At 64.3% G+C, this 113,652-nt stretch carries 105 protein-coding genes (2 of these 105 running past the window's edge); 61 read left to right on the forward strand and 44 right to left on the reverse strand.

Features of this window, described 5'->3' with window-relative positions:
- The 3 genes from ACTJK4_RS01435 to ACTJK4_RS01445 all read right to left on the reverse strand — a co-directional run.
- A protein-coding gene (locus ACTJK4_RS01435) for an ArsR/SmtB family transcription factor (RefSeq protein ID WP_260803625.1) crosses the window boundary here: on the reverse strand, positions 1–299 show its 5' portion. 25 nt of this gene lie to the left of the window's left edge; 299 of the gene's 324 nt are visible here — the first part of the coding sequence; it begins with the start codon at positions 297–299; its stop codon lies off the left edge, out of view.
- Positions 300–786: 487 nt separating this feature from the next.
- Positions 787–1,137 carry a lysozyme inhibitor LprI family protein gene (locus ACTJK4_RS01440; protein WP_260803624.1) on the reverse strand — a complete coding sequence of 117 codons (351 nt, stop codon included), beginning with the start codon at positions 1,135–1,137 and terminating at the stop codon, positions 787–789.
- A 293-nt stretch (positions 1,138–1,430) separates the two neighbouring features.
- Positions 1,431–1,730 (reverse strand): hypothetical protein, encoded by a 300-nt coding sequence (locus ACTJK4_RS01445; RefSeq protein WP_260803623.1) that lies wholly within the window; start codon positions 1,728–1,730, stop codon positions 1,431–1,433.
- Positions 1,731–2,042: 312 nt separating this feature from the next.
- Here ACTJK4_RS01445 and ACTJK4_RS01450 point away from each other — a divergent pair, with 312 nt between their 5' ends.
- From ACTJK4_RS01450 to ACTJK4_RS01465, 4 genes are all read left to right on the forward strand, one after another.
- Positions 2,043–3,035 carry a lysozyme inhibitor LprI family protein gene (locus ACTJK4_RS01450; protein WP_440815523.1) on the forward strand — a complete coding sequence of 331 codons (993 nt, stop codon included), beginning with the start codon at positions 2,043–2,045 and terminating at the stop codon, positions 3,033–3,035.
- A gap of 22 nt (positions 3,036–3,057) precedes the next feature.
- Entirely contained in the window at positions 3,058–3,879 is an 822-nt protein-coding gene (locus ACTJK4_RS01455; protein ID WP_440815526.1) for a hypothetical protein, read from the forward strand.
- A gap of 175 nt (positions 3,880–4,054) precedes the next feature.
- Positions 4,055–4,360, forward strand: a complete 306-nt coding sequence (locus ACTJK4_RS01460; RefSeq protein ID WP_260803620.1) for a panthothenate synthetase — start codon at positions 4,055–4,057, stop codon at positions 4,358–4,360.
- 134 nt (positions 4,361–4,494) lie between these two features.
- Positions 4,495–4,734 (forward strand): hypothetical protein, encoded by a 240-nt coding sequence (locus ACTJK4_RS01465; protein WP_392397775.1) that lies wholly within the window; start codon positions 4,495–4,497, stop codon positions 4,732–4,734.
- Between the two features lie 75 nt (positions 4,735–4,809).
- Here ACTJK4_RS01465 and ACTJK4_RS01470 read toward each other — a convergent pair whose 3' ends face one another.
- The 5 genes from ACTJK4_RS01470 to ACTJK4_RS01490 all read right to left on the reverse strand — a co-directional run bounded on the left by ACTJK4_RS01470 (position 4,810) and on the right by ACTJK4_RS01490 (position 9,579).
- Positions 4,810–4,959, reverse strand: coding sequence for a hypothetical protein (locus ACTJK4_RS01470; RefSeq protein WP_186829252.1), 150 nt, complete (start codon positions 4,957–4,959; stop codon positions 4,810–4,812).
- A 41-nt stretch (positions 4,960–5,000) separates the two neighbouring features.
- Positions 5,001–6,176: a DUF4382 domain-containing protein gene (locus ACTJK4_RS01475; RefSeq protein WP_440815530.1), complete on the reverse strand. Its 1,176-nt coding sequence runs from the start codon at positions 6,174–6,176 to the stop codon at positions 5,001–5,003.
- Positions 6,177–6,354: 178 nt separating this feature from the next.
- The gene (locus ACTJK4_RS01480; protein WP_440815532.1) at positions 6,355–7,527 is read right to left on the reverse strand and encodes a chromate transporter; all 1,173 of its coding nucleotides are present in this window, start codon (positions 7,525–7,527) and stop codon (positions 6,355–6,357) included.
- Positions 7,528–7,551: 24 nt separating this feature from the next.
- A complete protein-coding gene (locus ACTJK4_RS01485; RefSeq protein WP_440816817.1) occupies positions 7,552–8,514 on the reverse strand; it encodes a chromate resistance protein ChrB domain-containing protein in 963 nt (320 codons plus the stop codon).
- 54 nt (positions 8,515–8,568) lie between these two features.
- The gene (locus tag ACTJK4_RS01490) at positions 8,569–9,579 is read right to left on the reverse strand and encodes a dienelactone hydrolase family protein (protein ID WP_440816819.1); all 1,011 of its coding nucleotides are present in this window, start codon (positions 9,577–9,579) and stop codon (positions 8,569–8,571) included.
- Between the two features lie 534 nt (positions 9,580–10,113).
- Here ACTJK4_RS01490 and ACTJK4_RS01495 point away from each other — a divergent pair.
- A complete protein-coding gene (locus ACTJK4_RS01495; protein ID WP_440815535.1) occupies positions 10,114–13,398 on the forward strand; it encodes an autotransporter family protein in 3,285 nt (1,094 codons plus the stop codon).
- Between the two features lie 50 nt (positions 13,399–13,448).
- Here ACTJK4_RS01495 and ACTJK4_RS01500 read toward each other — a convergent pair whose 3' ends face one another.
- The 4 genes from ACTJK4_RS01500 to ACTJK4_RS01515 all read right to left on the reverse strand — a co-directional run bounded on the left by ACTJK4_RS01500 (position 13,449) and on the right by ACTJK4_RS01515 (position 19,650).
- Positions 13,449–14,411, reverse strand: coding sequence for a mannuronate-specific alginate lyase (locus ACTJK4_RS01500; protein WP_440816821.1), 963 nt, complete (start codon positions 14,409–14,411; stop codon positions 13,449–13,451).
- A 718-nt stretch (positions 14,412–15,129) separates the two neighbouring features.
- Positions 15,130–15,603, reverse strand: coding sequence for a hypothetical protein (locus ACTJK4_RS01505; RefSeq protein ID WP_260798525.1), 474 nt, complete (start codon positions 15,601–15,603; stop codon positions 15,130–15,132).
- A gap of 738 nt (positions 15,604–16,341) precedes the next feature.
- A complete protein-coding gene (locus ACTJK4_RS01510; protein WP_232041441.1) occupies positions 16,342–17,715 on the reverse strand; it encodes an ABC transporter ATP-binding protein in 1,374 nt (457 codons plus the stop codon).
- A 150-nt stretch (positions 17,716–17,865) separates the two neighbouring features.
- Positions 17,866–19,650: an ABC transporter permease gene (locus ACTJK4_RS01515; RefSeq protein ID WP_232041440.1), complete on the reverse strand. Its 1,785-nt coding sequence runs from the start codon at positions 19,648–19,650 to the stop codon at positions 17,866–17,868.
- Between the two features lie 290 nt (positions 19,651–19,940).
- Here ACTJK4_RS01515 and ACTJK4_RS01520 point away from each other — a divergent pair, with 290 nt between their 5' ends.
- A complete protein-coding gene (locus tag ACTJK4_RS01520; protein WP_232041439.1) occupies positions 19,941–20,228 on the forward strand; it encodes an acylphosphatase in 288 nt (95 codons plus the stop codon).
- Positions 20,229–20,244: 16 nt separating this feature from the next.
- Here ACTJK4_RS01520 and ppk2 read toward each other — a convergent pair whose 3' ends face one another.
- A complete protein-coding gene (ppk2, locus tag ACTJK4_RS01525; RefSeq protein ID WP_232041438.1) occupies positions 20,245–21,147 on the reverse strand; it encodes a polyphosphate kinase 2 in 903 nt (300 codons plus the stop codon).
- Positions 21,148–21,389: 242 nt separating this feature from the next.
- Here ppk2 and ACTJK4_RS01530 point away from each other — a divergent pair, with 242 nt between their 5' ends.
- Positions 21,390–22,589: an AVRPPHE avirulence protein gene (locus ACTJK4_RS01530; RefSeq protein WP_440815541.1), complete on the forward strand. Its 1,200-nt coding sequence runs from the start codon at positions 21,390–21,392 to the stop codon at positions 22,587–22,589.
- Positions 22,590–22,616: 27 nt separating this feature from the next.
- Here the strand turns inward: ACTJK4_RS01530 and ACTJK4_RS01535 are convergent, their stop codons facing one another.
- Together ACTJK4_RS01535 and ACTJK4_RS01540 are read right to left on the reverse strand one after the other, a co-directional pair.
- Entirely contained in the window at positions 22,617–23,474 is an 858-nt protein-coding gene (locus ACTJK4_RS01535) for a 23S rRNA (adenine(2030)-N(6))-methyltransferase RlmJ (protein WP_343619819.1), read from the reverse strand.
- A 60-nt stretch (positions 23,475–23,534) separates the two neighbouring features.
- Positions 23,535–24,968 carry a CoA transferase gene (locus tag ACTJK4_RS01540; protein WP_440815545.1) on the reverse strand — a complete coding sequence of 478 codons (1,434 nt, stop codon included), beginning with the start codon at positions 24,966–24,968 and terminating at the stop codon, positions 23,535–23,537.
- A gap of 107 nt (positions 24,969–25,075) precedes the next feature.
- Between ACTJK4_RS01540 and ACTJK4_RS01545 the strand changes: the two genes are divergently transcribed.
- Entirely contained in the window at positions 25,076–26,308 is a 1,233-nt protein-coding gene (locus ACTJK4_RS01545) for a citrate synthase family protein (RefSeq protein ID WP_440815548.1), read from the forward strand.
- 16 nt (positions 26,309–26,324) lie between these two features.
- On the opposite strand, the gene minE is transcribed toward ACTJK4_RS01545, so the two are convergent.
- The 3 genes from minE to minC are packed head-to-tail and all read right to left on the reverse strand — an operon-like array spanning position 26,325 to position 28,225.
- Entirely contained in the window at positions 26,325–26,579 is a 255-nt protein-coding gene (gene minE, locus ACTJK4_RS01550; protein WP_147214336.1) for a cell division topological specificity factor MinE, read from the reverse strand.
- 12 nt (positions 26,580–26,591) lie between these two features.
- A complete protein-coding gene (gene minD, locus ACTJK4_RS01555; protein WP_232041433.1) occupies positions 26,592–27,410 on the reverse strand; it encodes a septum site-determining protein MinD in 819 nt (272 codons plus the stop codon).
- 44 nt (positions 27,411–27,454) lie between these two features.
- Positions 27,455–28,225 (reverse strand): septum site-determining protein MinC, encoded by a 771-nt coding sequence (gene minC / locus ACTJK4_RS01560; protein ID WP_322016957.1) that lies wholly within the window; start codon positions 28,223–28,225, stop codon positions 27,455–27,457.
- A 343-nt stretch (positions 28,226–28,568) separates the two neighbouring features.
- Here minC and ACTJK4_RS01565 point away from each other — a divergent pair, with 343 nt between their 5' ends.
- From ACTJK4_RS01565 to ACTJK4_RS01580, 4 genes are all read left to right on the forward strand, one after another.
- Positions 28,569–30,635, forward strand: a complete 2,067-nt coding sequence (locus ACTJK4_RS01565; RefSeq protein ID WP_440815552.1) for a bifunctional 2',3'-cyclic-nucleotide 2'-phosphodiesterase/3'-nucleotidase — start codon at positions 28,569–28,571, stop codon at positions 30,633–30,635.
- 12 nt (positions 30,636–30,647) lie between these two features.
- Positions 30,648–31,451, forward strand: a complete 804-nt coding sequence (locus tag ACTJK4_RS01570) for a tetratricopeptide repeat protein (RefSeq protein WP_440815555.1) — start codon at positions 30,648–30,650, stop codon at positions 31,449–31,451.
- Between the two features lie 155 nt (positions 31,452–31,606).
- On the forward strand, positions 31,607–32,686 hold the full coding sequence (locus ACTJK4_RS01575) for a fimbrial protein (RefSeq protein WP_440815558.1): 1,080 nt from the start codon (positions 31,607–31,609) through the stop codon (positions 32,684–32,686).
- Positions 32,687–32,876: 190 nt separating this feature from the next.
- Positions 32,877–33,890, forward strand: coding sequence for a fimbrial protein (locus ACTJK4_RS01580; RefSeq protein ID WP_440815560.1), 1,014 nt, complete (start codon positions 32,877–32,879; stop codon positions 33,888–33,890).
- A 14-nt stretch (positions 33,891–33,904) separates the two neighbouring features.
- Here ACTJK4_RS01580 and ACTJK4_RS01585 read toward each other — a convergent pair whose 3' ends face one another.
- From ACTJK4_RS01585 to ACTJK4_RS01600, 4 genes are all read right to left on the reverse strand, one after another.
- The gene (locus ACTJK4_RS01585) at positions 33,905–34,882 is read right to left on the reverse strand and encodes a 2-dehydropantoate 2-reductase (RefSeq protein WP_440815563.1); all 978 of its coding nucleotides are present in this window, start codon (positions 34,880–34,882) and stop codon (positions 33,905–33,907) included.
- 4 nt (positions 34,883–34,886) lie between these two features.
- Complete coding sequence (locus ACTJK4_RS01590) at positions 34,887–35,711, reverse strand: class II aldolase/adducin family protein (protein ID WP_260803603.1); 825 nt, start codon at positions 35,709–35,711, stop codon at positions 34,887–34,889.
- Positions 35,712–35,831: 120 nt separating this feature from the next.
- A complete protein-coding gene (locus ACTJK4_RS01595) occupies positions 35,832–36,779 on the reverse strand; it encodes a DUF2272 domain-containing protein (protein WP_260803602.1) in 948 nt (315 codons plus the stop codon).
- 144 nt (positions 36,780–36,923) lie between these two features.
- Positions 36,924–37,202: an HU family DNA-binding protein gene (locus ACTJK4_RS01600; protein ID WP_004628548.1), complete on the reverse strand. Its 279-nt coding sequence runs from the start codon at positions 37,200–37,202 to the stop codon at positions 36,924–36,926.
- A 638-nt stretch (positions 37,203–37,840) separates the two neighbouring features.
- On the opposite strand from ACTJK4_RS01600, the gene ACTJK4_RS01605 reads away from it, so the two are divergent.
- Positions 37,841–38,380, forward strand: coding sequence for an SET domain-containing protein (locus tag ACTJK4_RS01605; RefSeq protein WP_322016948.1), 540 nt, complete (start codon positions 37,841–37,843; stop codon positions 38,378–38,380).
- A gap of 16 nt (positions 38,381–38,396) precedes the next feature.
- On the opposite strand, the gene ACTJK4_RS01610 is transcribed toward ACTJK4_RS01605, so the two are convergent.
- The gene (locus ACTJK4_RS01610; protein ID WP_440815568.1) at positions 38,397–40,070 is read right to left on the reverse strand and encodes a sensor histidine kinase; all 1,674 of its coding nucleotides are present in this window, start codon (positions 40,068–40,070) and stop codon (positions 38,397–38,399) included.
- 9 nt (positions 40,071–40,079) lie between these two features.
- Positions 40,080–40,790, reverse strand: a complete 711-nt coding sequence (locus ACTJK4_RS01615) for a response regulator transcription factor (protein ID WP_440815570.1) — start codon at positions 40,788–40,790, stop codon at positions 40,080–40,082.
- A 75-nt stretch (positions 40,791–40,865) separates the two neighbouring features.
- Between ACTJK4_RS01615 and ACTJK4_RS01620 the strand changes: the two genes are divergently transcribed.
- Positions 40,866–41,093 (forward strand): DUF3717 domain-containing protein, encoded by a 228-nt coding sequence (locus ACTJK4_RS01620; RefSeq protein WP_440815573.1) that lies wholly within the window; start codon positions 40,866–40,868, stop codon positions 41,091–41,093.
- Between the two features lie 18 nt (positions 41,094–41,111).
- Here the strand turns inward: ACTJK4_RS01620 and ACTJK4_RS01625 are convergent, their stop codons facing one another.
- Together ACTJK4_RS01625 and phhA are read right to left on the reverse strand one after the other, a co-directional pair.
- Entirely contained in the window at positions 41,112–41,417 is a 306-nt protein-coding gene (locus ACTJK4_RS01625) for a 4a-hydroxytetrahydrobiopterin dehydratase (protein ID WP_440815575.1), read from the reverse strand.
- Positions 41,418–41,477: 60 nt separating this feature from the next.
- Positions 41,478–42,422 carry a phenylalanine 4-monooxygenase gene (gene phhA / locus ACTJK4_RS01630; RefSeq protein ID WP_440815578.1) on the reverse strand — a complete coding sequence of 315 codons (945 nt, stop codon included), beginning with the start codon at positions 42,420–42,422 and terminating at the stop codon, positions 41,478–41,480.
- Between the two features lie 138 nt (positions 42,423–42,560).
- Between phhA and ACTJK4_RS01635 the strand changes: the two genes are divergently transcribed.
- From ACTJK4_RS01635 to ACTJK4_RS01650, 4 genes are all read left to right on the forward strand, one after another.
- Positions 42,561–43,037 (forward strand): Lrp/AsnC family transcriptional regulator, encoded by a 477-nt coding sequence (locus ACTJK4_RS01635; protein WP_004628561.1) that lies wholly within the window; start codon positions 42,561–42,563, stop codon positions 43,035–43,037.
- 92 nt (positions 43,038–43,129) lie between these two features.
- Positions 43,130–43,894, forward strand: coding sequence for a lysoplasmalogenase (locus ACTJK4_RS01640; RefSeq protein WP_440815581.1), 765 nt, complete (start codon positions 43,130–43,132; stop codon positions 43,892–43,894).
- Positions 43,895–43,928: 34 nt separating this feature from the next.
- Complete coding sequence (locus ACTJK4_RS01645) at positions 43,929–44,930, forward strand: delta(1)-pyrroline-2-carboxylate reductase family protein (protein ID WP_440815583.1); 1,002 nt, start codon at positions 43,929–43,931, stop codon at positions 44,928–44,930.
- A gap of 202 nt (positions 44,931–45,132) precedes the next feature.
- Complete coding sequence (locus ACTJK4_RS01650) at positions 45,133–45,852, forward strand: OmpW/AlkL family protein (RefSeq protein WP_024977203.1); 720 nt, start codon at positions 45,133–45,135, stop codon at positions 45,850–45,852.
- A gap of 69 nt (positions 45,853–45,921) precedes the next feature.
- Here ACTJK4_RS01650 and ACTJK4_RS01655 read toward each other — a convergent pair whose 3' ends face one another.
- Positions 45,922–46,134: a heavy-metal-associated domain-containing protein gene (locus ACTJK4_RS01655; RefSeq protein WP_260803596.1), complete on the reverse strand. Its 213-nt coding sequence runs from the start codon at positions 46,132–46,134 to the stop codon at positions 45,922–45,924.
- A gap of 145 nt (positions 46,135–46,279) precedes the next feature.
- Between ACTJK4_RS01655 and ACTJK4_RS01660 the strand changes: the two genes are divergently transcribed.
- The 9 genes from ACTJK4_RS01660 (at position 46,280) to ACTJK4_RS01700 (ending at position 56,721) form a co-directional block, all read left to right on the forward strand.
- Complete coding sequence (locus ACTJK4_RS01660; RefSeq protein ID WP_440815586.1) at positions 46,280–48,502, forward strand: heavy metal translocating P-type ATPase; 2,223 nt, start codon at positions 46,280–46,282, stop codon at positions 48,500–48,502.
- Positions 48,499–48,960: a Cu(I)-responsive transcriptional regulator gene (gene cueR / locus ACTJK4_RS01665; protein ID WP_232041414.1), complete on the forward strand. Its 462-nt coding sequence runs from the start codon at positions 48,499–48,501 to the stop codon at positions 48,958–48,960. The genes ACTJK4_RS01660 and cueR overlap by 4 nt, the downstream gene beginning before the upstream one ends.
- 75 nt (positions 48,961–49,035) lie before the next feature.
- Entirely contained in the window at positions 49,036–49,905 is an 870-nt protein-coding gene (locus ACTJK4_RS01670; RefSeq protein ID WP_440815588.1) for a lysophospholipase, read from the forward strand.
- Positions 49,906–49,972: 67 nt separating this feature from the next.
- On the forward strand, positions 49,973–51,607 hold the full coding sequence (locus tag ACTJK4_RS01675; RefSeq protein WP_440815591.1) for a GMC family oxidoreductase: 1,635 nt from the start codon (positions 49,973–49,975) through the stop codon (positions 51,605–51,607).
- A 245-nt stretch (positions 51,608–51,852) separates the two neighbouring features.
- A complete protein-coding gene (locus ACTJK4_RS01680) occupies positions 51,853–52,623 on the forward strand; it encodes an ABC transporter ATP-binding protein (RefSeq protein WP_092976200.1) in 771 nt (256 codons plus the stop codon).
- A 104-nt stretch (positions 52,624–52,727) separates the two neighbouring features.
- Entirely contained in the window at positions 52,728–53,468 is a 741-nt protein-coding gene (locus ACTJK4_RS01685) for an ABC transporter ATP-binding protein (RefSeq protein ID WP_232041411.1), read from the forward strand.
- A 75-nt stretch (positions 53,469–53,543) separates the two neighbouring features.
- On the forward strand, positions 53,544–54,752 hold the full coding sequence (locus tag ACTJK4_RS01690; RefSeq protein WP_253535762.1) for an ABC transporter substrate-binding protein: 1,209 nt from the start codon (positions 53,544–53,546) through the stop codon (positions 54,750–54,752).
- Between the two features lie 83 nt (positions 54,753–54,835).
- On the forward strand, positions 54,836–55,720 hold the full coding sequence (locus tag ACTJK4_RS01695) for a branched-chain amino acid ABC transporter permease (RefSeq protein ID WP_260803590.1): 885 nt from the start codon (positions 54,836–54,838) through the stop codon (positions 55,718–55,720).
- 14 nt (positions 55,721–55,734) lie between these two features.
- On the forward strand, positions 55,735–56,721 hold the full coding sequence (locus ACTJK4_RS01700; RefSeq protein ID WP_232041408.1) for a branched-chain amino acid ABC transporter permease: 987 nt from the start codon (positions 55,735–55,737) through the stop codon (positions 56,719–56,721).
- A gap of 246 nt (positions 56,722–56,967) precedes the next feature.
- Here ACTJK4_RS01700 and ACTJK4_RS01705 read toward each other — a convergent pair whose 3' ends face one another.
- On the reverse strand, positions 56,968–57,207 hold the full coding sequence (locus ACTJK4_RS01705; protein WP_322016941.1) for a hypothetical protein: 240 nt from the start codon (positions 57,205–57,207) through the stop codon (positions 56,968–56,970).
- A 123-nt stretch (positions 57,208–57,330) separates the two neighbouring features.
- Here ACTJK4_RS01705 and ACTJK4_RS01710 point away from each other — a divergent pair, with 123 nt between their 5' ends.
- Together ACTJK4_RS01710 and ACTJK4_RS01715 are read left to right on the forward strand one after the other, a co-directional pair.
- On the forward strand, positions 57,331–57,768 hold the full coding sequence (locus ACTJK4_RS01710) for a hypothetical protein (protein WP_440815595.1): 438 nt from the start codon (positions 57,331–57,333) through the stop codon (positions 57,766–57,768).
- Positions 57,769–57,792: 24 nt separating this feature from the next.
- On the forward strand, positions 57,793–58,551 hold the full coding sequence (locus ACTJK4_RS01715) for a sulfite exporter TauE/SafE family protein (RefSeq protein ID WP_316880649.1): 759 nt from the start codon (positions 57,793–57,795) through the stop codon (positions 58,549–58,551).
- Here the strand turns inward: ACTJK4_RS01715 and ACTJK4_RS01720 are convergent.
- A complete protein-coding gene (locus tag ACTJK4_RS01720) occupies positions 58,541–58,918 on the reverse strand; it encodes a cupin domain-containing protein (protein ID WP_440815599.1) in 378 nt (125 codons plus the stop codon). The genes ACTJK4_RS01715 and ACTJK4_RS01720 overlap by 11 nt on opposite strands.
- Before the next feature lie 169 nt (positions 58,919–59,087).
- Here ACTJK4_RS01720 and ACTJK4_RS01725 point away from each other — a divergent pair, with 169 nt between their 5' ends.
- Positions 59,088–59,639, forward strand: a complete 552-nt coding sequence (locus ACTJK4_RS01725; protein ID WP_440815601.1) for a phosphonate degradation HD-domain oxygenase — start codon at positions 59,088–59,090, stop codon at positions 59,637–59,639.
- Here ACTJK4_RS01725 and ACTJK4_RS01730 read toward each other — a convergent pair.
- Positions 59,625–60,581: an SDR family oxidoreductase gene (locus ACTJK4_RS01730; protein ID WP_440815603.1), complete on the reverse strand. Its 957-nt coding sequence runs from the start codon at positions 60,579–60,581 to the stop codon at positions 59,625–59,627. The two genes, ACTJK4_RS01725 and ACTJK4_RS01730, sit on opposite strands and share 15 nt — an antisense overlap.
- A 105-nt stretch (positions 60,582–60,686) precedes the next feature.
- On the opposite strand from ACTJK4_RS01730, the gene ACTJK4_RS01735 reads away from it, so the two are divergent.
- Positions 60,687–61,583, forward strand: coding sequence for a LysR family transcriptional regulator (locus tag ACTJK4_RS01735; protein ID WP_440815606.1), 897 nt, complete (start codon positions 60,687–60,689; stop codon positions 61,581–61,583).
- Between the two features lie 12 nt (positions 61,584–61,595).
- Here the strand turns inward: ACTJK4_RS01735 and ACTJK4_RS01740 are convergent, their stop codons facing one another.
- Together ACTJK4_RS01740 and crgA are read right to left on the reverse strand one after the other, a co-directional pair.
- Positions 61,596–61,811 (reverse strand): DUF3820 family protein, encoded by a 216-nt coding sequence (locus ACTJK4_RS01740; RefSeq protein WP_440815608.1) that lies wholly within the window; start codon positions 61,809–61,811, stop codon positions 61,596–61,598.
- Between the two features lie 5 nt (positions 61,812–61,816).
- Complete coding sequence (gene crgA, locus ACTJK4_RS01745; RefSeq protein ID WP_322016938.1) at positions 61,817–62,725, reverse strand: LysR family transcriptional regulator CrgA; 909 nt, start codon at positions 62,723–62,725, stop codon at positions 61,817–61,819.
- Between the two features lie 108 nt (positions 62,726–62,833).
- Between crgA and ACTJK4_RS01750 the strand changes: the two genes are divergently transcribed.
- The 15 genes from ACTJK4_RS01750 (at position 62,834) to ACTJK4_RS01820 (ending at position 77,573) form a co-directional block, all read left to right on the forward strand.
- A complete protein-coding gene (locus ACTJK4_RS01750; protein WP_316870514.1) occupies positions 62,834–63,439 on the forward strand; it encodes a short chain dehydrogenase in 606 nt (201 codons plus the stop codon).
- Between the two features lie 155 nt (positions 63,440–63,594).
- Complete coding sequence (locus tag ACTJK4_RS01755; protein ID WP_253535753.1) at positions 63,595–64,743, forward strand: ABC transporter substrate-binding protein; 1,149 nt, start codon at positions 63,595–63,597, stop codon at positions 64,741–64,743.
- A 468-nt stretch (positions 64,744–65,211) separates the two neighbouring features.
- Complete coding sequence (gene mnmG, locus ACTJK4_RS01760) at positions 65,212–67,161, forward strand: tRNA uridine-5-carboxymethylaminomethyl(34) synthesis enzyme MnmG (protein WP_440815613.1); 1,950 nt, start codon at positions 65,212–65,214, stop codon at positions 67,159–67,161.
- A complete protein-coding gene (gene rsmG, locus ACTJK4_RS01765) occupies positions 67,161–67,829 on the forward strand; it encodes a 16S rRNA (guanine(527)-N(7))-methyltransferase RsmG (RefSeq protein ID WP_316880635.1) in 669 nt (222 codons plus the stop codon). The genes mnmG and rsmG overlap by 1 nt, the downstream gene beginning before the upstream one ends.
- 37 nt (positions 67,830–67,866) lie before the next feature.
- Positions 67,867–68,652 carry a ParA family protein gene (locus ACTJK4_RS01770; RefSeq protein ID WP_004628617.1) on the forward strand — a complete coding sequence of 262 codons (786 nt, stop codon included), beginning with the start codon at positions 67,867–67,869 and terminating at the stop codon, positions 68,650–68,652.
- A 17-nt stretch (positions 68,653–68,669) separates the two neighbouring features.
- On the forward strand, positions 68,670–69,581 hold the full coding sequence (locus ACTJK4_RS01775) for a ParB/RepB/Spo0J family partition protein (RefSeq protein WP_260803576.1): 912 nt from the start codon (positions 68,670–68,672) through the stop codon (positions 69,579–69,581).
- Positions 69,582–69,932: 351 nt separating this feature from the next.
- The gene (locus ACTJK4_RS01780) at positions 69,933–70,481 is read left to right on the forward strand and encodes an ATP synthase subunit I (RefSeq protein ID WP_440815617.1); all 549 of its coding nucleotides are present in this window, start codon (positions 69,933–69,935) and stop codon (positions 70,479–70,481) included.
- Positions 70,482–70,716: 235 nt separating this feature from the next.
- Complete coding sequence (atpB, locus tag ACTJK4_RS01785; RefSeq protein WP_045205301.1) at positions 70,717–71,598, forward strand: F0F1 ATP synthase subunit A; 882 nt, start codon at positions 70,717–70,719, stop codon at positions 71,596–71,598.
- 83 nt (positions 71,599–71,681) lie between these two features.
- Positions 71,682–71,948: a F0F1 ATP synthase subunit C gene (gene atpE, locus ACTJK4_RS01790; protein ID WP_003262709.1), complete on the forward strand. Its 267-nt coding sequence runs from the start codon at positions 71,682–71,684 to the stop codon at positions 71,946–71,948.
- 106 nt (positions 71,949–72,054) lie between these two features.
- Positions 72,055–72,525 (forward strand): F0F1 ATP synthase subunit B, encoded by a 471-nt coding sequence (locus ACTJK4_RS01795; RefSeq protein ID WP_045205302.1) that lies wholly within the window; start codon positions 72,055–72,057, stop codon positions 72,523–72,525.
- Positions 72,526–72,527: 2 nt separating this feature from the next.
- Positions 72,528–73,064 carry a F0F1 ATP synthase subunit delta gene (locus tag ACTJK4_RS01800; RefSeq protein ID WP_009239555.1) on the forward strand — a complete coding sequence of 179 codons (537 nt, stop codon included), beginning with the start codon at positions 72,528–72,530 and terminating at the stop codon, positions 73,062–73,064.
- A gap of 73 nt (positions 73,065–73,137) precedes the next feature.
- Entirely contained in the window at positions 73,138–74,679 is a 1,542-nt protein-coding gene (gene atpA / locus ACTJK4_RS01805) for a F0F1 ATP synthase subunit alpha (protein WP_004628633.1), read from the forward strand.
- A 64-nt stretch (positions 74,680–74,743) separates the two neighbouring features.
- Positions 74,744–75,619, forward strand: a complete 876-nt coding sequence (gene atpG, locus ACTJK4_RS01810; RefSeq protein ID WP_027678848.1) for a F0F1 ATP synthase subunit gamma — start codon at positions 74,744–74,746, stop codon at positions 75,617–75,619.
- Positions 75,620–75,661: 42 nt separating this feature from the next.
- Positions 75,662–77,065, forward strand: a complete 1,404-nt coding sequence (gene atpD, locus ACTJK4_RS01815) for a F0F1 ATP synthase subunit beta (protein WP_024542535.1) — start codon at positions 75,662–75,664, stop codon at positions 77,063–77,065.
- 91 nt (positions 77,066–77,156) lie between these two features.
- Positions 77,157–77,573 (forward strand): F0F1 ATP synthase subunit epsilon, encoded by a 417-nt coding sequence (locus ACTJK4_RS01820; RefSeq protein ID WP_027678849.1) that lies wholly within the window; start codon positions 77,157–77,159, stop codon positions 77,571–77,573.
- Positions 77,574–77,673: 100 nt separating this feature from the next.
- On the opposite strand, the gene ACTJK4_RS01825 is transcribed toward ACTJK4_RS01820, so the two are convergent.
- On the reverse strand, positions 77,674–80,043 hold the full coding sequence (locus tag ACTJK4_RS01825) for a DUF6600 domain-containing protein (protein ID WP_440815625.1): 2,370 nt from the start codon (positions 80,041–80,043) through the stop codon (positions 77,674–77,676).
- 610 nt (positions 80,044–80,653) lie between these two features.
- Between ACTJK4_RS01825 and ACTJK4_RS01830 the strand changes: the two genes are divergently transcribed.
- The 3 genes from ACTJK4_RS01830 to ACTJK4_RS01840 all read left to right on the forward strand — a co-directional run bounded on the left by ACTJK4_RS01830 (position 80,654) and on the right by ACTJK4_RS01840 (position 83,375).
- Complete coding sequence (locus ACTJK4_RS01830; RefSeq protein ID WP_440815627.1) at positions 80,654–81,796, forward strand: RsiV family protein; 1,143 nt, start codon at positions 80,654–80,656, stop codon at positions 81,794–81,796.
- A gap of 20 nt (positions 81,797–81,816) precedes the next feature.
- Positions 81,817–82,278: a CoA-binding protein gene (locus ACTJK4_RS01835; RefSeq protein ID WP_260803573.1), complete on the forward strand. Its 462-nt coding sequence runs from the start codon at positions 81,817–81,819 to the stop codon at positions 82,276–82,278.
- Between the two features lie 149 nt (positions 82,279–82,427).
- Positions 82,428–83,375: an alpha/beta hydrolase gene (locus ACTJK4_RS01840; protein WP_232041387.1), complete on the forward strand. Its 948-nt coding sequence runs from the start codon at positions 82,428–82,430 to the stop codon at positions 83,373–83,375.
- An 11-nt stretch (positions 83,376–83,386) separates the two neighbouring features.
- Here ACTJK4_RS01840 and ACTJK4_RS01845 read toward each other — a convergent pair whose 3' ends face one another.
- From ACTJK4_RS01845 to gstA, 3 genes are all read right to left on the reverse strand, one after another.
- Positions 83,387–83,590, reverse strand: a complete 204-nt coding sequence (locus ACTJK4_RS01845; RefSeq protein WP_232041386.1) for a DUF3562 domain-containing protein — start codon at positions 83,588–83,590, stop codon at positions 83,387–83,389.
- 171 nt (positions 83,591–83,761) lie between these two features.
- Positions 83,762–84,823, reverse strand: coding sequence for a phosphate ABC transporter substrate-binding protein PstS (pstS, locus tag ACTJK4_RS01850; protein WP_433865718.1), 1,062 nt, complete (start codon positions 84,821–84,823; stop codon positions 83,762–83,764).
- Positions 84,824–85,012: 189 nt separating this feature from the next.
- Complete coding sequence (gstA, locus tag ACTJK4_RS01855) at positions 85,013–85,633, reverse strand: glutathione transferase GstA (RefSeq protein ID WP_433865716.1); 621 nt, start codon at positions 85,631–85,633, stop codon at positions 85,013–85,015.
- A gap of 99 nt (positions 85,634–85,732) precedes the next feature.
- On the opposite strand from gstA, the gene ACTJK4_RS01860 reads away from it, so the two are divergent.
- A complete protein-coding gene (locus tag ACTJK4_RS01860) occupies positions 85,733–86,614 on the forward strand; it encodes a LysR family transcriptional regulator (protein ID WP_232041383.1) in 882 nt (293 codons plus the stop codon).
- A gap of 1 nt (position 86,615) precedes the next feature.
- Here ACTJK4_RS01860 and ACTJK4_RS01865 read toward each other — a convergent pair whose 3' ends face one another.
- Complete coding sequence (locus tag ACTJK4_RS01865; protein ID WP_440815633.1) at positions 86,616–87,545, reverse strand: sterol desaturase family protein; 930 nt, start codon at positions 87,543–87,545, stop codon at positions 86,616–86,618.
- Between the two features lie 98 nt (positions 87,546–87,643).
- Positions 87,644–88,081, reverse strand: a complete 438-nt coding sequence (locus ACTJK4_RS01870) for a hypothetical protein (protein WP_440815635.1) — start codon at positions 88,079–88,081, stop codon at positions 87,644–87,646.
- 224 nt (positions 88,082–88,305) lie between these two features.
- Between ACTJK4_RS01870 and ACTJK4_RS01875 the strand changes: the two genes are divergently transcribed.
- The 4 genes from ACTJK4_RS01875 to ACTJK4_RS01890 all read left to right on the forward strand — a co-directional run bounded on the left by ACTJK4_RS01875 (position 88,306) and on the right by ACTJK4_RS01890 (position 93,549).
- A complete protein-coding gene (locus ACTJK4_RS01875; RefSeq protein ID WP_232041380.1) occupies positions 88,306–90,108 on the forward strand; it encodes a methyl-accepting chemotaxis protein in 1,803 nt (600 codons plus the stop codon).
- 122 nt (positions 90,109–90,230) lie between these two features.
- Entirely contained in the window at positions 90,231–91,388 is a 1,158-nt protein-coding gene (locus tag ACTJK4_RS01880; protein ID WP_440815638.1) for an ATP-grasp domain-containing protein, read from the forward strand.
- Complete coding sequence (locus ACTJK4_RS01885; protein WP_440815640.1) at positions 91,385–92,524, forward strand: hypothetical protein; 1,140 nt, start codon at positions 91,385–91,387, stop codon at positions 92,522–92,524. Before ACTJK4_RS01880 ends, ACTJK4_RS01885 begins: the two co-directional genes overlap by 4 nt.
- Positions 92,521–93,549, forward strand: a complete 1,029-nt coding sequence (locus ACTJK4_RS01890; RefSeq protein ID WP_440815642.1) for a Rieske 2Fe-2S domain-containing protein — start codon at positions 92,521–92,523, stop codon at positions 93,547–93,549. The genes ACTJK4_RS01885 and ACTJK4_RS01890 overlap by 4 nt, the downstream gene beginning before the upstream one ends.
- Positions 93,550–93,561: 12 nt before the next feature.
- Here ACTJK4_RS01890 and ACTJK4_RS01895 read toward each other — a convergent pair whose 3' ends face one another.
- Positions 93,562–93,909 (reverse strand): GFA family protein, encoded by a 348-nt coding sequence (locus ACTJK4_RS01895; RefSeq protein ID WP_232041376.1) that lies wholly within the window; start codon positions 93,907–93,909, stop codon positions 93,562–93,564.
- Between the two features lie 218 nt (positions 93,910–94,127).
- Here ACTJK4_RS01895 and ACTJK4_RS01900 point away from each other — a divergent pair, with 218 nt between their 5' ends.
- From ACTJK4_RS01900 to ACTJK4_RS01930, 7 genes are all read left to right on the forward strand, one after another.
- Entirely contained in the window at positions 94,128–94,613 is a 486-nt protein-coding gene (locus ACTJK4_RS01900; RefSeq protein WP_316880606.1) for a cupin domain-containing protein, read from the forward strand.
- A gap of 95 nt (positions 94,614–94,708) precedes the next feature.
- Complete coding sequence (hemE, locus tag ACTJK4_RS01905; RefSeq protein ID WP_232041374.1) at positions 94,709–95,803, forward strand: uroporphyrinogen decarboxylase; 1,095 nt, start codon at positions 94,709–94,711, stop codon at positions 95,801–95,803.
- Between the two features lie 590 nt (positions 95,804–96,393).
- A complete protein-coding gene (locus tag ACTJK4_RS01910; RefSeq protein ID WP_433865704.1) occupies positions 96,394–98,691 on the forward strand; it encodes a primosomal protein N' in 2,298 nt (765 codons plus the stop codon).
- 637 nt (positions 98,692–99,328) lie between these two features.
- Positions 99,329–103,300, forward strand: coding sequence for a trifunctional transcriptional regulator/proline dehydrogenase/L-glutamate gamma-semialdehyde dehydrogenase (gene putA, locus ACTJK4_RS01915; protein ID WP_440815646.1), 3,972 nt, complete (start codon positions 99,329–99,331; stop codon positions 103,298–103,300).
- 130 nt (positions 103,301–103,430) lie between these two features.
- Positions 103,431–104,564: a branched-chain amino acid ABC transporter substrate-binding protein gene (locus ACTJK4_RS01920; RefSeq protein ID WP_232041371.1), complete on the forward strand. Its 1,134-nt coding sequence runs from the start codon at positions 103,431–103,433 to the stop codon at positions 104,562–104,564.
- 198 nt (positions 104,565–104,762) lie between these two features.
- Positions 104,763–105,986 carry a cation:proton antiporter gene (locus ACTJK4_RS01925; protein WP_414561269.1) on the forward strand — a complete coding sequence of 408 codons (1,224 nt, stop codon included), beginning with the start codon at positions 104,763–104,765 and terminating at the stop codon, positions 105,984–105,986.
- A gap of 5 nt (positions 105,987–105,991) precedes the next feature.
- The gene (locus ACTJK4_RS01930) at positions 105,992–107,125 is read left to right on the forward strand and encodes a YbdK family carboxylate-amine ligase (protein WP_440815650.1); all 1,134 of its coding nucleotides are present in this window, start codon (positions 105,992–105,994) and stop codon (positions 107,123–107,125) included.
- A gap of 15 nt (positions 107,126–107,140) precedes the next feature.
- Here the strand turns inward: ACTJK4_RS01930 and ACTJK4_RS01935 are convergent, their stop codons facing one another.
- The 5 genes from ACTJK4_RS01935 to gcvP form a co-directional block, all read right to left on the reverse strand.
- Entirely contained in the window at positions 107,141–107,656 is a 516-nt protein-coding gene (locus ACTJK4_RS01935) for an N-acetyltransferase family protein (protein WP_440076393.1), read from the reverse strand.
- A gap of 14 nt (positions 107,657–107,670) precedes the next feature.
- On the reverse strand, positions 107,671–109,725 hold the full coding sequence (locus tag ACTJK4_RS01940; protein WP_440076392.1) for an OPT family oligopeptide transporter: 2,055 nt from the start codon (positions 109,723–109,725) through the stop codon (positions 107,671–107,673).
- Between the two features lie 640 nt (positions 109,726–110,365).
- Positions 110,366–111,742 (reverse strand): L-serine ammonia-lyase, encoded by a 1,377-nt coding sequence (locus ACTJK4_RS01945; RefSeq protein ID WP_322018723.1) that lies wholly within the window; start codon positions 111,740–111,742, stop codon positions 110,366–110,368.
- Positions 111,743–111,836: 94 nt separating this feature from the next.
- Complete coding sequence (locus ACTJK4_RS01950) at positions 111,837–112,955, reverse strand: alginate lyase family protein (RefSeq protein ID WP_440815654.1); 1,119 nt, start codon at positions 112,953–112,955, stop codon at positions 111,837–111,839.
- 162 nt (positions 112,956–113,117) lie between these two features.
- Positions 113,118–113,652, reverse strand: partial view of an aminomethyl-transferring glycine dehydrogenase gene (gene gcvP / locus ACTJK4_RS01955; RefSeq protein ID WP_440815656.1) — the final stretch only. Its footprint extends 2,405 nt past the window's final position; the window shows 535 of its 2,940 coding nt (coding positions 2,406–2,940); the start codon falls outside the window, past its right edge; its stop codon occupies positions 113,118–113,120.

Below are 113,652 nucleotides of genomic sequence, written 5' to 3' on the forward strand. Positions count from 1 at the left end.
GCTTCCAGGCAGGCTTCGCCTTGGCAGCAGTTGGCGGTCAGGAAGCCCAGCAGGGCGTTCATGTGGTCATATGCCGCGCGATAGATCAGGTTGCGGCCGTCACGCTCTTGCGTCACAAGGCGCGCAGCCGTCAGTTCCTTGAGGTGGAACGACAACGTGGCGCCCGGCACGTCGAGCCGTTCGGCAATCGCGCCTGGCGTCATGCCCGCAGGCCCTGCGACCACCAGCATGCGAAACACTTGGAGGCGCAGGCCGTGGGCCAGCGCGGCGAGGGATCGGATAACGTCGTTTTCTTCCATATTTCCAATATATTCGAAATATAGAGCTACAGCAAGGCGGTCAGTCTGCGATATCGGGAACCGCTTGGGGAGCACTTGACGCTGTTGCGCGAGAGATTGGGCGGTGGCGTCCGGTGGTTGCTCCGCCCATCGCCAGCACCTGCATGCTGCTTTGCCCACAACCCAGCCACGGGCTCGATGCCCGACAGAGGGTTTATAGGTTTACTTGTTTATGTATACAGATAGTAGTAGTAGATAACGGTGGATAAGTCCTGTGGATAAGCACTAAAAGCGCTTTAGCATCAAAGGCTTGCAGAACGGACAACCCATCGGACAGCGTGTGCCGTTGCGTGGATGAGTGCGGGGGATCGCGTCGGGCCCTGCCGACACGGTGGGAAGTTGTTCCCGTGCTGTCTGCACGCTGACCCCGGAGAACCAACACGCTTGTCCCTGGAGTTATTCACAGGGGGAAGGGCGGTTATCCACAGTGGAGTCTTCCCCCGCCCGGCTAGTGCGGGTAGTACTCCAGCTCTGCAATGCGCGTCCGGATCGCCTCGACGTTCAGGCCTTCGATATCGGGGCTCGCCATCGAGCCGCTATCCGCCCGCCACGGCGCGTTGTCGGCGGTCTTCTGGGCGTTTCGATAGGCCAGCCACGCACGTTGGGCGTTGCGGATGGCCTCCCGCGATACGGGGTCGGATTTGGCCATCACGGCCTGATACAGCGTATTCATCTGGCGGTCGTACGCCTGGTAGGCGGTGTGCGTGCACTCGGTCATGCCGGCCGTGGTTTGGCCGTGCGGGGTTTTCAGGCACTGCTCCAGCGCGTCGTCGACGGGGTCGGCGGCCCATGTGGCCAAGGGGAGCAGCGCCGCCGCGAGTGATAACGCGGTTACGAGATTACGTAGACCAGGGCGGACCGGATGGCGTGTGTCGCTCGGCAGGTAAGTGCCTTGTGCCGGGCATCGTGCACAGACAGAAAGGGCCATCGCATACCTCGTTTTGTTGTCGCTGCGGGGGTGCTTGCCATGGTAGGAAAAGTCTTGCCGTGCCGCACTGGCTGAATACCTGTCGAAGTCGCTGCGGGCCCGGCCAGCGCTCGGTCAGTCGAACATTCGGGCCGGGAGGGGGACATTCTTTCTGCGCTTGAGTCTCACGCCAGCCGGACGACGGTGTCCTGCATGGAGCCTTCGGCCCAGACATCTTTGTACTTTTCGAGCAAGGCAGCGTAGTCCCGATCCCCCAGTAGTTTCTCGTTCACTTGCTGCATCTTGTCGAGGCTATCGGCATCGAAGTGCCAATGAACATTGCCGCCCCCAAACTGCTCGGCACCGAAGCGCATGTTGAGCGAATACGCCTTGTTGAGGTGGGCCGTGACCTCTGCCGCAAAAGCCAATGCCGACGGCAGCACCGCGGCATTCTTGACGGTAGCGGTGCGGATGAATCTGTACATGGTTGCTCTCCTATCAACGTGTCTGGAACCGATGCGGCACGCCGACAGCATCACATCGTTGCTTTCATGGCCTCCGCCAGCCCATGTTAGGAGGCACCCTCATGCTTGCTTTGCTCTGGCTCAAGAACGATGGGGCCAGTTGAGCGGCCATCACGCTGGGGTCGTGCGCAGTCGGCGTAACGTTCTCGCGCGGTTGCGGTTCTCGCCAACGATGCTTGCAACGGCAATTGGCGGAAAGAAAGCACACCACTTGGCCCAATTCCCCAGCACAATCGCGCACACATTCACATCCCGCCCCCAAGGGTTTATCCAATGACGCCATTTCGCGACATTGCCGCCATCGCCTTTGCCATTGCGTTGCTGCCCTCGATGGCGCATGCAGCCAGTTTTGACTGCACCGCCGCGCGCAGCCCAATCGAGCATGCCATCTGCAATGACGCGCAGCTTTCTGCGCTGGATAGCCAACTGGCCGATACGTACCGCGCTGCGTTGAGCAAGCACGGTGTCGACACCGGTGAATTGAAGGCCGCGCAACGCGATTGGCTGAAACAGCGCGCGCCATCGGGCCAAATCGACGTGGAAGAATTGAAGTCCGCATACCGCTCGCGGATTGACGAGTTGGAAGCCCAACCCGCTTTTCCGGAGCCAAGCGAGCCGGTCAATGGTCAGGTCTTTCCGCTGACGGCGATCGCGAAGCAGCACGACTTCGTGCTGCGCATGCTCGAAGCCTGCCCGGCGCAAAGCGACAAAGAGGACACCACCTGCGAAGGCCCCGCCCAGTTGCTCATCCACGAGAAGGGCCAGCGCGCCGTGCGCCAGGTCATCAACCTGCCGAAGGTCTTTGTCACGCTGCCCAAGGGGAGCAAGGGGCCGCTGGTCAACTCAGCGCGCCTTTATGACTACCAGGGCGTGATCAACGTTGGTGATTTCAACTTCGACGGCCTAGAAGACTTCGGCATCCAGACCGGCAACGAGGGCAGTTACGGCGGCCCGGGCTACGACATCTATCTGTTCAATGCGCAGGCGCAGCGCTTCGTACCCAACAGCGAGATGACGGCGCTGATCCAGGAAACGCTGGGGTTCTTTGAAGTGGACGCCAAGAACAAGCGTCTGCGCACGTGGGCGAAGAGCGGTTGCTGCTATCACGAGCGCACGGTGTACGCCGTTGAACACGACGTACCGGTTGCCGTCGAGCGCCGCATTGACGACGCGCAGGGGCCTGGCGACAAGATGAAAGTCACCGTCGAAACGCTCGTCAACGGCAAATGGCGCAGCAAGGTGCATTACGAGCCGATACCGAAGTGAACGAACGCCACCGTCAACAAACATGAAACACGCTCACGTATCTCATCTGCTGTGCATTGCCGGCCTGCTGCTCAGCACGCAAGCCGTCCACGCTGCTGAAGATGCCTGCACCGCGCAGGTAGGAGGTGCGATCAAGCGGGCGTACCCCGTTGCGAAACGCACGGGCAGCGGCTACAAGGTCGGAGGCGCCCGCATCCAGTTGTCGGAGGCGTTCAACCCGCATGCAGTGGTGTGCCGCACGTGGCCCGCGCACCCGGAACTCACGCTCATGGCGGTGCCGCTGATGCAACAGGAGGATGCTGACGCAGGTAACGAAGGCGACCTTGTACTGTTCGTGCTCGACACGGCCAACGGCGGCATCCGGCAACGTCTGCGCCTGCCCGCGCGCATGTCGGACGATGCGGTGCGTATCCGCTCCGTCACGTTCGATACCGCGCGCTATGTGGTCGCGCCCGGCCAGATGGCGTTTGGCGTGCGCATCGTCAAAGAGGGTGACTCACGACCCAATCCGTTCAGCGAGACCGGTCTTTGGCTCTACACCGTGCAGGGCAATCAATTGAAACCGGTGTTGAACGGCGTTGTCGTGGAAAGCGGGGGCGGTGAATGGGATACCAACTGCGCCGGCACGTTCGAGCAGACCAAGCGCACGCTGAACATGACATCGGACACCCACAACGGCTACGCCGATATCGCGGTGTCGGAAACCAAGTCTTCCTCCACCAACACGGTCGACAAGGCCGGCGAATGCCAGACGCACGACGCCAAGCCGCAACGCACCACCTACCGGCTTGCGTACGACGGCAAGCAATACGTCGTGCCGAAGGCGCTGGTGCCGCTGGATTGAGGGGCAGACGCTGCCGGATTTGCTGCGCCCTCATCCTGGCTTCTAGGCCATCTCGCCTAGCCGACGGCTGATAACGCTAACGCGGCGCCCGTTCTATACCTACGGTGTTCGGCCATGCATGGCCGTGGCGGCCCTGCCGCGGCGCTTGCCCTGGCCATCACCCAGGAGGCAAATCATGCGCATGCTCGTGAACGTGCGGATCCCGCACGAACCCTTCAACACCTACGTGCGCGATGGTTCCATCGCCGAGCTGATCCCGCGCGTGATGGCCGAAAGCAAGCCCGAGGCGGTGTACTTCACCGAGCAGAACGGCCATCGCGGCGCGGTGCTCATCGTGAACGCGGAATCGGCTTCGCACATTCCCGCGCTGGCCGAGCCGTGGTTCCTGCTGTTCAACGCAGACTGCGAGTTCCGCATCGTGATGAGTGCGGAGGATTTGCAGCAGGCGGGGTTGGCGGAGATTGGCGCCAAGTGGAAATGAGGTCAGACCCAGAGGCCCTGGCCCCATAGTGCTGCACGCTCGCGATGGTGGTTACGTTTGGTTGCACTGAAACGCACATTCTCATCTGTGCCTGCCTAGAATCGGTGGAACCAAAAACCAGGAGGAGGAAGCAGATGACCCGAGCACAATGGATGGTGGCGGCGGCAATGGCAGCGCTGTGCACCGTTTCGCTGTCGGCGCAGGCCAAGGGCAATGCCGGTGGTGGTTCTGCAGCACATATGAGCAGCCACGGCATGTCCAACACCAACGGCCCCGACAGCCTGGACCGCGATAAAGGCAAGGCGCGTGCGGCAGACCGTGCGCATCAGCATGGCAAATCCACGCAGCACAAACACGCGGGCAAGGGCAAGTAAGCACCGCAACGCAGCAAAGAAAAAGCCGGTCACGCAGACCGGCTTTTTTGTTGCGCGAGCGCTGAGGTCAAAGGCTCAGCAATTGCCCTTCTTCGCCTGTCCAGGCGGGCAGAAGCCATTGCCCGGGCCACCTTGCGGGCGTGCGACGGGGCCATCGACCGGCACGTAGACGCAACCGCCCAGCAGCGACGCACCCAAAGACAGGATGAGGATGATGTTCTTCATTGTGTTGTGAGGGGCGGGCTCCGCCCCCTTTTTTTCCCTGGTTAGAAACTGAAGTTGACCCCGGTCTGGCTGCCGGCCGAAACATTGACCGGATTGCTCAGCGTGGCGCCCGTTGCACTGGTGGCCTGCACCGAATACTGGCCGGCAGATGCCGACACCGCCGACAGCGCGATCGGCAGCGTCGCGCTGTACGTGCCGACCAACGGCGCGGCTGCGGGCAATGCCAGCGAGTACGCGCCGGTATCGAGGTTGGCATTGGTCGAGGTGATCTCGTACGACACCGAGTTCACCGTTTGCAGCGCGCGCAACGTGGCCTGCGCCGATGCGGTGGCCGTGCCGGAAGCGGTATTGGTGGTCGAGGCCGGCAGCGTGATCGGCGCGCCCGTGGTGGAGACCGTGGTCGTGGTGCTGGCCGTGACAGGCACGGTGCGGATGATGCCGGTGGCATGGCCGGTCGGCAGCGCGTTATCGACGATCACCACGTCATACGCACCATTGGTGCTGCTCTGCACCAGCGGCGACAGCACGAACTTGCCCGTGGCGTCTGCCACCGTTCCGCGGATGACCTGGCCGTTCTGTTCGGCATACACCGTGGCGCCGGCCTGTGCGGTGGGCACGTAGCCGGTAATCGAACCGCTCACCACCGTGGGCGTTGCCGTGACGACCGGCTTGAGGCTGTAGCCGCCATTGCCCTGCTGCACGATCGATTTGCAGGCATTGAAATCCAGCACCAGATCGACCAGCGTGTTGGGCTGCACCGTGAAGGGTTGGATGATCTTGTAGCCGCTCTGTGCGGCGCTCGGGGTGGCCAGCGCCTGCTCGGTCGACGAGCCCGTCACCACCACGGAATTGGCCAGTGTGTTGCCCTGATTTGGAGACAGCACCAGGCGCAACTGCTGATATTGCCCGGCGGGCAGCGGGGCCGTACCGAGGTCAGTCAGCACGCCGTTGGTGAGGGATAGCAGATCGACCTTCTGCGGTGTGGCCAACGCGATGTCGGTCCAGCCGGCGTCGGTGTCTGCCGCTGACGCACTGGCGTTCACGCGCACCTTGTTGACGGTGACGTAGACGTGATCAAAACCGCAGGACGGTGCGTCCGTCATCGAGACATGGAGGGTGCCCGTGCCGGCAGCCGTACCGCCATCCCCGCCGCCGCATGCAGCGATGAGGAATGGCAGGGGCAATGCAAGGAGGATGTTCCGATAAGTTGTTTTCATGGTTGTCTCCTCGGTTGGGGGGTGCCCGAAGGATAGTCCCGGCCATGGCACGCACTTTGGTCGAATTGAAACCAATCGTAACGCCGCTTGGGCGGGTGTGGTCTCACCCATTTGGGTTGCAAACGCTTGCGGCGCGCCGAAGATATTGCGGCGCGCGACAGGGGGCGCCGATCGTGTATCAGCGATGCAGCAGCGGATACAGCGCCAGGCCCAGCAAGGCTGCCCCCGCCACAATCACCGGTTCGGGAAGCTTCTTGAACTTCACCAGCAGCAACACGGTGGCCACGGCCAAGAGTGCCGTCGGCGCATCGACGATGGAGCGCTTGGCCAGCACGATCACCGCGCCGGCAATGGCGCCCACGGCCGCTGCCGTTACGCCATCGACAAAGGCCAGGATGGCGGGCAGCTTGCCGTATTTCTTGAAGTACGGCGCCGGCAGGATGGTGAACAGGTAGCACGGCAGAAACGTGCCCAGCGCGGCCACGCACGCGCCGGGCAGCCCCGCCACCAGATAGCCGATAAAGCCAACGGTGATGACCACCGGGCCGGGCGTGATCATCGCCACGGCCACCGCGTCGACGAATTGCTTATCGTTGAGCCAGTGGTGCTCCGTGACCACGCCGCCGTAAAGGAACGGCACGATGGCGAGCCCCGAGCCGAATACGAACGCACCGGCCTTGGCGAAGAACGCGCCAAGCTGCGCAAGCAGAGGTGAATCGACTGCGCTCAACAAACCACTGGCGGCCGCGACGGGTGCGACGGCAACCGCGTTCATGCGGCCCTGGCGCAGCCACTTGGGCGGCGCACGCCAGAACCACACCAGAACGCCAGCCGCCAGAAACAGCCACGCCACTTCGGATTCAGTCAACACGGTCACTGCCGCCAGCAACAGGTAGACGGCCCACAGCAGCTTGTCTTTGCCAATGCTCTTGGTGGTGAGTTTGTGTGCGCTCATCGCGATGATGCCGATCACCGCGGCGCCCACGCCGTAGAACACCGATTGCATCCACGTGAGCCCGCCGAAGTGCACATAGGCCCAGCCCAGCGCCACCACCATCAGGAATGAAGGCAGCACGAACGCAATGCCGACCAGCGTGGCGCCAACGATGCGGAAGTGCACGTAGCCAAGGTAGATGGCCAGTTGCGCAGCCAGCGGCCCGGGCGCGAGCTGGGCGAGCGCGAGGCCTTCCTTGTAGTCCGCCTCGGTGATCCACTGGCGCGTTTCCACCAGGTCGCGGCGCATGTAGCCGGCCAGTGCAACCGGGCCACCAAAGCCGAGTGCGCCAAGCCGCAGGAAATACAAGATGAGCTGCCGCAGCGTGTAGGTGGGGCGTTCGAGGGCAATGTTCATGGGTTACCTGCGGGGTGGCTGCGGTCAGGATTTCCGGCTGCCGGAAAAATGCACATACAAGGAATCGAGCACGGTGCCGATCTCTGCGAGCAGCGCATCGTCATCGGCGAGCCGTTTGCGGGCGCCCGCCAGGATGGCTTCGAACCCGCCGGCTTCGGGCGTGGCCGCGCCGCCCACGTCGAGCGCATGGACCATGGCGCCTACGCGCGCGAGCCCCGCATCGTCGTCCAGCCCAAAGCTGGCGATGAGCACCTCAAACGAAACGCGCTCGCCCACATGCGTGAAGGTGGCACCGTCAAAGTCGAAGCCGAGCGCATCGGCGGGGCAATCGGCCGGGCTGGCGAGCCACGTGAACCGCGCGTGCGGATCGATGAAGCGCTGGATGAGCCAGGCGCTGGCAACGCGGTCCACCCACAGGTGCCGACGTGTTGCCCAAAGGCGGCCTTGGTACTGCGTGCGATCACGGCGCGGGATGCCGCCGGAAGCGGCGCGCGGTTCGCCCGGCGATTGCGTGGCTTCGGCCGCCGCAGCAAAGTCGCGCCATTGCGCATCGGCGCGCACGGTCGCTTCGTTGGAGAAAAAGTCGATCTTGCGGATGGCCTCGTAGGCGCGGGCGTGGCGGCGCAGCAGCCGGTTGCGCTCGGCGCTGGGCAGCTCGGGAAGCGTCTTGCGTGCTTCAGACAGCTCGGCCAGCCACTCGGCGTAGTCGGGCGTGCGGTCGAACAGGGCGCGGTAGGCCGCGTCTTCCGCCGCATCGCTGGCCTGCACGCGCAGTACCCAGGCCTGGCCGTCTTCCTGCAACGTCTCGTCTGCCAGTTCGTTGAGCTGCGCCGCGTGTTCGGCACGCGCAGGCAGCAGGTAGACGCCATCACGCAAGGCCGCGCAGCCGATGGCCTTGATGGCGCGCCAGATACGCATGCGCGCGGTCGCTCGGGCAGTCGGCAGGCTGACGATGAGCAGCAGCCAGGGATCGGGGGAGGCGGTCATGACGGCAGCATAGGCGCGCGTCATAACCGCTGCAATGTTGTAGAGGTTCCTACATCAGCGCGGGGGCAAGCCCATCGCTTTTGTCAGGAACGCCCTAACGTCGGCCTCGGCACGTTCGGCTTGCTGCAGGTTGGCGCCGGTGGATACACCCCGGACGATGCAGCGCTTGTAGCCGGCCTCCATGGCCTGGAGGCTGGCGTACGTCTCACCGGTCTGCAGCCGGTAGTACGCGTCGTGCTGCACGTCGATCATGGTCTGCGGGCACTCACGCGCTGTGGTCGCACCGGGGAAGTACTTGAAGTACGCACGGGTGTTGTCGAAGTCGTGATACGCGCCGGGGTAGGCGTGCACGTCCACGGTTTGGCCGTCACGCTGCATGACCTCCGCCGCATTGCGGCAGAGCTGCGCGGGCGTGTAGTCGTCTTTCTCGCCCAGCGCGAGCATCAGCGGGGCGCCGGACAGCGGTGGCGGCGGAACCTCCCACCAGAGCGCCGAGCATCCTGGGTAAAAGCCGATCAGCGCCGCAAACCGCGTGTCGTCATCGATGACACCTTTGCGGAACGCGTCGAGCGTCATGTCCAGTGCCACACCACCGCCGCGCGAAAAACCGATCTGCCCGATGCGCTTCGGGTCGATGCGCGGGTCGGTGCTCATCAGCTTGAGCGCGAACAGCGCATCGGCATCGTTGGCCGCCGGGTTCAACTGCGATTGGTTGTCCATCGTGTTGGCAATGCCGCGTGGGCCATACGAATCCACCACGAAGGCCGCCATGCCCATCTGGTTGAACAGGCGCACCCACCGGTCGATGTCTTTCTGCTGCGGCCCGGCCGAGCCATGCGAGATGACCATCGCGGGTATCCCGCCCTGCGGGTTCTCGGGCAGATACAGCGTGCCCCAGATGGGCGTTGGCGTCATGTCGAACTCGCGATGCACCAGCTCCCACTTGCTCTTGGGCGTGACGCTGTTGAAGTGGATGCGGCCGGTGGGTTGTGCGGAAAGATCGCTGACGATTTGCTGCGCCGATGCGGGTACGGAGATCAGCGCCAGAACAACCACGCACAGCATCAGCACCCCGATCGGATTCCAGCGCAACGCGTGGATGCGCCAAACGTCTTTTTCGTTGCGCAAATCGCTGCGACTTCTTAAGTCTTCTTTTAACAGCAGAGAAAGGGGCATCGCTGGAATCCTCGGTTGGTCTCGGTTTTTCACTTCTTTTTTATTGAATGGAAATAAAAACTCCGCCTATTCGATGTTGGGAAGAAACACATTCTCAAATCCCGTTGATTTTTACATTCTTTGTACATCGCTATGGATTGGCATTCCTAGAATCACGCCGTCCGCAACACTTAAAAAAACAATGTAGTGGGTCAAGTTGCGCGGACAGGGCTGATGCTCGCCGTCATGAGTTGGTCTGGCAAGTCCACCATTAAAGACGTGGCAAGGTCGGAGACAACCTTGGCGAGATGATCGGCCCACCGGGGAAGTAGGACTTCATCAAACCATTAAAGATAAGAAGGGGAAGTCCGCGCAAATCGCGCTACGTCTGTCCGGGGGGACAGACGTAGCGGCTTCTTTTCGCGTGCGCGCGGACGCAAACGTATGTCTACGCCATTGTTCCAGCGCCGCCGCGGGCGGCTTCAGTTTGTATCCATCGCGCTTGTTGCTTCGCCATTCGCCTTGTTCGGGGCGCTTGCGCATGCAGACTGCACCACCACCGGGCAGACCACCGTCTGCGATACGGCGGCACCCAACCCAGCCACATCCACCGTCGGCACCGGCAACGTGGCGGCAGAAGACAACCGCACGGTGACGGTGCAGAACGGCAGCACGCTGGCGGTGGGTGACACCAGCGCCATTGCCGTGCGCGACAACGCCAACATCACGGTGCAAGCGGGCGGCACGGTCAGCGCAAATGCTGTGTCGACTTCCGGTTTTTACGGTACAGGCGGTAACGCGATCGACTTCCGCAACAACAGCACGCTGACGGTTGAGCAAGGCGGCCAGGTGCTGGCCAATGGCACACAGCTCAGCGGCGAAGCCGTCAACCCGGAAGGCACGGGCAACACCATCGTCAACAACGGCCTGATCAAATCGGCGCACGGCGCCGCCATCTGGTTCCAGAACACAACGGGCGGCAACACGGTCGTCAACAACGCCACGGGAACGATCCAGACGGACGTCGCCAACGGCAACGTGATGGGCGCATCGGGCAACGGGTCGGTCGACTTCACCAACCGCGGCAAGGTGATCGGCAACCTGATTTTTGCGGGCGGCAATGATGCGCTGCACCTGTACACCGGCTCGTCGGTGAGCGGCAGCATCAGTGGCGGCGGCGGCGCGAACGTCATCACGCTGAACGGCACGGATAGTGCGACGCTGGGCACCATCACGAACTTCCAGACCCTGCAGAAGCAGGACAGCGGCACATGGACGCTGTCCAAGACGCTCGCCAGCATGGGCGTGACCAATGCGGAGGTGCAGCAGGGCACGCTGATCGTGCAAGGCGACAACAGCACCTACACCGGCACGATGCAGGTGGATGCCGGCGGCACGCTGCAAGGCGACGCGCTGGGCGTGACAAAGGCCGTGACGAACAATGGCCTGGTGCGCTTTCAGCAGGACGTAGATGGCAGCTATGCCGGCCAAATCGTCGGTGCAGGTGCGCTGGAGAAAACCGGCACGGGCACGCTCACGCTTGCCGCTGGCAATACATACAGCGGTGGCACGACCATCACGCAGGGCACGCTCGCCATTGGGGCGGACAGCGCATTGGGCGGCGCCACGGGTGGGCTGACGTTCAACGGCGGCACGTTGCAACTGACCGGCAATGTGGATGTGGCCGGCACGCGCGCTCTCAGCATCACCAATGCCAACGGCACGATCGATACGCAGGGCTTTACGTCAACCGTGAGCCAGGGCATTTCGGGCGCGGGGGCGCTCACCAAGGCTGGCAGCGGCACGCTGGTGCTGGCTGGCGACAACACGTATCAGGGCGGCACCACTGTCGCTGCGGGGACGTTGCAACTCGGTAACGGCGGCACGTCGGGTTCGATCACGGGCAATGTCGTGGACAACGGCACGCTGATGTTCAACCGCTCGGACGTGTTCACGTTCGGCGGCACCGTCTCCGGCACGGGCGGCATCACGCAGGCCGGAACGGGCACGACCGTGCTGACCGCCAACAACGCGATCCAGGGCGATACGTTGATCGCCAGCGGGGCGCTGGCCATTGGCGATGCGGCGCACGCCAGTGCCGCACTCGGCGTGTCAGGCACCAATGCACCGCAGAGCTTGCGGACGATGGCGGGGGGCAGCGGCAGCAATGTCCAGATCGCAGCCAACGCCACGCTGGGCGGATACGGCACCGTGAACGGCGCTGTCACCAACAACGGCACGGTAGCGGTGGCCGACGCGCTGGCCGCGTTTGCCAACACGGGTAGCGGCAACCTGACGATCAACGGCTCGCTGAACAATGCCGGTACGGTGCAGGTTGGTGGTGCGGGCGTCGGCAACAAGCTGGTGGTCAACGGCAACTACGTCGGCAATGGCGGCGTGCTGGCCATCAACACCCAGCTGGGCGCCGACAATTCGCCGACCGACAAGCTGGTCATCTCGGGCGGCACGGCCAGCGGCAATACGGCTGTACGTGTGACCAACGCCGGCGGCGCGGGTGCGAAGACGACGGGCGATGGCATCGAAGTCGTCAGCGCCATCAACGGCGCAACCACGCAGGCCAATGCCTTTGCGCTGGCCAGCCGTGTCGTGGCTGGCCCGTATGAGTACACGCTGCAACGCGGTGGCTCGGCCAGCACGGACAGCTGGTATCTGCGCACGCGGCAGACCGCAACCCAAGGCACGGGCACCGGCACGACCGGCACTGACACGGGCGCCACGCAGCCGGCGCTGCGTCCGGAGGTGTCGCTCTACACGGCCATTCCGCAACTGACGCTGCTGTACGGCCGCGCGCTGCTCGATACCCTGCACGAACGTGTGGGTGAAGAGAGCAATCAGGCCGCTGCACCGGCAGGCACGTCGCCCGTGCTGCGCACCGGCTGGGTGCGTGTAATCGCCCAGAGGGGCAGCCGCATGGCGGATGGCAACGGTGTCTACGGCAGCCAGGGCCCCGCGTTCAGCTATGACTTTGGTGGCGTGCAGTTCGGAGTCGATGTCTACCAGCGCCAGCGCGAAGATGGCAGCCACGACCACGCCGGCGGTTACTTCGCCACCGGCCGCATCGCGGCAGACGTGACACACGCCGATGGCGCAGACGCCGGCCGCGACAGCGTCAACGCCAACACGGTCGGCCTGTACTGGACGCACTTTGGTCCGTCGGGCTGGTATCTGGATGGCGTGGTGCAGGGCACGCGCTACGACGCCGATGCCTCGCCGCACGGCGTGAACGGTCTGAAGACGCACGCGCTCGGTTACGCCGCATCGCTCGAGGCGGGCTACCCGATCGCGCTGTCACCGCAATGGCGTGTCGAGCCGCAAGCGCAGCTTGTGTATCAGCGTGCCGCGTTTGCCGATGCCAACGATGGTGCCGCCGATGTGCGCTTCAACTCCGTGAACTCAATGCTCGGCCGCCTGGGCGTGCGCGTTAGCAAGCGCTGGGGCGAATCGCCGGAGCGTCAGCACACGGCGTGGGTGCGTGCCAATGTATGGCACGAGTTCCGCGGCCAGACGGGCACGCAGATGTCGTCGCCGGATGGTGGCTTCGTGCCGTTCACCTCGCAACTGCCGAGCACCACGCTGGAGTTGACGGGCGGCCTCACGGCGCAGGTGGCGAAGAACGGCGTGTTCTATGCCAGCCTCGGCTACCAGGTCAGCGCGGATCGTCGTCTGCATGGAGTGAATGGCAAGGCGGGGGTGCGTTGGGGGTGGTAAGCCATCGCACTTAGCGAGACCCCAATACGGCGCAACACTGCCCGGCCCGCTCAATGACCGGGCAGTTCTGCACCCCACGCCGCCGTAACGTTGCCGCCGAGCCGCCATTCCGCAAACGGGCGGCGCGGTGCAATCAGCGCAGGCAGCCGCGGGTCTCGCACGTGGGCGTAGTAGGGCTCCATCCAGCACAGCTCATCCTGGAAGGTCCACGGAAACAGCGCCTGCTTGATCGGCGTGATTTTTTCGAAGCTCGCCGGATCGACCACCGCATCGATCACAAGGTTCGCCAGGCGGCCGATGGCGTGGTCGTTCTCCCGGTACAGGTCGATATGCCGCCGCTGCACCAGCTCTGCGGCAAACACCAGCGGAATGAGCGCGAACGTGTGGTAGTGCAACGCCCGATCGCCGCGCTTGACCTCGCGTGCCAGCGCGCCGTCCGGGCCGATATCGCGAATGCCCTCGCGAACGCGCAGCAGCCCGGAGTTGATCAGGTAGCTGTTGTCGGTTGCGGTGCCGGTGGCAATCAGGTTGAGCCCGGCCCAGTACACGAGGTTGTTATGCAGATGGTTGATCGCCTCTGCGTTACGGGTGGCGATCGCGATGCGTTCGAGCCACGGTGCGATGGCATCGAGCTGCGCCTGGTTTCGCTTGCGGATGTCGCTCGGCATGCGCAGGATCACCATGGCGAAATCTGTTCCCGCCCACGACCGCTCGTAGTGGCCCTGATAGCCGGAAATCTTGCCCATCAGCGCGTCCGCTTCGGCCCAGGTTCGAAGCTGGCTCAGGGCGCACGTCCAATCGCCCTTGTCGGCTGAGGCGTTGAGGTGCGCGATGAAATTGCGCATTGGTTTCACGTCGCGCGCATAGCCCGCTGCGTCGTCGTAAAAGCCTGGGGGATCGATCGTCCGCACTGGGGCAGGGATCTCGCAGGCGCGGGCTGCATGCACCAGGCCGAAGCCTGCACCGACGGCCAGCGAAACGGCTAACAACGTTCGAACGTACGCGCGACGCATTTCGACCTCCGGGACGGGACGGCAAAGGACGGCTGGCGAGGGAAGGCTGGGACGAGCGGGCTCGCGTAAATGGATGGCCGCCCACGCAAAACGGCGTGGTTCGCGGTGGCGTTGACGGGGGTTACAAACTGTCGCGACTATGAAAAAGAGCCGCATCGAGCGGCTCTTCTTACGTCAGCAGCGACGCGCACTTACGCCGCGTTCGATTGTGGCCCGTCGCAGCGGGCTCCGCGCCTCACCACTTGTTGATCATGGGAGCTTGGCTCTGAGGCGATCTAGCAATGTCGGCGGCAGCGGTACGTACTCCTCAGGAGAGACTCCAAGATGGTAATAAACACGGTCACCATCAAAGAGCATTTGGGGGTAGATATCACTATATGTCCTCTCCGCGACTAGCTTATTTGTTTTTGCGTCATACAGCCTGAACAACGCACCGTCTCGATAAGGAAGATAGCAAACCTCGCCAATATATCGACGAAGGTCATCCACCTCTTTTCTGCACTCATTCGCATATATCCGACTTCTGACAAAGAAAGCGTACTGAGCAACAAGAGCAATGACCAATAGGATAAAAATCGCCTTAATCAGTCTCAATTTCATCCCGCACTAGAGATGTATCTTCTTGTCTGACGTGCTCATTTCGAGTGCCCCTCTTTAGATTCTTCAGTCGGATTCAGCAGAAAACCGCCTTGCGGCGGTTTTCCTTGCGCAGGCAGCCTTACTCCACGCCTACCGCGTCCTCCTTTTTCCTCGACGGTTTGGCAAATCGCACCGACAGTTCCTTGCGGGCGGCATCCAGCCCCTCACCGTGGCCGGCCACCTTGAGGAAGGCATACCCCTCCAAGGCAGCGTTCATTACGTCGCTGCCCAGCGCCAGTTGCGAATCGGCCATCCGTTCGTGAATGCGGCCCAGGCGCATCACGCGGCTGCGCAACAGGTCGAACGCCGCCAGATCGCGGCGCAGCTCTGCAATGTTGAAGTTGGCGGGCAGCACGTTTGGGTTGGCACCGAGCACCTCGACCGCCGTGCGGGCAAACGCTTCGGATTTGCCGCCCATCTTGGTCAGAAACCGACGCTGTTCGATGGTCAGGTCGATCAAGCCGGTGAGCTTGTCTTCCAGCGTCTTCAGCGCGCCGTCCACGGCGGCCAGATCGGTTGCACTGATCTGAAATGAAATCAGGTTTTGCGACATCACATTCCTCTGTTACGGGTTGGCAGCGTCATGCCTTAGGGGCATGACTGCGCGAGAGTGGACGCTGCCCACGCCGTACGCAATGCCAGCCAGCGCTTTTCAGAAAATGCTGATGCAGAGGGTGTTCAGGACCACGCCAATACAGTTCCGGACGCGACACCTTCACGTTCAAAACTTCATGCGTGACGTTTGTGGCCCGACATTTCGCGTTCGGAACGCCATGTAAGAGGTTCAGAACCGAATCTGATGCGTCTGAAACGCGACCCTATCGCGTTCTGAACGCCATCCCATTGGGTTCCGAACGCCATGGGGAGGGTTCCAAACGCAATCGTTGTGGTTCTGATCTTGGCGAAGGCCGTCGTGAACGCGATGGTCGCTGTTCAGCACGCTTGAGGAAGGTCGCCACGCGGGGAGAGGGTGGGCGAGTACAAGCAAGGCTGGAACGTGAGCGGTAGCGCTCGATCGGTGTAAAGCCGTCCCTACCGGGTTCGCCCATAAAGGGGGAGCGGCCACACGAGAGTGGCGGCAAGTACTTGTCCTTAGTCCTTGTCGGTTACCGCCGGGGGTCCCAGTCCTCGGCCGCTTTCTCGCATGGCACAAAAGCAGCACCGCGAATACGGCGCCACCGCCTATTGAAGCAATGGGCGGCAGAGGCAGAACAGATCAGAGTTTGCTCATGCAGAGCAGTGGGGTGTTCCGTGGAACACGAGGCGAGCACTCTTGCTGCTCACGGCTGCCTCAGCCCGCATTATCCCCACCTTCCTGCGCCTCACGCTCCTCGCGTTCCTCGCGCTCTTCACGGGGCAGGGTCAGCATGCCGGTGTTGTAGACGTACTCATACACCTCGCCGTAGCGGCCCCACTCGATGCCGATCTTGAGCACGCGCTCGGCTTCTTCGGGCTTGAGGTACGCCTCCAGCTCGCGCAGCACGTGCTCTTCGCGGATCTCGCCGTCTTCGTTAGCGTCCAGCTCGGCGCGGATGTGCGCGGCCAGGGCCACGCGCTCCAGCAGCTTCTGGCCGAACAGCACCTTGCGCTCGGGCGGTTCGGTTTCCATGTAGGTCTTGCCGAACGGGGTGACGATAATGTCGCCGCGTTCGATGGTGGCCAGTTGCAGCAGGGCAAGCGCTTCGCACGCGGGCAGCAGATCGTCGTCGGTCACGCCGGCTTCTTCTGCCAGGTGCGGAAGGTCGGCACGGCCGTTGAACGGCGCCTCGACCAGCAGGTCGAGAATGGCCTCCATCTGGCCGATCTCGGCATCGGGCAGGCGGTAGGCAAGCTGCTCGGCCGCGGGCTCCACGCCCACATGCACGCCCACGCGCTCCGGCGAGGTCATGAGGCCGTACACCTCGTCGATGAGGTTGCGCACGGCGGCGGAATCCCGGTTGCGCGGGCGCGGGAACGGCACGCGCACCTCGGCGCGGATACGCCCCGGATCGCTCGAGAGGATGACGATGCGGTCCGCCATCATCACCGCTTCTTCAATGTTGTGCGAGACGATGAGGATGCTCTTGATGTTGGTGCGGCGGTCTTCCCACAGGTCGAGCATTTCGTCGCGCAGGTTCTCGCCGGTCAGCACGTCGAGCGCGGAGAACGCTTCGTCCATCAGCAGGAGGTCGGGCTCGGTCACCAGCGCGCGCGCAATGCCCACACGCTGGCGCATGCCGCCAGAGAGTTCGCGGGGCAGGGCGCTGTTGAAGCCCGACAGGCCGATCAGGTCGATGGCCTGTTCAGCGCGTTCTTCCCGCTCGGCCTTGGCCACGCCTTGCGCTTCCAGGCCCAGCTCGACGTTCTGCTGCACCGTCAGCCACGGAAACAGCGCAAACGACTGGAACACCATCGCGATGCCCTGCACGGGGCCGCTGTACTCGCGCCCGCGAAACAGCACCTGCCCGCGATCGGCGCGCACCAGGCCCGCCATGATGCGCAGCAACGTCGATTTGCCCGAGCCCGACTTGCCCAGCATGGCGACGATCTCGCCCTGGCGCAGGTTGAGGTCCACGCCTTCGAGCACGGCACGGTCGGTGTGGTCTGCGGTGCGGAAGATCTTCGAGACGCCGCGCAGCTCCATGACGCTTTCAGCGCTCTGGCTATGGGTGCTGGTGGTAACCATGTGTGTTCTCAGCTAAATAGGTCGTCTTGGAACGTGCCCGGGATCCGCAGCGAGCACCCCGAGGTTGGCCCGAGACGCGCAGCCATACATGCGTACGGCGAGCATCGCAGGGTCAAGATCGGGGTGCGCAGCAGGATCATGAGCATGTTCTTACAGGCGGGTGCGCTCTTGCGCGATGTCGTACAGGCGGTTCCACAGCAGCCGGTTGAAGCCGACCACGAACAGGCTCATCACGGCAATCCCGAGTGCAATGCGCGGGAAGTCGCCCTTCGATGTCATCTCGGCGATGTAGCTGCCCAGGCCCGTTGCCACCAGCGTGCGGTCACCCCAGGACACGTATTCCGACACGATGCTGGCGTTCCATGACCCGCCAGCGGCTGTCACCAGACCCGTGAGCAGGTTGGGGAACACGGCGGGGATGAGGAAGCGCTTCCACAGCAGCCAGCCGCGCAGGCCGAAGTTGCGTGCGGCCAGCTTCAGTTCGGTCGGGATGGCCGACGCGCCGGCAATCACGTTGAAGAGGATGTACCACTGCGTGCCGAAAATCATCAGCGGGCTCAGCCAGATTTCCGGATTGAGCGCGAAGCGCGCGATGAGCATCACCGCCAGCGGGAACATCAGGTTGGCCGGGAACGCCGCCAGGAACTGCGCCACCGGCTGCGCAATGCGCGCCACGTTCGGGTTCAGGCCGATGCGGATGCCGATCGGCACCCACACCAGCGCGGCCAGCGCGATCAGCAGGATCACGCGCACCATGGTCAGGAAGCCGAGCCAGAAGACGTGGCCGACCTCGGCCCAGCCCACCTCGGAGCGCACGAACTGCAGCACGTGCGCCACCGCCACCAGTGCGGCCAGGATGATGACGACATCGGCAATCCGGTGCGACCACGGGAAGCGCGGGAGGAACCCGTTGCCGCCAGCGGCCGTGGGCCGCGTGCGTTCGGCACCCCAGGACAGCGTGCGCTCGGCCATCGCGGCGGTACGCTCAAGGAGGGCCTTGACCCACTCAGAGCGGCGCAGCAGGTCAAGCAGCCACGATTGCGGCTCGCGCTCTGACGACATCGTGTCGAAGCGGAAGCGGTCTGCCCAGGCAATCAGCGGGCGGAACAGCAGCTGGTCGTACAGGATGATGCCGATCAGCATGGCCAGGATGGCCCAGCCGATGGCCGGCAGGTTCTGCTGCTGGATCGCCAGCGAGATGTACGAGCCGATGCCCGGCAGCTTGATGTCGTGGCCCGACACCGAGATGGCTTCCGACGCCACCACGAAGAACCAGCCGCCCGACATCGACATCATCATGTTCCACAGCAGGCCCGGCATGGCGAACGGCACTTCCAGGCGCCAGAAGCGCTGCCACTTGGACAGGCGGAACACCGTGGCGGCCTCTTCCAGGTCGGTCGGGATGGTGCGAAACGATTGGTACAACGAGAACGCCATGTTCCACGCCTGCGACGTGAAGATGGCGAAGATGGCCGCGCATTCCACGCCGACGAGGTTGCCCGGAAACAGCGCGATGAACCCCGTGACCGTGATCGACAGAAAACCCAGCACCGGAATCGATTGCAGGATGTCCAGCGCCGGCACCATCACCTTCTCAGCCGTGCGGTTTTTGGAAGCGATGGCGGCAAACGCAAACGAGAACGCCAGCGACGCGCCCAGCGCCAGCAGCATCCGGATACTGGTGCGCAGCAGGTAATAGGGCAGCTCAATGATGTCCAGACTCACGTCCAGGTGCTCGCCGGGCGTGTAGGGCACGTTCATCTGCTTGGCGGCATAGGCCACGAGCACGATGGCGGCCAGGATGATCGGCAGCAGCGCCAGGTCAAACCGGTTGGGCGGCGCCGTCAGCAGGTGGCCGAAGTTGACGCCAAAGTTGGTACCGAAGGTGGTACCCAAACGGCCCCGGATGGTGGTTTCGTTGTCGTTCTGCTGCATCTTGGATAACCGGGACGGAAACCGCGGACGAAATTCGGGCGCCTCAAGGCCAAAGGCCCAGGCGCAATACATGGCATGGCGTACTACGGGGCTGGGCGCAGTGCTTTTGCGCAAGCGTTGCTTGGCACCCGGCGGCAAGCCGCCTAGTTTACCTTGCGTAACGTCAGAGCCCGCCGCGCGGTTGTCAGTCTGACGACGTCACATTCCAGAAATGTGACAGAGATGCGACAGCGCCGGTTTGTCATGTTTTACCCAACACATCTCCTGCCGTGTTGCACCGGAGGCCCGCCATGTCCGTTATTGCGCAAGTGATCGTTACCGTACAGGGCCGCGTGCAGGGTGTCGGCTACCGCGCTGCCTGTGCGGACCGCGCGCGCCTGCTGGGGTTGCGCGGCTGGGTACGCAACCGCCGCGACGGCGCCGTCGAGGCATTCCTGGCCGGACCCGAGGCCCATGTGCTCAGCATGCGGGAATGGATGTGGGAGGGTCCGGACAGTGCGCTGGTCACGCAGCTGGAGGTGGTCACGGGAGAGCATGAGGCGCCGGTCCCCGGTTTTGAGATCCGCCCGACGGTGTAGTTCTCGCCACGCCGGATCAGTACACGTTCGGGACGATCATCTCTTCCGGCACCGGGTGGCGGATGTACTCGGCGTGGTGCACGCGCTCGGGCAGCAATACCGGCGGATGCGGCACCGGGTGATAAGGCACTTGGCCCAGCAGATGGTGGATGCAGTTCAGGCGCGCGCGCTTCTTGTCGTCGGCCAGCACCACCCACCACGGCGATTCGGGGATGTGCGAGCGCTCCAGCATCGCCTCCTTGGCCTGCGTATAGGCTTCCCAGCGGCGGCGGCTCTCCAGATCCATCGGGCTCAGCTTCCACTGCTTGAGCGGATCATCGATGCGGCTCTGGAACCGCACTTCCTGCTCTTCGTCCGTCACCGAGAACCAGTACTTGACGATCTGGATGCCCGAGCGCACGAGCATCTTTTCGAACTCGGGCACGGAGCGGAAGAACTCGTCGTATTCCTCGTCGGTGCAGAAACCCATCACACGCTCGACGCCGGCGCGGTTGTACCAGCTGCGATCGAACAGGACGATCTCGCCGGCGGCGGGCAGGTGCGCCACATAGCGCTGGAAGTACCACTGCGTACGTTCGCGGTTGGTGGGAGCGGGCAGTGCAGCCACGCGGCACACGCGCGGGTTCAGCCGTTGCGTGATGCGCTTGATGGCGCCGCCCTTGCCGGCGGCATCGCGCCCTTCGAAGATCACCACCAGCCGGTGGCCAGTCTCGATCACCCAGTCCTGCAGCTTGACCAGCTCGCCCTGCAGGCGGAACAGCTCGCGAAAGTACATGCGCCGCGTTTCGCGCGCTTCGTCGCTGATGCCTTCGCCGCCACCGAGCAGGTGGTCGTCGATTTCCATCTCCAGCTCTTCGTCAAGCGTGTCGAGGAGGTCTTCCTGCAGGCGCGCCTGGCGGGCTGCGTCGCGTTCGCTCATGGTGTGTTGCTCCTGCCGATCTTGCGGATATTGCCGATGTTGCCGAGGGGGGGGCGCTGCGCATGGACAACGCAGTGCAAGTCTAAGCCCGACTAGGTAGCACGGGCATGTGGCAGGGGAGTGACATGGCTGCTTCGCCCATCGCGCCAGGTTTTCGGCTCCCGCCGCTATTGCCGGGCAGCACGCCCGTAATCTGCCTGCGCCGCCGCGTATCCGGCGGACCACAGGAGCTGGAGCTGCCCATGCCGTCCCCATTGCGATCGATCCTAAGCTGCCTCCGTCCGACGCCGCCGGCTGAAGAACACGCCTCCACATCAACCAGCCGCCCGGCCGATCCGGCCGCCCACGCGCCACGCCGTGCGCCAGTGACGTTGCAGGGCTTGGCCAGCTTTGCTGCCCAACGCATGCGTGAGCGGCAGGTCGAGATCAAGGCCTTGGAGCCCGATACGCGCAGGGCGCTGTCCGATGGCGAATGCCAACTGGGCGGTTATGTACACGCGCGGCAGACCGACGGCCGCCCCGTTGAAGGCCGACAACTGGACCGGCTCGTGCGCGCGAACGAAACCGTCATGGAGACCCGCCAAGCCCTGTCGCATGGCCGCGGCAATGTCGTCGACGATATCCATGACAGCAACGGCCAGAGCACGATCCGGGCGGTGGCCGGCCGTGTCGTGAGGACACAGCTTCGATCCAACTACGGTCCAGGGGTCAGCATCGCGGCGAGCGCCATGGCGGCGCAGGCCGGCAACTGCGGCGAACATGCCAACGTGGCGGCGTTTCTGCATGCCGCCAAGCTGGGCAGCGGCGAATACGCGTATGCCGTGGGCAGCACGACAATCGACCACCGCTGGGCGCAATGGCACGCCGCCAGGGGGCGCGACCCCGACCACGACCTCGTCATGGACCCGTGGGGCAAAGGCCCCGCCATTTTCGCGGTGGATGGTGAGTTTGCTGGCGGCGAGCGCGACGTCGGGATCGAGCGCGAATACGACCAGAGTACGGGTGCCAAGGCCCATGCGGACATGAGCGAACTGCAGCGCGATCACCACCAGCAGATGCAAACGAATCTGCATGTGGCGATGGAGCATCTGGGCCCTGATTTCCGGCTTCGGGACGGTGCAGTCTTTGCCGTCACGCCGGTCATCTCCAGCGAATTCGCAGCACGCGTCAGCCAGAAGATGTCTGCAGCACCGGACGCTGCCAAGTTGGCACCGAAGAACCGACGCCTCGTGCGGCAGGCGAAGGAACGGATACGCACCGGTGAACCCCGGATGGCACCGTTGCGTCAGGAAATCCATGCCACGCAAACGGCGCGGACCTTGGGCGCAAGCGGCGTACGGGAAGTCACGCAGGCGGCTGCTCGCATCGCCCAGGTTGCCGCGGATCTGGAGAACTATCCGCTGGCATCGCATCCGGCGCAGACCGCGCCCGAAAATCTCTAGGCGTACGGCCCGGCCGAGGCGGCCGCGTCAGCTCGACTCGCCTTCCAGCATGAACTTGGCGCCGTCGTCCTGGCCGAGCAGGCGCACCAGCGTGGGCATGGCTTCCTGCAATTGCGCCTTCAGCGTCCACGGCGGGTTGACGATGAACATGCCGCTGCCGTGCAAGCCCAGGCCACCCTCGACCGGGTGCCTGACGGTGAGCGTGACGTGCAGCCAATCCTTGGGGCGCAACTGCTTCAGGCGCGAGGGAAACTGCGCGGCTTCGCGCCGCTGCACAAGCGGATACCAGACCGCATACATGCCGGTGGCGAAGCGCTGCAGGCTGTCCTGCAGCGCGTGCACGGTGCGGGCGTAATCCTGCTTGTCTTCAAACGAAGGGTCGATCAGCACCAGCGCGCGGCGCGGCGGCGGCGGCAGGATCGCCTTGATGCCGGCAAAGCCATCGCCGTCGTACAGCATGACCTTGCGGCCTGCACCGCGGAAGTTGTTGGACAGCACCTTGATTTCGGAGCTGTGCAGCTCGAACAGGCGCAGGCGATCGGCGTCGCGCAGCATCTGCCACGCCAGCCACGGCGAGCCGGGGTAGTGCCTGAGTTCGCCGTTGGGGTTCAGCTCACGCACCCGGTCGAGGTACGCATCAAGCAGGGGCGGCAGCGTTTCGCCCGCCTCAGCCGCGCGCCACAAGGGGCCAATGCCTGTATCGAATTCGGCCTTCTTCTGCGCCCATTCGTGGTCCAGCGCGTAGAGGCCGGCACCGGCGTGCGTGTCGATGTACCAGAACGGCTTGTCCTTCTGCGTGAGGTAATCGAGCATCTGCACAAGCACGGCGTGCTTGAGGACATCGGCGTGATTGCCGGCGTGGAAGGCGTGACGGTAACTGAGCATCGGCGGGCCATGTGCGCCCGGAGTATCAGGCGCGGGCAGAGAAAACGGTAGGCGCGAATCCTACCACCGCGCGGGATGCGTCCCCAGGGGCACGCTCGGCAGCGTCCAGTGCGGCGGCGTGTCGGAGAGCTGCCCCGCGTGGCGCAGCGCCGTGAGCGCGCCAAAACCAGACGGCGACGTTTCCAGATACGCACCGATATCTTCATAGCGCGGGTCGGCCGCATCGAACCCGTTGGCCATGCGGCCGAAGCTGCGCAGCCAGTGCGCCGTCTGGGCGAGCGACACACGCACGTGCCAACTGCCGCCTTCTGTCATGCGGCGTGCGAGCGCAGTCATGGCGCCAGCCGCCATCAGGTAGCCCGCGCCGTGGTCGAGTGCCTGTGCGGGCAGCGGGCGTGGCTTGGCATCGCTGGCCGCTTGCGCTTCGGCCCAGTTGAAACCGCTGGCGGTCTGCACGAGCGAATCGAAGCCTCGGCGATTGGCCCAGGGGCCGTCATAGCCGTATGCGCACAGGCTCACGTAGACGATGCCGGGGCGCAGCGCGGCAACCTGCTCCGGACCAAACTCCAACGCAGCCAGGCCACCGGGCCGATAGCCCTGCACGAAGATATCGGCGTCGCGCAGCAGCGTGCGGAGTTGGTCGGCACCGGCCGCATCGCGCAAGTCGAGCTGCGCAGAGCGCTTGCCACGGCCGGTGTCGATCACCAGCGGTGGGATGGCCGGCAGATGCGGCGCCGTAACGAGCAGCACATCCGCCCCATGCGCTGCGAGCGTCCGGCCGCAGACGGGCCCCGCAATCACGCGCGTGAGATCCAGCACGCGCACGCCCGAGAGCGGACGCCCGTCGGCATGCGCAGGAAGCTGCCGCGATGGCGCATCGCCAATGCGTTCGATCGTCATCAGCGGCTGGCTTGCGACGGCAATGCCTTGCGGGTGCGCGTCCCACTCTTCAAACGTGCGCGCAGCGGTGACGACCATCCCCGCCTGCGCGGCCGCCTCTTCAAACGCTTCGGCCTGCCATTGGTTCAACGCGGCGGCTACAGCGGCCCGGTCATACGCGCAGCCGAGCAGCTTCAGCACACCGTCGCGGTGATGCGCAAAGTTGGTGTGCAGGCGCACCCAGCGGCCATCGCCGCAGCGATAGAGCCCAGCGATCTTGTCCCACGGTTCGGGCGGTAACTGCCCGTCGACACGGAAGTAGCGCTCGGAGCGAAATTCCAGCGCGGCATGATGCATGTCGACCGATACGGTCTGCTGCCTTCCGCTGCGCAACGTGTCGACCTGTGCGGCCGCCAGTGCAGCGGCGGCAATGGTGCTCTGCGCCAGTGTGCCCACGGCAAACGACGACGGCAGCGCCGGCTCGGCGCCCGTGAGCGTGGCGCGCGACAGCACATCGGCCGGCTGACCGAGCACGGTCCACAACTGGCCGAGTGCGCTTGTGGCGCTGACAGTCTGCATGGAAGGATCAACCACATCAGCAACGGGTGACGGCATGGCGGGGCTCCGCGAGCGAGGTGCGCCCATTACAGTCCTGTGCGGCCGATAGCGTCAACATTGACTAGACTGATCAACCTCGATTGCCGCCCACCGCATCCGGCCTGATGACCACTTACCTCAATGCCGCCGAAGCCGCCGAGCGCCTGCGCGTCTCGCGCCCAACGCTGTACGCCTATGTGAGCCGCGGACTGCTCGCGGCGTACCCGTCGCCCGACGGACGCGCCAGCCGCTACCGCGAGGCCGATGTGGCACGGCTCGCAGATCAGCGTTCCGGCGGACGGCGCCCGCGCCAGGTGGTGCGCCATGCGCTGGACTGGGGCCTGCCCGTGATGGAGTCGGCCATCACGCTCATCGATCACGGGCAGTTGTTCTACCGCGGCATGCCGGCTCTGGAACTGGCCAAACACGCCACGCTGGAAACCGTGGCGGCGCGGCTGTGGCAATGCGAAGAAGCGGCCGCCTTCAACACGCCCGCGCCGGTGTTGCCGAAGAGCTGGTACGCGGCGCTCACGTCGCTGGCATACGCAGACATCCGCCAACGCTGCATGGCGCTCTGCGCGCTTGCCTTGCCGGCGCTGGATGAAGCCGCGTGGCGACAGGACGCTGCACGCACGGCGCGCGATGCCGGGGCGCTGCTGCGCGTCGTATTTGCCGCCATGCTCGGTCGCAAGCCGGATGCCGCGCCCGTGCACCTGCAATGCCAGGCGGCGTGGAATGTTGACGCGCACGCCGCCCAGGCCATCCGCGTCGCCTTGGTGCTGTGTGCCGATCACGAACTCAATGCCTCGAGCTTTGCGGCGCGCGTGGTGGCATCGACCGGCGCCAGCCTGGGCGCCGTGGTCAGCGCCGGGCTGGCCGCGCTCACCGGTGGCCGGCATGGTGGCACCACGGCGCGCGTGGAGGCCTTGCTGAGCGAATTGGAAAGCGAGCGCTCCGTGACAACGGCATTGCGCCGACGGCTGGATCGCGGCGATACGCTGCCGGGCTTTGGCCACCCGCTGTATCGCAAAGCCGACCCGCGCGCGGATGCGATCCTAGCGCAGTTGCCGAAGACGGGCGCGGTGCGCAAGCGGCTGCAAACCGTGATGGATGCCGTGGCCGGATTGACGGGCGATGGGCCATCGGTGGATTTCGCGCTGGTGGCCACCCGGCGTGTGCTGGCGCTGCCGGAAGGTGCCGGCTTTGGCCTGTTTGCAGCGGGGCGTACGGCAGGGTGGATTGCACACGCGCTTGAGCAGCGCGCGGCAGGGCAGCTGATCCGCCCGAGAGCCGCCTATGTGGGGCCGATGCCAGCCGCGCCGGACACACCGGCGGGCCGCATCATTCGCGTGAGGTAACGACGCAGGCCGAGGGTCAGGCCTGCGGAATCTCGATCTTCACCTCCAGCACTTCCAGGTTGTCCTGGCGCTCGAGGTTGACCTTGATGTCGTCGTTGCCGATCTTCACGTATTTGGAGATCACCGCCACCAGCTCGCGTTGCAATGCGGGCAGGTAGTCGGCCGGAGCACCGCCGCCGGTGCGTTCATGGGCGAGGATGATCTGCAGGCGTTCCTTGGCAACGCTTGCAGTCTTCTTCTTCTCGCCCAGCAGGAAAGACAGAATCGACATTGAGGCGTCTCCTTACTTGCCGCCGCCGAACAGGCGCTGCAGAAAACCGGGCTTGTTGTACTCGACGTAACGGAGTTCCTTTTCCTTGCCCAGGAAACGGTCGATCACGTCGTGGTAGGCGTTGGCCACGTCCGAGCCCTCCAGGTGGATGGCGGGCAGGCCCTGGTTGGATGCCTGCAGCACGGCTTCCGATTCCGGAATCACGCCGATCAGCTTGATGCGCAGGATTTCCTGGATATCGCTCAGCGACAGCATCTCGCCTTCGGACACGCGCTTCGGGTTGTAGCGGGTGAGCAGCAGGTGTTCCTTGATCGGCTCCTTGCCTTCCACCGCGCGGCGCGACTTGGACGACAGGATGCCCAGGATGCGATCGGAGTCACGCACCGAAGACACTTCCGGGTTCGTCACCACGATGGCCTCGTCGGCAAAGTACATCGCCATCAGCGCGCCCGATTCGATACCGGCCGGCGAATCGCAGACGATGTATTCGAAGCCCATTTCCTTCAGGCCTTCGATCACCTTCTCGACCCCTTCACGCGTGAGCGCATCTTTGTCGCGCGTTTGCGAGGCGGGGAGGATGAAGAGGTTTTCGCACTTCTTGTCCTTGATGAGGGCCTGGTTCAGGTTGGCCTCACCGTGGATCACGTTGATCAGGTCATACACGACGCGGCGCTCGCAGCCCATGATGAGGTCGAGGTTGCGCAGGCCGACGTCGAAGTCGATGACGGCGGTCTTGTGGCCGCGCAGCGCAAGGCCGGCAGAGAACGCCGCACTGGTGGTCGTCTTGCCGACGCCGCCCTTGCCGGAGGTGACTACGATGATCTTGGTCATGGCTCGTATATCGAAAAGTTAAATCGCTCGGCGCACGGGGTGCGTCACTTCATCCGCAACGGTTCGAAAACCAGCGTGTTGTCCGCGAGCCGGACCTGCGCAGGCTTGCTGGCGTAGGCGTCGGGCCACGGGGTTTCGCCGGTGCGGTAGATGCCGGCGATGGAAATCAGTTGAGGCTCCAGGCACGTGCAGAAGATGCGCGCGTCCAGGTTGCCCTTCACGCCTGCCAGCGCGCGGCCGCGCAGCGAGGCATACACGTAGATGTTGCCCTCGGCGATCACCTCGGCGCCGTCGCTCACCAGGTCGAGCACGACGAGGTCGCCGCGCGCATAGATGCGCTGGCCGGAACGCAGGGGGCGATCGACGATCATCGTGCCGGGCTGCATGGCCACGGCATCGACGGGCGGAACGGCGGGGGAAGGGACAGGGGCTTCGGCGGCCTGGGCGTGCTCGGGCGCATCCTGTGCGTCCTTGCCGTCCTTCTCACCGCGCGGGCGGCGGCCGTGGCTGTCTAGCAGTGGCAGACCAAAGGCCTGGGCCCACTCGGCCTGCTCGGGGCTGGCCACCACGCCGATCGCATGGGCACGCAGCGCGGTCAGGGTCTCCACCAAACGGTCGATGGGCAGGCGCTCGTCTTCGGCCAGGCGGCGGACATCGATGGCGATCACGTCGTTGGAGAAAAACTCCGGTGTGTCGGCAAAGCGTCGCGTGAGTTCGGCGGCCAAGGCGTCCATGTCGGCGGTGCGCGGCGACAGCAGCAGGGCATCGACGGTGCCGCTGCGGATCTCGAACAGCGGCGCTTTCTTCTGGGACATAGAACGGCTACGCGGAAAAATGGGCTCATTCTAACGTTGTTGACGAAACGCCTTGGATTTTTTGGCCCCGCCGCTCCGCCATCCGGCTGAGACCCGCAACCGGCGCTGTTCTCCACGCTGCCGAGGCCACGCGTAAATGTCATGCGACGGTCACAGCATCGTCATGCACGCTTTTGATACTTCTCCGCTTCTGTGCCCCCCGGCCCAGTCTGTTGTCCTCTCGCGTTGCGCAAACGGTTCCCCCGATTCTGCGTGCGCGTCTGCGTGTCATTCGCTTCATCAGCAATTCGCATTCAGCAGTTCGTAGTTCGCAGACCAAAAAATAAACTTCAGGGAGAAGTTCATGCGAGTCCGACCGTTGTGTTCGGCGGCGTTGCCGCTTGCTGTTGTGTTGTCGATGTCGTTGGCTGCCTGCGGCGGCAGCGGCGATAGCCCATCCACCGGCAGCGCCACGCCTGCCGCCAGCGCCGCCCCTGCAGGCACCAAGGCCACGCTGGCCGTGCTGGAAACGACCGACCTGCACACCAACGTGCTGTCGTACGACTACTTCAAGCTCGCGGCCGACAACTCGCTCGGCTTCGAGCGCGTAGCGACGCTCATCAACCAAGCGCGCGCGCAGTTCCCGAACACGCTGCTGCTGGATAACGGCGACACCATCCAGGGCACCGCGCTGTCGGACTACCAGGCCATGGTCAGCCCCGTCACGTGCGACCAGACGCTGGCGATCTACAAGGTGATGAATGCCGCCAAGTACGACGGTGGCGGCATCGGCAACCACGAGTTCAACTACGGCCTGCCGTATCTGTCGCAAGTTACGGGCAATACGTTCAACGTTGATGGCCTGCCCGATCCGGCCACGCAGAAGAAATGCGCGGGCCCGAACTTCCCGCAGGTGCTGGCCAACGTAATCAGCGCCAAGACGAATGCGCCGCTGTTCCAGCCGTACACGATCATCACCAAGACGGTGACGGCCACGGCGCCGGACGGCAGCACGATCAGCGCGCCGGTCAAGGTCGGCATCATCAGCTTTACGCCGCCCACCATCACGAGCTGGGACAAGCGCTGGCTTGACGGCAAGGTCTACACCGTCGGCATCAAGGAGACCGCCGCCAAGTACATCCCGGAAATGCGCGCGAAGGGCGCCGATCTGGTGGTGGCGATTTCGCACGGCGGGCTGGATAACTCGACGTATTCGCCGACGATGGAAAACGGCAGCTGGTGGCTGTCCACCGTGCCGGGCATCGATGCCATGTTGATCGGCCACTCGCACCAGCTCTTCCCGGATGCGAAGAGCACCGTGAGCCAGTTCAACCTGCCGGGTGTGGATAAGGTGGCCGGCACCGTGAATGGCGTGCCGACCGTGATGGCGAACTACTGGGGCAAGCATCTGGGCGTCATCAAGCTCGGCCTGACGTTCAACGGTACGAACTGGGCTGTCGACAAGACGCAGACCACGGTGGAAGCGCGCTCGATCCAGAACGCTGACAAGACCTACGTAGCCGCTGATCCGACGGTTTCGGCCGCCATTGCCACCGAGCACCAGGCGACGATCAACTATGTGAAGACGCCGGTGGGCAGCACCGACTTCAACATGAGCACGTACTTTGCCGACGTGGGCGACCCGGGCGCGATCGAGATCGTCAACCAGGCGCAGGCCGATTACGTGTCGGCGTACATCCAGGCGAACCTGCCGCAATACGCGTCGCTGCCGGTGCTGTCGGTCAGCGCGCCGTTCAAGAGCGGCTTTGGTGGCGGTACGGATTTCACCGACGTGGCGGCCGGCCCGCTGGCGATCAACAACGCGGCCGACCTGTACCTGTATCCGAACACGGTCTACGCGGTGAAGGTGGCGGGCTCCGACATCAAGAACTGGCTGGAGACGGCGGCCAAGCGCTTCAACACCATCGACCCGACGCAAGCGACGGTGCAGAAGCTGGTGAGCACGTTCCCGGGCTACAACTTCGACATGTTCACCACGCCGGACCTGACGTACGAGATTGACGTCACGCAACCGGTAGGCAGCCGCATCAAGAACCTGATGTACAAGGGCGTGGCGCTCGACCCGGCAGCGCAGTTCATCGTGGCGACCAACAACTACCGTGCTAGCGGCGGCGGCAATTTCCCGGGCCTGGACGGCAGCAAGACGATCTATGCGTCGCCCGATGCCAACCGTGACGTGCTCATCAGCTACATCAAGAAGATCGGCAGCGTGAAGCGCGCCACCAACGGCTCGCAGCGCAGCTGGCGCTTCACGAAGCTGGCCAGCTCGGTGGCGCAGGTGCAGTTCACGTCGGCGCCCAACAAGTTGGCCAGCGCCACGGCCGCCGGCATCACCAACGTCACGCAGGTGGCCGCGGATGACGGCTCGGGCAAGGGCCTGGCGGTGTACCAGATCGACCTGACGCAGTAAGAGGACCACGCCATGCCTTCTCTTCGTTCTGCATGGGCCGGCGCACCGGCGATGGAATCTCCGCGCCAGTCGGTGCCGATGCTGACCGTAGCTGCCGCGCTGGCGGTTGTCGTGATGGCCGGCGGTTGGTTGTCGCACGCACGCCAGGCGCCCGCCGTGGATGCCACGCAGCTGGAATCGTGGCGCGCGATGGTCGTGCAAGCGATGGAGCCCGAGGCGCTGCAGAGGTTGCGTCAGCTCGCGCGCAGCGGTTCAGTGCCGGCGCAATCCGCGTTGGGCGAAGCCTTGCTCGGCGCGCACGACAGCGCTTTGCGTAACGAAGGGATGCGCTGGCTGGAAACCGCTGCACCGAGCGATGCGCGCGCGCAGTTGTCGCTGGGCAAGGCGCTGCTGCTCGGCACCGGCGGGGTGGAGCGCGACTACCCGCGTGCGCTGCGCTTGCTACGTCAATCTTCCGACAAGGGCGACGCTGCGGCCGCGTACTACTTAGGTGTGATGTATCGCAGCGGCTACGGCACCACCATTGACACGGCGCAGGCTGCACACTGGTTTGATCGTGCCGCGCGCCATGAGATTCCGGCCGCGATGTTCATGCTGGCCAATGCATATCGTGAAGGCGATGGCGTGCCGCGCGATGAGGCCCGTGCGCTGGCGCTGTACCAGGACGCCGCTGAACACGAATTGCCCGAAGCCGTGCAGGCCTTGGCGATGGCGTATCAGAACGGCGAACTCGGCCTCAAGCGCGACGATGCGGCGTATCACCAGCAGTGGATCGAAACGGCGCATGCGCTGAAGCATCCCGCGCTTGCGCCGTAAGCATCACCTTCACTTCTTCTCGGCTGTTCTGATCAACGCGATCCTCGCTGTCGTGGCGATGGATCGCGTTGGTCTTTCTAACCAGCAGACCGCTTCACCTTGCCCTGCCGCCGTTGATATGCGCACGCCATGTCTGCAACAGCTGAGTTTGCAGAATGGGACAAATCCTATCCACAGACATTGGATCACGTGTTTTTATGTTGCCCGACGATAACGAACCGGAGCAACACATGCGCGTATGGTGCGCAAGGCTGGCAGCGGGCCTCATGCTAACCGCTGCAAAGGGCGCTTTTGCCTTCACTTGCACCACAGTCTCGACCAGTACCACCATCAAGCCGACTACGATCTCGGTGCAGCGCGACCTTCCGGAGGGTGCACTCATTACGCAAGTGGTGTCGGATGTGGTGAACACCTTCAAGTGTTCCAATGAAGCGCCTGCGTTGACCTACCAGGAAGCCGGCATCAAGGCCTATGGCACCTACCTGAAAGACATCGATGGCAAGCGTGTCTACAAGACCAACATTGAGGGTGTTGGCTATGCCATCGGCATCAGGATGGTGAACGGATGTGCTGCAGGCTTGGAACGCTGGGTCAACGGAACGAACAAAGAGAACCCCAACCACTATCTCTACTGTGCGATCAACGGCATGTTCACCGCGCAACCCATGCAGCATAAGGCGTTGATCAATTTCTACAAGACAGCAGCTAGCACGGGAACGGGCACGGTGTCGGGCCAACTGGTTGGCGCCTTCATCCTGAAGAACAACCAAAGTTACTGGCAGACCGAAGCGCAGTTCAGCATTGGCTCCGTCGCAGTGGAAAAGCTGTCGTGCACCTTGGGTAGCGCGGCAATCAATGTTCCGATGGGAGGTGTTCCTGTCAGCGCGTTTAAGGGACCGGGCACGTCGCCGCCAGAGGGCCGCACGAAGAGCTTCGGTATTCCGTTGACGTGCCCGAAAGGCGCCAGCATCAACCTGCAACTTGACGGCACGGCACATGACGCCACGCAAGGCATGCTGAAGTTGGACAACGACGCCTCAAGCGCCACGGGCGTGGCCATCCAGATGCTCTATGACGATAAGCCCGTGGAGCTTGCCAAGCGCTTCAAGTGGCAGACAACCGACGCCGAAGGTACGTATTCGATCCCGCTCAAGGCGCGGTACGTACAAACGGAAAACAGCGTCGTCCCCGGTATTGCCAACGGCAGCGCGACCTTTACGCTGACGTATCAATAAGTCGGCGCGGCAGGCTCACTCAAGTTGCGATTAGCGTGCGTACGCCACGCACGCTGATTTCCCTCCTACCCAGGTTTTGATACTGCCCTGATCTGCGCCTCGCGTTAACGCCAAAACAAGAAGGTTCCTACATACACGCCAGGGCTCACGTGCTTCCATTCACTGTTCTCAATCATGACGGGAGTAGGACGTGCGCATTGGATACCGGAGCTTTTTGACTGCGTTGATGTGCCTCGCTGCGGGCAGTGCCCTTGCGTACACGTGCGAAACCGTTACGAGCAGCACCACGATTCAGCCGAAGGACCTTGCGATCCAGAGAGACATTCCCGTGGGGAGCGTCATTGCAGAGGTGGCATCGGACATCGTAAGCACCTTCAAGTGCTCCAACACCGAGCCGAAGCTACCTTGGCAAGAGGTCGGCATCAAAGCATATGGAACATACGTTGCCGACTTCGACGGCAAACGCGTCTATAAGACGAATGTTGATGGAATTGGCTATGCCGTTGGCATATCGACCCCGGGGGGCACATGGGATGCATGCGCCAACGTAACGCGCTGGGTCACCGGTTCGAACACCGACAACCCGAACCACTACGTCTACTGCGCGGTGAACGGGATGTTCAGCGCGCTGCCAAGGCAAGGCAAAGCGTTGGTTCGCTTCTACAAGACGGCCGCAACCATCGGCGCCGGGTCAGTGTCAGGAAAGCAGGTCGGCTCTTTCATCCTCCGCAACAACAAGACTTCTTGGCACACGCCGGAGTCCACCATCAATATCGGCGCATTCAAGGTCGATGTCATGTCGTGCACGGTGAGCAGCAAGTTGATTCCGGTGAAACTTGGCGACGTGCCCATTAGTGCGTTCAAGGGGCCGGGCACTTCGCCCCCGGGCCGAACACAAGCGTTCAACATTCCTCTGAACTGCGGCAAGGGTACGAGCATCAATCTGCGGTTGGACGGTACTGCACATGACGCCGCGCAGGGCATGCTGAAACTGGACGCGGCCGCCACCAGCGCCACGGGCGTCGCAATCCAACTTCTCTACGATGACAAGCCGTTGGAACTCGCCAAGCTATTCAAATGGCAAGTGGCAGATACCGATGGAGACTACGCGATTCCCCTCAAGGCGCGCTACGTGCAAATCGACAACAGCATCGTGCCCGGTGTTGCCAACGGCAGCGCCACCTTTACGCTCACGTATCAGTAACCCGGCCCGGTGGTTCAATAAAGCCCGCGGGTCTGGGCGTGCAGTCGCACCAGTCCCAGAAGTGCATCGATCTGCGGCGTCGGCACATCTACGTGCTGGCCGATTTCCCGCACCGACGCCACCAGCGCATCGATCTCCAGCGGCCCGCGACCGGCTTCCGCATCCTGCAGCATCGACGTCTTGAACGCGCCAAGTTGCCGCGTGACGGCACTGCGTTCTTCACCGCTCTGTTCGATCGGGCAGCCGATGCGCGCACCGATTGCCTTCGCTTCTTCCATGATGGCCAGACAGAACGCACTCACCTGCGGGTCGTCGAGCATGCGGTCACATGTTGCTCCGGTCAGCACCGACACGGGGTTCATGGTCATGTTGCCCCACAACTTGAACCAGATGTCGCACTGGATGGCCTCGCTGCGTTCGATCTGCAGACCGGCGCGTTCAAAGAGTGAGCCAACTGCATCGAGGCGCGGTGAAGTGCCGCCCGCAGGTTCGCCGAGAATCAGTCGCTTGCCGAACCCGTGGCGCACGTGCGCGGGTGCAGCCGTCGAGCACGTCAGATGCACCACGCAACCGAGCACGTTCCTGGTTGGTATCGCCTGCGCGATACGGCCGTGCGGATCGACCGATTGCAGGCGCAGACCTTCCAGCGGGCCATGTCGATCAAAGAACCACCATGGGACGCCGTTCATCGCCACCACCACACAGGTCTCGGGGCCGATGAGTGGGGCGATGGTTTGCGCCACGCTTTCCATGGCGGGCGCCTTGACAGCAACGACCACGACATCCTGCACACCGAGCGCACGCGCATCGTCACTCGCGTGCACCGGCACGGTTCGCGTATTGCCGTCTTCGGTCAAGCGCAGCCCCTCGGCTTGCAGCGCTTGAAGCGTCGCGCTGCGGGCCAGCACGTTGATAGGTTGATCGGACAGCGCGAGTTTCGCGCCAAGATAACCGCCGACCGCGCCGGCGCCGACAATGCAAATACGCGTCATGTGATCAGGTTCGGTAGGAAGGATCGATGCGGTCGATGGTGCGGGTGAGCGCCGCGAACACGTCTTCGCCCGCGCCAAAGTTCGGGTTGAACTGCAGTGAATCGCGCGTGCAGTTGCGCGCTACCGCCTCGGGTATCTCCAGCACCGGTCCCATCGAAGTGGAAGCGAGCTGGATCTCGCACGCGCGGTTAAGCAGCCACAGCACTGCAAACGCCCGCGCAATCGAATCGCCCCAGGCCAGCAGTCCGTGGTTGCGCAGGATCACGGCGGGCTTGTCACCGATGTTCTTCACCAGGCGTGGCCCCTCGTCTGCATGCACGGTGATGCCTTCGAAGTCGTGATACGCCACCTTGCCGTGCAGTTGCGCCGCGTAAAAGTTGCTGATCGACAGACCATCGCGCGCGCAGGCCACGGCCATGCCGGCAGTCGTGTGCGTGTGCATAACACAATGCGCACCGGCAATGCCCGCGTGAATGGCGGCATGCACGGTAAAGCCGGCCGGGTTGACGGGCCAGTCCGGCTGTCCCGCCGCGCGCTGCACATTGCCCTGCAGGTCGATCTTCACGAGGTTCGACGCGCAAACCTCGGCATAGGTCAGGCCAAACGGGTTGATGAGGAAATGCGGGGCGCCATCGTCTGCGCTGTCATCTTCGGCTGGGAGGCGCAGCGTGATGTGGTTGTAGATCAGTTCGGTCCAGCCGAGCTGCGCAAAGATGCGGTAGCACGCCGCCAGCTTTACGCGTGCGGCCCATTCGCGTGGGCCACACCAGGCTGGGCGATGCGCCTGGATGTCCGATCCGGCGTCGGGTGAAAGCGAAAGCACCGTCATGACCTGTCTCCTGATCGCAGAGGCCATGCGCCGGTCGGGTTGCCGGCGCTCAAGTGATTCACATGTTAATGAATTTGCGTCCGGCGTCAAACAACGTTACATCCGTTGGCTCGCTCTCTGCTAGGGCAACTGGTTACGCAAAATCACCAACCACTGCATGACCGAGTTCGTGTACGGATCGAGCTGGTTGGCGTCATTCAACTCGGTGATGCTCATCGACGCGGATTGCTGCACGTTGCCGCCAATCGATTTCACTTCATGGCGCACGGGGTCCACCTCAACGACGAGGTCGCAGTGCATCGGCGTTCTGCCGGCCTGGATCTCGGCCGGGTCCGTCATGAAGCGATCTGCGCCGCGTGCGGTGCAGATTAGGTCGCCGGGGCGCGGGACGGCTGGCGTGCGTTCGAGTACGAAGGCGGGATGCTTGAGCAGATGGTCGCGCGCGTCGGTCACGTATTCCGCATGCGTGGCGCCGGTCAGGAACTGATCGTTCTGCAAGCCGGCCTTGCGCATGATCCACGAGATGAACACCGCAGACCACGCCCAGCCGCCGGTGGTCAACTGCTGGCAGGTCGGTGTCTTGCCGACGATGCCCCAGTAGCGCTTGGCCAGCATACAACCCCGTGCGGTGGCTTCACCGCCTGTGCCATCCGGATAGCGCAGGCAAGGCGTAGGGGGCGGTACCGCTGGCGTGGCAACGGTATTGGGCAGCGGCATGTCGGTGCCGCTTTCTTCATCCGACGGGGCAGGCGTGGGGTCGTCGGCTGTCAGCCAACGGCCTTGCGGCTGGTCGGGAAAACCACCGCCGGCCACGCAATACGTATCGTCACGCCCGACGCGCACCACCTGGCGCCCCCACCGATCCCATTCGGTCAGGGCAATCTCGATCATCTTTTCGCGCGGCGTGGCACCGGGGCGCGTCTGCACGACTTCGTTGTCGGGCAGCGGTTCGGCTTGCGGGCGCGCAGGCGGCGTCGCGCAACCGGCAAACCAAAGGACCGGTGCGATCAGGACGATCGGCAGGGCAATACGCAGAGCGAGCGAATTGCGCAGGAAAGGGCGGGACATGGAAGAGGGAGAAGGGATGGCCTGACGGGGAGACAGGCCTTCCGACGTGGTACGCCAATGCTGCGGTCGATTCACGCATGCAGCGGCATGCCGCGTCGTTGGCGCTCACCAGACCGGCTGGCTGCGCCGAGGGCTGTCATTGCATCAGGCGTTGACAGCGTCCTTGAACTTCTGGCCGGCCTTGAACTTGACCGTCTTGGCCGCCTCGACCTTGATTTCTTCGCCGGTGCGCGGGTTGCGAGCCATACGCTCGGCACGCTCACCTTGGCTGAAGGTACCAAAGCCGATGAGGCTGACCGCATCGCCCTTGCCAACGGATTCCATGATGGCTTGCAGCGTCACGTTCAGTGCCTGCTCGGCCTTGGCCTTGGTCAGACCGTCTACGCCGCTGGCGATGGCGTCGATCAGTTCGGTTTTCGTCATTGCTTGACTCCCTTCAAGAGTAGATAAAACACACAACAGAGCGTCCGGGGGATGGCTCCAAGGGCGACATGATACCGGCATGCGAACAGCGCCGGCACGTGAGCTTTGTAACCGCGCCCGGCATCCGGGTTCCGCAAACCCGCATGGGGCCTACGTTGCGAGGCGATCCCATCACATCACATCATTGTTGACACTTGATGATCCGGTTTGCGATTGGCTTGTTGGCTCGTCGATAGGTTCGACGCAAGTCGATTGGTTGGTTTACCTTTTTTCTTATGTATACAGATAGTAGTAGTAGATAACGGTGGATAGTTTCTGTGGATAAGTGGGAAAAGGGCTTTGGGTTCAAGCACTTGCGGCAAGCAAAACAGGGGGTACCGCGTGTGCCCTCAGGTGGATAGCTTGCTGCTTTTTCCGATCGCCCGACTGGCAACCCGGTCACTTGTGCCCACACCGTCGACAGGGCAGCCACAGACAGCCAACAGCCTTTGCCGGTAGTTATCCACAGCTGCAGGCTAAGTTATCCACATTGGCCGGGTGGCATGGGGTTGCTGCAAGTGTCGAGAAGCCATGCTTTTGGTGTAGGCTCACGGCTTCGTTGATCGACGTTTTTGTTTCGCTTTACTGCGCCATTTCCCATGACACGCACGTCTCCTGATGCCACGCCGGCTCTGGCTGAGTCCTCGCCCGCGCCGGAAGCTCCGGCCAAATTGCGCCGCCGCGACCGCATCGAGGTGCGCGAATCGGGCGTGCATGGTCGCGGCGTGTACGCCGTGGTCGCCATCGCACGCGGCAAGAAGATCATCGAATACAAGGGCGAGCACATCACGTGGAAGGAGGCGTTGCGCCGCCATCCCCATGACCCGTCCGACCCGAATCACACGTTTTATTTCAGCCTGGAAGATGGCAGCGTGATCGACGCCAAGTACGGCGGCAACCGCGCGCGCTGGATCAACCACGCCTGCAAGCCGAACTGCGAGGCGCGGGAAGCGGATGGCCGCGTGTTCATTCACGCCCTGCGCGACATCGAAGCCGGCGAAGAACTGTTCTACGACTACGGCCTCGTCATCGAGGGCCGCCAGACCAAGGCACTGAAGGAACAGTTTGCGTGCCGCTGCGGCGCAAAGAAGTGCCGCGGCACGATGCTGGCGCCGCCTGATAAGCGCAAGAAGAAATAAGCCGGACGACCGTCGTTCAGACAGATTCACCTGCTAGCGGCAGGCGTAACACGAAGCGCATCACGCGGCTGCCATCACGCGCGGTCGCATCATCAATGGCGACGGTGCCGCCGTGCAGACGCACGATGTCGTGCACGATGGCCAGGCCCAGGCCGCTGCCTTGCGGCTGCCCCGGGCGGTGGTCCGCATCCCCACGGAAGAAGCGCTGAAACACTTCACCGCGCCGCTCCTGCGGAATGCCGGGGCCGTTGTCTTCGACACTCACCACACCCCACCACTGGGACGCCGCGTCGGCCTCCATGCCGGCGCGCAAGGTCACGCGTCCGCCGGCCGGCACGTATTTGATGGCGTTGTCGAGCAGGTTGTTGATGGCCTCGCGCAGCAGCACCACATTGGCCAGCACCGGCGCCTGCAGGGAACCCGGTGACGTCGCTTCCTGCGGCCAGGCCTCAAAGCCCAGATCCAGCCCCCGCGCAAGCGCGCGCGGCACCCACTCGGCACCGGTATCGAACGCGAGCGAGACAAGATCGACCCGCATCGGTTGGCCTAGCTGATCGAGCGTCATGCCCGATTCGGCACGCGCCAGCGTCAGCAACTGGTTGGACAGACGCACCGCGCGGTTCGCACCCGATTGCAGCTCCAACAATGCGGGCAGGGCATCGTCCAACGTCTTGGCATTGACCGCGCGATCGGCGTGCAGCTTCAACGCGGTGAGCGGCGTGCGAAGTTGATGTGCAGCGTCTGCGATGAAGGTGCGCTGCGCTTCGAGTGCGTCGCGCAGCCGGGCCAGCAGCGCGTTCATCGCGTTGATGAGCGGTTGCAGTTCGGCGGGCACGTGTTCCGCTGATTCCGCGGGCAGCGGCGTCACCGATCGTGCGCTCTGCTTGTTGAGTGTGTCGGCCAGCGTCTGCAACGGCTGCAGTTCTTCCTTGAGCACGAGCGAGAGGATGAGCCCCCCGATGGCCAGCAGCACGATCAACGGAATGGATACCGACAGCAGCACTTCCTTGGCGGCGGTATCGCGATGGTCCAGCAGCTCCGCCACTTCCACGACGATGCCGTCTTCGGCCTTCATGGTGTCGGGCGGATTGGATGGATTGAGCGCCGGTGCCGTCTGCGCCTGTGTGGGCGCAAGCGCCGGGCGCGTGACGTCGTCTTCAGGTTCGGGCGGCACAGGCTGGCGCGGCGAGCGCGGCTTGGGCACCTCCGCGCTTACACCCGGAACGAGCAGATGGACGGCGCGCACCTGTTTGCCGTCGATCCAGCTGTAGAACACGCGCGCATCGCCAATGCGCACCTGACCCGAGCCGTAGCCCAGCGGCGTGTCGCGCCCGACCAGCGTGCCCGTGGGGCCGGAAATGCGCCAGTAGATGCGGTCGTCGCCGCTGTTCTGAACGAGCGTCTGGGCGGTGAGGGCGATGTCGTAGAGCTTGGCCGCCGGCACCTTCGGGCCAGCAATGCGCAACTGTTCGGCCAGCGTGTTGGCCACGCCCACCAAGGCGCGATCGAATACCTGGGCGGTGTAGTGCGCCGCCAGCCAATACGCCAGCGCACCGGTACCCACCACCAAACCAAACAACGGTGTCGCCAGCGCACGCAACAGATGCAGGCGCAGGCTGATTGCACCGTTGCCACCCTTGGCCGGAGCTGATGAAACCGACGACGAGGCAGGGCGGTGGCGCTTGAACATGAACGAGAGCTACGCCGCGGCGCGTGCCTGCAACAGATAACCGAAGCCGCGCACCGTGACGATCTCCGCCTCGGAATGCTCGATCTTGCGGCGCACCCGGTGCACATAGACTTCGATGGCCGTGTCACCCACCACATCGTGGCTGGCTTCTCCGATGGCGTGGCCGAAGCTCGCGAGGTGATCCTGCAACTGCACCTTGCTGACCACCCGGCCCTGGCGCAGCATCAGCAGCTCCAGTACGGCGAATTCGCGCGGCGACAGTTCCAGCGGCGCCGCATCGACAAAGATGCGCCGCTCCACGCCGCTCATGCGCAGCCGTCCGACAAGAATGTCAGGGCGCGCTGCGGGTTCGGCCGAATCATTGCGACGGCGCAGCAGTGCGCCCACGCGGGCCACGAGTTCGAGCATTTCGAACGGCTTGAGCAGGTAATCATCCGCGCCGGCGTTCAGCCCATTCACTTTGTCGAGCAGGCCGTCGCGGGCGGTCAGGATCAGCACGGGCGTCACGCGATCGCGCGCACGAAACTGCGACAGCAGCGTCATACCGTCGATACCGGGCAGCCCAAGATCGAGGATGACCAGATCGTGTGTCTGCCGCGTGAGTTGTTCAGTGGCGAAGACACCGTCGTGCACGACATGCACGCGATGCCCGGCTTGCGTGAGCCCGGAATGGATGCCGCTGGCGATGGCACGGTCGTCTTCAATCAGCAGGATGCGCATTGACTCGATCCAGATGCGGGGCGGAAAGGGCAAAAAGGGACAATCGGCGAGATTGGTCAGCGCTACAATGCGCGGATGACCGATGCCCTGCTCACCATCACCGATCTGGAGGCCGCCATCAATTTCTGGCGTGCCCGTTCGCCCGCCGAAGGCGAGGAACTGCGGCTGTGTGCCGAGGCGTCGGCGCTGGCCAAGCCGTATGCGCTGATGATTGTACAAGGCGCCACCCGCATCGCCCCTGAGGAGTTGGGCGACAAGGCGCGGACAGCGTATGAGGCGTGGCGCGCAACCATACAGGGCTGAGCGCCAGCATTGCGGTGATTACTTGGCGCCTGCGCCTTTCGCGGCCTGTTCGATAAAGCGCGCAAGATCGGCGTCACGGTGCGTGAGCCCGTTCGCATCATGCGTGGACAACGTAATGTCCACGCGATTCCACACGTTGAACCACTCCGGGTGGTGATTCATCTGCTCGGCCTTGATTGCCACGCGCGTCATGAAGCCGAACGCGGCGTTGAAGTCGGCAAAGGTAAACGTTTTCTGGATGGCGTCACGGTCGCTCTGCAGCGTCCAGCCGGGCACTTCGGCAAAGAGAGCTTTGCGTTGGTCGTCGTTCAGGGTGGGCATCATGATGGGGGCGAAGTTCTGTCTTGAATGCGCGCAGTATAGTCAGCGCTCAAATATCTGTGCTCAGATGTCCGCCGTGTCTGCCCAACCTTCGCGGTTGCCCACGTTCAGCACCACATCGCCCTCCACCACATCGCCCGCACCGATCGTCGGCAGCGTGGCGAGTTCTTGATACAGCGGCGTGAAATCCGGACGCGTGGCGTCGAACAGCTGCTCGAAGCTGTCGATCGTGAAGTACGTCTTCTGGAACGTGTCGATGCGGTAGCGCGTACGCATGATGCGGCGCACGTCAAAGCCGATGCGGTTCGGGCTCGCCGAATCCAGCGCGTACACCGATTCACTCTTGCTCGACACGATCCCCGCACCGTAGATGCGCAGGCCCGCCGGCGTACGGATCAGGCCGAACTCCACCGTGTACCAGTACAGGCGCGCGAGCATGTCGAGCTGGCCCAGGCGTGCGGCCTTCAGGCCACCCTTGCCGTAGGCTTCCATGTAGTCGGCAAAGATCGGATTAATCAAGAGCGGCACGTGGCCGAAGATGTCGTGGAAGCAATCCGGTTCTTGCAGGTAGTCGAGCTGATCGGGGCGACGCATCCACCAGCTGGCGGGAAAACGGCGGTTAGCCAGGTGATCGAAGAACACTTCGTCGGGCACCAGGCCCGGCACGGCGACGATCTGCCAGCCGGTGGCGCGCATCAGCGTTTCATTGAGCTGGTCGAATGACGGCACGGCATCGCGGCTCATGCCCAGCGTCGACAGGCCTTGCAGGAATTCATCGCACACACGGCCGGGCAGCAGCGCTTCCTGGCGGTCGTACAGCGTGCGCCACGTTGCGTGATCGGCAGCGGTGTAGCGGTGCACTGGCTGCTGCATGGTGAAGTCGGCGCGCAGCGTCTGGCCGTCGAGGCCTTCTGCGAATTGCTCGCGCAGCTTGTCGGTCAGGGTGCCGTTGAAGCCGGCCGGAGCGGCGTTTTGGGCTGCATCGGGGGCGGTGGTTGCGATGTCCATTTGTAATGTCGATCTTGTGCAATCAAAGTCCGGCCAGTGTATGGGCGCGCCCACGCGGGTTGGCCGCAAAACCGCCACCCATTGCACATTGTTTGCGGAAACCATGCAAAATTCAGCTTATCAACGCAGGAGATGTGCATGATTTCGCTCGATACCTTCGATCTGGCCCTGCTGGCGGCCCTTCAGCGCGATGGGCGTGCGACGCATCAGCAGCTCTCGGAGCAGGTTCACCTGTCGGCCAGCCAGGTCGGGCGGCGTTTGGCGCGGCTTGAATCGGAAGGCGTGATCGAGGGCTACCGGGTGGTGCTTTCGCCGACGGGGCTGGGCTTGGGCGTGACGGTGTTTGCCAGCGTCAAGCTGGCGCACCACGGCGACGCCATCGTCGAACGCTTTCATGAAGAGATCAGCCTGCTCGACGCCGTGCAGGAGTGTTATTCCGTGGCCGGCGACGCCGATTACATGCTGCGTGTGGTGGTGCCCGATCTGCCTGCGCTGTCGGAATTCGTCATGCGCAAGTTGATGCGCGTGCCGGGTGTGGATAACGTGCGTTCCAATATCGTTCTAACGGCCTTGAAGCGAGATGGCGCGTTGCCGCTATCCCACCTTGGTGGGTAAATTGGCGCCTTGCGCCAGGGTGCGCGGCGTGTCACGCTGCAAGCCGACATCACTTTGCTGATTTGAAACGCCTGTCTAGGCGGGAGACCACAATGGTTGAGGGACACACCACGCATCCGGTGCACACGCCGGCGCATCTGTCAGGCGGCTACGGCATGCCGGCACGGGTTCGCGCGTGGTGGGTGGCCGCTGCAGTGGCAGGCGTCACTTACGGCGGCATGCTGACCATGGTGGCCGTCGAGGTACCGCCCGGCACCCCACTCGTGGGCCGCATCGTTGCGCAGCCGCTGTGGAAAATGCTGATGGCGTTGCTGCTGGCGCGCGCCGCATCGTTGCACGAGATTCCACGCGAGCGGCGCTGGCTGATCGGCGCGATGGTGTTTTCCGCACTCGGCGATCTATGGCTAGCGTTGCCGTGGCTGGCGTTCTCTTTCATGGCGGGGCTGGGCTGTTTCCTGCTGGCGCACGTGTGCTACCTGCGGGTGCTGGTGGGGCTGCGCGGGGCGTCGTCGGCCATCCGCATGATTGGCGTCGGCTTGATGATCGGCGTGGCCATCGGCATGTTGCTGTGGTACTGGCCGGGTCTGCGCGAGTTAAAAGGGCCCGTGATCGTCTACATGCTGGTGCTCTCGGCGATGGTGTGCGCGGCATTGCTGGCGCGCCTGCCTGGGCCGCTGACGGCTTGGGGCGCACTCGCCTTTGCGGCTTCCGATGCCATGATTGGTATCAGCGTGTTCGTCTTCCCGTTTACTGATCACGAGTTGGCGATCTGGTGGAGCTACGCCGCCGCCCAACTCCTTATCAGCGCCGGCTTGCTTACGCGCCGCACGCCCTCCGCGCGCCGCGCCGCGGCATAAGGTCCGTCCGACGTTTCTCCTCTGCGGGAGCCCGATGCTGCAGACCCTCGATGCTGCCACCACGGCGGCCCGCTTGCCCTATGCCGCGCTGGCCGATGCCATCGCTCAGGTATTGCGCGATGCACGCGCGGGCCGTGCCCAGGCGCCCGCGCGGCTTGTGATGCCGGTGGCTGATGGCGGCAGTTTGCTGCTGATGCCCGCGTCCAACGCCGACATCGCTGTCACCAAGATGATCACCGTGCATCCGCACAACCCTGCGCAGGGCTTGCCGGCCATTCACGGCGAGGTGGTGGTGATGGACGCCCGAACCGGCGAGCGCCAACTCATGCTGGATGGCCCCACCGTCACCGCACACCGCACAGCGGCTGTGTCGTTGCTGGCAGCGCGCTTGCTGGCGCCTCAGCCGGCGGGGGATTTGCTGCTGGTCGGGGCCGGTGCCCAGGCACGCGCGCATCTGGAAGCCTTCCGCTTCGGGTTGGGTACACGACGCGTCACGATCATCGCGCGCACGGCTGCCAGCGCGGATGGGCTGGCGGGGTACGCTCGCGCGCTCGGCATGGACGCCACTGCGCTGGCGGGTGGCGATGCGGCTGGCGTGGCAGATGCCGCCCGTGCGGTGCTCCCGCAGACGCCGCTGGTCATCACGGCGACGCCGTCATCGCAACCAGTGCTGCCCGATTTGGGTGATCCAAGTCACCCTGCTGGCTATGCCTGGGGCGCACATCACTTCATCGCCGCCGTTGGCGCGTTCCGGCCCGACATGGCCGAGCTGCCGCCGCGTCTGTGCGTGCATGCCGCCGCGGTCGATCGGCTCTACGCCGATACCTTGGTCGACCTGGAAGCCGAAGCGGGCGACCTGCTGCAGGCCGGCGTGCCGTGGTCGCGTGTGCGGCCGTTACAACAGTGCGTCGATACGCCGCCAGACACGCTGACGCAGCCCGCGCCGGTGTCGCCAGTGGTATTCAAAAGCGTTGGCAGTGCCCTGTGGGATCTGGCCGCGTGCGTGCTCGCGCTGTCCAAGTCCAAGCCTGTTTAAAAACTGAGCATGTGCTGAAGACGCCCGCAGCAGGCCGATCTAGCGCACAGCTTGTAACAGGAAACCTCTAGAAAAAGGGTTCTAGCCAAGGCAATCACACGGGATAATGGCCATCCCTTCCGCCTGGGAGGAGACTTAGAACGCACCGCAAACGGTTCAACCGTCTGCATCGGATGCGTCTGACACAGGAGCACATACAGAGATGGCCTATAAAAAAGCACTGGCGGCCGCCGCCGGGATGATCCTCGCCACCGCCGCGCACGCACAGGCTGCCGGCAGCAATATCGTTAGCCTCGGCTGGTTCCGCGTGATGCCGAACAGCTCGAGCGATCCGCTGCTGGTAAAGAGCATCGGCGGGATGCCGGTGAATCAATCGCAGTCCGGCACGGGTGCCAAGATTCAGGAAGCCGACACCGTTGGTCTCGCCTTCACGCACTTCTTTACCGACAACATTGCCGTTGAACTCGTGGGCGGCATTCCGCCGCGCCACAAGATCGAAGGTACTGGCGCGCTGTCGGGTTACGGCGAAATTGGCTCGGCCAAGCAATGGAGCCCGGCCGTGCTGGCGAAGTGGTACTTCTTCAACGCCGACACCAAGTTCCGCCCGTACGTTGGTCTGGGCCTGAACTACACGTGGTTCTCCGACGAGAAGATCACGAACAGCGCCTTCCAGACGAAGCTGGCCGGCCCGGGCAGCAAGAGCAACGTGTCGACCGACGGTTCGTTGAACCCGGTGCTGAACGTGGGTGCTACATACGCCATCACCAAGGACTGGTTCGTTGGTCTGTCGGTGTCGTACCTGCCGCTGAAGACCACGGCAACGATTGACAGCACCACGGCGACCGGCGTCCACGTTGTGAGCGAAGCGAAGATCAAGATCAACCCGGTCGTGACCTTCCTGAACGTCGGCTACCGTTTCTAAGCGGTTTCCGCACAATCAAAAAGGCGTGCCACAGCGGCACGCCTTTTTTTTTTGTTGCCCGCGCTAGGTTCAGGCGAAGGCTTTGACCGGGTAGCCGGCTTGCTCGATGGCGGCCTTGACCGCATCGGTGCTGGCGCCGCTGGTGACGGCCACGGTCTGCTTGTCCAAGTCTACTTTGACACTGGCACCGGCATCGACTTGCTGCACCGCACGTGTGACGGCCGACACACAGTGGCCACAGCTCATGCCAGACACGGAAAAGATCGTGGAAGACGTCGTCATGGTTTGCTCCTGAAAAGAGGAAGAGAGAATCACGTAAGCAGTATGAACCTTCCCATCGTGGGAACCGCAAGCGTAAAATGCAACTTGACCTTGCCAAGATGGGAAGGTCTAGGCTGATGTCATCTTCTTCAGAACGGACGCTTCCATGACTGCCGCCAGCCTTGCCGACGTGACTTCCACCGATTTGGATATCAGCGGGATGACGTGCGCCGCCTGTGCGGGCCGCGTCGAACGTGCCTTGCGCGCAGTGCCAGGTGTGACCGAAGCGAGCGTAAATCTCGCGACCGAGCGCGCGCGCGTGCAGGGCGCCGCCGCCAGCGATGCATTGATCGCCGCCGTCACGGCCGCCGGCTATGGGGCGCGCGTCGCTTCCGACGAAACCGCCGCCCCGGCGCCAGCCGAACCCGACTTCTGGGAGGGTGCCGGCCCCGTGTGGATTGCCGCCGCACTCTCCGTGCCGCTCGTATTGCCGATGATCTCGGGGTGGTTCGGCGGTGACTGGATGTTGCCCGCCTGGGCGCAATGGCTGCTGGCGACGCCGGTGCAGTTTGTGATTGGCGCGCGCTTCTACAAGGCGGGCTGGAAGGCGGTGCGCGCGGGTGCCGGCAATATGGATCTGCTCGTCGCGCTTGGCACGTCGGCGGCGTATGGGCTATCGCTGTGGCTGTGGTGGCGCGCGGGAGCGGGCGGGATGCACCATGAGCCGCACTTGTACTTCGAAAGCGCAGCCGTGGTCATTACGCTGGTGCGGCTTGGCAAGTGGCTGGAAGTGCGTGCCAAGCGCCAGACCGCGCAGGCCATCCGCGCGCTGCAGGCACTGCGTCCCGATACCGCTCGCGTGCGCAGTGCCGATGGCACGCTGCGCGATACCCCCGTCGCCCAGGTGCGCGTGGGCGACGTGGTGTCCGTGCGCGCCGGTGAACGCATCCCCGTGGATGCCGTGGTGCTGGAAGGCGCAAGCCACGTCGATGAATCCATGCTGACCGGCGAAAGCCTGCCTGTGCCCAAGCACGAAGGCGATCACGTGACCGCCGGCGCGATCGCCACGGATGGCGTGCTGCTCGTGCGCACCACGGCGATCGGCGCCGACACCATGCTCTCGCGCATCATCCGCCTCGTGGAAGACGCGCAGGCCGCCAAGCCGCCGATCCAGCAACTGGTCGACCGGGTAAGCGCCATCTTCGTGCCGGCGGTGCTGGCGGCGGCGTTGCTCACGCTGGCCGGTTGGTTTATCGCTGGTGCCGGGTGGGAGACGGCCATCGTCAACGCGGTCGCGGTGCTTGTGATTGCCTGCCCGTGTGCGCTGGGTCTTGCCACGCCGTCCGCCATCATGGCCGGCACGGGTGCGGGTGCGCGGCGCGGCATCCTGATTGCAGATGCGCAGGCACTTGAACGCGCACAGCAGGTGGATTTCGTCGTTTTCGACAAGACGGGCACGCTTACCGTCGGCCAGCCGCGCGTGACGGCGGTCGAAGCCGCATCCGGTATCGAGACCAATGCACTGCTCGATCAGCTTGCCGCGCTGCAGGCTGAGAACACGCACCCGCTGGCACAGGCCACGCGCGACTATGCCAAGGAGCGCGGTCGCGCAGCCGCGCCCGCGCAATCGCCGGAAGTGTTGGCTGGGCGCGGTACGCGCGGCATCGTGAATGGCGCATCGCTGCAACTCGGCAATGCGCGGTGGATGGATGAACTTGGGCTGGATCGCAGTCCATTGCAAGCGCGCGCCGACGCGCTGGAAGCACAAGGCAATACCGTCTCGTGGCTTGCGCAGGGTGATGGAGGCAGCGTGCAGTTGCGGGGCCTGATTGCATTTGGCGACGCGCTCAAGCCCGGTGCGAAGGAGGCCGTGTCCGCGCTGCAGGCGCGCGGCGTGCGCACCGCGCTCGTGACGGGCGACAACGCAGGCGCCGCACGCAGCGTGGCGCAGGCACTGGGGATCGACGAAGTGGCCGCGCAAGTGCTGCCGCAAGACAAGGCCGCACGCGTGACTGCGTGGCAGCAGAGCGGCCATGTGGTGGCGATGGTGGGCGATGGCATCAACGATGCGCCTGCGCTGGCGGCGGCCGATGTCGGCATCGCCATGGCCACGGGCACCGACGTGGCGATGCAGGCCGCCGGCATCACGCTCATGCGCGGCGAGCCGCGTCTGGTGAGCGACGCGCTGGACCTGTCGCGCCGCACCGTCGCCAAGATCCGCCAGAACCTATTCTGGGCTTTCATCTATAACGTGGTGGGCATTCCGCTGGCGGCATTCGGCTTGCTGAACCCCACCTTTGCCGGCGCGGCCATGGCGTTTTCCAGCGTAAGCGTGGTCACCAATGCACTGATGCTGCGTCGCTGGCGGACTACCGGAGACAACGCATGACCCGCACGGACATCAACGAGACCCAAGGCCCCGTCAACATTGGCGGGGCCGCAAAGGCCAGTGGCGTGTCGGCCAAGATGATCCGTTACTACGAAAGCATTGGCCTGCTGCCGCCCAGCCCGCGCACCGAAGGCAACTACCGCATGTACGACGCGCGGGCGGTGCACGTGCTGCGCTTTATCCACAGGTCGCGCTCGCTGGGCTTCTCGCTGGAAGAGATTCGCACGCTCCTTTCGCTATGGAACGACCGCGAACGCGCCAGCGCCGATGTGAAGGCCGTTACCCTGCGGCACGTGGCGGATCTCGACGCGCGCATCAGCGAACTGCAGAGCATGCGCGACACGCTCATGACGCTCGCCAATGCGTGCCACGGTGATGACCGCCCCGACTGCCCGATCCTCGAGAGCGTGGCCGGCGAGGGCGGTGAACCCGATAACTCTGACGCCTGCTGCCACTGACGGACCGCTCGATTGACGCGGATTGCGACAGGCGGCGTCTATGCCACAATCTGGCAACCCAAGGAGGAGACGCCGATGACGCAAGCCCCCGCTCAGGTCACCGCCCAGCAAGCACTGGAATCCCGCCAGCGCATGAAGGACGGCACTGAACTGCTGGTCCGCACCTGGTTGCCCGCGCCCGACACCGGCGAGCCGCGCGGCACCGTCATCCTCGTTCACGGCATGGCCGAACACAGCGGCCGCTATCCGCATGTGGCCAAGGTGCTCACCGACCTTGGCCTGCGCGTACGGGCCTTCGACTTGCGAGGCCATGGCAAGAGCGGCGGCCCGCGCATGGCGCTCGACGCGCAAGACAACTACCTCACCGATCTCGCAGAAATCATCGACGCGGCTGTCGCCGAATGGCACGAGATGCCGTTCGTGCTCGGCCACAGCATGGGCGGGTTGATCGTCGCGCGCTTCACCACCGCGCGTATCCGCCCCGTGCGTGGCGTGCTGCTGTCGTCGCCCGCGCTGCGCGTGAAATTGCCGCCCGGAACGGGCATCGTGCGTGGCGTTCTTTCTGCGCTGGCGCCCAAGCTGGCGGTGCCCAATCCAGTGGACCCGGCCAAGCTGTCGCATGACCCGAGCATCGCGCCGGCCTATCGAGCAGACCCGCTGGTGCAGGGCACAATCAGCGCATCATTGCTGGAGTTCATGCTCAATGCGATCACGCAGGCGCAGCAAGACGCGCCGCGCCTCGAAGCGCCGATGCTGTTGATGGCTGGCGGCGCGGATTCGATTGTCGATCCTTCCGGCAGCCGCGATTTCTATGCGAACGCGCCGGAGGATCTGCGGACCTTGGCCTGGTTCGACACCGGCTATCACGAGATCTTCAACGAAGCCGAACCGCTGCGTAGTGAGGTGTTTGGGAAGATGACGGAGTGGTTGGCTTCGCGGATTTGATTTGAAGTGAGTTGGTTGCACCACAAAAACAAAAACCAATAACACCAAGGAAAAGAAGCACGGAGACATGGACACCTACGACTACATCATCATCGGCGCGGGCTCTGCGGGCTGCGTCCTCGCCAACCGCTTGACCCGCGACCCCGACGTCTCCGTGCTGCTGCTGGAAGCAGGCGGCAAGGACGATTACCACTGGATCCACATCCCCGTCGGCTATCTGTATTGCATCGGCAACCCGCGCACCGACTGGCTCTATCGCACCCGCGAAGAACCTGGCCTGAACGGCCGCTCGCTCGGGTATCCGCGTGGCCGCGTGCTGGGTGGTTGCTCGTCGATCAACGGGATGATCTACATGCGCGGCCAGCGCGAAGACTACGACGGCTGGGCTGCCATCACCGGTGACGATTCATGGAAGTGGGACGCCGTCCTGCCACTGTTCAAGGCCAGCGAGAACCATCACGGCGGCGCGAACGCATGGCACGGCGCAAACGGAGAATGGCGCGTCGAGCCGCAACGCCTGCACTGGCAGGTGCTGGAGACCTTCATCGAAGCGGCTGTGCAGGCGGGCATCCCGCGCACGAGTGATTTCAACCGCGGCGACAACTTCGGCGTCGGCTACTTCGAGGTCAACCAGAAACGCGGCATCCGCTGGAACACGGCCAAGGGCTTCCTGCGCCCGGCGTCGCAGCGGCCGAACCTGACCATCGTGACGGGTGCGCAGGTGCGGGCGCTGACGTTTGACGGCAAGCGCTGCACCGGCGTGACGTATCGCGGCGCAGGGCAGGACTACACGGTGGCGGCGCGCGAAGAGGTGATTCTTTCGGCCGGCGCGATCAACTCGCCGCAGTTGCTGGAGCTGGCGGGCATCGGCCAGCCGGGACGTCTGCAGGCGCTCGGCATCCCGGTGCGCCAAGCATTGCCGGGTGTGGGAGAAAACCTGCAGGACCATCTGCAGCTGCGCAGCGTGGTCAAGGTGAACGGCGTGCCGACGCTCAACACGCGCGCCTCCAAGTGGTGGGGCAAAGCGCTCATCGGCATGCAATACGCGTTCAACCAGAGCGGGCCGATGAGCATGGCGCCATCGCAATTGGGCGTGTTCGCGCGCTCGAATCCGCACGTGGCGCGTCCCGATGTGGAGTACCACGTGCAGCCGCTTTCGCTCGACAAGTTTGGCGATCCGCTGCACGCGTTCAATGCGTTTACGGCGAGCGTGTGCAACCTGCGGCCGACCTCGCGCGGCACGGTGCACGTCACGTCCGCCGACCCGTTTGCTGCGCCGAGCATTGCGCCGAACTACTTGTCGACAGAGGAAGACCGCAAGGTCGCGGCGGATTCGTTGCGGCTTACGCGCCGCATCGTTGCGCAGCCGGCCTTGGCGCAATACCGGCCGGAGGAGTATCTGCCCGGCGCGGCGTTTCAAACCGATGAGGAACTCGCCCGCGCCGCCGGCGAGATCGGCACGACCATCTTCCACCCGGTCGGCACGTGCCGCATGGGGCGCGCTGACGATGCAAACGCGGTGGTCGACGCGCAATTGCGCGTGCGTGGTATCGAGGGGCTGCGGGTGGTCGACGCGTCCGTCATGCCGACGATTACGTCAGGCAATACCAACTCACCGACGATCATGATTGCGGAGAAGGCGAGCGAGATGATTCGTGCTGCGCGCAAGGCGCGTGCACGCGGTGAGGCCGTGCCAGCCTGACGCCGGTTCCGTTGCCGATGACACGGGCGTGACACACCGCCCGTGTCCACTGGATACGCAATCGGCATTGCCCCGATACGTAACTCTACGTAACCCACTCCTGCGAGCCGCAAAGTCAATACCGGCGCGGGTTTCCGAGGCGTAAGCGGTGTGTAATCGTCTCGGTAAAAACCCCGATGTTTTGCAACGCAACAGCCGTTGACAATCATCCGCACCATAAAAAGGGCGGGAGACAAGAGGGAATCATGGCGCAGGACATCATTCTCGAAACGCGCGGACTGACCAAGGGCTTCAAGGGCTTTACCGCCGTGTCCGACGTCAACTTGCGCGTGCAGCGTGGGTCCATCCATGCGCTCATCGGCCCGAACGGTGCCGGCAAGACGACCTGTTTCAACCTGCTGACCAAATTCCTGGTGCCCACGCGCGGCACGATTCTGTTCAACGGCGTCGATATCACATCGGAAAAGCCGGCACAGATTGCGCGCCGCGGCGTCATCCGCTCGTTTCAGATCTCCGCCGTGTTTCCGCATCTGACGGTGATGGAAAACGTTCGCGTTGGGCTGCAACGGCAACTCGGTACGGCGTACGCGTTCTGGCGCAGCGAGCAGTCGCTCAACAGGCTGAACGCGCGTGCGATGGAGCTGCTCGAGCAGGTGGGGCTGACGGAGTTCGCGCACACCGTGACGGTGGAGCTGCCCTACGGCCGCAAGCGCGCGCTGGAAATTGCCACCACGCTGGCGATGGAGCCCGAGCTGATGCTGCTCGACGAGCCCACGCAAGGCATGGGCCACGAAGACGTGGACCGTGTGACGGAGCTGATCAAGCGCGTCGCGCAGGGCCGCACGATCTTGATGGTCGAACACAACATGAACGTGGTCTCGTCCATCGCCGACAAGATCACGGTGCTGCAGCGCGGCCAGATCCTGGCCGAAGGCCCGTACGAAGACGTCTCGAAGAACCCGCAGGTGATGGAGGCCTATATGGGCACCGCCGATGCGGCGCTGGAAGGCCATTGAGGCTGTTGAGGCTACCTGATCGACGCCAATCGATCACGCGACGCGGCTGCGTGCCGCGTATCAAACGTAAGCGAACGCTAGACCCGAACACACGAGAACACTGAATGAGCACGCCCGCGCTCCAGATCAAGGACCTGCACGCCTGGTACGGCGAATCGCACATCCTGCATGGTGTCGACCTGACCGTGAACCGCGGCGAGGTTGTCACGCTGCTCGGCCGCAATGGCGCGGGCCGCACCACCACGCTGCGCGCCATCATGGGCCTGGTGGGCACGCGCAAGGGCTCCATCGTCGTACATGACGCAAGCGGCCAGGGCGTGGAAACGATCGACCTGCCCACGCACAAGGTCGCCCATTGCGGCATCGGCTACTGCCCAGAAGAACGCGGCATTTTCTCGAGTCTGTCGTGCGAAGAGAACCTGATGCTGCCGCCGGTGCTGAAGGGCCAGGTGGCCAAGACCGGCAATGCCGGCATGAGCATCGACGAGATCTACGAGATGTTCCCGAACCTGGCCGAGCGCCGCCAGAGCCAGGGCACGCGTCTATCGGGTGGCGAGCAGCAGATGCTGGCGGTCGGGCGCATCCTGCGCACGGGCGCGAACCTGTTGCTGCTCGACGAGATTTCCGAAGGGCTGGCCCCGGTGATCGTGCAGGCCCTGGCTCGCATGATCCTGATGCTCAAGAAGCGCGGCTACACGGTGGTGATGGTGGAGCAGAACTTCCGCTTTGCCGCGCCGCTGGCAGACCGCTTTTATGTGATGGAACACGGCCGCATCGTCGAGCGCTTCGAAGCGGCGCAATTGCAGGACAAGATGCCGGTGCTGCACGAGCTGCTCGGCGTTTAAGGTGTTTTCCCGATCGATTTGCAAGACCCTTGCGCCAGCGTGATACGCGGCGCGTACGACACAGGAGACAAGACCATGACACTCAAGAAGCTGGCTGGTGCATTGATGGCGGTAGGGCTGGGCGCGGCAGCATTCGGCGCGCACGCACAGGTAAGCGGCGACAAGGTGAAGATCGGCTACATCACCGATCTCTCGGGTCTGTATGCCGACATCGACGGGCAGGGCGGTGTCGAAGCGGTCAAGATGGCGATCGAGGATGCGGGCGGCAAGGTGCTCGGCAAGCCGATCGAACTGGTGACGGCTGATCACCAGAACAAGGCCGACATTGCCGCTTCGAAGGCGCGCGAGTGGATGGATCAGCAAGGCCTGGACATGCTGCTGGGCGGCACGAACTCCGCCACGGGCCTGGCGATGAACAAGGTGGCTTCCGAGAAGAAGCGCGTGTTCATCGACATCGGTGCCGGCACGGCGCGCCTGACCAACGAAGAGTGCACGCCGTACACGATCCACTATGCGTACGACACCGTGGCGCTGGCCAAGGGCACGGGCAGCGCGGTGGTCAAGCAGGGCGGCAAGTCGTGGTTCTTCCTGACCGCCGATTACGCCTTCGGCCATTCGCTGGAGAACGACACCACGGCCGTGGTCAAGGCCAACGGCGGCACGGTGGTGGGTTCGGTCAAGCACCCGTTGTCGGCGTCGGACTTCTCGTCGTACCTGCTGCAGGCACAGGCATCGAAGGCGCAGATCCTGGGTCTGGCCAACGCTGGCGGCGACACGATCAACTCGATCAAGGCGGCCAAGGAATTCGGCATCACCAAGACGATGAAGATCGCCGGCCTGCTGATGTTCATCAACGACGTGCACAGCCTGGGCCTGCAGACGGCCGAAGGCCTGCTGATGACCGACAGCTGGTACTGGGACATGAACGACGCCACGCGCAAGTTCGCCAACCGCTACTTCATGAAGATGAAGAAGATGCCGAGCAGCTTGCAGGCCGCGGACTATTCGGCGGTGTCGAACTACATCAAGGCCGTGGCGGCTGCCGGCACGGATGATCCGGACAAGGTCATCGCCCAGCTCAAGAAGACCAAGATCGACGACTTCTACACGAAGGGCTACATCCGCCAGGACGGCCGTGCCATCCACGACATGTACCTGCTGCAGGTAAAGACGCCGGCCGAATCGAAGAAGCCGTGGGATTACCTGAAGGTCGTGGCGACGATCCCGGGCGAACAGGCCTTCACCACGCCGGCCGAGTCGAAGTGCTCGCTGATGAAGAAGTAAAAGCGTAGGCAATCCGGCGCCGCCGTCCGTGTGGATGGCGGCGCCATCAACGTTGTTGGTGTGGTGTTCTCTTCCTGACCGCGATGGAAATCTTCGGCGTTCCGCTACCGGCCATGCTCAGCCAATTGTTGCTGGGTCTGGTCAACGGTTCCTTCTATGCGATGTTGAGCCTCGGCCTTGCGGTCATCTTCGGGCTGCTCAACGTCATCAATTTTGCGCACGGGGCGCTGTTCATGCTGGGCGCGGTGCTCACGTGGATGGGCTTCTCGTACCTGGGCGTGCCGTACTGGGCGATGCTGGTGCTCTCGCCGCTGGTGATCGGCCTGCTGGGCGTGGTGATTGAACGCACGCTGCTGCGCTTCATCTACAAGCTCGATCATCTCTATGGCCTGCTGCTCACGCTGGGCGTGACGCTTGTCATCGAAGGCGTGTTCCGCGCTATTTACGGCGTGTCGGGCCTGCCGTATGACACGCCCGAATTGCTGCAAGGTGCAACCGACCTCGGCTTCATGATGCTGCCGAACTATCGCGCCTGGGTGGTGGTGGCGTCGCTGGCGGTGTGCTTCGCCACGTGGTTCATGATCGAGAAGACCAAGCTGGGCGCCTACCTGCGTGCCGGCACCGAAAACCCGAAGCTGGTCGAAGCCTTTGGTGTGAACGTGCCGCTGATGGTCACGCTCACCTACGGCTTTGGCGTGGCGCTGGCCGCGTTTGCTGGCGTACTGGCCGCGCCCGTCATCCAGATTTCGCCGCTGATGGGGCAGAGCATGATCATCACCGTGTTTGCGGTGGTGGTGATTGGCGGCATGGGGTCGATTCTCGGTTCGATCATCACCGGGCTGGGCCTGGGCGTGATCGAGGGGCTGACCAAGGTGTTTTATCCACAGGCGTCGGCGACCGTGGTGTTCGTGATCATGGTGCTGGTGCTGCTGGTGCGTCCGGCGGGCCTGTTCGGTAAAGAGAAATGAGCGGCGCGGCCAACATGACCAACTCTTCTTCCCTCAAATACGTTTTGTACGGCCTGCTGCTGGTGGCGCTGATTGCCGCGCCGCTTGTCGGTGCGTACCCGGTGTTCGTCGCCAAGCTGCTGTGCTTCGCGCTGTTTGCCTCCGCATTCAACCTGCTGCTGGGCTACACGGGGCTGCTGTCGTTCGGGCACGCTGCCTTCTTTGGCGGCGCGGGCTATGTGGCCGGCTACATGATGCGCGACCTGCACGTGACGCCCGAGCTTGGCCTGCTGGCCGGCACCGCGGCGGGCGCGTTCATCGGTCTGGTCGTGGGCCTGCTGGCCATCCGCCGCCAGGGCATCTACTTTGCGATGATCACGCTGGCGCTGGCGCAAATGCTGTACTTCTTCTGCCTGCAGGTGCCGTTCACCGGCGGCGAAGACGGCCTGCAAGGCGTGCCGCGCGGCAAGCTGTTCGGCGTGCTGGACCTGTCGTCCGACCTGACGCTGTATTACGTCGTGCTCGCCATCGTGGTGCTGGCCTTCCTGCTGATCGTTCGCACGATCCACTCGCCGTTCGGGCAGATCCTCAAGGCCATCAAGGAGAACGAGCCGCGTGCCACCTCCCTCGGCTACGACACCGATCGCTTCAAGCTGCTGGCCTTCGTGCTGTCGGCGGCGCTCACGGGCCTGGCCGGCTCGCTCAAGACGCTGGTGCTTGGCTTCGAGACGCTTACCGATGTGCACTGGTCGATGTCGGGCTCGGTCATCCTGATGACGCTGGTGGGCGGCCTGGGTATCCTGTCGGGTCCGTTGCTGGGCGCGGCGCTGGTGATTGCGCTGGAAAACAAGCTCGGCGACGTCGGCAGCTTCCTGGCCGGCGCGACCGGCATCGACGGCTTCAATATCCTCGGCGAATCGGTCACCACGGTCACGGGCGCGATCTTCGTGATCTGCGTGCTGACCTTCCGCCGCGGCATCATGGGCGAAATCGCGGCGCGCGTGCCTTGGTTGCGACGTTGACGCCACAATGCCAGAAGATGCCAGCGAGTTTCACCCAAACGGCTGAACTTGGTGCCTGATGCACCGTAAGGGTTTGCTCTAGTTGCTGCATTGCGGTGCATCTTTTACAGTCGCGTTACGGTTTTCGCACGAGATAAATGAGGCGGGAGCGAGGAGACGACAGCACACACCGCACGTACGGTGGAGATGCAAAATAGATAAAGGCCCTGCCAGGCGATCCCCGGCAGGGCCTTTTAGTTTGTGCGCTCACTTTTTCGCATGAGCGCCAGCCAGCAGTGCCCGGCCCCGGGCGCTGACCGTTACCAGACGCAGTTCAGGCGCAGAGCCGGGCGCGCAGTCCACCAGCCCGTCGATGCACGCATCTTCCCAGATCGACAAACGCGGACACGACGTCCGCCACGTTTCCAGCACTTCGGCGTAGGGCCGCGGCCGCTCGGCCAGCGACTGCAGCAATTGCAGGGTGAGAGCGTGGGTCGGGTCGGCCATGACGGGCTCCGGGGGAAGGGGGACGTGTCCATTCTGGTTCGCGCGCATTCACAAGAGAAATGCATTCGGTGTCGACGCCTATGCGCGCGCTGCATGACAATGGCGCCCTCGCCAGAGCCGCTCATGACCCTGTCCACCCGCCTTGCCACGCCCGAAGACCGGCCGCGCCTGCTGGCCGCCCTCGCGTCGACCGCCTCGCCGCTGCAGTTGGCGCATGCCGTCGATACGCTGCTCGCCCATCCGAGCGCGCATCCGTGTTTCCTGATCGAAAGGGGCGAGGCGTTGATCGGAGTGGCTCCGATGACGCTCGTGCCGCATCTGGTGCTGGGCGGCTTGGTGGCGTGGCTGCCGGCGGGCGTGATGGTGTTTTCCGGTGACAGTGCCACGCGTGATGTGGCCTTGGTGGCTGTCAATGAGTACGCCAGAGCACATGGCATACTCCACGTCCTTCTGCCGCCCGCGGCGCTTTCGGCTGAAGACGCAGCGGCGCTCGGCTTCACGCCCGATGCATCCGGCTGCTGGCGGCGCAGCGCACGCCCGTCGCCCAAGTCGCTCGGCTAATCCTTCCTGCTTCGTTTTCTCCTGATGGAATTCGCTTTGCTCGCCGTGGCCGGTTTTCTGGCCGGCCTGATCGATGCCGTGGCCGGTGGCGGCGGCCTGGTGCAGATCCCCGCGCTGTTCTCGGCGTATCCGAACATCGCGCCCGCCACTCTCATCGGCACCAACAAAGTCGCGTCGATGTCGGGCACCGCGACGGCGGCGGTGCGTTACGGCCGCACAGTGCGCATCTATTGGGGCGCGACGGCACCGGCCGTGGTCACGGCGTTTGCCTTTTCGCTGCTGGGCGCCTGGGCGCTCATGCATATCCCGGCCGAACCGCTGCGCCGTGCGCTCCCGTTTGTGCTGGTGGCGCTGCTCGTCTACACGGTGGCCAAGAAGAACCTGGGCGCCGATCACGCCCCGAGCCTCAAGGGCTGGCGCGAGCGTGCGGCGGCATTGCTGGCCGGCGCGGCCATCGGCTTCTACGACGGCGTGTTCGGCCCGGGCACCGGCAGCTTTCTGATGATCGTGTTCGTGCGCGTGTTCGGTTACGACTTCCTGCACGCGTCGGCGTCCACCAAGATCGTCAACCTCGCGACCAACGTGGCGGCATTGCTGCTGTTAGCCGCCAAGGGCCACGTATGGTGGCAGCTCGGCTTGGTGATGGCGGTTGCCAACGTCGCTGGCAATCAGGTCGGCAGCCACCTCGCGCTGCGGCACGGCAGCCGCTTCGTGCGCAAGGTGTTCATCGTGGTGGTGCTGGCGCTGATTTTGAAGACGGCTTACGACGCGTTCATCCGTTGAGTTGTTTCTCGAGCGCCACGCTGCGCTCGGTAACGACATCGCCCGTGTGCTGCGTCGTCACCGTTTCGATGAGCATGATTCCGCATTCCTCGTCGGCAACGGGAAAGTGACGCACGCCGCGCGGCACGACGCAGAATTCGCCTGGGCCGAGGTGCACATCGGCGCGGTCTTCGAAGGCGATTTTCAGGTGGCCGTAGACCACGAAGAACAACTCGTCTTCATTCGGGTGGTCGTGCCAGACGAATTCGCCCTTGAGCTTGGCGACCTTGATGTATTGGTCGTTGACCTGGCCGACAATGCGCGGTGACCAATAGTCCGTGACCTGTTCCAGCGCCTGCGTGACCTGTACGGCGCGTCCTGCGAGCATGTTGCGCTCCGGTGTGTGAGTGGGCACTGAAGATAAGGGCACGCGCCGCGCATTCCCAACCAAACTTTCTAATCGCGCCGATCACGCGGGCTAATGCGCGGCGCATTGTCACCGTGTTGACGCACGGGCGGGCTACGCTGCAAGGTTCCGCTTTTGCCCGCGCAGCATCATGGCCCTGAGTCTCGACGACATCCGCACGCTCTTCGACCGTCACGGCAACATTGCCTACAGCGGCGAGCCCGTCACGCAACTCGAACATGCCCTGCAGACGGCCGCGTTGGCGGAGGCGGCCGGCGCGTCGGATGCGCTGATCACGGCGGCGCTGTTGCACGACCTCGGTCATTTGCTGAACCTGCAGGGCGAGACGCCGACCGCCCACGGCATCGACGATCAGCACCAGTACTTTGCGCTGCCGTTTCTGCGTGCGACGTTTCCGGATGCCGTGCTGGAGCCGATCCGGCTGCACGTGGATGCCAAGCGCTGCCTGTGCGCGATGGATGCGCATTACTACGCGCGCCTGTCAGCCGATTCTGTACGGAGCCTGGCATTGCAGGGCGGCGTGTTTTCGGCGCAGGAGGCGGAGGCCTTCATGCAGCGTCCGTACGCGGCCGATGCACTGCAACTGCGCAGCTGGGATGACCTCGCCAAGGTGGCCCGGCAGCGCACGCCTGATCTGGGCCACTTCCTGGCGACGGCCGCGCGGGTTTCAGCGGCAGCCTAGGCTGCGCAGCGTCGTGCCCACGGCTTCGTCCCATGGGGTGTGCGGTTCAGCGCCGAGTGCTTGCACGAGCTTGGCGTTGTCCATGCGCACCGGGTGCTGCCACAGGTAGCGCATCTCGCGCATCTCGCGCAGCATCTCCGAGAACGGCGCCAGCGCGGGCATCAGCCACCACGGGAATGCGCGCGTCTTGACGGGGTGGCCCACTGCGCGGCCAATCGCTGCGGCCATCTGCGTGCCGTCGGCATCCCAGTGACCGCGCATGTGATAGACGGCGAAGTCCGGCAGACGGTCGCCTTGCTCGATCAGACGCAGCATGGTTTCGGCCACGTCCGGCAAGTACGCCCATTGATGGCCGATGCCGGCGGCACCCGGCTGCGTGACGGTGCGGACGGGCTTGCCCGGCTTGACCAGCGCGCCGGCAAACCACGTGTTGCTGGTTTGCGGCCCGAAGAAATCACCCGCGCGCACGATCAGGCTGCGCACGCCCTCGGCGCTGGCGGCCTGCATGCGGCGCTCCAGCTCTGCGCGGATCTTGCCCTTGCGGGTGAGCGGTGCCTGCATTGTCGTTTCGCGCAGCACGGGAAACGTGTCCGGCGCGAAGTTGTACACCGTGCCCGGCAGCACGATGCGTGCACCTGAAGCGCGGGCCGCGGCGATGGTGTTGTCGATCATGGGCAGCACCAGCCCTGCCCAGTTCTGGTAGCCCGGCGGGTTGACGGCGTGGATGATCAGCTCTGCCCCTTGCGCCGCGCCGACCACCTCTTCGCGCACCATCGCGTCGCCGCGAATCCATTCGAATGCGGTGTTGCGGTTCGTCAGCGCATCCGGATTGCGCTGCAGCGCCCGCACATGCCAGCCGCGTGCCACCAACCGACGTGCCACTTCACCGCCGATGCCGCCAGTGGCGCCCAATACCAATGCGATACGTTTTGCCTGTTCCATGACCGTGCTCCTGATGTGAGAGAGAGCGTTGCGATGGAGGCATTCTGGGCGCGACTGTGCTTCAATGGAATTGTTGACGATGAGCGTGCAGCTATACGATTTTGTATGAGTGAATCGGAGCCGGGCTGGGAGTTGTATCGGACCTTCCTTGCCGTGGTGCGAGAAGGATCGCTATCGGGTGCCGCCCGGGCGCTTGGGCTGACGCAGCCGACGGTGGGGCGGCATGTCGATGCGCTCGAACGGGCGCTGGGCATGTCGCTCTTCGTCCGAACGCAGCAGGGGCTGAGCCCGACAGAAGCGGCGCTGTCGCTGCGGCCGTTTGCCGAATCGCTCGAAGCCACCAGCGCTGCCTTGCTGCGCGCCGCCTCCAGCCAAGGCGAGGGCGTGCGCGGCACCGTGCGCATCACCGCCAGCGAGGTCGTGGCGGTCGAGGTGTTGCCGCCCATCCTCGCCGATCTGCACGCCGCCTATCCGGAGCTGACGCTCGAATTGGTGCCGTCGAACCGGATGGAAGACCTGCTGCGCCGTGAGGCGGACATCGCCGTGCGCATGCAGCCGCCGAGCCAGGGCGTGCTCGTCGCGCGGCACCTTGGCGAGATCGAATTGGGGTTGTTTGCGCACCGGCGCTATCTGGCACAGCGCGGCACGCCCTGCACGGTGGAAGAACTCGCTGGCCACACGTTGATCGGCTACGACAAGGAGAACGCATTCCTGCGCAGCGTGCGAGCGCAGTTCTCATGGATCCAGCGCAACCGCTTCGCGCTGCGTACCGACAGTGATCTGGCTGCGATTGCCGCACTGCGTGCGGGCTTTGGCGTCGGCTTCTGCCAGGTCGGCTTGGCACGGCACAACGTGGATCTGGTTCGTCTGTTCAGCGATCAGATCAGCATCACGCTCGACACCTGGCTCGCCATGCACGAAGACCTGCGTGACAGCCCGCGCTGTCGCGTCGTGTTTGATGCGCTGGCGACGGGGCTGTTGCGGTACATCAACGGCGATTGATCGATCGCGTTGTCAGCGGCCCTGGCGCAGTGGGTCGAGCAGGCCCTTCAGGCCGTTGTGGTCCAGCTCCTGCATCAGCGCGAGCAGGTGGCCGATCTGCCCCGGCGGAAAGCCCTCGCGCGCGAACCAGTTGAGGTAGTGGCCCGGCAGGTCGGCAATCAGGCGGCCCTTGTATTTGCCGAAGGGTATTTGCGTGGTGACGAGGCGTTGGAGGTCTTCGGGGTTCATGGGCGCTATTGTGCCGCCGATGCGGGGACGAACGTGGGCACCCGCTCCAGCAAATGCCCAACAAAACTGGAGAGCTTCGGCAACGGCCGCCGATCCTGTCGATACACGACATGAATCGGCCGCGGCTCGGGTGCATACGCTTGCAGCACGCGCACCAGTCGGCCGCTTGCCAGGTCGTCGGCGACGAGCACTTCGGGCTGCAGCAGCAGGCCGGCACCGGCAACCGCCGCCGCGCGCAGGCCATGGCCGTCGTTGCAGGTGAAGGCCGGGTCGTCGCGCCACGGCGTGGCGCCGGTCCAGCCGGCGAGCTGCCACGCATTGCGGTTATTCCACACCATGTGCGACAGGCAGCGATGCTGCGGCAGGTCGGCCGGCGTTTCCGGTCTGCCGTGCCGCTCAAGGTAATCCGGTGACGCGCAGATGACCATGCGATACACGCACAGCGGCTTGGCCACCAGATCGGCGTCACCCAACGGCCCGATGCGAATGGCGAGATCGAACCCTTCGTCGACGAGATCGACCATGCTGTTGCTGAGGTTCAACTCCACACGTACCTGCGGATGCGCCTGCTGGAACGTCGCCGCCAGTGGCGCGATCACGCACGCGCCGAACGTGGTGGGCGCGCTCACGCGCAGCGTGCCCGAAGGCGATGCGCGCAGCCGTTCGACAGACGTTTCCGCCCAGCGCACCTGTTCCAGCACGCGCTTGGCGTCTTCGTAGAACACGCGCCCCGCGTCGGTCAGGCTTTGGCGTCGTGTGCTGCGCTGGAGCAGGCGCGCGCCCAATTGCGTTTCCAACGCGCTCACGTATTTGCCGACCATCACTGCGGACATTTCCAGCCTTACCGCCGCCTCGGTGAAGTTGCCGCCCTCCACCACGGCGACGAAGGTTTCCATGCTCCGTAGCTTGTCCATATTCCGAACTATCGATTAGGAATACCCAAAGGTATCACGGCTTTATCACATAGTGAGTTCGGCCAAGAATGGGCGCCATTCCAACCGGATTTGTGAGGGGAGCAGAGCATGAAGATTGTCGTAATTGGCGCCAGCGGTACGCTTGGCCGCGCCGTGGTGGCGGAACTGGAGCAGGGCGGTGCGCACGAAATCATCCGCGTGGGACGTACGCAAGGCGAGCATCAGGTCGACATCACCAGCGCCGACAGCGTGGCCGCGCTGTTCGACAGGCTTGGCCGTGTGGACGCCATCGTCTCCACCGCCGGCAACCTGTTCTTCGGGCCGCTCACCAAGATGACCGCAGCGGATTTCAACGTCGGCCTGCAGGACAAGCTGCTTGGGCAGGTGCGCCTGGCGCTGGTCGGCCAGCACTATCTGAACGATGGCGGTTCGATCACGCTCACGACCGGCATCGTTGGGCAGGAGCCCATCGCCCAGGGCGCCAATGCGACGGCCGTGAACGCTGGTGTGGAAGGCTTCGTGCGGGCAGCCGCGTGCGAGTTGCCGCGCAGCCTCCGCATCAATGCCGTCAGCCCGACCGTGCTGACCGAATCCATGGGTGCCTATGGCCCGTTCTTTCCCGGCTTCGAACCGATTACGGCGGCGCGCGCGGCACTGGCCTACCGCCGCAGCGTGGAGGGCGTGCAGAGCGGGCGGGTGTATCGCGTGGGCTGAAGTTGCCCAGGTCGTGAACACGTTAAGGTTTGGGGTATCTCCCCCTTGCCCGCGTGGCGTGACTCCTTCTAGACTCGTTCATCCCCGACCCAGCGGTCGGCCAATCGCAGATTCAGGGCGGGCGCAGACCCGCTCGGCACATCTCAGGAGACGGCATGAAGGTTTCGCGCGCATCCCGCATTGCACTCGCCGCAATGGCGCTGTTGGCAGGTACGGCATTCGCCCAGGTGAAGGTCGGCATCACGGTATCTGCCACCGGTCCGGCCGCCTCGCTCGGCATTCCGGAAAAGAACACCGTGGCGCTGCTGCCCAAGGAAATCGCGGGCAAGAAGATCGAGTACATCGTGCTCGACGATGCGTCTGACACCACCACCGCCGTCAAGAACACACGCAAGCTCATCACCGAAGACAAGGTCGACCTGGTGATCGGTTCGACCGTCACGCCGAACTCGCTGGCGATGGTGGATGTGGTGGCCGAGAGCGAAACGCCGATGATCACCCTGGCCGCATCTGCGCGCATCATCGAGCCGATGGACGCCAAGCGAGCGTGGGTATTCAAGACGCCGCAAAACGATTCGCACATGGCGACCGCCATTGCCGAACACATGGTCAACCACGGCGTGAAGACCGTCGCGCTGATCGGCTTTGCCGATGCCTATGGCGATTCCTGGGCGCAGGAGTTCGACAAGGTGGCGGGGCTGCGCAAGCTGAAGGTTGTCGCCAATGAGCGCTTTGCACGGACCGATACGTCGGTGACGGGGCAGGTGCTGAAGATCATGTCGGCCAATCCGGATGCGGTGCTGATCGCAGGCTCGGGTACGCCGGCCGCGCTGCCGGAGCGGGCGCTCAAGGAGCGTGGCTACAAGGGCAAGCTGTATCAGACGCACGGCGTGGCGAACGCCGACTTCCTGCGCGTGTGCGGCAAGGACTGCGACGGTACGTTCCTGCCGGCAGGTCCGATCTTGGTTGCCGAGCAACTGCCCGACAGCAACCCGGTGAAGAAGCCGGCGCTGGCTTACAAGACGGCGTATGAGAAGGCCTACGGCGGACAGGTCTCCACGTTTGGCGGGCACATGTGGGATGCCGGTTTGTTGTTCACACATGCGATGCCCGAAGCGCTGAAGAAGGGACAACCCGGCACGCCGGCGTTCCGCAAGGGGCTGCGCGATGCGATGGAGACGACGACCAATCTGGCGATCTCGCACGGCGTGATGAACATGAATGCGAAGGATCACCTCGGGCTGGATCAGCGGGCGCGAGTGATGGTGGAGATCAAGGACGGGAAGTGGAAGCTGCAGAACTGACGACCTAGCCAACGTCGTCTTCCCACGCAAAACGCACGGTTCGCGCCGTGCGTTTTGCTTTTTGCGGCGCAACCGTAGGCGAGGCTCTGCGGAATGGGCGATGCCGTGGTCTGGGGGAACGCGGCCTGGATTTCAGTGAGATCTGCGCGTCAGTCAGCTTGAGGCCGGCAGCGCCTTCGATGTATCGCTTTCGTCTCTATGTCCCGCCCACGCCGCAGATGGCGGGCACGCTCCGCGTCTTCGTCCACTTTCGGCGCGCGCATTCGGGCAGCGAAGGTAGGGCGCCAAGCCCGTTGATGTGTTTCACGTGAAACACAAACGCTGCCAACAAGCGGTGCATGTTTCACGTGAAACACGAAAAGCGGCCGAATTTTGTCGCGATTGCCGCATGGTCGAACTGCGGGGTAGCTGCGCGACTTATAATTCCGCTTCTTCAAATTTTCGATGCCTCCATGCGAGGAGGAAGCCATGCTGTATCCAATTGAATTCGATGTGATCGTGGTGGGCGGCGGACACGCCGGCACCGAGGCCGCCTTGGCGGCGGCGCGCATGGGTTGCCAGACCCTGCTGCTGACGCACAACATCGAGACACTGGGGCAGATGAGCTGCAACCCGTCCATCGGGGGCATTGGTAAGGGCCATCTGGTCAAGGAAGTCGATGCTCTAGGCGGGGCCATGGCCATCGCGACGGACGAGGGCGGTATCCAATTCCGTATCCTCAATTCCAGCAAAGGGCCGGCGGTGCGTGCGACTCGCGCCCAGGCGGACCGCGTGCTGTACAAGGCTGCCATCCGTCATCGCCTGGAAAACCAGCCCAACCTGATGCTGTTCCAGCAGGCCGTGGAAGACCTGCTGGTGGAAGGTGACCGCGTAGTCGGGGCCGTGACGCAGGTTGGCGTGCAATTCCGGGCGCGTGCCGTGGTGCTGACGGCGGGGACGTTCCTCGACGGCAAGATCCACGTCGGGCTGAACAACTACACCGGCGGCCGCGCGGGCGACCCGGCTGCGGTGTCGCTGTCGGCGCGGTTGAAGGAATTGAAGCTGCCGCAAGGACGGCTTAAGACCGGAACGCCGCCGCGCATTGACGGCCGTTCCATCGATTTTTCTGTGCTGGAAGAGCAGCCGGGTGATCTCGATCCGGTGCCGGTGTTCTCGTTCATGGGCCGCGCGGACATGCACCCGCACCAAGTGCCGTGCTGGGTGACGCACACCAATGAGCGCACGCACGACATCATCCGCGCCGGGTTGGATCGCTCCCCGATGTACACGGGCGTGATCGAAGGGGTGGGGCCGCGCTATTGCCCGAGCATCGAAGACAAGATCCACCGCTTCGCCAGCAAGGATAGCCACCAGATCTTCTTGGAGCCGGAAGGCCTGACGACGAACGAGTTTTACCCGAACGGCGTGTCGACCAGCCTGCCGTTTGATGTGCAGCTTGACCTGATCCATTCGATGCGCGGGCTGGAGAACGCTCACATCCTGCGCCCCGGTTACGCCATCGAGTACGACTACTTCGACCCGCGGGGGCTGAAGGCATCGCTGGAATCGAAGGCGATTTCCGGCTTGTTTTTTGCGGGCCAGATCAACGGCACGACCGGTTACGAAGAGGCGGCGGCGCAGGGTCTGCTGGCTGGTATCAACGCCGGTTTGCAAGTGCAGGGCAAGGACGCCTGGACGCCGCGCCGCGATCAGGCCTATCTTGGCGTGCTCGTTGACGACCTCATCACCCGGGGCGTGACCGAGCCGTATCGCATGTTCACCAGCCGTGCGGAGTTCCGCCTGAGCCTGCGCGAAGATAACGCTGACATGCGCCTGACTGAAGTCGGTCGCACGTTGGGCGTGGTCGACGACGCCCGCTGGGATGCCTTCAACCGCAAGCGCGACGCTGTTTCACGTGAAACAGAACGCCTCAAGTCGACTTGGGTGAACCCGGCCACGCTGCCGTTGGAAGACGCTGAGCCGGTCCTCGGGAAGGGCATTGAGCGCGAGTACGCGTTGGCCGACTTGCTACGCCGCCCGAACGTGACCTACGAAACGCTCATGGGCATGCAGGGCGGTAAGTACGCGCTCGAAGCGCCGTTGGCGGAAGATCCGTTGCTGGCCGAGCAGATTCGCGAGCAGGTCGAAATCGGCATCAAATACCACGGCTACATCGCCCGCCAAGCCGATGAAGTGGAGCGTTTGGGCGCAAACGAAAACACCCGTCTGCCAGCGGATTTCGACTATTCGCAAGTGCGCGGACTGTCGATCGAGGTGCAACAGAAGCTGGCCAAGCACAAGCCCGAGACCATCGGACAGGCTTCCCGTATCTCCGGCGTCACGCCGGCCGCTGTGTCGCTGCTGCTCGTGCATTTGAAGAAGGGCGTGTTGCGCGGCCAAGTGGGCCCGCGCGCTGATTCCCAAGGCGAGGCGGCTTGATGGCGGATGCATTGACTGACGCCCGAGCAGAACTGGAAGCCGGCGCTCGCGCGCTCGGCTTGTCCCTGGACGGCGCGCAGCTGGATCGCCTGCTCGCTTACCAAGGGCTGCTCGCCAAATGGAACCGCGTCTATAACCTGACCGCCATTCGTGACGCCGGCGACATGCTGACGCATCACTTGCTGGATTCGCTCTCGGCCGTGTCGCGCATTGCTGAGTTGGCTCGGCGTGCTCAACCTGGCGCACCGCGCGTGCTGGACGTCGGTTCGGGCGGTGGCCTGCCCGGTATTCCCCTGGCCATCGCTTTTCCAGATGTGAGCGTCACGATGGTCGACATCGTGCAAAAAAAGACGGCATTCCTGACGCAGTGCCGTGCAGAGCTTGGCCTGACCAATGCCCAATCGCATTGGGGCCACGTGGAAAAGCTGGCCGATGCCACCGGCTACGGCGTCATCACCTCGCGCGCGTTTGCCGAGCTGGTGGATTTCGTGAATCTGGCCGGCCATCTGCTGGCGCCGGGCGGCCGCATGGTCGCCATGAAGGGCGTACGCCCGGATGCCGAAATCGAGCGCCTGCCCGCCGGCTGGACCGTCGAAGCCATCGAACGCCTGACCGTGCCGGGGCTGCCGGCCGAGCGTCACCTGGTCATCCTTGCGCCGTCGGCGTGAGCGAACGTTGTAGCGAGCCATTCACCGCAGAGGAGTCATGTCGAATATTTTCGTGATCGCCAACCAGAAGGGCGGGGTCGGCAAGACCACCACCACGGTGAATCTCGCGGCCGGGCTGGCCGCGCAAGGGCAGCGCGTGCTGCTGGTCGACCTCGACCCGCAGGGCAACGCCTCGATGGGCTCGGGCATCGATAAGCACACGCTCGAATTCAGCGTCTACCAGGTCCTGGTCGGGCTGGCGACGATTCCGCAGGCGCGCCAGCGCTCGGAGGCTGGGCGCTACGACGTGCTGCCCGCCAACCGCGACCTGGCCGGCGCCGAAGTCGAACTGGTCGATCTCGAGCATCGCGAAAACCGCCTCAAGCTTGCGCTCGCCGAGGTAGAAGCCGACTACGACTTTGTCCTCATCGATTGCCCGCCGTCGCTCTCGCTGCTCACGCTCAACGGCCTGTGTGCCGCGCATGGCGTGGTTGTGCCGATGCAGTGCGAGTACTTTGCGCTCGAAGGCCTGTCAGATCTCGTCAACACCATCAAGCAGGTGCACGCCAACCTGAATCGCGATCTCAAGGTGATCGGCCTGTTGCGCGTGATGTTCGACCCGCGCGTGACGCTTCAGCAGCAGGTATCGGCGCAGCTCGAATCGCATTTCGGCGACAAGGTGTTCAAGACAGTCATTCCGCGCAACGTGCGTCTGGCCGAAGCGCCGTCGTACGGCATGCCGGGCGTGGCATTTGACGTGGCATCGAAAGGTGCGAAGGCCTATCTGGATTTCGGCGCCGAGATGATCGCGCGCGTGCGGCAGATGGCCGACACGCCGGCCTGAGCAGCACGAGGAACAACATGAGCACGATGAAGAAAAAGGGACTGGGCCGAGGCCTCGAAGCGCTGCTCGGCAGTCCGGCCGAGATTGTCGAAGCCGCCAAGCAAGAGGGCGCGCCGACGGTGCTGAAGCTCGAACAGATGCAGCCCGGCAAATATCAGCCGCGCACGCGCATGGACGAAGGCGCGCTGCAGGAGCTTGCCGCGAGCATCCGCGCCCAAGGCCTGATGCAGCCGATTCTGGTGCGCAAGGTCGAGTCCGACGGTGCCAAGCCGAAGTACGAAATCATTGCGGGTGAACGCCGCTTCCGCGCATCACGCCTTGCCGGCCTGACCGAAGTGCCCGTCCTCGTGAAGGACGTGCCGGATGAATCGGCCGCCGCCATGGCGCTGATCGAAAACATCCAGCGCGAAGACCTCAATCCGCTGGAAGAGGCGCAGGGCATCGCGCGCCTGGTGCGTGAATTCCAGTTCACACATGAGCAGGCGGCGGAATCGGTGGGGCGTTCGCGCAGCGCGGTGTCCAACCTGCTGCGTCTGCTCAATCTCGCCCAGCCTGTGCAGACCATGCTGATGGCCGGCGACCTGGATATGGGTCACGCCCGTGCGCTGCTCGCTGTCGATGGTGCCACGCAAATCACCTTGGCCAATCAGATCGTCAACAAGCGCCTGTCGGTCCGCGAGACGGAAAAACTCGTGGCACTGACGCTCAAGCCATTCGAGCTGAAGTCACTCAAGCAGAAGGGCGGGCATCAGGGTGGCCGTGATGTTGCGCGTCTGGAAGAAGAACTTGCAGACGAACTCGGCTTGGGGGTGCAGATCAAGCTGGCGGCAAAGGGCCGTGGCCAGCTGACCGTGCAATTCAGCAGTCTCGATGAGTTCGATGGCTTGTTGGCGCGTCTGCGTCCTGACGGCGACGAAGAAGCTGCCTGAGTTCCGTCTGCGACAGTTTGACGCACAGGCTGTCACCAGCGTCTTTGCGCCATTTGGGGGCGGTCAGTTGGCACGGAATTGGTGCGATTACCTCCCGCGTCATCGACGCGGAGCGTTGCCAACACCATCATGAAATCAACGGGGTGCCGCTCCATCAGGCGGATTCGGTACCCCGGCAGCAGCAACGCATTGCGCACGCGGAATGGAACGCAGCCGCACAGAGTGCTGTCGAAGGCGCCCGCACGAGCGTTCGCTTGCGCGTTGACTGGTGAACGCCATGTCCCGTAAAATCGTGCGGTTTTAAATCCGCCTGACCCAAAGCGGTGCGGCATGATGAAAGCACATTCTTCCATGCAGCCAGCCGACCGGCAACGGCCCGATTCTTACGCTTCGTTGAACGCCGCCCGACCTCAGTCGGTGCAGGATCCGAAGCACGATGGTTGGGACGATGAGGAGAAGGCGGAGCCGCCGGTGCATGTGCTTTCACATGACGAAGCGGTCGCCCTGTTCGGCGAGCAGGCTCTGCAGGCCTCGCGCATCACGCCTTTTTCCATCGTGCTCGGCCAGGTGGCCATCACACTGTTGTGTGCGCTCGGTTGGTATGTCGGCAGTTGGTTCGCGGGCACGGGCGCTGCGTCAGCGGGCGAGGCCGCGCTTTCTGCTCTGCTGGGCGGTGGCGTGTGCGTGGTGCCTTCGGCATGGTTCGCGATGCGGCTGTCGACGGCCAAGGGGTTCGATTCCATCGCCCGTCTGGTGGTGGGCGAAGCGATCAAGGTGCTCGGCACGGTCGCGCTGCTGGTGATCGTGGTGGTTGTCTTCAAGGGCCTGCATTGGCCGCCCTTGCTGATCACCCTGATCCTGGCGCTCAAGATGTATTGGGTCGGTCTCGCGCTGCGATAGCGCGTTGAGTCGGCTCCAGCCCACCGCGACATGGCGGGCACACTGGACGTGTTGGCACGTGGCAGGAACCTGTGAGGCAGGAGAAGCCCCCGGTTCATTGCGCTGACACTCCGAAAGAATAAGGTGGCGCGTTCCAGCCGCGTGCAGTCCGCGATCCCCAGGGGAAACCTGGCTGAATCGGGCGCGAGTCGGAATGGGTCACGAAGAATGTTTCGCAATATTGGACTGAATCATCATGGCAACTGAAGTCGCAGAAGCCGCCGGCCACGCCGCCGAGCACGCTCTCACGCCTTCCGCGTATATCGCGGAGCATTTGCAGAATTTCAATAGCATCGGCGGCAAGCAGGCCTCCGTTGTCGACTTCTCCGTCATCAACTGGGACACGATGTTCTGGTCCGTGTTGATGGGTCTGATCGGCATCATCTTCCTGGGCATTGCCGCGCGTCGCGTCACCTCCGGCGTTCCGGGCCGCTTCCAGGCCTTCGTTGAACTCGTCGTCGAGATGGTCGATGACCAGGCCAAGGGCATCATCCACGGCGATCGTTCCTGGATTGCTCCGCTGGCGCTGATGGTCTTCGTGTGGGTCACGCTGATGAACGCGGTCGACTTGATCCCGGTGGACTGGGTCACGGGCGTCAACCACCTCCTCGGTACGTTTGGCGTGCACGTGCCGCACCACCGCGCAGTGGCCACGGCTGACCTGAACGGCACGTTCGGCATGTCGTTCGCTGTCCTGATCCTGATGATCTACTACAGCTTCAAGATCAAGGGCGCTGGCGGCTTCGCGCACGAGCTGCTGTCGGCACCGTTCGGCGCCAAGTGGTACCTCGCGCCGTTCAACCTGATCCTCAACATCATCGAATTCCTCGCCAAGGCTGTGTCGCTGGGCATGCGGTTGTTCGGCAACATGTACGCGGGCGAGCTGGTGTTCCTGCTGATCGCGCTGCTTGGCTCGGTCTGGACGTTCGGTGCCGACGCGTCGGCGCTGGGTTTCGTGGGTCACGTGGTGGCTGGCGCAGTGTGGGCGATCTTCCACATCCTGATCGTGCTGCTGCAAGCCTTCATCTTCATGATGCTGACGCTGGTGTATATCGGCCAGGCACATGAACACCACTAAGTAGTTGCGGTTCAGGTTCTCCGGTTCCGTTTGATTTTTCCAAGTTCTCAAGTTCTTAGTCTTTCACGTAAAAGGGAGTCATCATGCAAGCATTTCTCGCCAACATCCAAGGTCTGACCGCCATCGGTATCGGCATCATCATTGGCCTGGGTGCTATCGGCGCCTGCCTGGGCATCGCACTGATGGGCGGCAAGTACATCGAAGCCTGCGCACGTCAGCCTGAGCTGATGAACCCGCTGCAAACCAAGATGTTCCTGCTGGCTGGCCTGATCGACGCGGCATTCCTGATCGGCGTTGGTGTGGCCATGCTGTTCGCGTTCGCCAACCCGCTGCTGTCGGTCATCAAGTAATTCTTTTCGGTCTGCATGATGCCGGAGGCGGCCTGGGTGAACGCAGCGCGTGACCCTCGCCGCTTCGTGCATTGATCCGTAGTCTCAATACCGAAAGGAACACACCATGAACCTGAACGCCACACTCGTCGCGCAGATGGTCGTGTTCTTCATCCTGTGGTGGGTTGTTGCCAAATTCATTTGGCCGCCCCTGGTGAAGGCGCTCGACGAACGCGCGAAGAAAATCGCCGATGGCCTGGCCGCTGCCGATAAGGGCAAGGCCGAGCTGGAGCTGGCCAACAAGCGGGTCGACCAGGCACTGACCGAAGCGCGCAATGAAGGCGCGCAACGCATCGCGGACGCTGAAAAGCGCGCCCAGATGAGCGCCGATGAGATCAAGCAAAACGCCCAGGCCGAAGCCGCGCGCATCATCGCGCAAGCCAAGGCAGAAGCCGAGCAGCAAACCGTGCGCGCGCGTGAATCGCTGCGTGACCAGGTTGCTGTGCTGGCCGTCAAGGGTGCCGAGCAGATCCTCAAGCGTGAAGTCAATGCGCAGGTCCACGCCGATCTGCTCAATCAACTCAAGGCTGAGCTGTAATCATGGCAGAACTCGCAACCGTTGCCCGTCCGTACGCAGAGGCGCTGTTCCGCGTGGCGAAGGCCGGCAATCTGGGTGCATGGTCTGAGCTCGTGTCGGAAATGGGGCAAATTGCCGCCGTGCCCGACATGAAGGCAGTCGCCGATGATCCGAAGCTCTCCAAAGCCGATGTGGCGGGGATCTTCCTGTCGGCGCTGAAATCTCCGGTATCGCATGAAGCAAAGGAACTGGTTGGCCTGCTGGTGGCCAACAAGCGCCTGTCGTTGCTGCCGGAAATTGCCGCGCAATTCCATGTGCTGCGGAATGCCAGCGAAGGCGCCGCCGACGTCGAGATCACCAGTGCGTTCCCGCTTGAGGGCGCGCCCCTGACCGAACTGGTCGCCACGCTCGAACGCAAGTTCGGCAAGAAGCTGCAGGCTCACGTGAGCGTCGATCCTTCGTTGATCGGCGGCGTGCGTGTGCAGATTGGCGACGAAGTGCTCGACACCTCGGTGCGCGCGCGCCTGACGCAGATGCAGTCTGCGCTGACCGCCGCGTAATGCTGTTTTGCGAGGCGCCGATGCCATCGACGATATCGCGCCCGCAGACAGATTGAAGAATTAGGAGCATTCGATGCAACTGAACCCCTCCGAGATCAGCGACCTGATCAAGACCCGTATCGAGGGCTTGAAGGCTGGCGCTGACGCAAAGAACACCGGCACGGTCATCTCCGTGACGGACGGTATCTGCCGCATTCATGGCCTGTCGGGCGTGATGCAAGGCGAAATGCTGGAATTCCCGGGCAACACGTTCGGCCTCGCGCTGAACCTCGAGCGCGACTCCGTCGGCGCTGTGGTGCTGGGTGAGTACGAGCACATTTCCGAAGGCGACGAAGTCAAGTGCACGGGCCGCATTCTGGAAGTTCCGGTTGGCCCGGAACTGCTGGGCCGCGTGGTCAACGCACTGGGCCAGCCGATCGACGGTAAGGGCCCGATCAACGCCAAGAAGACGGACGTGATCGAAAAGGTCGCCCCGGGCGTGATCGCACGTCAATCGGTGAGCCAGCCGGTGCAGACCGGCCTGAAGTCGATCGACGCAATGGTGCCGATCGGCCGTGGCCAGCGTGAGCTGATCATTGGCGACCGCCAGACCGGCAAGACCGCCGTGGCCGTCGACGCCATCATCAACCAGAAGGGCAAGGGCATCTTCTGCGTGTACGTGGCAATCGGCCAGAAGGCTTCGACGATCGCCAACGTGGTGCGCAAGCTCGAAGAGCACGGCGCGCTGGAATACACGATCGTGGTGGCGGCTGCCGCTTCGGACTCGGCTGCCATGCAGTACCTGTCGGCCTATGCCGGCTGCACGATGGGCGAATACTTCCGCGACCGCGGCGAAGATGCCCTGATCGTGTATGACGATCTGACCAAGCAAGCTTGGGCGTACCGTCAGGTTTCGCTGCTGCTGCGCCGTCCGCCTGGCCGTGAAGCTTACCCCGGCGACGTGTTCTACCTGCACTCGCGCCTGCTGGAGCGTGCTGCACGTGTGAACGCCGAGCACATCGAGAAGATCACCAACGGTGAAGTCAAGGGCAAGACCGGTTCGCTGACGGCACTCCCTGTGATCGAAACGCAGGCCGGCGACGTGTCCGCGTTCGTTCCGACCAACGTGATCTCGATCACCGACGGTCAGATCTTCCTGGAAACCGACCTGTTCAACGCAGGTGTGCGTCCCGCAATCAACGCCGGTATTTCGGTGTCGCGTGTGGGCGGTGCTGCTCAGACCAAGGTCATCAAGAAGCTGTCCGGCGGTATCCGTACCGACTTGGCTCAGTATCGTGAACTGGCTGCGTTCGCGCAGTTCGCTTCCGACCTGGACGAAGCGACCCGCAAGCAGCTCGAGCGCGGCCGCCGCGTGACCGAACTGCTCAAGCAGCCGCAATACCAGCCGCTGCAAGTGTGGCAGCTGGCCGCGTCGCTGTACGCAGCCAACAACGGCTTCCTCGACAACGTGGACGTGAAGGACATCCTGGCTTTCGAAAAGGGCCTGCACGACACGCTGAAGACGAAGTACGCCGATCTCATCAACCGCATCGAAGATACGAAGGATCTTTCGAAGGACGATGAGGCCGCCCTGCGTGCCGCGATCGAGGATTTCAAGAAGTCCGCCGCGTTCTAACCGCGTCATTCCCGAAACTGGTCGCGCGTAGCCTGCGTGACCAGGTTTGAACGGAGAGGAAGAAATGGCCGGAACAAAAGAAATCCGCACCAAGATCAAGAGCGTCCAAAACACGCGCAAGATCACCAAGGCGATGGAAATGGTCGCCGCATCCAAGATGCGCAAGGCGCAGGAACGGATGCGTGCTGCCCGCCCGTACGCCGAGAAGATCCGCAACGTGGCTGCGCACATGGCACTGGCCAATCCGGAGTACAAGCACCCGTTCATGGTTGCGCGCGACATCAAGCGTGCCGGCCTGATCGTGGTGACGACGGACAAGGGCCTGTGTGGTGGCTTGAACACCAACGTGCTGCGTGCCGTCACCACCCAACTGCGCGATCTGCAGAACAAGGGCGTTGAGACGCAAACCACCGCCATCGGTACCAAGGGCATGCAGTTCCTGGGCCGCGTCGGTGCGAAGGTGGTCTCGAACGTCGTGCATCTGGGCGACACGCCGCATCTGGAAAAGCTGATCGGCGCAATCAAGGTGCAACTGGACGCGTTCAACGCTGGGCAGATCGATGCCGTGTACCTCGCGTACACCCGCTTCATCAACACGATGAAGCAGGAGCCGGTGGTCGAGCAGCTGCTGCCGCTGACCGCCGACAAGCTCGCGCAGACCGACGCCGAGAAGCAGGCCTACTCGTGGGATTACATCTACGAGCCGGACGCACAGACGGTGGTCGACGAGCTGCTGATCCGCTACGTCGAGGCGCTGGTGTACCAGGCGGTGGCCGAGAACATGGCGTCCGAGCAATCGGCCCGGATGGTGGCGATGAAGGCGGCTTCGGACAACGCAAAGAACGTGATCGGCGAACTGCAACTGGTCTACAACAAGACCCGTCAGGCAGCGATCACGAAGGAACTGTCCGAGATCGTCAGCGGCGCAGCGGCAGTCTGATAGCCACGGCAAAGAATCAAGTTATTGGAGATACAAATGAGTATCGCAAACGGAAATATCGTGCAGTGCATCGGCGCCGTGGTGGACATTCAGTTCCCGCGCGACGCGATGCCGAAGGTCTACGACGCGCTGGTGCTGGATGACAGCAACGACGCTTCGTTCGCCGAGAAGGGCCTGACCTTCGAAGTGCAACAACAGCTGGGCGACGGCGTGGTGCGTACCATTGCGCTGGGTTCGTCCGACGGTCTGCGTCGCGGCATGCGCGTGGCGACCACCGGCGCGCCGATCTCGGTGCCGGTTGGTCACGGCACGCTGGGCCGCATCATGGACGTGCTGGGTCGCCCGATTGACGAAGCCGGCCCGATCGCCTGCGACGAAAAGCGCGCGATTCACCAGAAGGCTCCGAAGTTCGACGAACTGTCGCCGTCGGTGGACCTGCTGGAAACCGGCATCAAGGTGATCGACCTGGTCTGCCCGTTCGCCAAGGGCGGTAAGGTGGGTCTGTTCGGTGGCGCCGGCGTCGGCAAGACCGTGAACATGATGGAGCTGATCAACAACATCGCCAAGCAGCACTCGGGCTTGTCGGTGTTTGCTGGCGTGGGCGAGCGTACCCGTGAGGGCAACGACTTCTACCACGAAATGAAGGACTCCAACGTGCTCGACAAGGTGGCCATGGTGTTCGGCCAGATGAACGAGCCGCCGGGCAACCGTCTGCGCGTGGCGCTGACCGGCCTGACGATGGCCGAGCGCTTCCGCGATGAAGGCCGTGACATCCTGTTCTTCGTCGACAACATCTACCGCTACACGCTGGCCGGTACCGAAGTGTCGGCACTGCTGGGCCGTATGCCTTCCGCCGTGGGCTATCAGCCGACGCTGGCTGAAGAAATGGGCAAGCTGCAGGAACGTATTACGTCGACCAAGACTGGCTCGATCACGTCGATCCAGGCCGTGTACGTGCCTGCCGATGACTTGACCGACCCGTCGCCGGCAACGACCTTCCTGCACCTGGACTCGACCGTCGTGCTGTCGCGTGACATCGCTGCACTGGGTATCTACCCCGCAGTGGATCCGCTCGACTCGACTTCGCGCCAGCTCGACCCGCAAGTGGTCGGCCAGGAGCACTACGAAGTCGCCGACCGCGTGAAGAAGACGCTGCAGCGCTACAAGGAACTGCGCGACATCATCGCGATTCTGGGCATGGACGAACTGTCGCCGGAAGACAAGCTGGCCGTGGGCCGTGCTCGTAAGATCCAGCGTTTCCTGTCGCAGCCGTTCCACGTTGCAGAAGTGTTCACGGGCTCGCCGGGCAAGTACGTGCCGCTGAAGGAAACCATCCGCGGCTTCAAGATGCTGGTGGACGGCGAGTGCGATCACCTGCCGGAACAGGCGTTCTACATGGTCGGCTCGATCGACGAAGCCTTCGAGAAGGCCAAGAAGCTCCAGTAAGAGCAACGTCTGGCACCGCGCGTAAGCCGGGGCCAGTACTGGCTTACTGAAGCCCATTCAGGAAGCCGCTTTTCTGAGCAAAGGAATCGAGATGGCAACCATTCATGTAGACGTCGTCAGCGCTGAGCACGAGATCTTCTCCGGCAATGCCAAGTTTGTGGCACTGCCCGGCGAAGCCGGCGAGCTGGGCATTCTGCCTGGTCACACGCCGCTGATCACGCGCATCAAGCCGGGCGCCGTGCGCATCGAGAAGGAAGACGGCGGCGAAGAGTTCGTGTTCGTTGCTGGTGGCATTCTCGAAGTGCAGCCGAAGAAGGTGACCGTGCTGGCCGATACCGCAATCCGCGGTCACGACCTGGACGAAGCCAAGGCGAACGAAGCCAAGCGTGCGGCCGAAGAGGCGCTGCAGAATCAAAGCAGTGACCTGGATCTGGCCCGTGCGCAAAGTGAACTGGCCGTGGCCGCTGCGCAGCTTGCAGCGATCGCCCGCCTGCGTCGCAAGCGCTAAGGCAAGTGTGTACCGGCCGGTGTCATCGGTCGGCGCAGACGAAAAAGCAGCCCCGAAGGGCTGCTTTTTTTTTGCCTGCGAACTGGCGTGTCACCTGCGCTCAGCGGTGCTCGCCTTCGCGCTTTTCATCACCGCGATTGCCTTGCGGATGCGGTTGGGCTTCATGGTGTTCCTGCCGAGGCGGTTGAGCCTGCGGCGGACGGGCTTCGGGCGGACGCGGTTGGGCCTGCGGTTGCGGCTGACGCATCTCAACATGCGGTTGCGGTGCGGGGCGCGGGGCTTCCATGTGCGGTTCCGGCCGGCGCTGTTCAGGCTCCGGGCGTGTGCGCATCTGCGGCGGCTCGTTGTGCGGACGCTCCTGCATGGCCGGGGCAGGATTGCCATTGAAGCGATTCGGCTCCTGGCCACCGCGCTGTGGTTGCGGTTGAAGATGCGGCGCTTGAGGGCCGGTCTGCGGCAGTTGCGGACGCGGCTCGAAGGCGCGGCGCTCGTCGCGCGGTGTGCCGGGTGCGCCGTCGCGCTGCGGCGGACGTGTCGTCATGCCGGCCGGGCCTTGCGGCGCAGGCGCAGCCTGCGGTTGCCCCGGCCGCTCTTGCGGCGTGGCGGCACCCGGCAAGGGACGTGGGCGGTTGATCGAGTCCGGGGCCATGAGGGCCCGCGGCGCCGGTCCCGGCTGGGCGCCATGCGGCATCGGCGTGCTCTGCGGGTTCGGGGAGCCCATCAATCCTTGCGGACCATTCGGACCGCGTTGTTCCGCCGGTCGGCCGGGCTCGGCGTGTGCAGACCCGTTCGGTGCGGCGCGACTCAACCGTAGACCCGCTGCCTGCGCAGCCGCTGGCGCGGTCGGCATCTCCAAATTGGCGTGACCCCGCACCGGCGCAACGCGGGTGCCCGCGTTGCCACCTGTCCACGCAGGGCCAGCGCCCGGGAGCGCTCCGCCTTGAGAGCGGAAGCGTTCTGCCAACGCATCGTGTCCGCCTGCCGGCGTGGCGGGAGCGTGCACTGCAATCGCCTGACGTGTGAACGCCTGCGGCGGCGGCAACTGATGCGGCCCGCCATTGGCCGCCGCGCCTACCAGGCTGGCACGCACGGGTGCCAGCGCCGGCGTCGACACAAACTGTGCGTGCGCCATCTGCGCGCGCAGCTGTTCAGGCCGCAGATGCGTCATGGCGGGGCCGACCGGTTGGCCGTTCACGAACGTCTTGGCCGGCACTGCCGTCAGGGCGGCGGGGTTGTTTGCGTTGACATATGTGACCCGGTTCACGTTTCGAACGTTGGTCACGTTGGTGGTGTTGTTGATGATGGTCTTGTTGACCGTGACATTGTTCACCACCACGGTGCGGTTGATGTTCGTCACGTACGTCGGGCTGGCCGCATACACGGGGCGATATGCCTCGCCCGGCGCAAGCGGGAACCACGCCACACCCGGCGAGCCGATCGAGATGTGGATCCCCCAACTCACCCCGCCTCCGCCACCGCCGCCCACGAAACCGACGAGTGCCGGCGCATAGACCGGACGCGGCACCACCGGCCCGGGCACCCAGCACCAGGTGGAGCCGACATACGCCCAACGGCCATAGTGGAAAGGTGCGAAGCCCCACGGCGCGTCATCGACCCACGTCCAGCCCCAGGGCGCCACCCACGCCCAATGGCCCGTGCGATACGGGGCCCAGCCGACCGGCACCGCGCGCGGCACCCACACGGCGCCATAGCCGTCTTCTTCACGCCATGTGCCGTTGTCGTCGAGGGCTTCATAGCCGGTCATTTCACGACCGACGTAGCGGGCAGACACAGATGCGTCTTCGCGGGCATCGCGCGATTCCGCCCAGCGGTCGAAGGCGTCGCGCCCGGGGTTGTCGGTGCCGCCGGCCTCGGCGAGGTCGGTGCCGCCAAAGCGGATTTGCTGGCCCGCGCCCAGCGGAGTAGAGCGGTCATCGCCGTAGGCCGTGCCCTGACCGTGCCAGACGGTGACGGTCGTGCTGGAGCCATCGGGTGCGACGTCGAGACGGTATTCGCCCGGTGCTTGCGGCGTGAACGCGAGGTTGGGCGTATCGATCTCGATGGTCTGGTCGGCGGGCAGCGAACGCACGCGAACCGACAGGGCGCCTTGGGTGAGCTTTACCTGTGTGTTGCGGTCGTCCAGGTCGACGAGCGTGGCGCCGGTGTTTTGCCCGAGCCGCAGCGCCGTGGACCCGACGTGCAGCTCGCTGTGGCTGCCCTGGTCCGACCACAGGCGGTCGCCCGTGGTGAGCGGGCGGTTGAGCGAGGCGCCGGCCCAGTCATCGGAGCCGGCGGGTGCGAAGCTCACCGTGCCTGAAAAGTCCGACAGGCGCGCCACCCGCGAAGCCGGATCGGCGGCCATTGCAGCCTGCGCACCGCAGACAAGCAATACGGCGGCAACACCCACCGCGCGCAGCACATGCGGCAGCCGGACACCGGAGAGAGGAGAACGACGGGAAGCATTGGACATGGTGAGCCCTCGTTTTTATGGCGGCCTGTGCCGCGTGGATGTCTCCATTTAACGCGGCAGGCGTCGAGGGGCCGACTTGGCTTTGTAAGAGCGTGTTTCGGCTGCGCAGACAGCCGACGGATGCATCGGCTACATCGAGGGCATTCGGGAGAGGGAGGAAGCGGGTGGGCAGGCGCGCGAATTGCGCGCACAAAAAAAAAAGCGCGCGGGCCGGGGAGCACCGCGCGGACGGGAAATCCCTTCGAGGGGTCAATTCGAAAGGAGGGGGTAACCTTGCACCGTGGACTGTGTCGTCGCCATCGTGTCGGAGGAATGACCGTCCGGGGCCCGATATGGCGCACAACAATTGGACACAAACACTGAGGTGCGAAGGCATTGTGGGTGACGGGGTGGCCCTGAGGCGTAACAAAGTGTGTCGGATTGCAATCGAATGCAAGCGCTGTAAAAGTCGCTTGGTGTGCATGCAAAAGCGCCTGGAGGGCCTGCTCAGGGAACGCCTGCTGCACCCGCACAGTCCCAGCACTTTGCCGCTTAGGCAGACGGGGCTTGGCGAAAGGCGAACCAGTGGGGTGTGTCCGAGTCTGGGGTGTCGGTTTCATAGGAGGGAGGCATGCACAGGCATGCGATGCACCATGTGTTGCAGAAGTCGGTGGGCGCGGGCGTTTTTGTTACCTTGATGGGGGCACTAGGCGCGGCTGCGGGCGCACAGGCTGGCCCCGAAGCGGCCTCAGCTCCGCCTGCAACGCCGTCGAGTGCGCCGCCCGCCTCCGCACCTGTTGCTTCTGCGCCAACCGTTCCTCTTGCAAAAACGAAAGAGCAGTCCGAGCGTCTGGCCGGCAGTTTCTGGCAGGGCGCGGTGGGAAAGGGCGCCGACAGCCCCGGCTGGAACGTGTGGTTGAACGTGTACGACCCCCCACCCAAAGCGCAGGACAAAGACAAGGATCCGGTGGCCGACACACTAACCGGCGAAGCCTACGATGACCGCCCCCAGGGCCGCGCCTTCTGGACCATCGAAGGCCGTAATGCGCCCGAGCACCGCTTCGTGTGGCGCGAACGTGCAGAAGCGCTCGATGCGGCCGGCCAATCCGTCGTGCGCGAGGGCGGCACGCTCTCCGGTGCGTTTTCGGCCGACGGCGCCACCGCTACTGGCACCTGGAGCGACGGTGGCCGCAGCCAGCCCTTCACGCTGAAGCGCGTGGCGCGCTATCAGGAGGCTACGGGCACCTCCGGCCAGGCCAAGCTGACCGAGCGCTACCCGGTGACGGGCGATGCCGCCATCGATGCGCTGATCCAATCACTGCGCGTGCGCAAGTGCGACCAATACGACACCGAATGCGTCATCCGCATCAGCGCCGTCGGCCTCGGCGACACCGTCAGCGTCTTGCGCATGGTGTGGGCCTACAGCGGCGGCGCGCATGGCAACTACAGCTTCACAGCCGGCAACTGGCGCCGCGGTGCGCAGGGCTTTCAGCCAATTGCCTTGGCCGATGTGCTGAACCCCACATCCACGTGCCTGCAGAACCTCAATACGCAGATCGTCGATGCGCTCAAGCGCGAAGGGGCGCCCGAGGCGCCGCGCGGTGCGCTCAAGGAGCGGGACCTGCGTAACGCGGCGTTTCCGTTTACGCTGCAAGGAGACCGCATCGTCGTGCACTACGGGCCGTATGAGGTCGGCCCGTATTCGTCGGGCGCCTTCCGAGCCGCCGTGCGCTTCGATGACCTGGGCGCCGCATGCAAGCGGCCCACAACCTGATTGCCTCTGCATCGCCAACCATGTCCGCCAATCCTTCCTACGCCGACGAGCAAGACACCATGCGCCGGCTGCTGTCCGGCAAGACCATCGCCGTGGTCGGCCTGTCGCCACGCCCCACGCGGCCTAGCTACGACGTGGCGCGCTATCTGCAGCAGGCCGGCTATCGCATCGTGCCCGTCAACCCCCAGCACGCGGGCGAAGACGTGCTCGGTGAGCCCTGCTACGCCTCGCTCACCGAAGCAGCGACAACCCTTGCCGCCGCCGGCCAGCGCATCGATCTGGTCGATATTTTCCGTCGCTCGGAACAAGTCCTGCCTGTCGTGCTGGAAGCCGTGACCCTGGGCGTGGGCGGCATCTGGGTGCAGCTTGGGATCGTGAATGACGAGGCAATGGCCGTCGCGCGCAACGCAGGCATTCCGGCCGTGCAAGACCGCTGCACGAAGATCGAGCACTGGCGACTCGGTATCGCCGAGCAAAAATAAGCGCTGGCCCCCCCGGCCTTTTGACCGATGCGGCGGCGCACCGGACTGACGCTTCCCTGCCGCTCGTGTGGGTTGGGGCCGGGCCCATCTGAAGGTCCATGCCGACCCGGCGCGCTACACTCTGGCGGTCATCGCATCCTGCTTACATCATGGCCGTCGATCCGCAAATCCTGCAGTTCTATCAACGCCTTGCCGAACAGTTTGGCGCCTTGCCTCCGCCTGAAGACGCCGCCGCGCAACGCGCGCGCTTCGAGGCGATTGCTGCGGTATCCGACCGCCCCGATCCTGATGGCGTTGACGTTTCGGACCTCAGCCTGCCGCTTGCGGGGCGCACGCTCGACGCCATCGTCTTTCGTCCAAAAGGCGTGACAACGCCCCGCCTGCTGGTGTGGTTCCACGGTGGTGGCTGGGTGGTTGGCGCGCCGCGCACAACGCATCGCATGCTGGCCGCGTTGGTGGCGCAAGACACCGGCTGCGCCGTGGTGAGTGTCGATTACCGCCTCGCGCCCGAGCATGCGTTTCCCACGCCGGCGGACGATGCACGCGACGCGCTCGCGTACTTGGCCGAGCAGCGCGCGGACCTCGACCTTGATCCGGACTTCCTGGCCGTGGGCGGCGACAGCGCGGGCGGCCATCTTGCGGTGCAGGCCGCGCAGGGCATGCGCCCCGGCCTTGTGAATGCGCAGCTGCTGCTGTACCCCGTCACCACGCCGGCCTTCGGCAGCGAAAGCTACAACGCGTTTGCACAGGGCCCCGGCCTCACGCGCGATGAAATGCGCTGGTACTGGGAAAAATACATCGGTGCCGAAGCACTCGCCAAGCCACTCGCCGAGCACGACCCACGCATTTTCCTGATGGCGCGCGCGCCGGCCTATACGCCGCCCGACACCGTCGTCATCGTGGCCGCGCACGACGTGCTGCGCGACGACGGCCTGCAATACGCCGACTACCTCGTGCAGCACGGCGCGCAGGTCATCACCATCGAAGCCTCCGGCATGACGCACGCCTTTGCGCGCATCCAGTTCGAGGCCGAGCGCGCACGCGAATGGATGCGCCGCGCAGCGCACGCATTCGTCGGAATGATCAGCGAGGAATAAGCAGGGCGGGGCTAACGCGTCGGCGTGCGGCGCGGGCGGAATGCGGCAAGCACCCGGCGTGTGACAAACAGCGAGAGATAGTCGTGCACGCTGGCGTCGGCCGCCAATGTGCGCATTGTCTGCATGTACTGCTCGCGGACGACATCGGCCGGTACGCCGGTGTCCTGTGCGATCTGGTGGATCTGCTCGTCCTGGTCTGCGATGGCGGTACCCATGTCTGCTTCCCGTCCTTGCTTTGGCAATGACGCGCGGGGCTGCTTGCGCGGCGAGTGACCACTATAGGAAACGCATCGGAACAATCCAGCCTTGTTGCAAAGCTTTCGGCGGGCTGCCCGTGCGGCATCAAAACGGTGCGGTTGCCGGCACAGACACCGCGCCGGCAAGGATCATTTGCTCCAGTTCGCGGGCATGCTCTGCAGGCCGATGGCGACGCCCGACGCATCCGTCACGCGCGCCAGCTCACGATACGCAATCGCCTGTACGCGCTCGGGCAGCGGCACAAACTTCGCACGCGCGGCCAGCTCGTCGCCGTGGAAGTAACCCCACGTCAGGAACTTCAGCGCGGCCAGCGTGCGCGGGCCCGATGCACTGACCGCCGGCACGACGATGAAGGTGCCCATGGTGATCGGCCATGTCTCCGCACCCGGCAGGTTGACCAGCGGCGCGGTGAAATCGCCCTTGCGGTTCCACGCGCTCTGCATCACCGCTTCGCGAAAGCCGCTCACCTGCGCGCTGACAAAGCGGCCTGCCAGGTTGCGCAACTGCACGCCGCTCAGGTCGTTGTCGAGGATGTAGTTGTAGTCGACATAGCCGATGGCGCCGGACGTGGCCTGCACCGCCTTGACCACATCGCCGCTGCCCTTTGCTGCGGTGAAGCCTGCCGGCCAGTTGATGGTCGACTTGGTGCCGTAAGTGCGTTTCCAGTCGGCGCTGACGGCACTCAGGTAGTCGGTGAAGTGGTACGTCGTGCCTGAGCCATCGGAGCGCACGACGGGATGGATTTTTAGCTTGGGCAGGGTCACGCCCGGGTTCAGCGCACGCAGTTCAGGCGCATCCCAGCTCTCGACCTTGCCGAGGAAGATCTGCGCCAGCAGTTCACCCGTCAGTTTGAGTTGTCCGCGCGGCACACCTGGCACGTTCACGAACGGCACCGCACCCGTCACCACCGACGGCACGCAGACGAGGCCGGCCTTGGCGGCCTCCGCGCTGGAGAGCGGCACGTCAGACGCACCGAAATCCACCGCGCCCGCGCGGATGCGCTTCAGGCCTTCACCTGAGCCCACCGCGTCATAGCTGAGCGTCACGCCCGACGATGCGGCATACCCCTCCGACCAGACGCGATAGACCGGCGCAGCGGCGGTCGAACCTGCACCGCGCACATCTGCGCGAGCGAGGAGGGGCAAGCCGGCAGCCGCAACGGCCACGGCGAGAACAATGTGCTTGAACATGGGAGAGCTGCGGACTGCAGAAGACGCAAAGCGTGCGATTGTAGCGACGCACCTGTGACAGCACGGCGTGCAGCCCGGATAGAGCCCATCTACAACATGGAGATGTGTTGTAAGACGTTCCGCAAACGTTAGGCGGAGTAGGGGGTGGGATCGGCGGTTTTGTTTAGGACCGCCGATCCGGGCGATCGGTCAGGCGACGGCGCTGGCCTTGACCAGGCCCTCGGCCGTCAAGGCTTCAACCACCTGCGGCCGGGCACCCACCCGCGCCATATACGCCTGCACGTTCGGATACGCGCCCATCGGCAGCGAGAGGAAGTTCGTCCAGTTCAGCACCGCAAAGGCATAGGCGTCGGCCACGCTGTAGGTGTCGGCCAGGTACGGCTGTTTGGCAAGGCGGGCATCGAGTTCGGCAAAGCGCTTGGCCAGCTTGTCCTTGGCGCCCTGGCGGGTGGCTTCGGGCGTTTCCTTGTACCAGAGCGGGCCGAAGCCTTTGTGCAGCTCGGTGCTGACAAACGTGAGCCATTCGATCACGGCCAGGCGGTGCGCACTGCCAGGCTTGCCGATCAGTGCTTGTGCCGGGTCGAGGTCGGCCACGTATTGCAGCAGCGCCGCGGCTTCGGTGTGGCGCGAGCCATCGGCCAGCTCCAGCAGAGGCACGTAACCGCGCGGTGAGATCGTGTAGAAATCCGTGCCGTCGGCGGTGAGGTGCTTGGCAAGGTCGACAGCGGTGAGGTCAAACTTCGCGCCCACTTCGCGCAGGGCGATATGCACGGCCAGCGAGCAGGCGCCGGCGGAGTAATAGAGCTTCATGGTCTTGGTCTCGTGAACGGTTGGGAAAGCCGCCAACGGCGGCGGTGACGACACTGTAGGATTGCGCCGTTGCCAATGAAATAGGCAGAACAGCAAATCATGCTTGCGCAGACGCAATACCGGCTGAGCGCAGCCGACCTTGAGATCGTACTGGCGATGGTGCGCACAGGCACGCTGGCGGGGGCCGGTGAACGGCTTGGCGTGGATGCGTCCACCGTGTTCCGCTCATTGCAGCGCATCGAGCGCGGCCTGGGCGCCACGCTGTTTGCGCGCTCCCGCACGGGCTATCTGGCGGGCGACCTGGCGCACGCGCTGGCGGAACAAGCCGAGCAGGTGGAGTCGGCGCTCGAGGTTGCGCGATCGGCGGTACATGCGGTGCCGGATCAGGTATCCGGCACCGTGCGCATCACCACCACGGACACGATCCTCGTTGGCATGGTCGCGCCCGCGTTAAAGGCGCTGCAAGCCGAGCATCCGAACCTGAGCTACGACCTTCGTGTGAGCAACGAGCTGGCCAGCCTGACCCGGCGCGATGCCGACATTGCCGTGCGGGCCACGCGGCGCCCGCCGCAGCATCTGGTGGGCAAACACATCGGGTCGATTCGCGTGGGGCTATACGTCGGGCGCGCAAGCGGCATCACCTACGCCGATGTCGAGGCGGGCCGCACGCCGTGGCTCGCCATTGACGATGCAATTCCGGATCACCCGTCAGTCAGTTGGCGCAAACGGCATTTCCCCAAGGTCATACCCACGTACTTCGTCAACAGCCTGCAGATTGCGGCCGAGATGGTCGGCATGGGCATGGGCGTCGGGATTCTGCCCGTGGTGATGGCGCAGGAGCGCAGCGATCTGGTCGCGCTGCGCGATCTGCAAGACGCCAATCAGTCGGAGCTGTGGCTGCTGACGCATCCGGAATCGCGCCACCTGCGGCGGATTGCCGTGGTGTATGGGCACCTGGCGCAGACGTTGCGTTTGCCCTGATTCAGTTGGCTGCAACGGCCGGGGCGATTGGCTGCTCTTCGGGAATGAGCGCGGCGCGGCGGCGCAAATCCTCCGTCGTGTCGCCATTGCCATCGGGCCGCCAGCCCGGTGGGCGGAACAGGTAGCCCAGCACTTCGCTGGCCGAGCGTGCGGTCTTCAGGTCTTGCCAGAGCGCGCGCCAATGTGCGAATTCGATCACCAGCAGGTTGTATGTGCGCATCGGGTGCACGAGGCCGTAGCGGCAGGGCACGTCCTTGCGCTCGGGGGTGTAGGTGCCGAACAGCCGGTCGAACACGATCAGCACGCCGCCGTAGTTGCCGTCGAGGTATTCGAGGTTGGACGCGTGATGCACGCGATGTGCCGAGGGCGTGTTCAGCACCCATTCCAGGGGCCCCAGGCGGGGGATCCACGTGGCGTGAATCCAGAACTGGTACAGCAGATTGAGCGACAGCAGCATCAGCACGATGCGCGGCGGCATGCCCAGCAGCGGTGCCAGCGCAAAGAAGGCGAGCGTGCCGGTCAACCGTCCTGTCCAGCCGAAGCGGTAGGCCGCCGACAGGTTCAGGTCATTGGGCGAATGGTGGATGGCATGCGTACACCAGAACCAGCGCACGCGGTGCGCGGCACGGTGGTACCAGTAGTAGCAGAACTCCTGGCCAAGAAAGCACGCAACCCAGCCCGTCCAGTGGTCCATCGGCAGCGTCCAGAGACGATGCTGGTAGACCCATTCCAGACCTTGCATCCAGAACGCCAGCGGCAGCAGCCAGCGCAGTGGGTACTCGCGTACGAGGAAATCCACCACCGACACGCCAGCGGCCTTCCAATCGTAGTTGGCCCAGCCTTTTCTCAATGACAGCACGACGGCCTCGGCCAGTGACGACACCAGCACGAGCACGACGGCAATCTTCAGGATGGTGAACAGCACGGCCATGGCGCAGGGCTCCCGGCTCCGTAGGAATGCCAGCGACGGTACTGCAAACGATACCGGAGCGGCAATTGGGGCCGACGCCGGGGCTTCTTACAACGTATTCATCGCCCCCAGGTGTTGTTGCAGTTGTGCAGAAAGATGTGCACGCCGCCGCTCTTGTCTTGCGCCACGCCGGCGCTGCCCCAGGGGTAGCGGGTCAGGCCACCCGGGTCTTGGCCGAGTTTGCCGGCAATCCAGCGGCGGTGGCGTTGTTCCACCACGTCGATGTCGTCGTACGAGACCGGCTGCGCCAGCTCGACGAATACGCTGACGAGCGCATCGGCTTCAAACCGCAGGCTGACGGTCACGGGCGTGGCGTCGTCCAGCGCAGCCACTGTCGCGAATTGGCAGGGGACGTCTCTGCCTTCGACGCTCACGGACCGTACAGGCCCGACTGTAAAGCGCGCGGGCAGGGCATCCGCTTTTGTCTGCGGTGTGATGCGGATGTCGGCAAGCCGGATTTCGCCGGTGGCGGGGTCGATGTGGACGGCGTCGTGCATGGGCTTCAGTTTCAGGGGAATGGATTGCCTGGGCAATCATGCGGGGCGCTTCCTTTTATAGCAGTCATCCCTTCGTGGGGGAGGGTTTCGCCGCCTCAAGTTCGCTTGCGCGGTGCCGTAGCAGCTTGGAGTGGCCCCCGACAGCCGGCAGTCGGATCTGGAGGGCGCTGCGGCAAATACCGTACGCAGTCAGATTCATGGAAAACGTTTGGCCTAGAAGAAACATGATCTCCTCTCTCCGCACCCGAATTCTCCTCATCTCGTCGGCCACCGTGGTTGGTGCCCTGGCGCTGTCCGGCGCCGCCACGTATTCCATCGTGCGTTCGAACACGATGGAATCGATCGATCAGAATCTTGCCGCCATCACCAGCGCCAACACGCTCGTCATCGACAAATGGGTGGCGGCCAAAGCGCGTGCTGTAAAGACGACGGCGGACGTCGTCGAACATGGCGACCCGCGCGGCCTGGTCAAGCACATGGGCGATGCGGACGGCTTTCCCATCACCACCATTGGTTGGACTGACAAATCGTTCCTGTCCACCAGCAGCACCACCCCCAAGGACTACGACCCCACCGTCCGCCCTTGGTACAAGGAAGCCATTGCCGCTGGCAAGCTGCTCGTCACGAAGCCCTACGGTGATGTGTCTACGGGCGTGAAGTACGTCTCGTTCTCTGCCCCGCTGATGCGCAATGGCGAAGCCACCGGCGCTGTGAGCGGTGCCGTGCCGCTGGACCGTGTACGCGACGTGGTGGCCGCTGTGCACCCGACGCCGTCGAGCCTGGCGTTTGTCGTGGCCAAGGACGGGCAAGTCATCGCCCACCCCGACGCCAAGCTGATGCTCAAGCCGGTGTCCGATGTGTCGGCGGCGCTCAATGCCGATGTGCTGGCATCGCTTGCCAAAGCCAATGCTCCGCTGGAAGTGGAGCTTGCAGGCGCGCCGAAGCTGCTGAAGGCCCAGGCCGTGCAGGGCACCGACTGGAGCCTGGTGATCGCGCTGGACAAAGCCGAGGCCACCGCGGGTTTGCGCAGTGTCGTACGTGCCCTGGCCGTCGCCATCGTGCTGCTGACGCTGGCGGCGCTGGGCATTGCCGCATTCTTCACGTCGCAGTCGTTCCGCCGCCTGTCGCAGGTGCGTGATGCGATGGACACCATCGGCTCCGGCGGCGGCGACCTGACGCACCGCCTGCCTGTGGTCGGTAACGATGAAGTCGCGCAGATCAGCGCGTCGTTCAACACGTTCATCGACAAGATCGGCGAAGTGCTGCTGGACGTGCGCGCCAGCGTCGACAGCATGAAATCCGCTACCGGCGAGATCGAAGCGGGCAACCGTGATCTGTCCAACCGCACCGAGGTCTCCGCCAGCAACCTGCAGGAAACCTCTGCCGCGTTGACCGAACTGACGACCAGCGTGAAGAACTCCGCCGATGCGGCCGTGCAGGCCACGCGGCTGGCCAGCGATGCAAGCGATGCCGCCACGCGCGGCGGCGAGGTGGTCTCCAGCGCCGTCAGCACGATGGACGAAATCGCCAAGTCGTCGGCGCGTATTACCGAGATCATCGGCGTGATCGACAGCATCGCGTTCCAGACCAACATCCTCGCGCTGAACGCCGCAGTGGAAGCCGCTCGGGCCGGCGAGAACGGCCGCGGCTTTGCCGTGGTGGCCGGCGAGGTGCGCACGCTGGCGCAACGCAGCGCCACGGCCGCCCGCGAAATCAAAGACCTGATCCAGGCATCGGAAGCCAGCGTGAAGACCGGCGCGCAACGCGTGCAGGCCGCCGGCGCCACGATGCAGGAAATCGTGCAGGGCATCGAGCGTGTCGCGCGCATCATCGGCGAGATCGACGGCGCGATGCACGAGCAGAGCACCGGTATCAGCCAGATCGATCGCAGCGTGGCCGAGATGGACCAGGCCACGCAGCAGAACGCCGCACTGGTGGAGCAGTCGACGGCCGCATCGTCGATGCTTAACGAGCAAGCGCAGGGGCTGGCACGCACAGTGGGCCTGTTCAAGCTGCGCGGCGTCTGACGCACCGTACCCCTCTTCAACGCGCCCGGGCCGGGTGCCCCTTTGCCTAGAATGGAGCCCCGGCAACTTCCCCGCGCCCCTCGCTTTCGGCGGACGTTGCCTGACCTCAACGCTCCGCCTGCATGCCCAATGTGCTGATCCTTGGTGGCCGCGCGCCGGTGGCGCTCGACCACGCCCGCCGCTTTGCCCACCAGGGGTGGACGGTCTGCATTGCCGACAGCATTCCGTGCCAGATCAGCGGCGCTTCCAAGGCGGTTTCGGCCAGCTTTCGCATTGCATCGCCGCGCCATGCGCCCGCGCAGTTTGCGGCCGACCTGGCACGCATCGTGCACGAACGTTCCATCGATCTGCTGGTGCCGACGTGCGAAGAAGTGTTCTTCGTATCGCGCTACCGGCATCACTTGCCGACCCACGTGCGGGTGCTGGCCGAAGACTTCGACAAGCTGCGCGCGGTGCACAGCAAATGGACGTTCCTTGAACTCGCGCAGGATTGCGGGGCCGATGTACCGGTCTCCGCGCGGGTGCGTACGTTGGACGAAGCGCGCGCCTGGGCAGCCGGCCGCGCGGTTGTGCTCAAGCCCGAGTTCTCGCGCTTTGGCGTGCATGTGCGCCTGTACCGCGACGGCATTCCCGATGATGGGCCGCCGCTGGCCGACCTCGGCGCCTGGGTGGTGCAGACGTTGGTGGCGGGCCAGGAGTTCTGCTCGTATAGCGTGGCCGATCGCGGTCGGCTTGTAGCCCATGCGCTGTATCGCCCCGACTGGCGCATGTCGACCAGCGCGAGCTTCTACTTCGCGCCCGCACGCATCGATGCGGTACGCAATTTCGTTGCCAACTTCGCGCGCAAGCTTGACTTCACGGGGCAGCTCTCGTTCGACTGGATCCAGCAGGCCGATGGCCGCGTGAGCCCGCTCGAATGCAACCCGCGCGCCACCAGCGGGTGCCACCTGTTCGGCCTGGACGATGCGTTGCCCGCCGCGCTGGCCGGCACGCTCGACGGCTGCGTCGAACCGTCGCCCGGTGTGCCGCGCATGGCGGCTGCGGTGATGGCATCGGCAGGGCTGTTCGATGCGTTGCGCCACGGCACGCTGCGCCAATGGCGCCACGACTGGCACGCTGCCACCGACGTCATCGCCACACCAGGCGACCGCCGCCCGCTGTGGGGCGGCGTGTGCGATCTCGCCGCCTATGCGCGCGTGGCCATCGCCCAGCGTTGCAACATGCGCGAAGCCGCCACGCAAGACATCGAGTGGGACGGTCAGGAGTTGCCCGAGGTATGAATGCGCCCGGCGCCGTGCCCCATGCGTGCTTTGCCGACAAGGCCGGCGCGTTCCTGCACGTGCATCGCGGGCAGGTGTCGATGCCGTTCGTTGCCAATCTGGTGACGCAGGTCGATGTGGTGGAGGCTGGTGGTCTGCCGCTGCCCGTGACCATCAACGGCAGTGAGGATCGCGCCGGCCATGGCGAGAACGCCTGGGTCTGCTCGCCCATCACGACATACGGCCGCTATGCGTCGGAAGAGTCCGAGCGTCTGATGCCGCGCATGGTGCGGCCGCTGCTGCGTGGCGCCATCGGCTTGGCCGACGCGTGGATGCGGCGTGCGCAGTTGGATCGCGCGGTGGTTGTCAACAACTGGCTCGTCAGTACGAACCTGTATCCATCGGCAGCGGGCTTCGATCTGGATGCGCTGGCGCGCACGTGCCGCGAGCGTTGGCCGGACCGCGCGATCTGGCTGCGTTCACTCAATACGATCCAGCATGCCGACTGGCTACGCGCTGCCACCGCTGCCGGCTTCGATTTGATCCCCACGCGGCAGGTCTATCTGTTCCGGCACCTGCAGCGTGCTTCGCGCACGTCGGAACTGCGTCGCGATCTGCGGCGGGATCTCAAGCTGCTCGACGCGACCCCGCTGACGTTCGTGCCGCACGACGGCTTTACCGATGCCGATTTCGCCCAGGCCGAGCAGCTGTATGCGCAGCTCTATCTCGACAAATATTCCGCGCTGAATCCGCGTTACACGGCAGCGTTCCTGCGCGCATGGCACGCAGCGCGGCTGCTGGAGTGCGCAGGCTTTCGCGATGCGCATGGCGTGCTGCGCGCGGTGGTTGGCGTGTTTGGGCAAGGACCGTTGCTGACTGCACCCATCGTCGGCTACGACACGACGTGGCCCCAGCAAGCAGGGCTGTATCGCCTGCTGATGGCGCACGTGCTGCGGCTGACCATCACACGCGATGCCGAGCTGAACCTGAGCGCCGGCGCCGCGCACTTCAAGCGCCTGCGCGGCGGCCTGCCGGCCATCGAGATGAGCGCCGTCTATTGCAGGCATCTGCCACCCGCCACGCGCTGTGCCATTGCTGTGCTGCGTGCTCTCACCACCCGGATCGGCGTGCCGATCATGCAACGCTTTCAGTTATGACCGCCTGGAACGCCACGCTGCTGCGCGGTTGGTACCCCGTTGCCGAGGCGCATCGCCTGCGCGACAAGCCGATGCGCGTGACCCTGTTTGGCCGCGCGGTGGTGCTCGCACGGCTGCCCTCGGGCGGACTGCTTGCGCTCGATGACCGCTGCCCGCATCGGCATGTGCCGTTATCCGACGGCCAGCTCGTTGGCGAAACACTGCAGTGCAAGTACCACGGCTGGACGTTCGGCGCCGATGGCCGTTGCACGGCCATGCCGGGCATGTGCCCAGACGCCGCCGTGCCCGCCGTGCAAGTGAATGCCTGGCAGGCGTTCGAGCACGACGGGCTGATCTGGATGAGCGCGCGGCCGCCGGGTGAAGCTGCGCCTGCTGCCTTGCCCGTATTCCTGAATCGGTTACCGGCGGGGAGCCGCCGCTTTCTTTGGAGCACGCTGTGGCAGGCGCGCCCGGCCGATGCGCTGGAGAATTTTCTTGATCCGCTGCACACGCATCTCGTGCATCCGGGCCTCGTGCGCAGCCACGGCGCGCGCCAGCCGATGACGGTGACCATCACTCAATCTTCAGATGGCCTGCAGGTCGACTACGCCGGCCAGGCGCAGCAAAGCGGCCTGCTGTACCGCCTGTTCGAATCGCCCCGCACGATGGAGCGTGCGCATTTCGCTATCGCCGCCCCGGCCACCGCCCAGCTCGAATACCGCTACGCCAACGGTAGTGCGCTGTATTTCACGCTGCACTTCACACCCGAAGACGAGATGCGCACGCGCCTGTTCGCCACGCTGCATGTGGAAAACCGCTGGGCGCCGGCCTGGGCCGTGCGTTGGTTCGTCTGGCCGTTCCTGTATCGGGTGGCGGAGCAGGACCGCCGCATTGTTGAAGCGCAGGCTGCCAACGGGGCACGATTTGGCCGGCAGGACGGCATTTCCACCGAACTCGATCTCGTGCGGCCGATGCTGGATGCGGTGTGGATGCCGGGCGGCAACCCCGTCGAGGCGAGCGAGCGGGTGATGCAGATGTGGCTGTAGCGCACTGCGGCGCTACATCGACCGCCCGTCAAACTGGGTGACCGGCACGCTGGCCAGATCGATGTCTTCCAGGCAGCGCACGTTGATGGCAATCATCGGCGTGCCGTCGGGCATGACGCCCTCGGCATACGGATGGATGCCGCAGGTCGGGCAGAAGCGGTGTTTGATCACGTGCTTGCGAAAGAGGTAGGTGCTTGCGTTGTCTTCGGGCGTCAGCAGCCGAACCTTGTCGCGCGCCACGAACCACAGCAGCGAGCCCTTGCGCTGGCAGATCGAGCAGTTGCATGCCATCGCGCTTTCCGGATGGCCTTCGACTTCGAACGCGACGTTGCCGCAGTGGCAGCTTCCTTTGTGTGTCATGCCGGTCTCCTGTGATGTGCGTTTTGTGGCGGGCTTGGCGCCGTCCACTATAGGCGAGCCGGTTTGGGGGCGGCGCCCCGGATTCTCGGGAATCGCCCTAGGTCTACGCCTGCGCGTGCCGATGCGACAATCGCCGCGAGCGCGCCAAACGAATGAGCCAACCAGCGCGCCGCTGACCGCCGCGCCTTGACGGCGACCGCGTCATGAGGAGCCCAACCATGCATCGCCATCGTCCTGTTGCTGTGATCCGGGCGGTTTCTGCCGCCGCCATCTTTGCCTGCTGCGCCGGCGCGTTTGCGCAAGCGTCCCAACCGGCTGCGGCAGCGGCTCCAGCCTCGGCGCCGACGCTTACGGCGCAGATCGTCAACATGGGCAGCATGACCCCGGACGAGATCGGCCCCGTCATCGCCGAGATGGGCACGCTGCGCACGAAAACACTGGTGACGGCGGCCAACGGCACGGTGGGCATCCAGGTGGGGACCGTGGCCAGGCACACGCATACGTACTCCGACGAGATCCAGTACGTGATGTCCGGCACGGCCACCGTCTGGCTCGACAGCGCGCCGCGCGAGGTGCGGGCGGGCGATCTGATCGTGATTCCGCGTGGTGTGGTGCACGGAACGCTGACCACCAGCACGGATTTCAAGGCGATGGCGATCAAGCTGCCGCCGCAGCGCGCGGGCGATACGCACAAGGTGCCGTGATATCTGCGCCCGTGATCTGCGACATGTTGGCCTGGGTCAGGGCGGGATAAAAACACCATCCCTTACAATGGCGCCCTCCTCAAGAGTCCATCGCCATGTCCGCCCCGCTCGCCAACGACACCTTCCTGCGCGCCCTGCGCCGCCAGCCGACCGACTACACGCCGCTGTGGCTGATGCGCCAGGCGGGCCGCTATCTGCCCGAGTACAACGCCACGCGTGCGCGCGCCGGCAGCTTTCTCGGCCTGGCCAAGTCGCCGGCGTATGCGACGGAAGTGACGCTGCAGCCGCTGGATCGCTACCCGCTGGACGCGGCGATTCTGTTCTCCGACATCCTGACCGTGCCCGACGCCATGGGCCTGGGCCTGTCGTTCGCGCAGGGCGAGGGCCCGCGCTTTGCCAAGCCGGTGCGCACGGAAGCCGACGTGGCGGCGCTGTCGGTGCCCGACATGTCGTCGCTGCAATACGTGTTCGATGCCGTGGCGGAAATCCGCCGTGCGCTCGTGCAGGACGGCCGCCAGCGCGTGCCGCTCATCGGCTTCTCGGGCAGCCCGTGGACGCTCGCCTGCTACATGGTGGAAGGCGGCGGTTCGGACGACTTCCGCACCGTCAAGTCGATGCTCTACGCGCGCCCGGACCTGATGCACCGCATCCTGGAGATCAACGCGCAAGCCGTGATCGACTATCTGAACGCCCAGATCGAGGCGGGTGCCCAGGCTGTGCAGGTGTTCGATACCTGGGGCGGGGCGCTTGCCGATGGCATCTACCAGGAGTTTTCGCTGGCCTACATGGCACGCGTGGTTAAAGGCATCCGCCCCGGGGCCGACGGCCAGCGCGTGCCGGTCATCCTGTTCACCAAGGGCGGTGGCCTGTGGCTTGAAGCCATGGCCGAGACCGGTGCCGACGCGCTGGGCGTGGACTGGACCGTCAACCTACAGCTCGCCCGCCAGCGAACGGCAGGGCGCGTCGCCCTGCAGGGCAACCTGGACCCGACGGTGCTGTTTGCCGAACCCGACGCCATTCGCGCCCAAGTGCGCCGCGTGCTGGAAGACTACGCCGCCAGCGGCGACAGCGACGGCCACATCTTCAACCTCGGCCACGGCATCTCGCAGTTCACGCCACCCGAAGCCGTGACGGTGCTGGTGGACGAAGTGCACAGCTTCAGCCGCGCGCTTCGCACGAAAGCGAAATAACACGATTGAGATCAATGTTGCGGTGCGATAGCGTTTGAATTGGGCCGCAGTTGTGCGTGAAGCCGGGGGCACGGGTGGAATCTTCGCCGCTTTGGTGCAGTCGGGGTGAGTGACTACTCGCGTGCTGGTGGCCCCATCTGGCCCGAAAGGGGTGTCAAGCGATTTATTTCGCGCTTTCTGGTGCGTAAGCCGGCTGTCAAGACTTGACTTATGCACAAAGCTGTCGCGGCTGGTTCTTTCCGCGGCGCAACAGGGCGGCCTGTGTGCATCCAACGCATAAGTGTTTGATTTTTATAAAAGAAAGCCGCGTGCGCGTAAATCGTGCAAGCTAGAAAAACGGTGAATCCATTGGCCTTCACGGGCGCGGCAGGCGACTTTTCAACAAAGTTATCCACAGGCCGTGTGGATAGCCGGGAAAACGGTCGCCGATCAGGGCGCCAAGGCACAAACCTCAAGTAATACTTGAACATTGAGCCGACCATGGCAATGGCTGTGAAGGCAAGGTGAGATGGGCAAGACGCATTTCCCAGGTGCACAATCCGCCGCTGCATCGCAACAATCCCTTTGCAATTCAACCGTTTGCGCTTTGCATGACCACCACCCAAGTCGACGCTGCGTTTTCTGATGCCAAGGCGTCGGCCGCCATCGTGCGGGTGGTGATCGATACGCCGCTGGATGCCGTGTTCGACTACCGGTGTGCGTCGCCTGTGCTGCCGGGGCAGTTGGTTGTGGTGCCCTTTGGCAACCGGCGCGTGGTGGCGTTGGTGGTCGACACTGCCGCGACCACCGATGTGCCCCAAGAGAAGTTGCGCGATGTCGAGCGCGTGCTCGACTGGGTACCGCCGCTCGATGGCGAATGGCGTGCCTTGGCCGAATTTGCTGCCGGCTACTACCACCGTGCACTGGGCGAGGTGACGTTGCCGGCGCTGCCGCCGTTGTGGCGCACGCCCGGAAGCTGGGACAACCTTGCCCGACAGGCCAACGAAACCGTCTATGTGATGTTCGAACCGGCCCGGGCCGCGTTGCTGGACAGCATTCCGAAACGTGCGTCCGGCGCCATGCGCCTGGCCGAAGCGCTCACCGGCGATGGTGAGTTGAGCACCAGCGCGGCGGTCGAGCTGCACGGGCAAGCCGTTGCCAAGCTGCGGGATTGGGCGACGGTCGGATGGCTGCGCGCAGAACTGCGGCCGAAGGCGCTGTTGCCGCAACCGCTCGAATTGCCTGCGCCTTCGGTCGCACCCGCCCTGAACGACGAACAGGCTGCCGCCGTGGCCGCCATTGCCCAAGCTGGCGCGGCTGGCACATTCAGCCCGTTCCTTCTGTACGGCGTCACCGGCAGCGGCAAGACCGAGGTCTACCTGCACGCCATCGCCGATGCCCTGGCGCGCGACCCGGCCGCACAGGTTCTGATGCTGGTGCCCGAGATCAACCTGACGCCGCAACTGGAAGCGCGCATCGCCGCACGTTTTCCCGGCGTGCCGATGGCGGCGCTGCACAGCGGCCTGGCCGAGCAGCCGCGTGCGCTGAACTGGCTGGCCGCGCATCGCGGCGAGGCCCGCATCGTGCTCGGCACGCGGCTGGCGATGCTGGCGTCGCTGCCCAACCTCGCGCTCATCCTCGTCGACGAAGAACACGACACGTCGTACAAGCAGCAGGAGGGGCTGCGCTATTCCGCACGCGACCTGGCGCTATGGCGTGCCAAGCAGCGGAACATCCCCGTGGTGCTGGGCTCCGCCACGCCGTCGCTGGAAACCTGGTGGCGCGCCGAGCAGACCGCCACCACGCGTCTGACGCTCTCGCAACGCGCGCAGGCTGAAGCCGTGCTGCCGCGCGTGTCGCTCATCGATTTGAACCTCGAGCGCCGCGCCGGGCGCCAGATTCGCGATGGGCTGTCCAAACCGCTCGTCGATGCGATTGCCGATCGTCTGGCGCGTGGCGAACAAAGCCTGCTGTTCCTCAACCGCCGCGGCTACGCGCCCGTGCTGTCCTGCGACGCATGCGGCTGGCTGTCGGGCTGCCCGCGTTGCTCGGCGTACCTGGTGCTGCACAAGCCGGAGCGGCGCCTGCGCTGTCACCACTGCGGGTATGAATCGCGCATCCCCCATCACTGCCCCGACTGCGGCAACGTTGATATCGCCCCGCTCGGGCGCGGCACCCAGCGCATCGAAGAGACGCTTGGCGAACTGTTTCCGCAAGCCCGCGTCGCCCGCATCGACGCCGATTCCACCCGCCGCAAGGGCAGCGCCGAAGCGCTGTTCGACACCGTGCACGAAGGCAGCGTCGACATCCTGATCGGCACGCAGATGGTCGCCAAAGGGCATGACTTTCAGCGCGTGACGCTGGTGGGCGTGGTGGCGCCGGACCCCTCGCTCTTCAGCCATGACTTTCGCGCCGGCGAGCATCTATTTGCCTCGCTGATGCAGGTGGCGGGCCGTGCCGGCCGGGCCGGGCTGGCCGGCGAGGTGCTGATCCAGACGCGGTATCCGGATGCGCCGGCGCTGCAGGCGCTGGTTCGGCACGATTACGGCGGTTTTGCGCGCCAGTTGCTGCGGGAACGCAAGCAAGCCGGTTTGCCGCCGTTTTCCTATCAAGCGCTGCTCACCGCCGAGCACAAGGAAGTCGCGCGCGCGCTGGAGTTCTTGGGCGCGGCGCGTTCGGCTGGTGAAGCCTTGGCGGCTGAATTGGGCGCACCGGTGTTTTTGCATGATCCGGTGCCGATGACGATGGTGCGGCTGGCCAACCGCGAGCGCGCGCAACTGTTGGTGGAAAGTGCCTCGCGCGCGGCCCTGCAAAAGCTGCTATCCGCCTGGACGGACGGGTTTGCCGGCATCAGCAAGACCGTGAAAGGCGTGCGCTGGCAGTTGGAGATCGATCCACTGCGGATCTGATCCCGGGGTCGGAACACGGGCGGTGGACCCCACACAGCGAAACGCGAGGGTCAAACCGCGGTGCTCCACTGTCCGAGCTCCAAAATCTCGACCGAAAACTGTGGCACGTCCGCCTTCAGGCGTGGAGCGCGACCCTGAAACCGCGGAGCGCGACGGTCCGAGGCCTGCGCATGGGCCGAAAACCATGAATTCAACGAATCTCCGAGGCTGGAGCGCGACCGGAAAAGACTGAAGCGTCACGGTCCAGGGTCGGAACATGAGCCTCGGACCGTGGCGATCGACCATCCAAGCCTCGAACGCCACGATAAAACCCTGGAGCGCGACCGTCCGAGCATCATGCATGAGCCTGAAACGGTGAAATGCGAGGCTCAGACCGTGGAACGCCACAAGAAAACACTCCTGCACGAGGCTCGGAGGCTGAACCGTCAGCGTTCAACCGTGGCGTGCCAGGGTTTTCCTTCACATCCCCCCGAAGGTGCGCATTTCCCTAACCCGGCGCATGTGCGGTTGCACCAAATCTAGCCCTTTTGAAGCAAGGGGTTCTACTAGGTTGCACCTTCCGAGTTGCCGGGCGTATGATCCGCTCCGATTTGCCGGCCACAAGCTTTGGCAATGGCAGCTAAGGATAGGAACCCACATGGCTACAACCACCCTCGGGGTCAAGCTGGACGATGCTTCGCGTGAACGCCTCAAGCGCGTTGCGCAGTCCATTGACCGCACGCCGCATTGGCTGATCAAGCAGGCGATCTTCACGTATCTGGATCAAGTGGAGCGGGGGCAGCTGCCAACTGATGCAAACGGCCCGGTGGCGGATGGCCTCCCGTCCGCCGCCGCAGCCGTCTCGGACGTGCACGAGGGTGACGAACCTGCGGTGCAACCGTTTCTCGAATTCGCACAGAGCGTGCAACCGCAGTCGGTCTTGCGCGCTGCCATCACGGCCGCCTACCGCCGGCCCGAAACCGAAGCCATTCCGATGCTGCTGGAGCAGGCTCGCCTGCCGGGCGCGCTCGCCTCGGAAGCCAAGCAGCTCGCCCGCGATCTGGCCGGCAAGCTGCGCACGCAAAAGGTCGGCACCGGCCGCGAGGGCCTGGTGCAGGGCCTGATCCAAGAATTTTCCTTGTCGAGCCAGGAAGGCGTGGCGCTGATGTGCTTGGCCGAGGCACTGCTGCGCATTCCCGACAAGGCCACGCGCGACGCGCTCATCCGCGACAAGATCAGCAACGGCAACTGGTATTCGCATGTCGGCCAGAGCCCGTCGCTGTTCGTGAACGCTGCCACCTGGGGCCTGCTGCTCACGGGCAAGCTGGTTGCCACGCACAACGAAGCAGGGTTGTCGAAGGCGCTCACGCGCATCATCGGCAAGAGCGGTGAGCCGCTCATCCGCAAGGGCGTGGACATGGCGATGCGCCTGATGGGCGAGCAGTTCGTCACCGGCGAAACCATTTCCGAAGCGCTGGCCAACGCGCGCAAGTTCGAGGCCGAAGGCTTCCGCTATTCCTACGACATGCTCGGCGAGGCCGCGATGACGGAGGAAGACGCCCAGCGCTACCTCGCGTCGTACGAGCAGGCCATCCGCGCGATCGGGCAGGCCTCGGGCGGGCGCGGCATCTACGAAGGGCCGGGCATCTCGATCAAGCTGTCGGCGCTGCATCCGCGCTACAGCCGCGCGCAGTACGACCGCACGATCAACGAGCTGTATCCGCGCGTGAAGGCGCTGGCGATGCTGGCGCGTGAATACGACATCGGCATCAACATCGATGCGGAAGAAGCCGACCGCCTGGAGCTGTCGCTCGATCTGCTGGAGCGCCTGTGCTTTGCGCCTGAGCTTGCCGGCTGGAACGGCATCGGCTTCGTGGTGCAGGGCTACCAGAAGCGCTGCCCGTTCGTGCTGGACTACATCATCGATCTGGCCCGCCGCAGCAAGCACCGCCTGATGATCCGCCTGGTGAAGGGCGCGTACTGGGACAGCGAGGTCAAGCGCGCCCAGGTCGACGGCCTGGAGGGCTATCCGGTCTACACGCGCAAGGTCTACACCGACGTGTCGTACCTGGCCTGCGCCCGCAAGCTGCTGGCCGCCCCGGAGGCGATCTTCCCGCAGTTCGCCACGCACAATGCGCACACACTGGCGGCCATTTATCACATGGCCGGCCAGAACTATTACCCCGGCCAATACGAATTCCAGTGCCTGCACGGCATGGGCGAACCGCTGTACGAACAGGTCGTGGGCAACAAGCCGGGCAAGCTGAACCGCCCGTGCCGCATCTACGCGCCGGTCGGTACGCACGAAACGCTGCTGGCCTACCTCGTGCGCCGCCTGCTGGAAAACGGCGCCAATACCTCGTTCGTGAACCGCATTGCGGACGAGTCGATTCCGCTGGACGACCTCGTCGCCGACCCGGTGGCGGTGGTGGAAAAGATGCACGCCGATGAAGGGACGCTCGGCCTGCCGCATCCGAAGATTCCGCTGCCGCGCCATCTCTACGGTGACGTGCGCGCCAACTCGTCGGGCATCGACCTGGCGAACGAGCAGCGCCTGGCGTCGTTGTCGTCCGCTCTTCTTGCAGGCACGAGCACGGTCTGGAACGCCGAGCCGACCATTGGCGATGCGCCGTACGTGGGCGGCACGGCACAGCCGGTGCGCAATCCGTCCGACCTGCGCGATATCGTCGGCCATGTGACGGAAGCCACCGAAGCCGACGTGGATGCCGCCCTGTCGGCCGCCGCCGCCGCCGCCCCGATCTGGCAAGCCACGCCGCCTGAGGCGCGCGCCGCGCTGCTCGACCGCGCCGCCGACCTGATGGAAGGCGAGATGCAGCACCTGATGGGGCTGATCATCCGCGAGGCGGGCAAGACGCTGTCCAACGCCATCGCCGAGGTGCGCGAGGCCGTCGACTTCCTGCGCTACTACGCGGCACAGGTGCGCGGCGGGTTCTCCAACGACACGCACCGTCCGCTGGGCCCGGTGGTCTGCATCAGCCCGTGGAACTTCCCGCTGGCGATCTTCACCGGCCAGGTCAGCGCCGCGCTGGCAGCCGGCAACCCGGTGTTGGCCAAGCCCGCTGAACAGACCCCGCTGATTGCCGCCCAGGCTGTGCGCATCCTGCGCGAGGCCGGCGTGCCGGCCGGTGCCGTGCAACTGCTGCCGGGCCGCGGCGAGACTGTTGGCGCCGCGCTTGTGAAGGACATGCGCACCAAGGGCGTGATGTTCACCGGCTCGACCGAGGTGGCGCGCATCCTGCAGCGCACGCTGGCTGGCCGCCTGGATGCCAACGGCGCGCCGATCCCCCTGATTGCCGAGACTGGAGGTCAGAACGCGATGATTGTCGATTCTTCTGCGCTGGCCGAGCAGGTGGTGGCGGATGTGCTGTCGTCTGCGTTTGATTCGGCAGGCCAGCGTTGCTCGGCGCTGCGCGTGCTGTGCCTGCAGGATGACGTCGCCGACCGTGTGCTCGCGATGCTCAAGGGCGGCATGGCCGAGCTGGCAATGGGCAATCCGGATCGCCTTGCCACCGATGTCGGCCCGGTGATCGACGCCGAAGCCCGCGACAACATCGTCGGCCACATCGAAGCGATGCGCGCCAAGGGCCGCCGCGTGCATCAGGCGCCTGTGCCGGCTGCATGCGCGCACGGTACCTTCGTGCCGCCGACGGTGATCGAACTCGACAGCCTGTCGGACCTGACGCGCGAGATCTTCGGCCCCGTGCTGCACGTGGTTCGCTGGAAACGCACGGCAGACAACGCCGGCCTGACCAAGCTGATCGAGCAGATCAACGGCACGGGCTACGGCCTGACGCTGGGCATCCACACGCGTATCGACGAGACCATCGCGCACGTGGTGGACCGCGCGCACGTCGGCAACCTGTATGTGAACCGCAATATCGTCGGCGCGGTGGTGGGCGTGCAGCCGTTCGGCGGCGAAGGGCTGTCGGGCACGGGCCCGAAGGCTGGCGGCCCGCTGTATCTGCTGCGTTTGCTCTCGACGTGCCCGCAGGACGGCATGCGCACCGCGCTGCAACTGACCGCAGGTGCCGGTACGGACATCGATACCGATGCGCGCCGCGCGCTGCTGGCGCCGTTCGATGCACTGACGGACTGGGCGCGCAAGCAGGCGCCTGAGCTGGCATCGCTGTGCGAACGCCTGGCTGCGGCGTCTGCCACGGGCGCCACGGCCACGCTGCCGGGCCCGACGGGCGAGCGCAACACCTACACGCTGCTGCCGCGCGAAGCGGTGCTGTGCGTGGCGGCCGATCCGGCCGATTGGCTGCGCCAGTTGGCGGCGATTCTGGCCGTTGGCAGCGTGGCCGTTGTGCAGGAAAACCCTGCCATCGAAGCGGTACTTCGGGGCCTGCCGGCGGCAGTACAATCGCGCGTCCGCGTGGTCGGGTCGACCGACGAAGCGGCGTTTGATGCGGTGCTGCACCACGGCGATTCGGACCATCTGCGCGCCATTTGCGAAGGACTGGCACGACGTGCCGGCCCCATCGTGGGCGTGCAAGGCCTGCCGCATGGCGGGGAGGGGCTGGCGCTGGAGCGCCTGCTGATCGAGCGTTCGCTGTCGGTCAATACGGCCGCGGCGGGTGGCAACGCCAGCCTGATGACCATCGGCTGACGGGGAGCACGAGCAGGATTCGCAGCGCCATCCGCACGACGGGTGCGGATGGAGCGCGAAGCGGGAGGAGGGCGACGGTGATCCCGTCGCGCTATTGATCCAAATTGCGTTTGAACTAGGAGACGCACAAATGAAATTGAAGCAACTGTGTCTGGCCGCCGCCCTGTGCGCGCTGGCGGGTGGGGCATCGGCCCAGGAAGTCATCAAGCTGGGCTACGCCGGCCCGATGACCGGTCCTCAAGCCCAGTACGGCAAGGACATGCAGAACGGCCTGACGCTGGCGGTCGAGGAGTTCAACGCCACGCATCCGAAGATCGCCGGCAAGGAAGTCAAGTTCCAGCTGATCTCGGAAGACGACCAAGCTGACCCGAAGACCGGCACCACCGTCGCACAGAAGCTTGTGGACAGCGGCATCAAGGGCATGCTGGGCCACTTCAACTCGGGTACGACCATCCCGGCCTCGCGCATTTACAACAACGCGGGCATCGCAGAAATTGCGATGGCAACGGCACCGGAATACACGAAGCAAGGCTACAAGACGACGTTCCGCATGATGACCTCCGACACCCAGCAGGGTTCGGTGGTCGGCACGTACGCCGTCAAGAAGCTGGGCTACAAGAACATCGCCATCGTTGATGACCGCACGGCTTACGGCCAAGGTCTGGCAGACGAATTCGAGAAGGCGGCCAAGGCTGCCGGCGCCACCATCGTGCGTCGCGAGTTCACCAACGACAAGGCCAGCGACTTCAAGTCGATCCTCACGCAGATCAAGTCCAAGAAGCCTGACGCCGTGTTCTACGGCGGCGCGGAAGGCCAATCGGCTCCGCTGGTCAAGCAGATGCGCGAACTGGGCATGAAGTCCACGCTGATGTCGGGCGAAATGTCCAAGACCGACGACTTCATCAAGCTGGCTGGCGCGCAATCGGCCGAAGGCGTGGTGTGCTCGCTGGCTGGTCTGCCGCTGGAGCAGATGCCGGGCGGCGCCGCCTACAAGGCCCGCTATGAGAAGCGCTTCGGCACGCCGGTGCAGACGTACTCGCCGTACGCCTACGACGGCGCAATGGCCCTGATGCAAGCCATGGTCAAGGCCGGCTCGTCGGATCCGAGCAAGTACCTGCCGATCCTGGCCGCGACCAACATGCAAGGCGTGACCGCCAAGCACTACGCCTATGACGAGAAGGGCGACCTGAAGGACGGCGGCATCACCGTCTACAAGGTCACCGGTGGCAAGTGGACGCCGCTGGAGAGCGTGGGCGGCAAGTAATCCGACCGGCTCTCAGCCATTCGCAGTATGAAAACCGCCCTCCGGGGCGGTTTTTCTTTGCCGGTGGCGAATGACTCCAAACGCAGAGTTGTCGCTTTCTGCGCCGAAAATCATCTATCCATTGTTAAATAGCGCGTAACACGGGTCTAACGCGTGTCAGTGCTTGGCTGACTTTTCCGATCGGGTGCTTCGGGTACCATGTCGGCCATGACAGGACTTCACGATCTCTTCCCTTCGTGGCCGCCCGCACCTGGCGGTCTCTTCTGGATCGGGCTGGCGCTGGTCGGCGCGGCGTTGTGCGGCGAGTTCGCGCGCGCCGCGCTCAAGCTGCCCCGCATCGTCGGCTATGCGGCGGCGGGGCTGGTGGCCGGCGTGCTCGGCCGCCCGCTCATCGACGCCGACATGCTCGACCAGACCCACATCCTGATCGAGATGGCGCTGGCGTTGGCGCTGTTCGAACTGGGGCACCGGCTGTCATTCGAGTGGCTGCGTGCCAATCGTTGGCTCTTGCTCACCAGCGGCTTCGAGAGCCTGCTGACCTGGGGCCTCGTCACCTGGGTGCTGCAGTTGTTTGGCGTGGCGGCGCCGGTGGCGGTGGCTGCAGGCGCCATCGCGGTGGCCACGTCCCCCACGGTGCTGCTGCAACTCAAGAACGAACTGCGCGCCGAAGGCCAGGTGACGGAGCGGTTGCTCTCGTTGGGCGCGCTCAACAGCATCTACGCAAGCGTGCTGGCGCCGCTCACCGCCGGGTGGCTGCACAGCGAATACGGCCATTGGGCGGCGGCGCTGTTCCATCCCCTGTACCTGCTGGCAGGTTCCGTGCTTCTAGCCTGGGTGGTCGGCAAGGTGGGCCACGCGCTGTATCACCGCATGGCAGGTGACGATCACTACGCGTTCCTGGTGCTGGTGGGCCTGGTGCTGTTTGCGCTGGCGATGGCCAAGCTGCTCAAGCTGTCGGTGCCGCTCACGCTGCTGCTGGCAGGCGTGGTGTTCAAGCACCAGGACGATCATCCGCGTGTGTGGCCGTCGCATTTCGGCAGCGCGGGCAGCATCCTGATTGTGGTGATGATCGTGTCGCTCGGCTTGCCGCTCAAGGCGTCGGACTGGGTGATCGGCGGTGTGGCGGCGGTGGCGCTGGTGCTGTCACGCTTCATCGCCAAACTGGCGGCCACAACGGCGCTGGGCTCGTTCTCGGGGCTGTCGATGCGGCAGAGTATCGCGCTGGGCCTGGCGCTTGGGCCCATGTCGGGACTGTCATGGTTGCTGATGCACGATACGGCGGCTTTGTATCCGCAAACCGGTGGCCCGTTGGCGGCCATCATTTTGTGCACGCTGGCTATCCAGCAGATTGCTGCACCGATCCTGACCGCGCGCTCGCTGCGCTGGGCAGGTGAGGTGCGACAAGACGAAGGGAGGCACTGAGCCCCATGTCCCTCGATCCATTCTCGAAATCCGAAGCCCTGACGTTTGGCGTCGAGCTGGAATTGCAGCTCGTCAATCGCCATGACTACGACCTCGCTTCGGCGTCGCCAGACCTGCTGCGCATGCTCAAGGGCAAGGAATACCCCGGCGACATCAAGCCCGAGATCACCGATTCGATGATCGAGATCTCCACCGGCATCTGCCACAGCCACGATGAAGCGCTCTGGCAGTTGCGCGAGATGCGCGACCGCATGGCCGAAGCCGCCACGGCGCTGAACATCGGCATCTGCGGCGGCGGCACGCATCCGTTCCAGCAGTGGAGCCAGCGCCAGATTTCGCAATCGCCGCGCTATCAGTACATCTCGGATCTGTACGGTTACCTCGCCAAGCAGTTCACGGTATTCGGCCAGCACGTGCACATTGGCTGCCCGAATCCCGACGATGCGCTGTACCTGCTGCACGCCATGTCGCGCTACGTGCCGCACTTCATTGCGCTGGCGGCGTCGTCGCCGTTCGTGCAGGGCGTGGATACGGGGTTTGCTTCGGCGCGCATGAATTCGGTCAGCGCCTTCCCGATGTCGGGCCGTGCGCCGTTCGTGCTCACGTGGGACGCCTTCATCGCGTACTTCGACAAGATGCACGCCACCGGCGTGATCGAGAGCATGAAGGACTTCTACTGGGACATCCGCCCCAAGCCCGAATTCGGCACGATCGAAGTCCGCGTGATGGACACCCCGCTGACCGTCGAACGCGCCGCCGCCATCGCCGCCTACATTCAGGCGCTGGGCCGCTGGCTGCTGCTCGATCGCCCGTTCATGCCCGTGGAAGACGATTACCTCGTCTACACCTTCAACCGCTTCCAGGCGTGCCGCTTCGGGCTGGCCGGCGAATACGTCGACCCGGCCACGGGCAACCGTGGGGCGCTGGCCGATCACATCCTGGAGACGAGCAAGGTGCTGTCGGCACACGCCGAAGCGCTGTCGTCCGAAGGCGCGCTCGACATGGTGCGGGAGGTGGTGGAGGCGCGCGATGCGGATGCCGAATGGATCCGAGCGGCGCAACGTGAAACCCGCAACCTGCACGAGACCGTGCGACGCGGTTGCGGGCGTTGGACGCAGGCGGCAACGCAGCCCGCCTGATGCATCCCGGAACGGTCAGCCGTTGCGGACCGTTCCGGGCGCTTCCAGCCAGCGCTGCATGAACACGAGGTCGAGCCACTGGCCGTGCTTGATGGCGGCCTCGGGCATGCGGCCCACTTCTTTGAAGCCGAGCTTTTCGTGCAGGCGGATCGAGCCTGCATTGGCGCCGTCGATGGCGCCCACCATCAGGTGCTTGCCCAGTGCCGCGGCACGCTCGCAGAGCGCCTCGACCAGCAGGCTGCCCAGTCCCTTGCCGCGCCAGTCGCGGTGAATGTGCACCGAGTGCTCGACGGTGGTGCGAAAGCCCGGGTACGGCCGGAAATCCCCAAACGATGCAACGCCTGCAACTTGCCCGTCATCGTCAGCCACCAGCACCGGATACCCCTGCGTGGCGCGCAAGGCCAGCCATGCGGTGCGGTCTTCCAGCGTGACCGGTGTTTCGGTGTAGATCGCGTTGGAGTTGGCAATCACATCGTTGTAGATGTCGACGATGGCCGGCAGGTCGGCCTGCGTTGCGTCTCGGAGCAGCATGGTGCGTGGCGGGGTCAATGAGTCGGACGCACCGCCAGAACGCGGCGCGCAAACGCCCAGCATACCAAGGCGAACACGATCAGCCCGAGCCATTGCGCCGTGCCTTCAAACGAGGCGCCCACGATCGCCAGCGGAGCATCCTTGCCCGTGGCCCCGATGACGGCTGCCATCAGCACGCCCACCAGGCTTTCACCCACGATCAGGCCCGACGCCAGCAGCACGCCGTGGCGGTTCGGCACCTCGGCATAGCGCGCGTACGGCACACCGGCCGCCTGCGCGCGCTTGGCGAGAATCTTCTCGATGACCCACGCCAGCACCGCGCCCGTCACCAGCACCGTGCTGATCGTCGGCGGCAGGTAGATGCCGATGCCGACCGCCAGCACCGGCAGCCGGGCGACGCCGCCACGCTGCTTGAGCGCCCAGTCGACGGCGATCAGCAGCATGCCGATGACGATGCCGGCAATCACCATGTTCCATTCCAACTGGTGCGTGAAGATGCCGGTGGCAATGGCCGTCATGAGCGTGGCCTGCGGTGCGGACAGCGCTTGCGCCGCGTCCATGCCGGCACGCGGCAGCGCGCCCGGAAAGCCATACGCGTTGTACAGCAGCTCCAGCACCGGCGAGATGACCGCCGCGCCCGCCACACAGCCGATCAGCAGTGCCACCTGCTGGCGCCATGGTGTGGCTCCGACCAGCCAGCCGGTCTTCAGATCCTGCAGGTTGTCATTGGAGATGGTCGCCACGGCCACCACGGCCGACGTTGTGAAAATGGCCAGCGCAATGCCCAGCTTGCTCGCTTCCGGCGAGCCCACGATGCCGTTGTCCGCGCCGATGGCCAACAGCAGCAGCGACACCAGGGTGATGGCGATGATGCCGATGCCCGAAATCGGGCTCGACGACGAACCGATCAGCCCGGCCATGTAGCCGCACGCCGCCGCCACCAGAAAGCCGAACACCACCGCAAAGATCACCGCGCAGGTGATCAGCGTCCAGCGCGAGCCAGCCGACAGCATGGTCGGCGCCAGGAACGCGGCAAACGTGATCACCAGCACCACGACCATGGCCAGCGTGACCAGCAGGATCCAACGCGGCGCCATGTCCTGCTCGGTACGCAGCGCGCCATCGGCTTTCGGGCGCAAGCTACCGAACGAGCGCTTCACGCCGTGCACCACCGGGCCGATCAGCGTGCCCAGCGTCCACACGGCCGCCACTGCAATCACGCCGGCACCGATAAAGCGCACCTGCGTGCGCCACACATCCGTGCCGAACGCCGAGAGCGCCTTGCCCGCCGGCATCGGCGTGATGGACGTCAGATACGGCACGGCGATGCCCCAGGCGATCACCAGGCCCACCAGCATGGCCAGCCCGGCCACCAGCCCGATCAGGTAGCCCGCGCCCAGCAGTGCCGTTGAAAAGCCCAGCGGCAAGCGCACCACTGCGGCACCCGCCGCGAACCACCAGCTTGCCCCTTCGCCCAGCAAGCGCAGGCCGCTCGTTGCAAACGCCACGATGGCCGCGACAATGCCGCCCGCGGCTAGGTCGCGCATGCCGGTGGCGGCCGGCACCGCCTCGTCATCGGCCGCGTCTTCACCGTCCGCCGACTGGCCGCTACCTACACGCAGAATTTCTGCTGCCGCCACGCCTTCGGGATAAGGCAGGTCGCTCTGCACCACCATGGCGTGGCGCAGCGGAATCGTGAACACCACGCCCAGCATGCCGCCCGCCATGCACACACCAAACGTTTGCCAAAACGGGAAACCTTGCCAGTGCCCAATCATCACCAGGCCGGGCAGGATGAAGATGATGGAAGACAGTGTTCCGGCCGCAGACGCCTGTGTCTGCACCATGTTGTTCTCAAGGATGTTCGTGCCGCCGAGCATGCGCAGCACCGCCATCGAAATGACCGCTGCCGGAATCGCCGATGAGAACGTCAGGCCGACCTTCAGGCCGAGGTACACGTTTGAAGCGGTAAAAATTACGGTGATGATGGCACCGAGGATCATGCCGCGTAGCGTCAGCTCCGGCAGGGTCGCTGCCGGAATGTGCTTGGGAGGATGGAGGGATTGCATCCTGCGGGTCTCCAAAGAGGGTTCTTGTGGCGCGGATTATAGGAGTGGATAGGGGCGGGGGCTTGTGCGTTTTTTTTGGGGTGTCCTCTAGATTTGTTGTTTGTGGTCCATCTGTGTTTCGTACCCTGCCCGGCACGACTCACTTTTCTTTGTCTTGCCAAAGAAAAGTAAGCAAAAGAAAGGCGCGCCCGAGATGGCGACTTCCCCTTGAATTTGTGTGACCGTGCGGCGAAGGAGGCAAACTCGCTGCGCTCAGACAAGCCTCCTTCCTTGATCCGCCCGCTCACAAAAATTCAAGGCGCCATCAAGGGCTCAACGTCAAAAGCAAAAGGCCAACCCGTCGTGAGGTTGGCCTTGTCGTTTGGGCTGGCGCCCAGAGGGTGTGGCTGTTGTCCTTTGACTTTCCTGCCCTAGATGGCGCCTTGAATTTCTGTTGCAGGGAGGAAAAAGGAAGGGAAACTGTCTGAGCGCAGCAAGTTTTTCCCTTCCCCTCCCTGCGACATAAATTCAAGGAGTCTTTCGCCATCTCGGGCGCGCCTTTCTTTGCTTACTTTCTTTGGGCAAGACCAAAGAAAGTGAGTCAGCCCCGGCAGGGGATGAAACAAGGGATGCACCAACAGCCCAAAACCCAAACCAAAAATCAACACTCCACAATATTCACCGCCAACCCACCCCGCGCCGTCTCCTTGTACTTCGTCTTCATATCCGCGCCAGTCTCGCGCATCGTCTTGATGACCGAATCCAGCGAAACATAATGCGTGCCATCCCCACGCAACGCCATGCGCGCCGCATTCACCGCCTTCACCGACGCCATCGCATTACGCTCGATACACGGAATCTGCACCAGCCCGCCAACCGGGTCGCATGTCAGCCCGAGGTTGTGCTCCATGCCGATCTCCGCAGCGTTTTCGACTTGCGCAGGCGTGCCGCCCAGCACGGCCGCCAGCGCGCCCGCCGCCATCGAACACGCCACACCGACTTCGCCCTGGCACCCGACTTCTGCGCCCGAGATTGACGCGTTCATCTTGTAAAGCATGCCGATCGCGCCGGCGGTGAGCAGGAAATCCACCACGCCGTTGTCGTTCGCGCCGGGGACGAACCGGTCGTAGTAATGCATCACCGCCGGGATGATCCCCGCTGCGCCGTTGGTCGGTGCCGTGACAACGCGCCCGCCTGCGGCGTTCTCTTCGTTGACGGCAATCGCATACAGATTCACCCAGTCGATGACCGACAGCGGGTCGGACAGCGTGCGTTCGGCCTGCACCGTAAGCCGTGAATACAACTCCGCCGCGCGGCGACGCACGTGGAACGGCCCCGGCAGCTCGCCTTCCGTGCGGCAACCGCGCGCCACGCACGCCTGCATCACGTGCCAGATGTTGAGCAGACCAGCACGCACTTCGGCCTCGGTGCGCCACGTCAGTTCGTTTTCGAGCATCAGCCGGGCAATGGATTTGCCCGTCGATTCGCACATCGCCAGCATCTCTTTGCCGCTGCGGAACGGATGCGGCAACTGGTCGTGCGCCGCCAGCACCTGCGTGTTGGGTGCACCAGCCGTGACGACAAAGCCACCGCCCACCGACAGGTAGCGCGCCTCGCGTAGCCGTTCTCCGGCCGCATCGAAGGCGTGGAACTTCATGCCGTTCGGATGCTCGGCCATCGCTTCGCGGCGGTAGAAGGCGATGTGTTCCTTTTCGGTAAAGCGCATCGCGTGACGGCCCAGCAGCGACAGCGACTGCGATGCACGCAGCTCCGCCAGCTTGGCATCGATGGTGTCGGGGTCGATTGTGTCCGGCGCCTCGCCCATCAGGCCGAGGATGACGCCGCGGTCCGTGCCGTGGCCTTTGCCGGTGGCACCGAGCGAGCCGTACAGCTCGACACGCACGCTGGCGACTTGCGACATCAGCCCATCGGCTTCGAGGCCGGAGGCGAACATGAGCGCGGCGCGCATCGGCCCGACGGTGTGCGAGCTGGACGGGCCAATGCCGATCTTGAAGAGGTCGAAAACAGAAACAGCCATGGGTGAGGCTCCGGGGGCGTTAAAGGGTGCAAGCGGCTTGTGGCTACTTGCGCCAGGTTGTTGTATGCGCGCTGTCAGCGCGTCGCTTCGCCAGTCAACGGGCTGCGCACAGCGCCAGCCAGTCGGGCGCAGTCGCGGCGAGCCGTTCGGCCAGCGTGCGGTATTTCGGGTTCAGCCGCGCGGCTTGCCAATACAGTGTGGAGGCGCTTTTCGGCTCCCACATGCCGGAGAAACCGGCGAGGCCTGCATCGGCTCGCTTCTTGTCGAAGGCAACGTGCGAGTGGACGTATTCCTCGTGCGTGCGGCTGCCGTCGGCATACGGCACGAGCCAATCGAGGGCGGCAGCGAGCGAGACGCCGTTGGCTGCGCGCTCACGTAGCCACTGCTGGCCGAAAGGCTGCACGGCAATCGCGGCCATCGTCAGCGGCTCGAGGTCATAGACGACGTAGTGAAGCGCGTCGCGGTCTTCAAAATCTTCCACCGACCCGTCCGGGCGCACGTTATTGGCGACCTGCTGCAGGAACAGGCGATGTACATGCGCGAGCAACGCGTGGTCACCCAGCGCGGCAGCCGACATCGCCATCAGCTTGATGCGATGGCTTTGCCAGTTGTTGATCCACGTATGGGACAGCGGCTGGCGGGCGGCATCGGTGCGGGCGATATAGCCTTCGGCCAGCGTACGCAGGAAGCGTTGCGTCTCTTCACGCGTGCTTGGCGTCAGGCCGTCGCGCGCAAGCATGTAGGCCTGAATCAGCGCATCGAACTTCGTCTCGTCGATCGGGTTGAAGCTCGGTACATACGTGCCGACCCAGGCGTGCAGGAAGGTGTCGACCTGTTCGGCGAAGCGCTTGTCGCCGGTGAGACGCCAGGCCATTGCGGCGTCGCGCATGACTGGGAAGTCCCGCGCGGCAACAACGGATTCGTCGTAGATGCCTTGGTGCGGCAGCGTACCTTCGGTATGCAGACGCGGCAGCGGGTGGGGCGTCTGCCCGAGGTGCTGAGTGGCACGGGCGATCAGCTTGACAGCAGCAGGTTCGCCGGACAGCGCGGGCGAAACGCTGCACCAATCGCGCGCCGGCCCCGCCGTATTGTGCGTGCCGGCGTACACCGATGCCGCAGCCCCCGCCTGTATCGGCGAGCACGCACCGCATACCGCGACAACGGCGGCACAGGCAAGCAAACGGAAGAGTGGGGCAGGCTGAAGCATCGGCATGGCAGGCTCTCGTCGATCGGGTGAACTGTCGTCACCATAAACGGCGAGGAACTCTGAAAACAGCGGCTGTGAGAGCAGGTTACAGGGGTTGCGCCACGTTACATATGACACGGCGGCGGAGCATGCCGCCCCGCCGCCGCGTTCATCTCACTTCGAGGGGCATCAGTCCTGCGCGTACTCGCTCATCGGCACGCAGGCGCAGAACAGGTTGCGATCGCCGTAGACGTTGTCGGCACGGCCGACCGGCGGCCAGTACTTTTGCTTGCGCAGCGATGCCACCGGGTAGGCGGCCTGCTCACGCGTGTACTTGTGCGACCAGTCGTCGGCCATCACCACAGCGGCGGTGTGCGGGGCGTGCTTGAGCGGGTTGTCTTCGCGGTCGAATTCGCCCGAGATCACCTTGTCGACTTCGCCACGGATGGCGATCATCGCGTCGATGAAGCGGTCGAGCTCCACCTTCGGCTCGCTCTCGGTCGGCTCGATCATCAGCGTGCCCGGCACCGGGAAGCTCATCGTCGGTGCGTGGAAGCCGAAGTCCATCAGGCGCTTGGCGATGTCTTCGTTGCTGATGCCCGATTCCTTCTGCAGCGGGCGGATGTCGAGAATGCACTCGTGCGCCACCAGGTCGTGCGCGCCCGTGTACAGCACCGGGTAGTACGGTGCGAGACGCTTGGCCACGTAGTTGGCCGACAGGATG

Origin of the sequence: Ralstonia sp. 22111 (assembly GCF_052045895.1) — a bacterium.
GTDB lineage: Bacteria > Pseudomonadota > Gammaproteobacteria > Burkholderiales > Burkholderiaceae > Ralstonia > Ralstonia wenshanensis.

Coding starts and splice junctions, on each gene's coding strand:
- phhA (WP_440815578.1), bottom strand. CDS start 42,422: ATGGACATCGCAACCACCGCCCCCGATGCAGCCCAAAACGCCGCTCCG.
- mnmG (WP_440815613.1), top strand. CDS start 65,212: ATGCTGTATCCAATTGAATTCGATGTGATCGTGGTGGGCGGCGGACAC.
- ACTJK4_RS01465 (WP_392397775.1), top strand. CDS start 4,495: ATGACCCGAGCACAATGGATGGTGGCGGCGGCAATGGCAGCGCTGTGC.
- ACTJK4_RS01865 (WP_440815633.1), bottom strand. CDS start 87,545: ATGGCCGTGCTGTTCACCATCCTGAAGATTGCCGTCGTGCTCGTGCTG.
- atpE (WP_003262709.1), top strand. CDS start 71,682: ATGCAAGCATTTCTCGCCAACATCCAAGGTCTGACCGCCATCGGTATC.
- ACTJK4_RS01675 (WP_440815591.1), top strand. CDS start 49,973: ATGGACACCTACGACTACATCATCATCGGCGCGGGCTCTGCGGGCTGC.
- ACTJK4_RS01610 (WP_440815568.1), bottom strand. CDS start 40,070: ATGTTCAAGCGCCACCGCCCTGCCTCGTCGTCGGTTTCATCAGCTCCG.
- ACTJK4_RS01945 (WP_322018723.1), bottom strand. CDS start 111,742: ATGGCTGTTTCTGTTTTCGACCTCTTCAAGATCGGCATTGGCCCGTCC.
- ACTJK4_RS01585 (WP_440815563.1), bottom strand. CDS start 34,882: ATGACGCGTATTTGCATTGTCGGCGCCGGCGCGGTCGGCGGTTATCTT.
- ACTJK4_RS01510 (WP_232041441.1), bottom strand. CDS start 17,715: ATGGTTACCACCAGCACCCATAGCCAGAGCGCTGAAAGCGTCATGGAG.
- ACTJK4_RS01825 (WP_440815625.1), bottom strand. CDS start 80,043: ATGTCCAATGCTTCCCGTCGTTCTCCTCTCTCCGGTGTCCGGCTGCCG.
- ACTJK4_RS01490 (WP_440816819.1), bottom strand. CDS start 9,579: ATGCTGTGCGTGGTTGTTCTGGCGCTGATCTCCGTACCCGCATCGGCG.
- ACTJK4_RS01780 (WP_440815617.1), top strand. CDS start 69,933: ATGCAGCCAGCCGACCGGCAACGGCCCGATTCTTACGCTTCGTTGAAC.
- ACTJK4_RS01480 (WP_440815532.1), bottom strand. CDS start 7,527: ATGAACATTGCCCTCGAACGCCCCACCTACACGCTGCGGCAGCTCATC.
- atpG (WP_027678848.1), top strand. CDS start 74,744: ATGGCCGGAACAAAAGAAATCCGCACCAAGATCAAGAGCGTCCAAAAC.
- ACTJK4_RS01920 (WP_232041371.1), top strand. CDS start 103,431: ATGAAATTGAAGCAACTGTGTCTGGCCGCCGCCCTGTGCGCGCTGGCG.
- ACTJK4_RS01495 (WP_440815535.1), top strand. CDS start 10,114: ATGTCTACGCCATTGTTCCAGCGCCGCCGCGGGCGGCTTCAGTTTGTA.
- ACTJK4_RS01935 (WP_440076393.1), bottom strand. CDS start 107,656: ATGCTGCTCCGAGACGCAACGCAGGCCGACCTGCCGGCCATCGTCGAC.
- ACTJK4_RS01545 (WP_440815548.1), top strand. CDS start 25,076: ATGACCACTTACCTCAATGCCGCCGAAGCCGCCGAGCGCCTGCGCGTC.
- ACTJK4_RS01535 (WP_343619819.1), bottom strand. CDS start 23,474: ATGCTCAGTTACCGTCACGCCTTCCACGCCGGCAATCACGCCGATGTC.
- ACTJK4_RS01485 (WP_440816817.1), bottom strand. CDS start 8,514: ATGACCGCCTCCCCCGATCCCTGGCTGCTGCTCATCGTCAGCCTGCCG.
- ACTJK4_RS01450 (WP_440815523.1), top strand. CDS start 2,043: ATGACGCCATTTCGCGACATTGCCGCCATCGCCTTTGCCATTGCGTTG.
- ACTJK4_RS01720 (WP_440815599.1), bottom strand. CDS start 58,918: ATGCTCGCAGGACGCGCCGTACAGGTCACGCAGGCGCTGGAACAGGTC.
- ACTJK4_RS01640 (WP_440815581.1), top strand. CDS start 43,130: ATGGTTGAGGGACACACCACGCATCCGGTGCACACGCCGGCGCATCTG.
- ACTJK4_RS01455 (WP_440815526.1), top strand. CDS start 3,058: ATGAAACACGCTCACGTATCTCATCTGCTGTGCATTGCCGGCCTGCTG.
- ACTJK4_RS01845 (WP_232041386.1), bottom strand. CDS start 83,590: ATGGGTACCGCCATCGCAGACCAGGACGAGCAGATCCACCAGATCGCA.
- ACTJK4_RS01830 (WP_440815627.1), top strand. CDS start 80,654: ATGCACAGGCATGCGATGCACCATGTGTTGCAGAAGTCGGTGGGCGCG.
- ACTJK4_RS01515 (WP_232041440.1), bottom strand. CDS start 19,650: ATGCAGCAGAACGACAACGAAACCACCATCCGGGGCCGTTTGGGTACC.
- ACTJK4_RS01605 (WP_322016948.1), top strand. CDS start 37,841: ATGACACGCACGTCTCCTGATGCCACGCCGGCTCTGGCTGAGTCCTCG.
- ACTJK4_RS01900 (WP_316880606.1), top strand. CDS start 94,128: ATGCATCGCCATCGTCCTGTTGCTGTGATCCGGGCGGTTTCTGCCGCC.
- ACTJK4_RS01940 (WP_440076392.1), bottom strand. CDS start 109,725: ATGCAATCCCTCCATCCTCCCAAGCACATTCCGGCAGCGACCCTGCCG.
- ACTJK4_RS01530 (WP_440815541.1), top strand. CDS start 21,390: ATGCCGTCCCCATTGCGATCGATCCTAAGCTGCCTCCGTCCGACGCCG.
- ACTJK4_RS01540 (WP_440815545.1), bottom strand. CDS start 24,968: ATGCCGTCACCCGTTGCTGATGTGGTTGATCCTTCCATGCAGACTGTC.
- ppk2 (WP_232041438.1), bottom strand. CDS start 21,147: ATGAGCGAACGCGACGCAGCCCGCCAGGCGCGCCTGCAGGAAGACCTC.
- ACTJK4_RS01800 (WP_009239555.1), top strand. CDS start 72,528: ATGGCAGAACTCGCAACCGTTGCCCGTCCGTACGCAGAGGCGCTGTTC.
- ACTJK4_RS01750 (WP_316870514.1), top strand. CDS start 62,834: ATGAAGATTGTCGTAATTGGCGCCAGCGGTACGCTTGGCCGCGCCGTG.
- ACTJK4_RS01740 (WP_440815608.1), bottom strand. CDS start 61,811: ATGAACCCCGAAGACCTCCAACGCCTCGTCACCACGCAAATACCCTTC.
- ACTJK4_RS01890 (WP_440815642.1), top strand. CDS start 92,521: ATGACCGCCTGGAACGCCACGCTGCTGCGCGGTTGGTACCCCGTTGCC.
- ACTJK4_RS01460 (WP_260803620.1), top strand. CDS start 4,055: ATGCGCATGCTCGTGAACGTGCGGATCCCGCACGAACCCTTCAACACC.
- ACTJK4_RS01625 (WP_440815575.1), bottom strand. CDS start 41,417: ATGATGCCCACCCTGAACGACGACCAACGCAAAGCTCTCTTTGCCGAA.
- atpB (WP_045205301.1), top strand. CDS start 70,717: ATGGCAACTGAAGTCGCAGAAGCCGCCGGCCACGCCGCCGAGCACGCT.
- ACTJK4_RS01925 (WP_414561269.1), top strand. CDS start 104,763: ATGTCGGCCATGACAGGACTTCACGATCTCTTCCCTTCGTGGCCGCCC.
- ACTJK4_RS01595 (WP_260803602.1), bottom strand. CDS start 36,779: ATGTCCCGCCCTTTCCTGCGCAATTCGCTCGCTCTGCGTATTGCCCTG.
- ACTJK4_RS01600 (WP_004628548.1), bottom strand. CDS start 37,202: ATGACGAAAACCGAACTGATCGACGCCATCGCCAGCGGCGTAGACGGT.
- ACTJK4_RS01645 (WP_440815583.1), top strand. CDS start 43,929: ATGCTGCAGACCCTCGATGCTGCCACCACGGCGGCCCGCTTGCCCTAT.
- ACTJK4_RS01445 (WP_260803623.1), bottom strand. CDS start 1,730: ATGTACAGATTCATCCGCACCGCTACCGTCAAGAATGCCGCGGTGCTG.
- ACTJK4_RS01575 (WP_440815558.1), top strand. CDS start 31,607: ATGGGACAAATCCTATCCACAGACATTGGATCACGTGTTTTTATGTTG.
- putA (WP_440815646.1), top strand. CDS start 99,329: ATGGCTACAACCACCCTCGGGGTCAAGCTGGACGATGCTTCGCGTGAA.
- ACTJK4_RS01795 (WP_045205302.1), top strand. CDS start 72,055: ATGAACCTGAACGCCACACTCGTCGCGCAGATGGTCGTGTTCTTCATC.
- ACTJK4_RS01820 (WP_027678849.1), top strand. CDS start 77,157: ATGGCAACCATTCATGTAGACGTCGTCAGCGCTGAGCACGAGATCTTC.
- ACTJK4_RS01870 (WP_440815635.1), bottom strand. CDS start 88,081: ATGCACGACGCCGTCCACATCGACCCCGCCACCGGCGAAATCCGGCTT.
- ACTJK4_RS01685 (WP_232041411.1), top strand. CDS start 52,728: ATGAGCACGCCCGCGCTCCAGATCAAGGACCTGCACGCCTGGTACGGC.
- atpA (WP_004628633.1), top strand. CDS start 73,138: ATGCAACTGAACCCCTCCGAGATCAGCGACCTGATCAAGACCCGTATC.
- ACTJK4_RS01635 (WP_004628561.1), top strand. CDS start 42,561: ATGATTTCGCTCGATACCTTCGATCTGGCCCTGCTGGCGGCCCTTCAG.
- ACTJK4_RS01500 (WP_440816821.1), bottom strand. CDS start 14,411: ATGCGTCGCGCGTACGTTCGAACGTTGTTAGCCGTTTCGCTGGCCGTC.
- ACTJK4_RS01680 (WP_092976200.1), top strand. CDS start 51,853: ATGGCGCAGGACATCATTCTCGAAACGCGCGGACTGACCAAGGGCTTC.
- minE (WP_147214336.1), bottom strand. CDS start 26,579: ATGTCGATTCTGTCTTTCCTGCTGGGCGAGAAGAAGAAGACTGCAAGC.
- ACTJK4_RS01715 (WP_316880649.1), top strand. CDS start 57,793: ATGGAATTCGCTTTGCTCGCCGTGGCCGGTTTTCTGGCCGGCCTGATC.
- ACTJK4_RS01695 (WP_260803590.1), top strand. CDS start 54,836: ATGGAAATCTTCGGCGTTCCGCTACCGGCCATGCTCAGCCAATTGTTG.
- ACTJK4_RS01930 (WP_440815650.1), top strand. CDS start 105,992: ATGTCCCTCGATCCATTCTCGAAATCCGAAGCCCTGACGTTTGGCGTC.
- ACTJK4_RS01700 (WP_232041408.1), top strand. CDS start 55,735: ATGACCAACTCTTCTTCCCTCAAATACGTTTTGTACGGCCTGCTGCTG.
- ACTJK4_RS01860 (WP_232041383.1), top strand. CDS start 85,733: ATGCTTGCGCAGACGCAATACCGGCTGAGCGCAGCCGACCTTGAGATC.
- ACTJK4_RS01705 (WP_322016941.1), bottom strand. CDS start 57,207: ATGGCCGACCCGACCCACGCTCTCACCCTGCAATTGCTGCAGTCGCTG.
- pstS (WP_433865718.1), bottom strand. CDS start 84,823: ATGTTCAAGCACATTGTTCTCGCCGTGGCCGTTGCGGCTGCCGGCTTG.
- ACTJK4_RS01590 (WP_260803603.1), bottom strand. CDS start 35,711: ATGACGGTGCTTTCGCTTTCACCCGACGCCGGATCGGACATCCAGGCG.
- ACTJK4_RS01650 (WP_024977203.1), top strand. CDS start 45,133: ATGGCCTATAAAAAAGCACTGGCGGCCGCCGCCGGGATGATCCTCGCC.
- ACTJK4_RS01505 (WP_260798525.1), bottom strand. CDS start 15,603: ATGTCGCAAAACCTGATTTCATTTCAGATCAGTGCAACCGATCTGGCC.
- ACTJK4_RS01910 (WP_433865704.1), top strand. CDS start 96,394: ATGACCACCACCCAAGTCGACGCTGCGTTTTCTGATGCCAAGGCGTCG.
- ACTJK4_RS01835 (WP_260803573.1), top strand. CDS start 81,817: ATGTCCGCCAATCCTTCCTACGCCGACGAGCAAGACACCATGCGCCGG.
- ACTJK4_RS01730 (WP_440815603.1), bottom strand. CDS start 60,581: ATGGAACAGGCAAAACGTATCGCATTGGTATTGGGCGCCACTGGCGGC.
- ACTJK4_RS01570 (WP_440815555.1), top strand. CDS start 30,648: ATGCCTTCTCTTCGTTCTGCATGGGCCGGCGCACCGGCGATGGAATCT.
- ACTJK4_RS01615 (WP_440815570.1), bottom strand. CDS start 40,790: ATGCGCATCCTGCTGATTGAAGACGACCGTGCCATCGCCAGCGGCATC.
- ACTJK4_RS01880 (WP_440815638.1), top strand. CDS start 90,231: ATGCCCAATGTGCTGATCCTTGGTGGCCGCGCGCCGGTGGCGCTCGAC.
- crgA (WP_322016938.1), bottom strand. CDS start 62,725: ATGGACAAGCTACGGAGCATGGAAACCTTCGTCGCCGTGGTGGAGGGC.
- gstA (WP_433865716.1), bottom strand. CDS start 85,633: ATGAAGCTCTATTACTCCGCCGGCGCCTGCTCGCTGGCCGTGCATATC.
- ACTJK4_RS01690 (WP_253535762.1), top strand. CDS start 53,544: ATGACACTCAAGAAGCTGGCTGGTGCATTGATGGCGGTAGGGCTGGGC.
- ACTJK4_RS01755 (WP_253535753.1), top strand. CDS start 63,595: ATGAAGGTTTCGCGCGCATCCCGCATTGCACTCGCCGCAATGGCGCTG.
- ACTJK4_RS01475 (WP_440815530.1), bottom strand. CDS start 6,176: ATGAAAACAACTTATCGGAACATCCTCCTTGCATTGCCCCTGCCATTC.
- hemE (WP_232041374.1), top strand. CDS start 94,709: ATGTCCGCCCCGCTCGCCAACGACACCTTCCTGCGCGCCCTGCGCCGC.
- ACTJK4_RS01885 (WP_440815640.1), top strand. CDS start 91,385: ATGAATGCGCCCGGCGCCGTGCCCCATGCGTGCTTTGCCGACAAGGCC.
- ACTJK4_RS01660 (WP_440815586.1), top strand. CDS start 46,280: ATGACTGCCGCCAGCCTTGCCGACGTGACTTCCACCGATTTGGATATC.
- ACTJK4_RS01950 (WP_440815654.1), bottom strand. CDS start 112,955: ATGCCGATGCTTCAGCCTGCCCCACTCTTCCGTTTGCTTGCCTGTGCC.
- ACTJK4_RS01725 (WP_440815601.1), top strand. CDS start 59,088: ATGGCCCTGAGTCTCGACGACATCCGCACGCTCTTCGACCGTCACGGC.
- ACTJK4_RS01655 (WP_260803596.1), bottom strand. CDS start 46,134: ATGACGACGTCTTCCACGATCTTTTCCGTGTCTGGCATGAGCTGTGGC.
- ACTJK4_RS01775 (WP_260803576.1), top strand. CDS start 68,670: ATGAGCACGATGAAGAAAAAGGGACTGGGCCGAGGCCTCGAAGCGCTG.
- ACTJK4_RS01620 (WP_440815573.1), top strand. CDS start 40,866: ATGACCGATGCCCTGCTCACCATCACCGATCTGGAGGCCGCCATCAAT.
- ACTJK4_RS01565 (WP_440815552.1), top strand. CDS start 28,569: ATGCGAGTCCGACCGTTGTGTTCGGCGGCGTTGCCGCTTGCTGTTGTG.
- ACTJK4_RS01520 (WP_232041439.1), top strand. CDS start 19,941: ATGTCCGTTATTGCGCAAGTGATCGTTACCGTACAGGGCCGCGTGCAG.
- ACTJK4_RS01710 (WP_440815595.1), top strand. CDS start 57,331: ATGACCCTGTCCACCCGCCTTGCCACGCCCGAAGACCGGCCGCGCCTG.
- ACTJK4_RS01470 (WP_186829252.1), bottom strand. CDS start 4,959: ATGAAGAACATCATCCTCATCCTGTCTTTGGGTGCGTCGCTGCTGGGC.
- ACTJK4_RS01770 (WP_004628617.1), top strand. CDS start 67,867: ATGTCGAATATTTTCGTGATCGCCAACCAGAAGGGCGGGGTCGGCAAG.
- rsmG (WP_316880635.1), top strand. CDS start 67,161: ATGGCGGATGCATTGACTGACGCCCGAGCAGAACTGGAAGCCGGCGCT.
- ACTJK4_RS01875 (WP_232041380.1), top strand. CDS start 88,306: ATGATCTCCTCTCTCCGCACCCGAATTCTCCTCATCTCGTCGGCCACC.
- ACTJK4_RS01895 (WP_232041376.1), bottom strand. CDS start 93,909: ATGACACACAAAGGAAGCTGCCACTGCGGCAACGTCGCGTTCGAAGTC.
- ACTJK4_RS01670 (WP_440815588.1), top strand. CDS start 49,036: ATGACGCAAGCCCCCGCTCAGGTCACCGCCCAGCAAGCACTGGAATCC.
- minC (WP_322016957.1), bottom strand. CDS start 28,225: ATGTCCCAGAAGAAAGCGCCGCTGTTCGAGATCCGCAGCGGCACCGTC.
- ACTJK4_RS01840 (WP_232041387.1), top strand. CDS start 82,428: ATGGCCGTCGATCCGCAAATCCTGCAGTTCTATCAACGCCTTGCCGAA.
- ACTJK4_RS01735 (WP_440815606.1), top strand. CDS start 60,687: ATGAGTGAATCGGAGCCGGGCTGGGAGTTGTATCGGACCTTCCTTGCC.
- minD (WP_232041433.1), bottom strand. CDS start 27,410: ATGACCAAGATCATCGTAGTCACCTCCGGCAAGGGCGGCGTCGGCAAG.
- cueR (WP_232041414.1), top strand. CDS start 48,499: ATGACCCGCACGGACATCAACGAGACCCAAGGCCCCGTCAACATTGGC.